The following is a 102,029-nucleotide window of genomic DNA, read 5'->3' on the forward strand; positions in this document are numbered from 1 at the left end:
TGAAAGGGATGATGGAGCAGGCGGGCTATGAGAATGTCAGCTATGACAATTTAACCGGCGGTATCGTCGCATTGCATCGAGGGTTTAAGTTCTAATGTTATGGACTGTGCTGCCGACCAGCCTAGCGGAACAACTTGCCAACAGCCTGCTGCAACTTGACGAGGGGTCAACGGAACGTCTTGCAAGCCTTGCCGGACGGCGTATTCGTCTGACCTTGGCAGAGCTCGGACAACCACTCACGATGACCGTGACAGAGTCCGAACTGTTATTAAGCTGGGTCGATCAGGAGGCGGTCGACTGCCACATAATGACGCGCCTAGCGGTTCTACCTGAACTGCGCGACCGCGCCAATATTACCCGTTTAATTAAAGCTGATGCGCTGGATATCGAGGGTGACCCCATGCTAGCGCAGCAGCTGAGTAAATTGTTTACTGAGCTTGATATTGATTGGCCAGAACAACTTTCACGCCGGATTGGTGATGTCCCGACCCAATTTTTACTGCAAGCTTGGCGGCGCTCGCGGCGCTGGTTCAATGAGGTAGCGACGGACCAGCAACAATGGCTACGCGATGTGTTGATTGAAGAGAAAAAGCTTACTCCTAGTCGAACCGAATATGAATTATTCAGTGATGAAGTCCAACAGCTTCGCGCCGCAGTAGACCGGCTCGAACGCTCGCTGAGTCAGATCAGAGGTCGCTGATGCGGATCCAACGCTTATATAAAATTACCAAGACGTTTTTAAATTATGGTTTAGATCAGCTGATCCCTGCCCGCTGGTTACCCTGGTCGGTTCGAGTTGCGCGGGTGTTGCTGTTTTGGATGCCGAACAAGCACCGAGATAAATCAGATGGAGTGAGGCTGCGCTTGGCCTTAGAGTCGCTTGGACCGGTTTGGGTGAAGTTCGGGCAAATGCTGTCGACCCGCCGTGATTTATTACCGCCAGACATCGCCAACGAGTTGGCGATGTTGCAGGACCGAGTGAAGCCGTTCCCAGGTGAGCGCGCGCAAGCACTAATTGAGCAAGCACTTGAGGTGCAAGATATCAGTGAGATTTTTGCTGATTTTGAGCAAACCCCATTGGCCTCAGCATCGATAGCCCAAGTGCACACTGCGACCTTAAAAGAAGGAGCAGATGCGGGGCAGCAGGTGGTGATTAAAGTCATTCGACCCGACATTCGTGGCGCCATTGATGCTGACTTAAAACTTATGGATACCCTAGCGGCCGTAGCGGCTAAACATTTGCCTGATGGGCGCCGCTTGCGTCCCGTTGAGGTTGTTGCGGAGTATCGAAAAACGTTGCTCGATGAGCTTGATTTGTTGCGTGAAGCGGCCAATGCAATGCAGTTACGACGCAACTTTGAAGACTCTAAGCTGCTCTATATTCCGACCGTTTATGGTGATTACTCACGCAGCAACGTGATGGTGATGGAGCGTATCGACGGGATTGCCATCAGTGACGTCGAGACTCTGAATGCCTACGGAGTTGATATGAAGCTGTTGGCTGAGCGTGGCGTCGAAGTCTTCTTTACCCAAGTCTTCCGCGATAGCTTCTTCCATGCCGATATGCATCCAGGCAATATTTTTGTGTCGAAACAGCACCCTCATGATCCGCAGTATTTGGGGATTGATTTCGGTATCATCGGTACCCTAAACCGGGAAGATAAGCGCTACTTGGCAGAAAACTTTCTCGCCTTTTTTAATCGCGATTATCGTAAAGTGGCAGAGTTGCATATCGACTCGGGTTGGGTCCCCGCGCACGTCAACGTCGAAGCGTTTGAGTCGGCGATTCGCACTGTTTGTGAGCCGATTTTCAATAAGCCATTAGCTGAGATTTCTTTTGGCCATGTACTGGTGAACTTGTTTAATACAGCGCGGCGCTTTGAGATGGTTGTGCAACCGCAATTAGTGCTGTTGCAAAAGACCTTATTGTACGTTGAAGGTCTGGGCCGGACTTTATATCCACAGCTTGATTTGTGGGAGACCGCAAAGCCGTTCTTAGAGCGCTGGATGCAGGAGCAAGTGGGTTGGCGAGCAGTGGTCAACTCAGTGAAAGAAAATGCGCCATATTGGGCTGAAAAGTTGCCAGAAATGCCGACTCTGCTCTACGATTACTTGCAAGCGCAACAGCGTCAAGGACAGTGGCAACAGCAACTTGCGCAGCAGCTGCAACAACAGCAGCAGCGGCATAGTCGACGGCTTTGGTGGGGCATGATGAGTGCAGCTGGGGTATTATCGACCGCATTGTTTTGGACGAGTGGACAACCGCACAGTTTGACCGTAGCGACCGCAATCGCGACCATTGCTACAATTGTACTCAGTTGGCGCAACTAATTTATTAACGAAGAGAGACGAATATGGCACCCAGTTTTTGGCAACTTTTGATTGTATTGGTCATTGTCATCTTGATTTTCGGCACCAAGCGTTTGCGCAACATCGGCAGCGATCTTGGTTCTGCAGTGAAGGGCTTCAAAAAGTCCTCGCAGGCCGATGCGGATGAGTCAGACGAAGCCGCTGCTAACCTGCAAAACAAGCAAAGCTCGGACCAAGAAAAAGGTCAGTAAGAGATGTTCGATATCGGCTTTTGGGAGCTGATTCTGATCGCTGTATTAGGCTTGTTGGTGCTCGGCCCTGAGCGCTTACCGGCGGCATTGCGCAGCTTTCAGCGAATGCTTGCGGGAGTAAAAGCCTACGGCAGCAAAGTACAGGCGGAACTTAATCATGAGTTACGGATTAAGGAGCTGCATGACCATCTCGCCCAAGCTGAGCAATTAAATCCAGAGCAACTCTCGCCAGAGTTACAGCGTTCAATTGCCGAACTAAAAAATGCCGCCGCAGCAGTGCAACGGCCCTATGCAAAAGCTCCTGATAACCCCTCGAAAGAGCCAAAAGATGGCGACTAGTGGCAGCTTGTTAAGTCATTTGCTCGAACTGCGACAACGTTTGCTGCGCAGTATTTTGGCTATTTTAATTCTCTTTGCAGGCCTCGCGCTATTCGCGGATGAGCTTTATCAGCTTATCGCCGCACCTATGGTCGCCAGTTTGCCGCAAGGCAGTAGCATGATTGCCACCGACGTGGCGACGCCCTTTCTGACCCCATTCAAACTTGCTTTGGTTGCTGCTGTGGTCCTCGCTGTACCGTTTTGGTTATGGCAATTATGGAGTTTTATCGCACCCGGCTTATATCAACGTGAACGACGGCTGATTTGGCCCTTGATGCTGTCCAGTACCTTGTTATTCTATGTGGGGATTGGTTTTGCCTATTTTGTGGTGCTACCGCTGGCGTTACAGTTTTTGGCTGCAGCTGCACCGGAAGGGGTCACGGTGGCAACCGATATCGCCCGCTATCTTGATTTTGTATTGGCAATATTTTTGGCATTTGGGGTTGCATTTGAAACACCAGTTGCGATCATCTTGTTGTGCTGGACGGGCGCAACCAGCGTTGCAAAATTGCGTGAGAAACGCCCTTATGTCATTGTAGGCGCGTTCGTGTTGGGGATGTTTTTAACCCCGCCAGATGTTATTTCGCAGACCCTTTTGGCCATACCAATTTGGCTGTTATTTGAACTTGGAGTGGTGATTGCTGGTCTATACCAACGAACCCCCAAAACTTTAGAACAGGATTAAACGAAAATGGTGAAATGTGTAGTTCGCAGCAGCGTAGTCGGCATTGTTGCTGCCGCGGTTTTGATAAGTGGTGGCGTCTCTGCGCAGGCCGTTTCCACCGAGCAGTTAGCCGCATGTGCACAAGTTGAAAATCCACTGCAACGCTTGGTCTGCTACGACAAATTAGCTGCCGGTCAGGGTGTAACTGCAGCGACTGATGCGACCGCACCGCCGACTGCGAAACCCGAGAGCCAATTCGGTAAAGAGCACCTTGCTGAGGACAATGCGCAAGCGGATATGATTTATGTGGTGGTCGTAAATGCCCGCGAGGACGCCTATGGCAAATGGGTACTCGAACTCGATAACGGTCAAAAATGGCGTCAAACTGACAGCCAGACGTTCCGCATTCAAGAAAATGAGGAATATTATATTGAGCGGGGTCTACTCAATAGTTTTTATTTAGGCCGTGAAGGGCAAAATCGCCGGATTCAAGTTCGTCGCGTCGATTAAACATGCCTGCTTGGTTCGATGCTGGGGTTAATTTAACTCATCCACGCCTCGCTCATGATGTCACAGGCTATATTGAGCGAGCCGTGAGTGCCGGCGTTGAACGCATTCTGGTGATCGGCACCTCGGTTGCCGAAAGCCAAGCCGCGGTTGCCCTCTGTGAGCAATTTCCCGAGCATTTGTGGGCCACCGTCGGTGTTCATCCACATGATGCAGCCGCAGTTTCTAGCGATTATCTCAGTATTTTGCGCGACTTAGCGCAACACCACCAAGTCCGCGCCATCGGTGAGTGTGGGCTGGATTATCATCGCAATTTCTCGCCACCCGCCAAACAACGCGAGGTGTTTGCTGCTCAGCTTGAACTCGCCGCTGAGTTATCTATGCCGGTTTATTTACACGAGCGTGAGGCCTTAGCTGACCAGTTAGCCTTATTAAAAAGTGTTGGTGCGGACATTCCGCGGATATTGGTCCATTGCTTTACTGGCTCGGTTACGCAGCTGCACGCATATCGTGAGTTGGATGCCTATATCGGCATAACCGGTTGGGTCTGTGATGAGCGGCGTGGGCAAGATTTGCAACAGGCGTTACCCGCTATTCCTGCAAATCGATTGTTGCTTGAGACGGATGCCCCTTTTTTACTGCCACGCACGATAAGGCCGCGACCACGCGATAACCATTCTGAGTTTCTTCCTGCAATTGCCGCAACCGTGGCGGCGCTGCGGCAACAAGATATAGCGACACTGCAACAACAATGCTGGGACAATACGCTAGAGTTTTTTGCGCGTTAATTTGGTATTCTGTTCGTTATTCGTTATTCGTTATTCGTTATTCGTTATTCGTAGGAACAACTTATCATGACTCCATTGGGCCAATTCCCCTTCCGTCGCTTGCGACGTTTACGTCGGCATGACTTTAGTCGGCGTTTGGTTGCTGAAAATCAGCTCAGTGCTGCCGATTTAATTTATCCGATGTTTGTGATCCCTGGTGAAGATCGAAGTGAAGCTGTGCCATCTATGCCCGGTGTCGAGCGGCTTACCATTGACCGCTTGGTGACGGTATGTCGCGAAGCTTACCAGCTTGGGATTCCCATGGTTGCACTGTTTCCAGTGACGCCAGCGAGTGATAAGTCATTAACTGCTGAAGCGGCTTGGGATGATGAGGGGCTAGCACAGCGTGCGGTACGAGCCATTAAAGCGGCAGTACCAGAGCTTGGGGTGATGACCGATGTAGCCTTGGATCCATTTACCACTCATGGCCAAGACGGCATTATCGATAGCGAAGGTTACGTACAAAACGATATCACGACTGAAGCGTTAGTTCGCCAAGCATTGTCTCATGCCCGCGCAGGCGCAGATGTGGTCGCGCCATCTGACATGATGGATGGCCGCATTGGTGCGATTCGAGAAGCACTAGAAGAAGCGGGGCATGTGAATGTCCAAATTATGGCTTACAGCGCTAAATACGCTTCAGCATTTTATGGTCCGTTTCGCGATGCAGTCGGTTCGGCTGGCAACTTAGCCGGTGGCAACAAAAAAACCTACCAAATGGACCCCGCTAATAGTGATGAGGCCTTACACGAAGTAGCACTTGATATCGATGAGGGTGCCGACATGGTGATGGTCAAGCCAGGGATGCCGTATTTGGATATTGTGCGGCGGGTAAAAGATACCTTTGCGGTTCCGACTTTTGCCTATCAGGTTAGCGGAGAATATGCCATGTTGCAGGCAGCAATTGCGCAAAACTGGCTCTCTGAAGAGGTCATTCTGGAATCTTTATTGAGTTTCAAACGTGCTGGTGCAGATGGCATTCTCAGTTATTTTGCTCTGCCTGTAGCGCGGCAGTTAGCCAAGTCTTAAGCCCGCAGTAATTGCTCAAGTAACCCCTCGCGCAAGGCTCCTTGCGCGAGTTGTAATTGTTCTAACCGCAGTTGTTGGATCAAGCCAAGCAAAATAGTCACTCCACCCATAAAGACGGGCTGTCGATCGCGGCGTAAGCCAAGCTGGTGCAGCTTGCGCGTATGCCCAAGCGCTATGGTTTCGCGAATAATGTCGGCCACCCATTGCGCACTATAGCTACTACTTTTTGCCTGAGGTTGGCGCTGCTGGATGATGTCATGCAAGGCGCGAAATGCTCCGCTAGCGCCACAGACTTGCTGATAGTTAAAGGCTTGATACGCCTGCCGGTGTGGCTCGATGAGGGCTGCCGCTGCAGTCACAGCTTCATTGACGCGGGTTTGAGTGATCACGCCATCGGCAAAGAAACGCCGTTGCCATACCACACAGCCCATGTCGAGGCTGTTCAGGAGGATCGGCGCCGCCCCTTGCCCAACCACCGCTTCGGTGCTCGCCCCACCAATATCGAGGACTAGGGTGTGACTGTTCGAATCAAATTGGCCGGCACTTGTCGCCCCTTGGTAAATCAGGCGTGCTTCTTGTTCTCCAGAAATAACCTCAATTGGAACCCCTAAGGCGGCTTCGAAGGCACTAACAATGGCGGTTTGGTTCGAGGCTTTGCGCAAGGTTGCCGTCGCCACACACTTAATCTGTTGGGGGGGAATGTCGCTCAGTTCTGCGGCAAAACTGGTGAGGCATTTTACCCCGCGCGAGATTGCGCCTTGGCGCAGCACGCCGCTATCGGTAAGCCCCTCAGCTAAGCGGACCTTTTGCCGCTTGCGGGCTTGAACTCGGTAGCGATCCGCGGCAACTTTTTCAGCGATAATTAAGTGAAAGCTATTAGAGCCTAAATCAATCGCTGCAAAGCGCGCCGCGGCTTTGGTCATGAACGTTTCGCTCCGTGGCGGGTGTTGCCGCTACGCCGATTTTGGTTACTTCTACCGCCACTGCGATTACCACCACGGCTACGACGCTGTGGGCGTGGAGCTTTTAAATCTTGCAGCAGCTGGTCAGGATTATACTTGGTCACTGGAATGGAGTGGCCAATGTACTCTTCGATCGCAGGCAGATTATAAACGTATTCTTCGCAAGCAAGATTAATGGCAGCGCCACTTGCTCCAGCTCGCCCGGTACGGCCGATGCGATGCACATAATCCTCACAATCATCCGGCAAGTCATAGTTATAGACATGACTTACTTCGGGAATGTGAAGACCGCGGGCGGCAACGTCCGTCGCGACTAGAAAGTCCAGCTCGCCAGCGGTGAATTGCTCAAGGATCTTCAACCGTTTACGTTGCGGGACATCACCTGTCAGGAGACCCGCGCGATGACCATCTGCAAGCAACCATTGATGCACTTTTTCGCAGGTATGCTTGGTGTTCGCAAACACAATCGCTTTTTCCGGCCAGTCCTCTTCGATCAAGGTCAGCAGTAACTTGATCTTGTCTTGTTTCGACGGGTAAAACAGCTCCTCGGTGATGCGGGCTCCGGTTTTTTGTAACGGCTCAACTTCAACTTTGGTTGGGCTATTCATGTGCTCGTACGCTAGTTCTTGTACCCGTTGTGAGAGAGTAGCTGAAAACAGCAAGCTCTGACGCTCTGCGGCAGCCGGCATACGGCGGAACATGTAGCGAATATCTTTGATGAAGCCCAAGTCAAACATGCGGTCGGCTTCGTCGAGGACCACGACATCGATTTTATCAAGCTGATAAACGCCTTGCTTGTAGTAATCGATGAGACGGCCGGTCGTACCAATTAGGATATCTACCCCATCATTTAAGGTTTGCCGTTGACTTTCATAGCCCTCGCCCCCATAAATGACACCGAGTTTCATATCGCAATGACTTGCGAGCAACTCAGCGTCGTTAGCGATCTGAATCGCTAATTCGCGCGTAGGAGCCATAATAATGGCACGCGGATAGGGTTTATCGCCTGCGCGTGGCTTATTTAAGAGGGTCGTGAAGGTCGCAATCAGAAACGCTAAGGTCTTGCCCGTTCCTGTTTGCGCTTGGCCAGCGACATCGCGCCCCTGTAGCGCAATCGGCAGACTCAACGCTTGGATCGGCGTGCAATATTCAAAGCCTGCATTTTCTAATGCAGATAATACCTGCGGATGCAGGTCGAGATCGGCGAAGCGTGTCTCTGTAAGATGTGTTTTACTCATGGCGTAAGCATATCAGTTTGCGCTAACATTCAAAAACAGAAATAATAGGGTTTTATTATTTCGGGCGAATTTCAGCAGCGGAGAGTATCATGAGTGACAAAATTGTTCAGCTAAGTGACGAGAGTTTTGAAGCTGATGTCATTAATTCAGACAAACCAGTTTTAGTTGATTTTTGGGCAGAGTGGTGTGGCCCATGTAAAATGATCGCACCTATTTTAGACGAAATTGCGAATGAGTTTGGCGATCGCATCACAGTAGGGAAACTGAATGTCGACCATAACAGTGAAACTCCGCGCAAATTCGGTATTCGTGGTATCCCCACTTTGCTGTTGTTCAAAAATGGCGAAGTAGCAGGAACCAAAGTCGGTGCATTATCGAAAACTCAACTCGCTGAGTTTATCGAGCAAAGCCTGTAAATCGCATCAAAAAGGTTGTTGTAAGCCACTTACAACAACCTTTTTTGCTGAAAAACTGGACGTATTCACGTTTCAGTGGTACTTTTCAACCATAACTTTTCTCAGAGAAGCCCACCGACCGGCTTCGAGACATTAACACCTCTGTCGCACTCAACTCGCTCAGCGAATAGTTACCTGAGTCTGACATGAACACGAACCTATTAACTTGAACGTATCAACAACAAACCAAAACCCCCCTATGAATCTAACAGAATTAAAAAATAAACCAGTGAATGAACTGGTCGCATTGGCCGGCGAAATGGGCCTTGAAGCGATGGCGCGGGCGCGCAAGCAAGATATTATTTTTGCCATCTTAAAAGCACACGCGAAAAGTGGTGAAGATATCTATGGTGATGGGGTGCTAGAAATACTGCAGGACGGCTTCGGTTTTCTGCGTTCAGCCGACTCATCTTATCTTGCAGGACCTGACGATATTTATGTTTCACCAAGCCAGATTCGACGGTTTAACTTGCGCACAGGTGATACGGTTTCAGGCAAAATTCGCCCGCCGAAAGAAGGTGAACGTTACTTTGCGTTGTTGAAAATCCGCGAAGTGAACTTTGATAAGCCAGAAAACTCGCGCAACAAGATTTTATTTGAAAACTTAACCCCTCTGCACGCTGACGAACGTTTGCGGATGGAACGCGGCAATGGCTCTACCGAAGATATTACGGCTCGTGTACTCGACTTAGCGTCACCGATAGGTAAAGGTCAACGTGGCTTGATCGTTGCTCCGCCCAAAGCCGGTAAAACCTTACTTTTGCAAAATATTGCACAGTCGATTGCTGCCAATCATCCTGAATGTGTGTTGATGGTGTTGCTGATCGACGAACGCCCAGAAGAAGTAACCGAAATGCATCGTTTGGTTAAAGGCGAAGTGGTTGCTTCGACCTTTGATGAACCGGCAAGCCGTCATGTTCAGGTCGCTGAGATGGTTATTGAAAAAGCGAAGCGCCTAGTCGAGCACAAAAAAGATGTGGTGATTCTGCTCGATTCGATTACCCGTTTGGCGCGGGCTTACAACACGGTTATTCCAAGCTCAGGTAAAGTTTTGACCGGTGGTGTGGATGCTAACGCGCTGCACAAACCGAAGCGCTTCTTTGGTGCGGCGCGTAACGTTGAGGAAGGCGGTAGCTTGACCATCATCGCAACGGCACTGATTGATACCGGTTCGAAGATGGATGAAGTCATCTACGAAGAATTCAAAGGCACCGGTAATATGGAACTGCACTTGAATCGTAAGATTGCCGAAAAACGTGTGTTCCCAGCGATCGATTTCAACCGCTCTGGAACCCGTCGTGAAGAGCTGCTAACGAGTCAGGATGAATTGCAGAAGATGTGGATCTTGCGCAAAATCGTCCATCCTATGGGTGAGACGGAAGCAATGGAATTCCTCATTGATAAACTGCAAATGACCAAAACCAATGACGAATTCTTTGAGGCAATGAAACGCCAAAAAGGCTAGGAGCTCAACACCATGTGGCTTAAGTTTACAGCGATTGCCTTGGCAGCACTGTTGCTAAGCCTCGGTTCCTCTATGACTCATGCTCAGAATGCTGCTGAGCATGAGACCGAACTTACACTGCAGGCGTACGCCGCCGGTTATTTGGCGGGCTTTACCTGCAGTGCCACATTTAATGCCAATAAAAATCCAACTGCAATTCAGCGCGACGAACTCACCGGTAGTTATGAGCTGGTCCAGCAGCGTATTACCGAGCTCGAAGCTGAGGTGGATTATGAACGCAAGCGCGTAGTGGTCAGCTATGCTACTGAGATGCCCCCCAGAATTGCACAGTGGCGCCCGGGTTTAGGCTGTGTCCATTTACCTGTGGGTAGCACAGTTGATTACAACCTAGCCGATTTACCTCAGTTAAGCGATGGCGCGGCACGCAAGATACCCCAGCAGGATGATGGTCAGCCTTGGCAAGAGCGCGCTGAACTGAACCAATCAAGTGGCTCTGCAGCGCTTGATCGGGTCATTGCTCAAGCTTTCAGTGACCATTATGGCGCGGGCGCCCGCACCAGCGCGGTATTGATTGCGACGCCTGAAAAAATTATTGCTGAGCATTACCGCCCCGGCTTTACTCCAACCACAGCCCAACGCACCTGGTCGGTTGCGAAAAGCATTGGCACCAGTGTGATAGGGGTGGCGATACAGCAAGGAATACTTGATCCGAGTGCTCCAGCCGCACTCAAGCAATGGCAATCGTCTTTTGACCCGCGTCTGCAAATTAGCGTAGAGCACCTGCTGCATATGGCCTCTGGGCTTGATAGTAATGTTGCAGGGAATCGTACCGATCGCCTTTATATGGGCGGGGGTCGCGTGCTGGATACCGCAGCATCAGTGGCATTAGAGGCAGTGCCGGGACAGCGCTGGAAGTATGCCAATAATGATACCTTACTCGCCTTGCGCGCACTCGCGGAGCGCTTCCCCAACCAGCAAGCGTATATTGATTTCCCCTACACCCAATTGCTCGACAAGCTTGGCATGCACCATACCTTTATCGAGACCGATTGGAACGGTGATTTTATTCTGTCATCGCATGTTTGGACGACCTCGCGTGATCTTGCCCGCCTCGGGGTGTTGCACTTACAGCAGGGACGTTGGCAGGGGGAGCAAATTTTACCGCCTGACTGGCTGAGTTATATTAGCCGTCCAGCCCCGGCGCAGCCGCCGCTGCGAAATAGCGCAGGCGATCTGACTCCGGGCTATGGTGCGCAATGGTGGCTCTATAACCGTGATTTCCCGGGCTTGCCAAACGATACCATTGCCGCTCGTGGTAACCGAGGTCAGTATTTATTTATCATCCCGTCAAAACAACTTGTCGTTGTTCGCCGCGGCTATGATTTGCGCGGTGAACCGCGTTTCCGTGAAGAGCGATTCGTCGCTGATGTATTGGCAGCACTAGAACAGTCAGACTTATGAAGTATCAAGATCTCCGAGACTTTATCGATTTGCTCGAACAGCAGGGCAAACTCAAACGCATTCAGCAGCAGGTTGATCCCTACTTGGAAATTACCGAAATTGCGGATCGCACGCTGAAGCGGGGCGGGCCTGCATTGTTGTTTGAGAATGTCAAAGGACACAGCATGCCGGTGTTGGCGAACTTGTTCGGAACACCTGAGCGCGTTGCGCTGGGCATGGGACAAGACTCAATTGAGGCGTTGCGCGAAGTAGGTAAGCTGTTAGCGTTCTTGAAAGAACCGCAGCCACCGAAAGGCTTTAAAGATGCTTTAAGTTTACTCCCGGTCTACAAGAAAGTGCTGAGTATGTCGCCGAAGCGACTGCGCAAAGCGCCGTGTCAGGAGGTCGTCTTAACCGGTGATGAAGTTGATTTAGGGCAAATACCGGTCCAGCATTGTTGGCCCGGCGATGTTGCGCCACTGGTAACTTGGGGCCTAACGGTGACTAAGGGGCCGGAGAAAGAACGGCAAAACTTAGGAATCTACCGCCAGCAAGTTCTGGCCAAGAATAAATTGATTATGCGTTGGTTATCACATCGTGGTGGTGCACTTGATTTTCAGGATTGGCAGCGCAAGCATCCAGGCCAAAACTTCCCGATTGCGGTCGCGCTTGGAGCGGACCCAGCCACTATTTTAGGGGCCGTGACACCCGTTCCCGATAGTCTGTCTGAATATGCGTTCGCTGGCTTATTGCGCGACGGTAAAACCGAAGTGGTGAAATGTGTCAGCAATGACCTTGAGGTGCCTGCGCATGCTGAAATTATCCTTGAAGGCTATTTGGCCCCAGGCGAAAAAGCTCCAGAAGGACCGTTTGGTGACCATACCGGCTATTACAATGAAGTTGATGAGTTCCCTGTTTTCACGGTCACCCATATTACCCGCCGGAAGCAGCCGATTTATCACTCTACATATACCGGCCGGCCACCGGATGAACCGGCTGTGCTTGGGGTTGCGTTGAATGAAGTGTTTGTGCCCCTGATTCAAAAGCAGTTTCCGGAGATTGTGGATTTTTATCTACCACCCGAGGGGTGCTCTTATCGGGTCGCGGTGGTCACCATCAAGAAGCAATATCCAGGTCATGCCAAGCGTGTCATGATGGGCGTGTGGTCTTTTCTGCGCCAATTTATGTATACCAAGTTCGTGATTGTCTGTGACCACGATATTAATGCCCGCGATTGGAAAGATGTGATTTGGGCGATGACGACACGCATGGACCCGGCGCGTGATACCGTGATGATTGAAAATACCCCGATTGATTATCTTGATTTCGCTTCTCCCGTATCGGGCTTAGGCTCGAAAATGGGAATGGATGCGACCAACAAGTGGGCGGGTGAGACAGACCGTGAATGGGGTGTTCCGATTGTCATGGATGAAGCAGTCAAACAGCGCGTCGACGCCATCTGGGACGAGTTAGGAATCGATGAATAGAGGTATTCAATGAAGCAAGTGACGAGCCAAGTAGTGACCATTGAAGCATTAACTGAGGTGGTCTATCGAGTTGTTTTGGCCCTTCCCGAACGTCTCAACTTTGCGCCGGGGCAATATTTGCAGGTGGTGATGGGCGAGCGCGATAAACGCCCCTTTTCGATTGCTTCAACGGCGACTGAATTGCCGCAGCTTGAGTTGCATATTGGCGCTCATCCTGACAATGCTTATGCCACTGAGGTGCTTGAGCGGATGCGTGAGCACGGCCAAATTGAAGTCGAATTGCCACTCGGCAGTGCCAGCCTAATCGAACCGGTGACGCGGCCGTTAATTTTGATTGCCGGCGGCACCGGGTTTTCATATACCTGGTCTATTTTACAGGCCTATTTAGCTCAAGCAGAGCAACCGCAGCCCGTGACCTTGTATTGGGGCGCGAAGCAACTTAGCGATCTGTACTACCACGAGCGCTTGCAAAAATTGGCTGAAAGGTACGCTCAGTTTAGCTATCGCCCGGTGCTAGAGTACCCCGATTCCGATTGGAGTGGCGCGACAGGTTTGGTGCATATGGCTGTGCTGGCCGAGCAAGCAGAGCTCGCGCACGCGGATATATACGTTGCTGGGCGGTTCGAAATGGTGCGTGTGATTCGTGATGCTTTTGTTGCGCAGGGGCTGCCAATAGCGCAATTACACGGCGATGCACTAGCCTTTATTTAAGCAAGATTGCAGTTTGCTGGCGCTTTGTTATACTCGCCAGCGCAAATACCAAGGGGTGCCCATAGTTAATCGTAATGGGCTGAGACACAGCGGTGAACCCTTTGCACCTGATCCGGTTAATACTGGCGTAGGGATGGTCGCATCAGTTCCATTTTTCGCTTGCCGAACCGGATTGTTTCTTTAGAATTTTGAGGAAATGGTCCATGTCTAAAATTACTTCAGTTATTGTTACCACATTGGGCATACTGCCTGTTTTAGGGCTCGCACAAGAGACGGACTCAGCCGTCGACGAGGCCGTCAGCGCCACAGAAGTCATCGTCGTTCATGGCGAATATCGTCGTACTCCAGTGAATCAAGTGGCCAGTAGTGTCGCGGTCATCGATCGTGAAAGTATTGCCAGCCGCGCGGCGACGCATACCGAGGAACTTCTCAATGGCCTTGCCAATATAAATTTTGCGGGTGGCAGTTCTCGCGCCCGCTTTATCCAAATTCGAGGGATTGGCGAGCGCAGTCAATTTGTCGATCCGATTTCAGCCTCCGTTGGGATTCTCTTCGACGGCATCCAATACAGTGGGCTGGGCCAAGTCATGCAGTTATTCGATGTCAGCCAAGTGGAGGTCTATCGCGGACCACAAAGCGGCCGTTTCGGCGCTGATGGGTTGGCCGGCATGATCGTGTTAGAGAGCACCCGCGCGGCAGAGCAGAGCAAAGGGCTCTGGCATTTAGGCATAGGTAATTATGGCGAGCGTCAAGGTGGCTTAGCGCTTGGTGGTGAGCTTGGTCGGCTCGGTCGAGCACAATTGAGTGTTTATCAGCAGCGCACCGATGGCTTTACTGAAAATGCCTACTTGCAGCGTGATGATACTCAGTCGCGTTCGGAGCGGATGGTGCGGCTTAATGTATTCACTGATCTCAGTGATCACTGGCAGGTGCGCACGACCTTGCACCAATTTAAGCAAGACAACGGCTATGATGCCTTTTCGCTCGATAACACCCGCACCACGCTCTCTGATGAGCCCGGTGAAGATGATCTTAGTAGTCGCGCCCAACGTCTCGAATTGAGCTATTTAGGCTGGAATACCAGTGAACTGCAGTTAAGTGGCAGTTGGCTAAGTGCTGATAGTCTTTACAGCTATGATGAGGACTGGAGCTATGTCGGTATTGCGCCAGGTTGGGAATACTCTTCAGTTGATGCGTATCGCCGCGATCGCAATGACCGTACCTTTGAAATTCGTTGGCAAAGTACCCAGCCGCTGGCGCTCTGGGGTTATCAGCATGATTGGGTGGTGGGTTACCATGATTACCGACGCAGCGTAGATTTACAGCGTAATTTCTTGAATTTTGATACCTACCAACCAGACCAATTCAACAGTCGGTATAGCGATGAGCGACGTGCGATCTACGGCGAGTGGACCACTGAGTTGAGCTCTGCATGGCGATTAACTCAAGGGCTCCGACTCGAGCGCTACGATAACGACTATAATGATAGCCAACAAGTTGCTGCTAAGCCGCAGGATACTATGTGGGGTGGACGTTTGAGCCTGAGTTATAGCCCTGAGGCGACCGCGCTTTGGTATGGAACGCTCGCGCGGGGTTATAAAATTGGTGGAGTCAATGGCGAGGCGCTGGGTAAAGTTGAGGGGTCGGGTTTAACCGATTTAACTGAATTTCTGTTGGCTCGCTCAACCTTTGCGCCTGAATTGTTGACCAGTTTCGAGCTTGGTTATAAATGGCAAGCTCCAGCTGCAGATCTACAAACAACCATCGCGTTATTTTCACAGTGGCGTGATGATGTGCAGCTAAAAGGTTGGGTTAATCGCGATCAAGCTTTTGTCGGTTACATTCAAAACGCTGCCAGTGGTCGCAATCAAGGGCTTGAATTACAGCTGCAATGGCAACCATCGCAGGTATTCGAAGTCAGCGCCCAACTGGGCTTATTGGATACCCAAATTGAAGGGTTTATCACTGAAGAGGGGATTGATATGAGTGGTCGCGAGCAAGCTCACGCACCGCGCTATCAGGGCAATATCCAGCTCGACTATGACTTAAGTGATGCGCTCAAATTGACCTTACAGGGCGACTTTAAAGATAGTTTCTATTACTCTGATTCTCACTTTGGTAAGAGTGATGCGTTGCGCCAACTACATGCTCGATTAAGCTGGCAGCTTGCGCAATGGCAGCTCAGTTTCTGGGGGCGTAACTTAACCGATCAGCAGGTTGGTACGCGCGGTTTCTTCTTTGGCAATGACCCACGCATCGAATACGAAGATCGACTTTATCAGCAGTGGGGTGAGCCACGGCGCGTCGGTTTGAGTGTGCAGTACGCGTTTTAATATTAGGTAAAAGCATGTTGGACTTGTTACTCACTTGGTACCATCAAACCAGTGCTTGGGAACTGATTGCGGTGGCAAGTGCGGTGGCTTACTTATTGCTCGCGGCCCATAAATCAATCTGGTGTTGGGCTGCGGCTGGGTTGAGTTGTGCGATCTACGTCGGGATTATGTGGCAGGCACAACTTTACATGCAGGTCTTATTAAATCTCGTCTATCTCGTCATGGCTGGCTATGGCGCTTGGTGTTGGCAGCGGCGCAGCGAATCACCGCAGTCCCCCGCAGCGCCGAGCGCTATATTTCAACCTAAGCGTTGGCAAGTACAGGCCTTGTTGTTGACTGGATTGCTTGCGGTAAGCTTAGTGATCGGGTTGTTATTAACTTGGTATACCGATGCTTCGCAACCTTATCTAGATGCTGGATTAACCGTATTTAGCTTATATGCGACCTACCTATTAGCGCAGCAAGCCTTTAGTAATTGGTTCTATTGGCTGGTCATAGATAGTTGTTATGTGTGGTTGTTCATGCAGCAGCAACTGATCGCAACTGCTGCATTGTATGGCCTATATGTTATCCTCATATTTTATGCCATGTGGCAGTGGCGCAGCGAGAGCAATTCAGCGGAGCAAGCATGCGAGAACAGTGGTTAGAGGATCTTCCTATTGCTCGAGTCGAGCGGCTTGAGCCTATCCACAGTGGCATTTCAAATCAAGTTTATAAGTTGACCGCGGCGGGTCGCAGTTATGTCCTAAAGCACCAACGTTTTAGCCAGAATTATGATCTTAACCGAGCGCAAGAAATTCGCTTACAACGGCAACTCGCGGACTATGGTTTAGCGCCTGAAATTCTATATTACGATGAGCTTCGCGGGCTTGTCCTACAACCCTTTATTGAGCTTCCTCAGTTAGCGCATACTGAACTATCTCATATTGATAAAATAGGCATATCCGCGAAAGTAAGTGCTCGCATACATGATTTAAAAATAACTCTCCCCGACTGGTCGCTAGAGCAACGTATCGACTTGTATTTGCGCCAAATCAAAGTGCTTGATGCAATGGCTGCGAACTATTATCAAAAGCGTTTAGCGCCGTATCGGAGACTACTGCAACAGCCCAGCGAGGCGGCAGCATTTTGCCACAATGATCTTGCGTTTAACCATATCTTCGTCGATGCGAACGCAACCTCCATACAAGTCATTGATTGGGAATATGCCGGTGTTGGCGATCGTTATTTTGACTTTGCCAATACCATTCTATTGAATCAATTCACTGCTGCAGAGAGCGATCATTTTTGTCGTAGCTATCAAGCTCACAGCGGCATTCGTATTGATCGTGAACGACTGAACCCGATGCTTGAATTAACCGATTTAGTCCACCAATTGTGGTTTACCTTGCATCATCAACTGCAGGACAGCATGAATGACTGATACACCTGAGAGTTTCCGTGATCGCCTTTATGACTAACTTGTTGGGTTTGATGGGGTTGGGGCTCATCGCAGCTTATCGAGCGCTGCGACTGCCCCAAGTCTGAGCAAATTAGGCGAGGTAGGCGTTGAGCATCCAAGCCGTTTTTTCTTGCTCTTTAATGTAGTCGCTCATCAGTGCCGCCGTTCCTTCGTCACCAGCGTCACTGGCAAGTTCAAGAATTTCACGCTGCATCCGGATGGTTGTGGTATAGCCTTCAAGTACTGCGTGGACACATGCTTTACCATCGTGAACGTCTTTAATTTCCTGAATTTCACTGGTTTGCACATAGGTCGAATACGCATGCAGTGGGCGTTGACCTAAGGTCAGAATACGCTCTGCAATTTCATCAACCTTCAATAATAAATCATTGTAGGTTTCTTCAAACTTCGCGTGTAATTCAAAAAACTCTTTGCCTTTCACGTTCCAGTGAAAACCACGAACATTCATATAAAAAATTTGATAATTCGCGAGTAGGTTATTTAACCGGGTTGCAAGCTCCTCAGCATGCTTTTGATCTAAGCCTATGACATTTAATTGTTTCATCCTTTGTCCTCATCGGTTTTCTAGCGAATGTAGACTCAGTATAGACACAATTTAGCTTAAATAAAAACGATTAAACTCGATTGTTATCATCGACTTTACCGTCGCGAATATGCTTCTCACCACGCTGTTTGGCGAGCTGAATCTGCTTCTCGCGCTCAGCATAGCGTTGCTTTTGCTCGGCTGATGTTTTGTCGTAACAGTGTGGACAACTGACACCTTTTTGATAATGCTCAGATTGCTTTTCTGCCTCGGTAATTGGCATACGGCAAGCGTAACACTGATCATAATCACCTTGCACAAGGCCATGGCCAACGGTGACGCGTTGGTCAAAAACAAAACACTGACCGTTCCAAGAGCTCTCTTCTGCTGGTACTTCCTCTAGGTATTTTAGAATGCCACCGCGCAGGTGATAGACCTCATCAAAACCTTTTGATTTAAGATATGCGGTTGATTTTTCGCAACGGATCCCACCGGTACAAAACATGGCAACCTTTTTGTGTTTGCTCGGGTCAAGATGTTCTTCGACATACTGAGGAAACTCTCGGAAGCTTTCGGTGTTAGGATTAATGGCGCCCTCGAAGGTGCCAACGGCATATTCGTAGTCGTTGCGCGTATCAATCAAGAGCACTTCAGGGTCACGAATTAGGTCATTCCAATCTTTTGCATCGACATAGGTTCCCACCACATTTTTCGGATCAACCCAATCGATTCCCATGGTCACGATTTCTTTTTTGAGTTTCACTTTAGTGCGGTAAAACGCCTGCTCTTGGCTTGGCGACTCTTTATGTTCGAGGTCACTGAATTCGGGCTGCGCACGGAGAAATTCCAATACCGCATCAATCCCTTCCCGGGTACCGCAAATGGTCCCATTGATCCCTTCACGGGCGAGCAATAAGGTGCCTTTGACTTGGTTTTCGACGAGGCAATGATAGAGGGGTTCACGAAACTCAGCGAAGCGCTGAAACTCAACAAACTTATAGAGTGCTGCACAGATATACATTGGCTTTCCTTCTTTGGCGATTCGGAACGTAAATCCGAGGTCAAAAATGCGGCGCGCAGTATAACATAAAATCTGGAAAAGAGAGGTGAAGCAAAGCGCGACACAAAATGACGCTCGAATGATCTAGTCTATGCCAGTGCGATTCGATAGGATGATGAACGCGCATAGAGAGGACTGACATGAGTGAATTAACACCAGGATTTATTGTTGCCCATAGTCATAGGTTAGAGGAGCTGACCGATCTTGCTGTGGAACTCACACGGAACTATCCTCTCGCCCCACTTTCGACCGAAACGCTGCTGGTACAATCAAACGGAATTGCCCAGTGGCTCAAAATTAATCTCGCGCAAGCTGCAGGTATTGCGGCCATGCTCGATGTCACCTTGCCAGCTCGGTTCCAGTGGCATGCTTACCGTGCAGTGCTTGGTGAGCAGCTCCCAAAAACATCCCCATTTGATAAGGATCGCCTAACCTGGCGAATCTTACGGATTTTACCGGAATTACTGCAGCGTCCAGAATTTAGCGCGTTGCAGAGTTATATGGGTGATTCAGACGATCCGCAAAAGAGTTTTCAACTCGCTGAGCGGCTGGCGGACTTGTTCGACCAATATCAAATTTATCGAGCCGACTGGCTAGCCGACTGGCAACTCGGGAAAGATACGGCGGCCAATGCTGAGCAGAGTTGGCAGCCCATTCTATGGCGCGCTTTGTTGGCAGATGTCGGCGACCAGATGTGGAATAACCGGGCTCAGTTACACCGCCAATTTATCAAAAAGGCGCAGCAACTGACCCCGCAGACGAAACCGGCGAAGCTACCTGAACGAGTGATCATATTTGGGATCTCCAGTTTGCCAGAGCAATTACTTGAAGTCCTTGATGCGTTAAAGGGCTGTATGCAAATCGTTCTGTGCGTGCAAAACCCCTGCCAATATCATTGGGCGGATATTGTTGATGATCGCGATCTACTCCGTATTTATGAGCGATATGAGCGCCGCCAAGCCTATAAACAAGGGATGTCAGCTGAACTAGATGATGAGCAACTCCATGCGAAGGCGCACCCACTATTGGCTGCTTGGGGCAAACAAGGACGAGATTACATTCGCTTGCTAGACAAGTTTGATGAAACTCAAGCCAAAGGTGAGCATTTTAATACGCTTAATTTTGATTTATTCACTGAGCTAGAGCCGCAATCTGTGCTGCAACAATTGCAGAACGATATTTTGCAGTTGAATTCGCTCGCAGAAATTCAAGCGGAGCAACGTGAGTGGCGCCAAGATGATCACTCAATCATGATTCATAGTTGCCACAGTATCCAGCGCGAGGTTGAGGTCTTACATGATCACTTACTGGCCGCATTAGCTGAAGATCCCGAGCTCGAGCCCCGCGATGTTATGGTCATGGTGCCCGATATTGATCTTTATGCAGCTCACATTGAGGCTGTTTTCGGGCGTTATGAGCGCGATGATCCGCGTCATATTCCATTCAGTTTGGCCGACCAAGCGCAACGTCAGCAGCCACTTCTGTTGGCGCTTGAGTTCCTCCTGAGCCTACCGCAACAACGTCTGCGCGCCAGCGATGTGTTTGATTTGTTACAAGTTCCAGCCCTTGCTGAGCGTTTCAGAATCAGTGCCGGTCAGTTACCGCAACTACAACAATGGATTAGCGAGGCAGAAATCCGCTGGGGCTTAGATGAAGCCCATCGAGAGCAGCTCGGACTTCCAGCAGCAGAAGGACGAAACAGTTGGTTGTTTGGCTTACAACGCATGCTGTTCGGTTATGCCGTAGGTCGTGAGGCCGAAGCGGGGCTGTTACCAGAATGGCAGCATACCGTCGCCTATCCTGAAGTGGCGGGGCTTGAGGCCGAGGTGGCTGGCGCGCTAGCGGAGTTTATTCATCGCTTACAGAACTGGCAGCGGCGCTTGCAACAGCAATATGATGCGGCGAGTTGGCGCGTAACACTCGAGCAACTATTAGCGGATTTCTTTGCTCCTGCTGAGGATAGTGATGAACTGCTGTTGCAACGTCTGCAGCATCACTTGCAACAATGGCATGAAGCGATTGATGCGGGCGAGTTTGTCCAACCTTTGTCGTTGCAAGTGGTTCGCGAAAGTTGGTTACAGCGGATGGAACAAAGCTCGCTGCAGCAACGTTTTTTAGCTGGCCGGGTTAACTTTGCCACGCTGATGCCGATGCGGGCTATTCCATTCAAGCATATTTGTATTTTGGGTTTGAATGATGGCGATTATCCTCGCACGCAAAAACCACTCGATTTTGACTTGATGGCACATGACTATCGTCCGGGTGATCGTTCGCATCGGGAGGATGATCGCTATCTCTTCCTTGAAGCGCTGTTATCGGCGCGGCAACGTCTGTATCTGAGTTGGTGTGGACGCAGCATTCGCGACAATACGGAACAGCCGCCGTCGGTATTATTGAGCCAACTCTTTGAACATCTTAAGCAAGGGTGGGAAGGTGCCAAGGAGAGAATTATCGAACATCCTTTGCAGGCCTTTTCACGACGTTATTTTGAACAGGCCAAACCGCAGTTTGGTCAGCTTTTTACCTATGCGGCCGAGTGGCAAGCGCTGCATCAGCAGGGTGAGCTTGCCAAAGTGCAAGCACTGGCGCCTTGGCAAGCACCGCAAGCTTTGAGTTTGAATGATGTACGGCAGTTTTTGGAAGAGCCCGCGCGGTTGTTTTTCAAATTGCGCTTTGGTCTTAACTTAAGTTATTACCAGCAACACAGCGCCGATGATGAATTACAAGCGCCCTCAGGGCTTGATAGTTGGCAACTCCTTGATCGCGTGTTAGCACATCTGCAAGCACAGCTCGAACAGTTTGATGCAACTACTGCAAAACAGCTGCAGATAGATGCTCAAATGAGCCGCTATCTTGCTCAACTTAGCGCGGCTGGAAGTATCCCCGCCGGGGCAGCAGGGCAACTATTGGCTACAGATTTGCGCCGTCCAGCTGAGTTTATTATGTGCAACTACCAGAGCTGCTTTTTGAAGTATCCACAAGCGCTTGAGCCGCAGCGATTGAGTTATCAGTGCAATGGCCTCGAGTTAGAGGAAACGATTCATGGCTTGCGGCGCACTGCAACAGGACAGCTCGCTGCGATTTTCTGTTCTGCTTCGAAAGCTTTGATCAGTTCTCGGGGAAAACGAACGAAGTTTAAGCATTGGTTTCGCCCGCTCCTACAGCACTTGTTGTGCAATACGGTTGAGGCCTGTGAAACACAAGTACTCAGTCAAGATGGCTGCTGGCTACTGCAACCGATTTCAGCGGCGCAAGCAAAAGAGGTACTTGATGGTTTACTCGAGCAGGTCGAACAGGGCTTGTGTGAACCACTTCCAGTGACCTTTGAGTGGTGTGACGAGGATTGGCAAAAAGGGACTTTTGGGTTAGTACAAAATGCCGAGAATGGTTTTATGAGTGAGACCAATACGCCCCATTTTAGCCGCTGTTTTGGTTCTTTTGAGCAGCTTGATCAAGACCTGTTTAATGCCACTGCGGATGCGCTTTATCAGCCATTAGCGGAGTGTTTGCGAAGCTGTTTGGAAGAGAATCAAGCGCAGTTCACCAGCACGGAGGCAGAGGCATGAGCGACGCAACGCTACACAATCTTGAACCACTACGTTTTCCACTGAGTTCGAGTCGATTAATCGAGGCCAGTGCCGGGACCGGTAAAACCTATACCATTGCTGCCTTATATTTGCGTTTGGTCTTGAATCATGGCGGTGAGGAACATGCCTTTGGACGACTGCTGCGGCCGGATCAGATTCTGGTAGTGACGTACACCGAGGCCGCGACAGCTGAATTACGGGATCGGATCCGAGCTCGGTTAACCGAAGCTGCGCGCTATTTTGCCGAGCAAGCTGACAGTGACGATCGCTTTTTGCAGGATTTACGCCGCGACTTTGAAGCGACTGAGTGGCCACAACTTGCGCGGCGTTTGGAGTTAGCGGCACAGGCCATGGATGACGCTGCGGTCCATACCATCCATGGCTGGTGTAATCGCATGTTACGCGAGCACGCCTTTGCCAGCGGTAGTTTGTTTAGTCAGCAGTTGAATACCGATCAACAAGGTTTATGGGAGGATGCCGCCCGCGATTATTGGCGAACCTTTATTAGCTCATTGGGGGACAGCCCCAGCGCCGTTGAGCAATGTGAGCTTATCCAAAAAGCGGTGGGTGATCCGTTGCGCTTAGCCCGCCGGGCAATGCATACGCAGCAACAACTACGCCAAGTGGCTCAGCATACGCAAGTTGATCCCCATACAATTTTGCAAAGCTGGCAGCAGCAACGGGATCAAGCACTCGCACAACTGCGCAGTGAGCAGCACCTGCTCCAAGATGAGTTTGCGGAATTGCGAGTCTATTGTGAGGGGTTATATAAGCAATCAGACCGGGTTAATACGCGGAGTTATCAAAAACAATGGGTTGACCCTATCTTGAATGAAATAGACGATTGGGTCGTTTCATTATCGTCAACTGCAGCAACGCTCGCACCTGATTTAAAGCCGAATATGTGGTTTAGAGTAAGCCTTGATGGGATGGAGAAGGTGTTACATGAGCCCGTCAAAGCACTGCGCGCATTTACGCGGCTCGCGGCAATCAAGCAGCAGGCTGAAAGCCTGCAGCAACCGCAAGCCGCTTTGCTTGAGCATGCGCTGCGCTGGGTTGCCAAGCGCGCCCAACAATTGCAGCAGCAAAATGGCGAGATGGGCTTTGATGATATGCTCACCCGCCTTCAAGATGCGTTAAATGGACCGCAAGGTGAGCAATTCGCTGACTTGATTCGAGCGCAATTCCCGTTGGCGATGATCGATGAGTTTCAAGATACCGATCCTATCCAATATGATATTTTTAACCGTGTCTATCAGCTTGCTCAGCCACGCCCAGATAGCGGTATTATTCTTATTGGCGACCCGAAACAAGCGATCTACTCGTTCCGCAATGCGGATATTTTCACTTATTTGCAAGCCCGCCAAGACACGCAAGGTCGCCACTACACCTTGATGAAAAACTATCGGTCAAGTGCAGCAATGGTGCAAGCAAGCAATCAATTTTTCTTGGCTGCGCAGGATTATCCACAGGGCGTATTTCGCTTCAAAGATGGTGCCGATGATCCGGTTCCTTATGTCGAAGTTGAAGCTAATGGTCGAGATCAAGCCTGGCATGTCGCCGGTAAGGAAGCATCTGCGCTGCAGTTTAATTGGTATGTGAACGATGAAGCGGCAGCGCTATCTGAGCACCAACTACGGCAACAGTTAGCCGATCGCACTGCGGAGCAAATCAGTCACTTGCTCAGCGATCCTGCGACCGGTTTTGCGAATGCGTCCAAGCTGGAGCGATTGCAGCCCGGTGATATTGCGATTTTAGTCAGCGATGGCAAGGAGGCGACTGCGATGCGGCGTGCTCTGAGCAAGCGGCAATTACGCAGCGTGTATTTGTCTGAGCGTGATTCAGTATTTGCAGGCCAGACTGCAATAGAGCTCTATCACATTATCCGCGCTTGTGCTGACCCGTTTAATGATCGGCGGTTACGGGCTGCGCTAGCGACCGATCTCTGTCATCTTCCGTGGCAGCAACTTGAACATGAACTAGGGGATGAGTTGGCGTGGGACCGACGCGTGGAGCAATTTCAGCGTTACCAGCAGCGCTGGCAACAAGCTGGGATTCTGGCCATGTTGGAAGCCGTTTGGCACGAGTTTGATATCCCCCGCTACTTACTCCAACGGGTGGGTGGCGAGCGGACTCTGACCGATCTGCTGCACTTAGCTGAGTTACTGCAACAGCAGAGTCGCGTCTTAGAAGGAAGTCATGCCCTGCTGCGTTATCTTAGCGAACAAATTGATGCTGCCCAAGAGCAGCAACGTACGGATAACAATGCGTTGCAGATTCGTTTAGAAAGCGATAGTAAGTTAATTCAAATCGTGACGATTCATAAATCGAAGGGTTTGCAGTATCCCGTCGTTTTTCTGCCCTTTGTTGGGCGGACCCGAGCAGCAAGTTTTAGACCGGATCAAGCGCCACTGGTCTATCATACTCCGCAAGGACAACTGCAACTGGCTTTTGAGAACAGTTCGACAGCGGTTGAATATGCTGATGCAGAGCGGCTCGCTGAGGATATTCGTAAATTATATGTCGCCATGACTCGGGCCGAATTTGCAACCTATGTGGGGATTGCGCCGTTTAACTCTTTTAGCCAGTCCGCACTGCATTACCTACTGACTGGAACAAGCTTTAAAACGAGTAAGGATCAGCCAGTTGATTATCAACGCGTCCGCGAGCGCATTCAGCATGAAATCAACGAGTTAGATCGCTTTGCTACGGTAACATCCGTTACTGTCGCAAGTGAACCAGCGCCGGAGCTTGCGGTATGTACTCTACCACAGGAATTTAAACGCACGCCATGGTGGGTTGCGAGTTACAGCGCCTTACGCTTTGGCGCGCAAACCACAGCAGATACGACTCAAGATAATACCTTACTTGAAAGTAAATATGATGATGTGCCACAAGTTGAGCAATCGCCACGAGCTGATACGATTCATGCTTTCGCCAAGGGGGCGCAACCTGGAACCTTTTTGCACAATATTCTTGAGCAAGCTGCAAACGATGGTTTTGCCCGCCTTGCTGCGGCAGATTTTGACTTGTCGAGCTGGCTTGCACCGCACACCGAATTACCCAAGTGGCAGCCTTATCATGCAACCTTGGTGACATGGTTACGAGACTACCTTAATACCTCTTTTGTCCTTGCGGATACCGAGGTGGCTTTGCAGCAATTGCAAACGTACCAAGCAGAGCCTGAGTTTTGGTTTAATGCGGAACAGGTCGATGCGCAAACGCTCGATCGCTTGGTCCAAGCACACATCTTACCGGGCCAAGCACGGCCAACTCTCGATAAAATGCAATTAAATGGCATGTTGAAAGGCTTTATTGATTTAACCTTTGAGTGGCAGGGGCGCTATTACGTTTGCGACTATAAATCAAACTATCTTGGTGCTGATGCATCCGCCTATACCCATGAAGCGATGCAGGCGAAGATTTTAGCCGCACGCTATGACCTACAATATGTGCTTTATACCCTCGCTTTACACCGAATTTTAAAAGCTCGATTGGGTTCCAAGTATTGTTATGAAACGCATATCGGCGGTGCGCTTTATTTATTTTTGCGAGGCGCTGAAGCAGAGACGCGAGGAGCATTTTTTGACCGTCCCCCCGCACAACTCATTACCCAGCTTGATAAGCTTTTCGATGGTGCTGCAGTTGCGGTGAAGGAGCCACTATGAACGGAGTCTCAGTGAGTACAATTTGGCAAGCTCTTGAAGTATGGCAGCAGCAGGGGTGGTTAAGGGCACTTGATATCAATTTCGGTCGATATCTGCAGCGGCAATTAGGGGATTCGGAGCAGAGTCTGCAAGTTGCGGTCCTCGCCACGCTCGTCAGCCATAAATTGGGGCAAGGCCACCCTTGTTTAAAGCTTGCCGAATTGAGGCGTAATCCTGATGCCTATCTCCACATTCTGCCAGAGCACTTGCGGCTGAATCCGCAAGCTCTTGATCAGAGTCTCGCCGCTTTTTTGCCAGATCAGATCTTTGCTCAGCAAGAGCCCATGCAATGGCTCGAAACCCTGCAGCAATCTGTTGTATGTAAGGGTGAGCAAAGCCCACTGGTGGTGGTTGAGGATGCGATTTATCTGCGCCGAATGTGGAATTATGAACAAGGTATCAGCGTAGATCTGCAGCGGCGGATGACCCAACAGGTGCCTATTACAGCACCACAGGTCGCCGAACATTTGACGGCACTATTTGGTCCGCCACAAGCGCCTCAGGTAAGTTGGCAACGCCTTGCTTGTGCTATGGCGGTGAAGAGCGGTTTTAGTATGATTACCGGTGGTCCGGGAACGGGCAAAACATACACTGTGGTGCGGTTATTAGCGCTTTTGCAAGCGCTGCATACAGGCGCACAGCCGTTGCGGATCCGCTTAGCCGCACCAACCGGAAAAGCCGCAGCGCGGATGACTGAATCGATCGCGGCGGAACGAGCAAATTTGCCGAATAACTATCAGCAACTACTGAATACCGGAGCAGAGACTGAGTTAACCGCAGTAACCTTGCACCGTTTACTTGGCAGCCAACCTGGCACCCGCGAATTTGTTCATCACCGCCAGCATCAGCTCGCAATCGACGTACTCATTGTTGATGAAGCCTCAATGATTGACATTGAGATGATGGCAGCGATGTGTGCAGCTTTACCGTCCAAGGCGCGGTTGATTTTATTGGGTGATAAAGACCAACTCGCCTCAGTTGAGGCGGGGGCCGTCCTCGGTCAATTGTGTGCTGGTGCTGATGCCGGAGGGTATCAACCCGCTACCGCGAACTGGTTAGAGCAAGCTACGGGAGAGGCGATCCCTGCAAACTATATCGCTACGACCGATACGGTTGCTCCGTATCTCCAACATACGGTGATGTTGCGGGAGAGTCGGCGCTTTGATGCCGAGAAAGGGATTGGCAAACTCGCATTTGAAATTAATCAGCAACAGACCACTTGGCTCAAAAGTTGGCTTGCCGACTCTGCGCAAGCGACGCAGGCTAATCCGAGTTTGGCAAATATTGCGCTATTACAGCCACAGACAGCTGTTGCAAATGAGTTCTACCAGTTTGTGAAAGCAGGTTTGCAGCCACTCCAACAAAGTCTCGCTGAACGACCTGAGCCAAGCGCCACGGATATCGAGTTCGCCGAATGGGCGGCGCGGGTCCTCCGCCAGCTAGGCCAGTTTCAATTACTCACCGCAGTGCGTGAGGGCGAATGGGGGATGCAAGGCCTCAATCAAATGCTTGAGAGCTGGTTCCGCCCAAGCACAAACTCGCGGGAGCGCTGGTATCACGGCCGTCCAGTGATGATGACTCACAATGATTATCAGCTTGATTTGCGCAATGGTGATATTGGGATCGCCCTTGCGACGCGTCCGGATGAGCCACTGCGAGTTGCATTTCCAGCTCTTGGGGAGAGCACAGAATTACCGGTACGCTGGCTGATGCCAAGTCGCTTGAATCAAGTAGAAACGGTTTACGCAATGACAGTTCACAAATCACAGGGGTCTGAGTTTGTGCATACAGCGTTGGTGTTACCGGCTCATGATAGCCCGATTCTGACCAAAGAGTTACTCTATACCGGAGTAACTCGGGCGCGCGAGCAGTTTACCTTGATTGCGGCGCAGCCGAAGTTAGCCCTGAAGGCAACTCAGCGCCGGGTTGAGCGATACGGCGGTCTTTAAGTTGTAGTGGTAGGTTACGTTTCAGTTAACCGAGTTGATAGCGCCCTTCAAGGCGTTGCAAATGGTCCTCAGCACCACAGATCTGATAACTGCCATTGCCGTCATCGTCACTCGTTTGATGCCAGAGCTTAATCTCTGCCGGTAATGGCACGGGACGTTTGAAGGTGACTTCAATAGCGGTTAACGGGCGCTGATGGAAGCGTTCCAGTTCAGCTTGAGCGCGCGCTGCCATGTACATACCGTGAATGATGGGTTGGGCAAAACCGAACCAACGCGAGAGCCACGGATGCAGGTGAATTGGATTAAAGTCACCAGATAGTCGCGCGTATTCGCGTGCAGTCGTCTCAGTAAGCTTCCAACTATCGTGACCATGCCACTCGGCTGCAGGCTCGGCACAGCTTTTTTGCTCACGCTTTTTGCTCGGTTTGCCCCGATCCTTAGGCATCACTTGATATTCACTAAGACACGAGGCGACATGTTGTTCGTTTTGATAAAAGTCGACCGTAAACAGCGGCCGTAACCGTCGCGCAGACACTTTCGGTCCGCGTGCAGGAATCGCCACATGCGCGGTCAATTGAAAGCCTTGTGTTGAGTCAATCGGTGCGTGTTGGCGCAGGGCATTGCTAACATGCACGAGTCCAGGAGCAGGCCATGGAAAATCCGGCTCCAACATTTGCGCTAAATGCACGCGTTGCGCAAGACAATATAAGAGTGCGAGCGGCAATTCACTGCGAAATCCAGCAAAACTGTCCTGAAACGCTTGTTGTTGCGCAGGGGAAAATGCAGGTGCTTGATAATATGCCGTCAGTTCAAACGCGTCTGCAGCAGCCACGTCTTTACGGGCAACAGTAAATAGCGAGCGGAAAAACATGCTCGGTAAACTGGCAAGGGATTTGAACTGTTCGGGTGCCGCTGTGGCCGCCATATTATTGCACCTTGAGCTTCTGCAAAAACATTAGTTTAACATTAATTCCCCAGCGGTTGGATCATTTTACTTATTTTAGGTATTGACGAAATAAAGATTATCTTCCATATTGAAGGGGTAGTTTAGAATAGAACGAAATAATGGAGTCCACAATGACTAATGTAACAGTTGTGGGTGCTGGCCTAGGTGGTGTTTCCGTTGCTTTTGAATTGCGTGAGCGACTTGGGAAAGATGTCAGTATCGACGTAATCGGTGAATCCGATGAGTTTAATTTTGTCCCATCAAATCCATGGGTTGCACTCGGCACGCGGACACGTGACGAAGTCGTGATGCCAATCGATAAATATTTTGGCAAACGCAAAATTGGTTTTTCCAGCGCCGGCGTAACAGCAATTGATGCTGAGCAGAAAAAGCTGACCCTCGGTGATGGTAGTGTGCGCGATTATGATTATTTAGTCCTCTGCACGGGACCGCGTCTGGCCTTTGAAAATATTGAGGGTGCAGGACCTGAGCAAGGTTTCACTCACTCAATTTGTACGGTTGATCACGCTGTTGAGGCCGGTAAAGAAGTTGCTGAGCTGTATGAGAATCCGGGTCCTGTCCTGATTGGTGCATTACCTGGAGCGAGCTGCTTCGGCCCAGCCTACGAGTATGTGCTATCACTTGAGTATGAACTACGCAAACGTAAAATCCGTGACCAAGTGCCGATCACTTTTGTCACTCCAGAACCTTATGTTGGCCATATGGGGCTGGGTGGTGTTGGTGACTCCAAAGGTCTGCTTGAGCATAAGTTCCGTGAACATGGGATCAAGTGGATTTGTAATGCCAAGGTTACTCATTTTGAAAAAGGCACGGCGCACTTTGAACAGTTTGACGATTTTGGCAAATCATTGGGTGAGAAATCTTTACCATTCCAACATGCGATGTTTTTACCGGCCTTTAAAGGTAGTGAAGCGGTTGCTGCAGTGCCCGAACTATGTAACCCGAAAGGCTTTGTGATAACCGACAAACATCAGCGTTCACCAGCTTATCCAAATATTTTTGCCGCAGGCGTTTGTGTTGCGCTCGCACCGATTGAAGAGACTACGATACCTGTCGGAGCTCCGAAGACCGGGCTAATGATTGAATCGATGACCACGGCGATCGTTGATAATATCAAAGCGGACATCGAGCAACGCGACGAATTAACTGAACCAAGCCTAAGTGCACTCTGTTTGGCGGATATGGGTAATACCGGTGCAGCTTTCTTGGCTGTTCCTCAGAACCCTCCGCGTAATCGGAACTGGACTGGTTCAGGACGTTGGGTCCACTTGGCTAAGATCGCCTTTGAAAAATACTTTATGTATAAAGTCCGACGCGGCACCAGCGAACCAATTTATGAAAAAATTGGGTTACGCATGATGGGTGTGAAACGCACCAAATCATAACCTTTACCGCAATGATAAAAGGCTCCTTTACGGGGCCTTTTTTGTTTGTTTAAGCGGTTAACACGCCGATGATCAGCAGGGCAATAAAGGCGATGGCGAGTAACACAAGATAACCGATCATGGTTAAAAGAAACTTCCATAAAGTGAGTGGCCAGCTCTGCTGATAGAACAGTTTTTGGGTAAAGAGCAAATAGGCCGGAATCCAAATAAATGCGATTTGTTCGAGCCAAGCGTAGGTTTCATTAATAATCGACCAGCCGGTTAAACGACTTAATTGGCTACTGGCCAGTTCAACCAGAAAGATCAGGGTGATACTCAACAAAATAAACGCATGAGTATGCAAACAGACGGTGAGATGCTCGAGGTAATACCGTTTTCTAAAGAGGTATAATAATTTCAGATAAAGCGCAAAAAACGGCAGCATTACCAGCATCATTTGCGGTGCGAGTGAGAGTAAGCGCTGTCGCAAAACTCGCGGGTTATCGAGCAGGTACTCTAGTTTCGCTTGAACGAAGGCTTGGTCTTCAGCATTCAAAAAACTTAAGTTTAGGTTTAACTGATCGATATCGACGGTATCTTTCTCTGCAGGCGTCGATGCAGGCTCTGAGTCGGTTGTGACTTGTTCAGCTTTCGCTTGTGTCTCGATCAATTGCTGGTCTGGCGTATCAATCAGTGAGCCTAAAATTAAAAATGCAATGAGCGAAACTAAAAAATAAAGCCGCAGTGGCGGAACATAGGCGGCGTGGCGGCCACGAACAAATTCAAGTGAGAGAAAAGCGGGGCGAAACAGCAGCCCAGCTATGGTGCGATAAAAACGCGAGTCGTAATGACCAATTTCACCAAATAAATCACCCACAACGGCGAAGATATTGCGCAAATATAGACGGTCGTGCTGACCGCAAGAGTGACAAAACTCCCCTTGCAGTGGAGTTTCACAGTTTTTACAGTGTGGTTGCGGTGGAGACGATTCAGCCGCCGCAGCGGCCGAATCTGAAGTTCGAGATAATTCCATTAATTATCGTCTTTCTTCTTTTCTTTCTTTTTATCTTTTTTGTCCTTATCGGCTTTTTCAGCGTCGTCCTGACCTTGTGCCGCTTTCATCTGCTCGCGCTGCGCCTCACGTTCCGCTTTAAGAGCTTCCTTCTCTGCCTTCATTTGTTCACGCAAAGCATCTCGCTCAGTCTTAGCTGCTGCCGCCTTTTCGCGTGCTTCCGTAGTAGTTTGCTGACCTTTGTCAGCCTGTTGCGCTTGTAATGGCAGCGCGTTACTGGCAACCGTCGTGAAGGTAGCTGCAATCGCGATAACAAGTATGATGAGTTTTTTCATTGTCATTCTCCCGTGTATTTAGTTGTGGGTTCGAGAGTAATTAAAGCCTCATTTAACCCATCATGCGAGTCGTTTAATTTGTTTTTACTTTGTCATAAACAAGTTTAAGGCCAGCCGCCTTCATGCTCTAACAACCATTTTTTAATGCTTATTCCACCAGCGTAGCCCACCAATTTTCGATTTGCACCAATAATTCGATGGCACGGAATGATTAATGCAATAGGGTTACTGCGGTTCGCCATACCAACTGCCCGCACCGCTTTAGGGTTGTGAATCCGATTGGCAATCTCCCCATAACTGCTGGTTTCACCGAATTTAATCTGTTGCAGCTGGCGCCACACCTGTTGTTGGAAAAGTGTCCCATGTGGCTTGAGAGGGAGATCAAATTGCCGGAGTTGACCCTGAAAATAGCCGTTAATCTGCCGTTTCGCCTCCTCTAAGAGAGCACATGAGTTTTCCCGCAGCGCGTGGGTGGAGAGACTGAGTTGGGTTAATGCAACCCCATCACTGGCAAGTTGAAGCGGTCCGATTGGACTGTTCATGGTGATTTCAAAGCTCATGTGAGTTCTCTCGGCCTATGCGACTGTGCTAGGGTTGACACAGGTTAAGCATAGAAGAGAACTCATGAGAAATAAACGTCGTTTTGAATTTGGCCCAGCAACCTTGGTGGCCGCTGCATTTATTGGCCCAGGAACGGTGGTGACCGCAACCCTTGCAGGTGCAAACTTTGGCTATGCGCTGCTCTGGGCTTTACTGTTTTCAATTGCGGCAACCATAGTTCTACAAGAGATGGCAGCGCGACTTGGAATTGTTACGCAAAAGGGGCTAGGGGAGTCGATCGCAAGTTTTGTACAGCAGCCCTGGTTACGCTACGGGTTGTTTACTCTTATTTTACTGGCGGTGGTGGTTGGCAACAGTGTCTATCAAGGCGGCAACTTAAGCGGTGCGCGACTTGGTTTAGTCGAGCTGATACCTTGGCTTCCGAGTCAGAGCATTCCGTTCATACTTGCAGTGGTGGCAGGAATCATTTTATGGGCGGGTCATTACCGTCTGATTGAGCGTGTATTGATCGCATTAGTTGCGGTGATGAGTTTTGCCTTTTTGGCAACTTTTGTACTGACTCAGCCGGTGTGGTCAGAGTTATGGCAAGGACTTTTACAACCAAGTATTCCCACCGGAGCAACCCTAACGGTGATTGCTCTCATTGGGACCACAGTCGTTCCCTATAACCTGTTTTTGCATGCTTCAGCGGTTGCCCAAAAATGGCATGCAGCGGAAGACTTACGCTATGCTCGGCGCGATATTTGGGTGTCGGTACCGCTCGGCGGGATTATCTCAATGGCGATTGTCGCAAGTGCCGCCAGTGCATTTTTTGGCCGAGCGATTGAGATTAATAGTGCGGCAGATATGAGCCGCAGTTTGCAACCACTCTTTGGCGATGCGGCAAGCCTGTTTATGGCGGTAGGTCTATTCTCCGCAGGATTATCTTCAGCACTCACTGCACCACTTGCAGCTGCATACGCACTGGCCGGTATGTTTGGCTTTAAAGGCGGTTTACAAGGTCGTGCATTCCGCGCAACCTGGTTGATTATTTTAGTCATCGGGACGGTCATTGCCTCGCTGGGTTGGCGACCGATTGAGGTGATCTGGGTTGCACAAATAGCGAACGGCTTGTTACTCCCACTTATGGCAGCCTTCTTAATTTGGGCCTGTAACCGACCGGAACTTGGCCAATACCGTAATGCCTGGTGGCAAAATGCAGTTGCCGTGTTGGTGTGGTGTGTTGCCCTAGCGCTAGGTGTACGCAGTATCGGGAGTGCTGTGGGGTTGTGGTGATTAGTGCCCGAAACGTAATTCGAGTTCAACTCCAACCAACCAATGTGATGAGCGCTTCTCGGTGAGCTCTTCGCGGGGCCAATGCATCCCGATCCAGCTTTCTAGGTAGAGCCAGTCGCGATGAAGTCGCGAGCGATGGAGTGCACGAACCCCATGGTCATGAAGCGGGATCAGGGTGTCGGTTTCACCGTACCACCAGACTTCAGCACCGATCGCACGTTCGGGATGGTACATGTAGAAAACTTTGTTGGATGCATGCCAGCGCACCCCCTCGGTACGTTCGGCGTAGGTGCCGCGAACCCAAAACTTATTGAACCACTTATCGCTGATGGCAAAGTCATGGGCGAGTGTTTGTGCTACCCCGAAGCCATCGCTGTCGCGCCAAAATCCGACGGTTTGCAGTAAAAGTTCGGTCCTTTCGGTGACGATAGTCTCAAAGGTATAGCGACTTTGCACATACGGGTCGAGATCTAAGCCCCCGCGAAACCCAGCACTAAACGAGAGTCTGTGCTGCTCGCCGACGTCGGGCGCAAAACCCAGTCCAAGCATCCACTCCTCATCGGCGTCATCGCGTCGAATGACGGACGGCCGGGTACGGCGTTGGTCATTAATAAAGTCATCAAAGGTGTCGCGCCCAATAAAGGCAGAGAATTGCTGTTCAGCGTGCGGTAAGACAACGCTGGCGCGGAAACTTGAATCGACTTGAAAGCCGTCGTAGCCACTCCATTCTGGCCTGAGGGTTAAGCGACCATAGGTGTTTTCATACTCACTAATATCAATGTCATCACCAAAAAATGAGTCAAGCCAAGCTGCGGTATGCTGAACTGACCAAGCGAGGTCGTCACGGAATTCATCTATAAAAGGTTGCTCTGGTTCAGCCGTCGTTGCAGGGCTTTGGTCCTGAGCGAAGCTGACAGAAGCACTTAATGCGAGCAGCACAAGTCCGCAAAAGGTAAAGGCGTGATAGCTTTTTTGAATAAGACGAGCCGACATGGTCCCCTCCTGACGCTCATCTTTTGAACATACAAGAAGTTGATGAATTGTGCCAGCTCGTCAGTGCAGATTCATTAAATACTGACTCGTTTGTATTGACGATACTCAGGTTGCCAGAAATTAGCTTCGATACGCTCTTGTAAGATTTCATCCGTCACAGCTAGCGCAAGCTCTTGCTCCTGTGCAACTTTCGCCACTGCGAAGGCAATTTTCTTACTTAGCTCTGCAACATGAGTAAGCGCCGGTAGTAAGTGCTCACCTTCACCATTCGCAAGAGGCGAGTGTTCGGCCAGCGTTTCACTCGCAGCCATTAGCATTTTATAACTAATGCGCTGGGCCTTTATCGCCAACACTCCGAGTCCGATACCGGGGAAAATATAGCTGTTATTGCATTGCGCAATAGGATATTGCTTACCCTCGTATGCAACGGCTTGGTATGGGCTACCGGTCGCTACAATCGCATCACCTTGAGTCCACTCGATGATTTGTTGAGGATGCGCCTCAATCTGCCGTGATGGATTTGAAAGTGGGAATATAATCGGTCTTTGAGTGGCTTGGTGCATCGCTTTAATGACCTGCTCGGTAAACAACCCAGGTTGTCCGGAAACGCCGATTAGAATCCCGGGTTTAGCACAGTGCATGACGTCCAATAGCGAAGGATACTGGCCACTATATTGCCAATCAGCCAGTCGCTCATTGCGTTGTACCAAGGCTTGTTGGAAGTCGCGTAAATCTGACATCCCTTCAGTAAGCAAGCCAAATCGGTCAACCATAAAGATCTGCTGGCGCGCCTGCTGGTCGGTCAGACCCTCAGCGACCATTTGTTGAATGATTTGCTCAGCGATACCACAGCCGGCTGAACCGGCCCCTACGAATGCCACGCGTTGATCGCGCAGGCGTACTTGCTTCGCTTTACATGCAGCGAGAAGTGTACCGACTGTTACCGCGGCGGTGCCTTGAATATCATCATTAAAGCAGCAGTAGTCATGGCGATACTTGCGCAGAATGGGCATGGCATTGGGTTGGGCAAAATCTTCAAACTGGATCATCGCTTCCGGCCAACGACGTTTGACCGCTTTCATGAAGATTTCGATAAATTCATCATAGTCGGCTTGGTCAATCCGTTTGTGGCGGGCCCCCATATACATAGGGTCGTTGAGTAGTTTTTCATTATTGGTGCCAACATCCAAACAGACGGGCAGCGTATAAGCTGGGCTAATACCGCCACAGGCCGTGTATAAACTCAGTTTGCCGATTGGAATGCCCATCCCCCCGATACCTTGGTCGCCTAAGCCGAGAATCCGTTCACCGTCGGTGACCACTATGACTTTTACTTTTCGTTTCGTGGCGTTGCGAAGGATATCGTCGATTTGATGACGATCTTCATAGGAAATGAAAAGCCCACGCGAACTGCGGTAAATGTCAGAGAATTGCTCGCAGGCATCGCCCACAGTTGGGGTGTAAATAATTGGCATCATCTCTTCGAGATGATCTTTCAAAAGGCGATAAAACAGGGTTTCGTTGTTATCTTGAATCGCCCGTAAATAAATATGTTTATTTAAAGCCGTATCAAAACTTGAGTATTGCATGTAACAACGTTTAACTTGTTCATCAATGCTCTCATAGCGAGGCGGAAGAAGCCCGGTGAGGTTAAATGCCGCACGCTCTTCTCGGGTAAATGCGCTACCCTTATTGAGTAAGGGGGTTTCAAGCAAATTGGGGCCTGCATAAGGGATATACAACGGACTCTTCATGAATCAATCTCCTAGCGCTATGATGAGGGGACGTTATTATGCCAAAAATCGAGGATAAACACATGGAAAATCCAAGTTTCAGCGTCACCATGCAACTCATCGATAATTATAAGTTTGAAATTGATTTCGCTGAGTTTGGTCAGATCATCACCGACGAGCCAGCACCTTTAGGGGGTGGCGAGGGACCCAACCCAAGTCGGCTTCTTGCAGCTGCGGTGGCAAATTGTATGGCGGCGAGTTTGATGTTTGCTATTCGCAAGTTTAAAGGCGACCCAGGTCAAGTTTCAGCAACTGTCTCCGGTACTATGGAGCGCATTGATGGCCGCTGGCGGGTGGTCACCTTAGCGGTTGACTTAAAGCTTGGTAACCATGCGGTGGCGTTACCGAACCTTGACCGAGTTTTGAGCCAGTTCGAAAACTTTTGTGTCGTCACGCAAAGCGTACGGGCAGGAATTGAGGTAAAAGTACGCGTGTTTGATGAAACTGGGCAGGAGCTTAGTATGGATGATTCCAACGCATGATCGGAGTGTTCGTATTCAATACCGCTATCATGCTGCTGGCAGTGGTCACCCACTATGAACTCTTGATTCGGCTGACGCGCTTTTTACAAGAGTTTAAACTCCGCCATCGCTCCCGCATTTTGTTGGGTGTTTGTGTGGCTTTGGTGGCACATGTTGTCGAGGTTTGGCTGTTTGCGGTGGCCTATTATGTGATGGAACACTTCCTCGGTTGGGGCTATCTTGATGGGGTCTCAGGGCATCTGCTTGAGTATGGCTACTTCTCCTTCACGACCTACACAACTTTGGGCTTCGGTGATATTTCCCCAGTTGGCGAAATGCGTTATTTAACCGGAATTGAAGCACTGATTGGCTTAGTCTTGGTCACCTGGACGGCTTCTTATTTGTTTATCGAGATGCAGCGCTATTGGAACAAAGATTAACCGAATAGCGCTGAGCCGGGATTTTGCAAAATCCAACTGGTGACAATGTATTTATCATTAGAGGTGGGGACTGTGCCGCGATGGGTATGGGTGAAGTAGCCCGGAGCAATCACCATGCGTCCTTGTTTGGGCTTGATTTGCCGATTTTGATAATAAAAATCGGTTGTTCCTCCGGCACTCACATCATTTAAGTAATACATGAATAACAAGCTTCGATGGAGGGCCTCGGTACTGTCCTTTTGTGGATAGACTTCACAGTGCCAGTAATTGTAATTTCCCACTCCGACCGGATACTTTTGCGCTTGAATTGCGCCGAGTCGATAAAGAAATTTCATGTAATCTGCTTCACGCCCTGCGGCAACCTCGTCGAAGTTCTCATGAGTTAAATGCACTGCTTCACCGGTTTGGGGATGACGAACTTGCAGTGCAACTGGAGCAATCAAAGCAAATCGGTATTTCTTAAAGTATTCGGTCGCGTACTTTGCTGTGGTTGCTTGCAAATGCTCGAGTAAATCTTGATATTCGGAATGTTGGTTGAGGTAGAGGTCTTGGCTGATTTTCTTGCTCGGATCAACGCCACCACCGGTGCGGCCCTGGACTCGATGCGGACTATTTTCAAAACGCTCGATAAAGTGCTGACAAAATTCGGCAGTTAAGGCGTCGTCGTATACTTCGATAAAATCGTTCGACACGTTTTTTCATTCCTTGTAACAATTCGATGCTGGCAGTGTAACAAAGGGCGAGCCAGAATAAAGAGTCGAATAATGTAAAAAACGATTGCCGTATCGGTACGCAAGATGCGGCGACAAGAGTTGACTCGAGTGGTAAAGCTAGCGACTCTAGAAGAAATCGCTCAGAAGGAACGCTTTGCATGACCTATATCCATGATACGATCAGCTCTTTGCAGCACACTAGCCCCGCACAAACTGAATTTTATCAAGCGGTTGAAGATGTCCTTGATTCCCTTGCCCCGATTCTCGAAGACGATAAACGCTACCAGCAACACGCGATTATTGAACGTTTAGTTGAGCCCGAAAGACAAATTATGTTTCGCGTGCCTTGGCTCGATGACCGCGGCCAGATTCAAGTCAACAAAGGCTATCGAATCGAATTTAATAGTGCGTTAGGGCCTTATAAAGGTGGCCTGCGCTTCCATCCAAGCGTGAACGCTAGCATCATCAAGTTTCTCGGGTTTGAACAGATTTTCAAAAATGCCCTGACCGGACTCGCGATTGGTGGGGGAAAAGGGGGGGCTAACTTTGATCCGAAAGGCAAGTCAGATCAAGAAATCATGCGCTTTTGTCAATCGTTTATGACCGAGTTATATCGGCATATTGGCCCCAATACAGATGTCCCTGCTGGTGATATTGGAGTTGGTACTCGCGAAATTGGCTATTTATTTGGTCAGTACAAGCGCATTGTTAATCGCTTCGATGGAGTCCTTACCGGCAAATCCATGCTCTGGGGTGGTTCAGAGGCGCGCAAACAAGCCACGGGCTTTGGCTGTGTTTACTTTGCTCAGAATATGCTCGAAGACAGAGATCAATCCATTAAAGGGAAGACCTGTTTAGTCTCAGGCTCTGGTAACGTTGCGATCTACACCATGGAAAAGCTTTATGAGTTGGGTGCCAAGCCGGTTGCGTGTAGTGATTCAAATGGCACGATTTATCATTCGCAAGGAATTGACCTCGACTTGATCAAAGACTTGAAAGAACGTCGCCATGAACGCCTGAAAGTTTACCTCGAGACGCATACTGACGCTGAATACACCCCGCGCGAAGATTACCCAGAAGACGGTCATAGTATTTGGCGTTATCAAGCAGATTTGGCCTTCCCTTGTGCGACCCAGAACGAACTGACTGAGCGTGATGCGCAATGCTTGTTGGAGAACGGTTGCAGTGCTATTGCTGAGGGCGCAAATATGCCTTCTACCCAAGCAGCGGTAGACCTCTTCGTCGAAGCCGGGGTCGCCTATGGTCCAGGTAAGGCTGCAAACGCAGGTGGTGTCGCCACGAGCCAGCTAGAAATGGCCCAGAACGCGGGGATGCGGCATTGGAGTTTTGCCGAGGTTGATCAGCGCCTACAAGAAATTATGCGTCACATTTACTGCACAAGTCGCGATACCGCAGCTCGCTATGGGTCGGAGCGCAACTTAGTGTTAGGAGCAAATATTGCCGGGTTCAAACGGGTCGCCGATGCGATGATTGAACAAGGCTTGGTTTAATGAAACAACAAGGAACTTTGGTTATGAAAAAATCCATCATCGCATTAGCACTCATTTGTAGCAGTGCTGCACTTGCCGATGAGGGCATGTGGATGCCGCAGCAATTGCCGGAAATTGCAGATAAGCTTAAAGCTGCTGGACTCCAGCTTGACCCAAATGAGTTGACTCAGCTCACTGAATTTCCGATGGGGGCGATTGTCAGCTTAGGCGGATGCTCGGCCTCGTTCGTATCGCCGCAGGGCTTGGTTGCGACCAACCACCACTGTGTTTATGGCAGTATCGCCTACAACTCTACTCCGGAGAACGACCTGCTCGCTAACGGTTTTCTTGCTGAAAATTTAGCGGCAGAATTGCCAGCGGCTCCAGGCACGCGGATTTTTGTAACCCGTGCCGTTGATAACGTCACCTCGCAAATTATTGATGAGCAGGTTGCTAAGCTATCGGGTAAAGCACGCGTTGACGCAATCGAGGCCAAGCAAAAAGCCATGGTCGCGGAGTGCGAGAGCGATGCAGGTCATCGTTGTAGCGTTGCCTCTTACTATGGTGGACTTGAGTACTACTTGATTAAACAGTTGGAAATTAAAGATGTCCGCCTAGTTCATGCTCCGGCTGAAGGGGTGGGCAAGTTTGGCGGCGACACAGATAACTGGATGTGGCCGCGTCATACCGGAGATTATTCATTCTATCGTGCCTATGTGAGCCCCACCGGCGAGTCAGCAGAATATGCTGAAGAGAACGTGCCTTATGTGCCAGAACATCACTTAGCGATAGCGACAGAAGCGCTTGATGAGGGCGACTTTGTAATGGCGCTCGGTTACCCAGGGCGCACCAATCGTCACCGTTTACCATCCGAAGTACTGAGTACATTCGAGTGGAGTTATCCAAAGACGGTTGAGCGTTTCACTGAAACTCTTGCGATCATTGATGAGGTCACCGCCACAAATAAAGACGCGGAACTCAAATATGCAAGCCGCGTCGCGGGGCTTAATAATTACTTAAAAAACCGTCAAGGCATGCTTGATTCGTATCACGGCAGTGATTTGCTCGAACGCAAGCAGCAAGAGCATCGTGAGTTGTTGGAGTGGGTGCAAAGTAGTGCGGGCAATCGTCGCGCCTATGCAGCCGACTTACAGCGTCTTGAGAGCTTACTCGCTGAGCGCGACCAACAAAGCCGAGAAGACTATCTACTCGATGTTGCTGAACCGCGATTGTTATCTATGGCGCGCACTTTATACCGCCTCGCTAAAGAGCAAACCAAACCGGATGCGGAACGTAGAGCGGGTTTCCAAGAACGTGATTTGCCGCGTTTTCAAGCTTATGTCGCGCGCTTTGATCGAAGCTTTGATGCGACGATTGAACAAGCTCTCGACTTCCACAATTTGCGCAATTACCTGAATCAACCAGCAGCTAAGCGTCACGCCGAGTTCGATAAGGCGTTGGGGTTAACGGGGAAACTTTCTGATGCTGAGTTGCGCAACAAAATCAACGCGTTGTATGACGCAACCGGCTTGATGGATGTCGATCAGCGGACTGAATGGCTAGCACAGAAACCAGGTGCTTTCGCAGATAGCGACGACCCGTTTGTACGAGCGGCTGTTGCCCTGTATGCCAGTGATCGCGAGGCTGAGCGAAAACAACAAGAACTTGCAGGGCAAATTCAGCAGGCTTATGCGAGTTACATGGCCGCTAAGATTGCCTTTATGCAGGCTCGTGGCGAAGCCGTGTACCCAGATGCGAATAGTACTTTGCGGGTAACCTATGGCAATGTCACCGGTCGCGATCACGGAACCTACGATGGGACGGCGTGGACTGCATTTACAACCTTGCGTGGTATTACCCAGAAAGCTACGGGTGAGGGCGAGTTTAATGCCCCGCAAGCACAGCTCGATGCGATCGAAGCGAAAAACTATGGTGAGTATTATGTTCCTGCTCTCGACTCGGTTCCGGTGAACTATCTCGCAACCCTTGATATTACCGGCGGTAATTCGGGTTCAGCAGTGTTGAATGGTAAAGCTGAATTGGTTGGTCTTGCGTTTGATGGAACCCTTGATTCGATTATCTCGGATTGGGATTTCAATCTTTCCAATACCCGTTCAATTCAAGTCGACTCGCGCTTTATGCTATGGCAAATGCGCTATGTCGACGGTGCTGAGGCTTTACTTGAAGAGATGGGCGTTCCGCTCGACTAGAAGTTCTCAAAGCACGACACTATCAATGATAAAACCCGCTCTATCCCTGAGCGGGTTTTTTTCTCGCAAATCTTTGGCGGTTGGTCGCAACAAATTGAGCTATGCTTAAATGCATACCGTACCATGTGCAATATAGGTACAAAGGAGGCGTTATGCGCACAATTCAAAAGTTAGCTTTAGCGTTTATGGTTATTGCAGTGGCTGGGTGTAGTTCACCAGGGGCAGTAGAAATGCTGGGTGAGAAACGGCCAGCAATTACCAAAGCAGATGTGATCATCATGCAGGTTGCGCCTGAATCGGCTGCGCCAATTGCTCGTCTGCGCGCTGAGTTTAGTTATGGCGTACGGGAGACCGATGAAGATAAACTGGTGTACGCAATCGAACGAGTAAGAACGCAAGCGGCAGCGCTTGGAGCAAACCTTATCGTTATCGACAATGTGAAGTTTCGGACAACCGCCGCTGGATTAGTGACAAATGGTCTGTTCGAGGGCGAGGTAGCGAGCCAAATTGCTGCGCAGCGCACGCCTGTAGTCACAGCGACCGCCTATTACCTTAATCGCTAGGCGGTCACCATGAAATGTCACCTTACTTAGCGTAAGGTGACGAATTCCTCTGCACTGGTCGGGTGCAAAGCGACGGTGGCATCGAACTGGGCTTTGGTCGCGCCCATCTTCATGGCCACTGCAAATCCTTGCAGAATCTCATCCATTCCTTCACCAATACCATGGATACCCACCACCCGCTCGTCTGGACCGGCACACACCAGTTTAAAAGTCGATAATGCTCGGTGTTGCGTTACTGCATTGTACATCGCCGCAAATTGTGACTTGTAGACTTTAACTTGAGCTTCACCGTACTCAGCAACCGCTTCGACTTCGGTTAAGCCTACCGTGCCGATAGGCGGGTGACTAAAGACGATGGTCGGAATTTGGCTGTAGTCCATGTGCGCATCAGGAAGTTCTGGATTAAATAAACGCTCGGCTAATAAGCGCCCCGCTTTAATTGCAACGGGGGTAAGTTGCGCTTCTCCGGTGATATCGCCTACTGCGTAAATACCTGGGACGTTGGTATTTTGGTATTTATCGGTACGGATAAAGCCAAGCTCGTCGGCTTCGACACCGGCCGCCGCTAGATTAATTTGATCCGTTGCCGGCTCGCGACCAATCGCCCAAATGAGACAATCGACCTCGTCAATCACTTCGCCACTGACCGTGTGAACGGTTAATAAACCTGAACTTGGATCTTTCTCAACTTTGGCAACACTGCTATTGGTATGCAAGTTAAGCTTGTCTTGCTGCATCCGCTCAAGCAAAGCATTGGTGATATCTTCATCGAAGTAGCGCAGTGGTCTGTCTTTGCGAACCAGCAAGTGAGCGTCGCTGCCCAATGCATGCAAAACTCCTGCAATTTCAACTGCGATATAGCCAGCGCCAACCACAACCGCTTTATTCGGGCGTTCGGTTAGCGCAAAGAATCCGTCTGAATCAATCCCGTATTCTGCCCCTGGGCAAGTTGGAATCATGGAGCGGCCACCGACCGCAATGGTGATATGATCTGCAGTAATATGCTCACCATTTACTTCAACAGTACGGGCATCCACAAAGCGCGCAAAGCCTTCAATATACTCTACTCCGTTGGCGGCAAAACCGCGCTTGTAGCCACCGTGAATACGTTCGATGTAGGCTTCGCGATTTTTGACTAAGGTGGCCCAGTCAAAACCTTTTTGTTCAACATCAAAGCCATAGTCCGCACTGTATTTCAGAGCTTCGGCGATATGGGCACCGTACCACATGACCTTTTTCGGAACACAACCGACATTTACACAGGTCCCACCGACTGCTTTTGCTTCAATAACGGCTGCTTTTGCGCCACGAATTGCTGCACGATTGGCCGATGCGATGCCGCCACTGCCTGCGCCAATTGCCAGGTAGTCGTAATGTCTTGTCATTCGAATTCTCCAAACTGCCCGAAGGGTGTATTCAAAACATAAAGCCGTTATGATCCCCTATATCGTGTGCTGACGCAACGCTTGCATGGCCACTGTAAGGAAGAAAATATAGATGGGCTTAATCTATCAAATTAATCGAAGTAAGCGTCGCCGAACACTTGCTTTAAAAGTTGCAAATGGCCAGTTGCAGGTTCATGCACCTTGGTTTGTGCGCGATGCTGAGATCGAACAGTTTGTGGCACAAAAGCGTTCATGGATTGAGCGTCATTTGAGCCGTCAACAAAGCGCACTTGCAGGTCTTACCCCAAGAGACTGGCTTACTGAGAACTCGGTACTCTGGCTCGGACAGCCTGTCGTTGTGACGGTTCATTATGGAGGTCGCGGCGGAGTCATGCGGTTTACTGCAACTGAACTGCAAATTAGTGTGCCAAATCGAGTTAAAGATGTTGCTGGATATATCTTTAAATGTGTGCGACAGGCATACAAGGAGCGCGCTATGGCTTGGTTAAATGAGTTTTTCGACCAGCAATCGCAACTGCCGCAGTACCCAAAAGCTTGGAGTATAGGTCAGTTCAAAGCGAAGTGGGGGCATTGCTCTAAAGCGGGTGAACTGAAATTTACCTGGCAATTATGGCTGGCGCCAGAGTGGGTTGTTCGTTATGTGGTGCTGCATGAAGTCGCGCATCTGGATGAGTTTAATCATGGTCCAAAATTTTGGCAGCGCGTGGCAGAATTGGAGCCGGATTACCGCCATGCCGAGGCTTGGTTAAAACGCCACGGCATGACGGTATTATCGCTTGATTACCTAGACTATGTGGTCGCTTAAGACTACCGGTTAGGCGGTAATTTTTCGCGTAAGAAATCGGCCATCATAGTGCGCAAATGTAGCGTTGTTCCTTCCCCTTCATAGATTCCATGGGTGCGATTCGGATAGGCAAAAAATTCAAATTGCTTGCCGTGTTTAATCAGTTCATTTACCAGTCGTTCAGATCCTTGGAAATGGACGTTATCATCAGCTGTACCATGAACTAACAACAGCTCGCCCTCAAGGTTTTCGGCATGAGTAATTGCCGAGGTTTCTTGGTAGCGCTTGGCTGATTCAGGCAATAGACCAGAATAACGTTCTTGGTAAATCGTATCGTAAAGGGTTAAATCTGGCACCGGCGCCAAAGCGATCCCCACATGGTAATCATCAGGGTAGCGGAACAGTGCATTGAGTGTCTGGGTACCGCCGCCACTGTGGCCCCAAATGGCAACGCGGTCGCTATCAATAAATGACCAGCGCTTGAGCATTTGTTGCAAGGCATCGTATTGGTCTCGAACGGTAATGTCGCCTAAGTTTTTATAAATTGAACGGCGCCACTCGAAGCCACGCGGTGACTTGGTTCCGCGGTTATCAATTGAGGCAACAATATAACCCTGCTGGGTGAGGTATTGATGGAACATGAAGCGCTCACCCCCCCAAGTATTCGCGACGGTTTGTCCCCAGGGTTCGCCATACACATAGAAAACAATCGGATAACTTTGGGTCGGGTCAAAGTCGTGCGGCGTCATTAAAAAGCCATCAAGCTTGAGCCCATCTCTTGCTTCGACTTGGAAGAAATTAAAATCGGCCAGAGCAAGATCGTCCACATTATCTTGAACCCGTTGGTTATCTTCGATGACACGAATCACCTTGTGGTCAGGTAGGGAGATCATCGCGGTGACTGGCACCGAAGTAACACTTGAGTAGGTGTGCACTGCATATTCAGCACCTGCCGATAAGCGATAGCTATGACTACCTGCTTGCGCTGGGGTAAGTCGCTCGAGCTTACCGCTGCCGTCGAGGCTGGCGCGGAATAAGTAGCGCTCAAGTGGCGTTTCGGGTGAAGCGATGAAATACACCCAACCATCGGTTTGGTCGATTTGTAGTACTTCAATCACATCCCAGTTCCCTTGGGTAATCGCTTGGCTACGACCACTGGCACTATCAACGCGATACAAATGCCGATAACCTGAACTTTCGCTTAACCAAGTAAAGGCTTCGCCGCGACCAAAGAACTTCACTTCATCGTTGTAATCGGCCCAGCTGTCCGTGGTTTCTCGAATTACTTCACGCACTTCACCATTCTCAACATCCGCTAAGAAAGCGATGTTTATCGCTTGTGAGCGCGGCATTTGTTGGATCAGCAACTGCTCGTTATTTGCGGCCCATTGCATCCGCACCAAATAATGTTGGCGTGGATCGCCAGGCAGCTTCATCCAAGTGGTGTCGCCACCGCTGGCTGGGAGCACTCCAATGCGCATCGAGGCATTGGTTTCACCCACTTTAGGATAGGGAAATTGTTTCAGGGTTGGATACAATTGATCCGTATTATTAATCATGGTGAACAGCGGCGTACCGGCGGTATCAAGCTGCCAATAAGCGATTTGACTGCCATTAGGCGACCAGCTAAAGCCGTCACGCAAGAAAAACTCTTCTTCGTTAACCCAGTCGAAGGTCCCGTTGACGATGATATCGTTGCCATCAAAGGTCAATTGCTGAATTTGTGCAGAACCGAGATCTTGCACGTAAATGTTGTTCTTCATTACATAAGCAACGCGCTGTCCTTGTGGATCGAACTTAGCGAACTGCAAGGTCGAGGGTTCGGCATTGCCACCGAGTTTGAGCAGGGTATCGGTATTGCGGTCATAGACCCAATAATCACCCAGCGTATGGGTCCGCCATGAACGCTTGGTATTGGTGAAAATCAGAACTTTAGAGCTATCCGCTGACCAGTGATAATCAGCGATGCCAAGCCCGCGACTCTCACCTTTTGGGGTGAGATTATCGGCACTGATGAGCACAGTGCGCTTTTGAGTTTGTGGGTGATAGCGGACGATAGCCTCGCCCCCAAGCGTTTTTTCCACAGTTGTGTAGCCACTGCCATCGCTTGACCAGCGCATGGGTGCGAGCGGAGTCGGGTAAAAATCTGCGGTTTGGTAGAGTCGACCGAGCGTGAGCAGCTCGCCATTCTCAGTTTTTTCAGGAAACCAATGCTGGACTGGGGTTTGCGCGCAGCCTACCAAAGTGGCAGCAAAGAAAAGTATCGCAACAACATGTCGGGTTGTTAACATAGAAGCCTCTACGACGTGGAAAACAACGGCTGCGGTTGAAATTTCTCGACCACGACCATAATTAAGTTTGATAAAATTCACGCTTCATTATTCAAGAGGTTGGTGCATGAGTCAAAACCCTTTGTTGCAGAATAACACCCTACCTGCATTTTCTGAGATCAAGCCCGAGCATATCGTGCCGGCAATCGAGCAACGAATTGTTGCAGCGAAACAAATGATAGAGCAGGTTATTGCTGCGCAAAAATTTACCTGGCAAGACTTTATTGCACCACTTGAGCAAGTGGATGATGAGCTAGAGCGCAGTTGGTCGCCGGTCTCTCACCTGAATGCGGTGAAGAGTGATCCGGCCTTACGTGAAGCCCATGATGCGTGCTTGCCGTTATTATCTGAGTACGCAACTTTCGTGGGGCAACATGAAGGGCTTTATCAAGGTTACAAGGCTATTCGGGAGAGTGCAGAATTTGAGCACCTGAGCGAGGCTCAACAAAAGGTTGTGACCGATACTCTACGCGACTTTGAGTTATCTGGTGTCGCTTTGCCAAACGCGCAAAAGCAAGAATATGCCAAGATTCAAGCACGGCTTGCTGAACTCGGTTCGCAATTTAGTAACAATCTTTTGGATGCAACGGATAATTGGCATCTACTCGTTACCGATGAAGCGGAGTTAAGCGGCTTACCCGAGAGCGCAGTTGAAGCGGCTGCAGCAAGTGCTCGGGAGCATGATCAGCAAGGCTGGCGCTTTGGCTTAGATATCCCCAGCTACTTACCCGTCATGATGTACGCAGATAGTAGCGACTTACGGCGCCAACTTTATCAGGCGTTTACGACGCGTGCTTCAGAGCAAGGGCCACAAGCCGGACAATACGATAACTCAGCAATCATTGCGGAAACCTTAGAGTTGCGGCAGAAGCTCGCCCGACTGCTTGGGTTTGAGCATTATGCCGCCCTAAGTTTGGCGACTAAAATGGCAGACTCAGCAGCACAAGTTGAAACCTTTTTGACGGACCTTGCCGAACGTTCTTTGCCACAAGCTCGAGCAGATTATCAAGAGGTACTCGAGTTCGCACAACGGCAGTGTCATGTGGAAGAACTCGAAGCCTGGGACATCGCTTACTACAGCGAAAAGTTGAAACAACAAAAGTATGCGATTTCTGATGAAGCGTTGCGTCCTTATTTTCCTGAACACAAAGTTGTGCAGGGATTATTTGCGGTGGTTGAGCGCTTATTTGGTTTAACTATCACCGAGCAAACTCCTCCGAGTCGCTGGCATGACAGTGTGCGCTACTTTGTGATTTACGATCAACAGCAGCAACAGCGCGGTAGTTTCTATCTGGACCTATATGCGCGTACAGGGAAGCGCGGCGGCGCGTGGATGGCGGAATGTGCAACGCGGCGACGGACGCTTACTCAGGATGTCCAACTCCCCGTTGCCTACTTAACCTGTAACTTCAACCGACCAGTCGGTGATAAGCCTGCCCTATTTACCCACGATGAGGTGGTGACGTTATTCCATGAATTCGGACATGGCTTGCACCACATGCTGACTCAAATTGAATACGCAGGTGTTTCGGGCATTAATGGGGTGGCATGGGACGCAGTGGAGCTGCCGTCTCAATTCCTCGAGAACTGGTGTTGGGAACCTGAAGCATTAGCGCTTATCTCGGGGCATTATGAAAGTGGTGAACCACTGCCACAGGATTTACTCGATAAAATGCTCGCGGCCCGTAACTTCCAATCTGCAATGCAAATGGTACGGCAATTAGAGTTTAGTTTGTTTGATTTGAGAATCCATGCAGATCCGAGTATCCGCTCGGCCGCACAAGTTCAGAGTGTGCTTGACCAGGTTCGTGAACAAGTCGCAGTACGCAAACCGCCTGCGTATAATCGTTTTCAACATAGTTTCGGGCATATTTTTGCCGGCGGCTATGCGGCGGGATACTACAGTTATAAATGGGCAGAAGTGTTATCGGCAGACGCGTTTTCGCGGTTTGAAGAAGACGGTATTTTTAACCCCCAAACCGGGCAAGATTTCTTGCATGAAATTCTTGAGCAAGGTGGCTCAAAAGACGCAATGGAATTGTTTGTGGCGTTTCGCGGGCGTGAGCCTAAGGTTGATGCGCTATTGCGTCATTCCGGGATTCAGGGATGACGCTCGCTCAAGGTATGCCTGACTAATTTGGTAGTACAGCTTGAACAATAAGTACCAGGCTGAGCACAAATAACACAATCAGAACTATGCCAACCGCGATGTAAGCTTTGGGATTTCCTTTGCTGAAGTCGCGTTGGCGGTTTTGTTCTGACTGGACCCCAAACAAGGCAGCAATGACGCTCACCAGCACACTAAAGAAATTGGGCTTAGACGCCATGCTTAACCCCGTGGAGTGGGGGATGGTTTAAAATCGCGCTGCTGGCTCGGCTCGCCGAAGACAAGCTCGACAAGATCGAGGAAATGAAATTGAGTCGAACGACTCTGACCCGTAAACCAGGTCGACCAAGTGACTTGTTGCTCGGCTTCACATTGTTGTTGTGCCAATTGCCCTTCGCTTGTCTCAAGCAGAGCTTGGCATTTTTGGGTGTGGGTCGCAGCCACGCGTGCGCCCGGATCCACCATAATTGCGGCAAGCAATATGGTCCCTAGTAGCACGGTGTAAATCGCATAGCGGTTCATCATGACACCCTTCTGATTACCTAAATTCAACAAGTGCTTACAATTTAGCAGGAAAACTCTCACTCTGCCACAGATATTATCGTTCGTCGGCACGCGCGTGGGGATATTTTTACTGGCATGCAAGGGTGGGTTTGCTACAATGTCGGCTTTGTTTAGCACCGCGCGACGACGCTTGGAGAAGCCCATGGCAGATTATCTCATCGCTCCTTCGATTCTATCCGCTGATTTCGCTCGACTTGGCGAAGAGGTCGAGGCTGTTCTGGCTGCCGGAGCTGATGTTGTTCATTTTGATGTAATGGACAATCACTTCGTGCCCAACCTCACGATCGGCCCGATGGTCTGTAAAGCGCTCCGCGATTATGGCATTACCGCACCGATTGATGTGCACCTTATGGTGCAACCCGTTGATCGAATGATTGCCGATTTTGCCGATGCCGGTGCATCCATCATTACCTTCCATCCAGAGGCTTCAACCCACATCGATCGCTCATTGCAGATGATTAAAGATGCGGGTTGCCAAGCGGGCTTAGTGTTTAACCCAGCGACGCCACTGCATTACCTTGATTATGTTATGGATAAACTCGATGTCATTCTTTTGATGTCAGTAAATCCTGGTTTTGGCGGACAGAGCTTTATTCCATCGACCCTCGAAAAGTTACGCGCAGTGCGGGAACGTATTGATGGGAGCGGTCGCTCTATTCGTCTCGAAGTCGATGGTGGTATTAAGGTTGATAATATTGCTGAAGTTGCCGCCGCCGGTGCAGATATGTTTGTCGCCGGTTCAGCCATTTTTAACCAGCCCGACTATCAACAAGTGATTCAAGCGATGCGAGCAGAACTCGCCAGTGTTTCAGCAGGATAATGTGACATGAGTAAACCTATTGTATTGAGTGGCTGTCAGCCATCTGGACAATTATCAATTGGCAATTACATCGGAGCTTTGCGGCAGTGGGTGAAGATGCAAACCACCCATGATTGTCGTTTTATGCTGGTTGATTTGCATTCAATTACAGTACGTCAAGATCCTGCGCAATTGCGCTCAGCAACGTTAGATGGTCTGGCTTTATACATGGCGTGTGGTCTTGATCCAGAGCAGAGCACTTTATTTGTGCAATCTCATGTGCCAGAGCATGCTCAGTTGGCGTGGATTTTGAATTGTTATACGCAGATGGGTGAACTCAATCGTATGACGCAGTTTAAAGACAAGTCGGACCGTCACGCGAACAATATTAATGCTGGGTTGTTTACCTATCCTGCTTTGATGGCAGCGGATATCTTGCTGTATCAAGCCAATGAAGTGCCCGTTGGCAACGATCAAAAGCAGCATCTAGAATTGGCGCGTGATGTCGCCACCCGCTTTAATAATATTTATGGCGACGTGTTTACCATTCCAGAGCCACATATCCCGGAAGTCGGTGCACGCGTGATGAGCCTGCAAGATCCAACTAAGAAAATGTCGAAGTCGGATGATAATCCGAACAATTTTATCGGGCTGCTCGAAGAGCCCAAGAAAATTGAGAAAAAACTCAAGCGCGCGGTGACAGATTCCGATGAGCAAGCGCGGATTTATTTTGACCCGACTGAAAAAGCAGGGGTATCAAACCTGCTCTCAATCCTCTCTGCGGCAACAGGTCGCAGTATCGCGGAGCTGGTGCCAGAGTACCAAGATAAGATGTACGGACACTTGAAGAAAGACACCGCCGATGCCGTGGTTGCGATGCTTGAGCCGATTCAAGAGCGCTACCGTAACTATAGAGAAAATATGGACTTTTTGAATGAGGTGATGGCGAAAGGTGCGGCCAAAGCCAGCGCAATCGCAGCCCCAACCTTGGCAAAAGTTTACGATGCAATTGGGTTTGTACCGCGTCCGTAAGTTTGGTGTTACAGCGTCACTCCAAAATCCAGTGATCAAGATCAATATTTTTCTAATTTAGATTTCCCTAAATAAGAAAATCATGTCTATACTACCTGCGATGTTTTCATTGCAGGTATTTTTTTGTTCACTTTTTGGGGGTTCACTATGGAACTAGACCCGCTTTTACTCTCGCGAATCCAATTTGCGTTTGTGGTGTCCTTCCACGCAATTTTTCCAGTATTCACGATTGGTCTTGCGAGCTTTATCGCAACGTTAGAAGGCCTAAATTATCGCACCCGCAACCCAGTTTGGGAGCGCCTCGCAACGTTTTGGGCGAAAGTCTTTGCCGTTGTATTCGGTATGGGAGTTGTGTCCGGTATCGTTATGGCCTTCCAATTCGGTACTAACTGGAGCGTTTTCTCACATACCAGTGCCAACTTCTTAGGCCCGGTGCTCAGCTATGAGGTTGTCACAGCTTTCTTCCTCGAAGCCGCATTCTTGGGCGTGCTGTTGTTTGGTCGCAATAAAGTCCCGCGCGGAGTGCATTTTGCTTCTGCCGTGATGGTTGCAACCGGAACCTTCATTTCCAGCTTCTGGATTTTGTCGGCTAACAGTTGGATGCAGACCCCGGCTGGAGTAGAAATGGTCGATGGCTTCTATCATGTGGTGAGCTGGGCCGATGCTATTTTCAATGCTTCATTTTGGCCACGTTTCTTCCATATGGCCTTGGCTTCATTCCTGACCGGTAGTTTCGTGGTAGCTGGCGTGAGTGCATGGTACATCATGCAGGGTCGTGAAGTTGAAACCCATAAAAAAGCGCTGTCAATGACCCTTTGGTTCTTGCTGATTGCAACACCTGCTCAGGTGGTCATCGGTGATATCCATGGTCTGAATACACTCGAGCATCAACCGACAAAAGTAGCAGCAATGGAAGGTAACTGGGAAACGGGTGGTAATGTTCCGTTATTGCTATTCGCTATTCCCGATCAAGAAGCTCAGACCAACCACTTCGAAATAGGGATTCCAAATGGTGCGAGTTGGATTCTTCGACACGATGCGGAAGGCGTTGTACCTGGGCTTAAAGACGTTCCTCAAGATAAACAACCCCCGGTTGCGATCGTCTTTTGGGCGTTCCGCATTATGGTCGGTATCGGCTTATTGATGGTTGTCTTTGCAGTCGTTGGTTTATTCCTGCGTCGCAATGAGAACTATGCGAAAAAACGCTGGTTCTTAAATGGCCTGCGCTTTATGTCTTTCTCGCCGTTCTTAGCTGTGCTGGCCGGATGGTTTGTGACTGAAGTTGGCCGCGCACCTTATCTTGTCTATGGGCAAATGACTCATGCTGAAGGTTTAACGCCATCATTAACAGGTGGGATGGCGCTGTTTACCTTGATTGGTTATATCGTAGTGTATGCCTTGGTGTTTACTGCGGGCTCATATTATTTGATGCGCGTTCTTCGAGATGGTCTTGAGAAGTCTGAAACGACCGTAACTGACGATGAACTGCAACGCGCCAAGCGGCCACTTTCAGCTGCTAATTCAGCGATTGAATGGGAGTAATCATCATGTCTGAACCCGTATTTGATCTAACTTATATTTGGGCAGCGATCATGGCCTTTGGCGTGATCATGTATGTGCTCATGGATGGCTTTGACCTCGGCCAAGGTATTCTATTTCCATTCGCTCCGGATGAGGAGTCGCGCGATATCATGATGAATTCCGTGGCACCTGTTTGGGATGGCAATGAAACCTGGTTGATTCTAGGCGGAGCTGGTTTGCTTGCAGCATTTCCATTGGTTTATGCCGTGTTTTTACCGGCGCTTTATATCGGAGTTTTCTTGCTCCTCGCGGGACTTATCTTCCGTGGTGTTGCATTTGAATTCCGGTTCAAAGCAAGAACGTCGAAGTACCTATGGAACTGGGCGTTTGCCGGTGGTTCAATCGTTGCAAGTTTTGCCCAAGGCGCAGTCGTTGGTGCATATATTCAAGGCTTTGAAGTCGAAAATATGCGCTACGTTGGCGGCGCACTCGATTGGTTGACGCCGTTCACTGTCTTAACAGGACTGGGTTTGGTCGCTGGTTATGGCTTACTTGGGGCGACTTGGCTGATTCTGAAATCAGAGGGCAAAACTCAAGCATGGGCATACAAGATTACTCCACCGCTGCTCGTGGCTGTACTTGTCGTCTTTGGCGCAATTGGTCTCTATACCCCGTATGTTGACCAGTACGTTTCATCTCGTTGGTTTGATGAGATAAGCATCGCTTGGATTCTACCTGTACTAGTGTTGCTCTGTGCGATTCGAGTCTATACCTCAGTCCGCAGTAAACGTGATGGTTCACCGTTTGTTGCCACTATGGGGATGTTCGTCTTTACCTACTTGGCGATGCTATATAGCAAATGGCCATACGTCGTGCCGCCGGATTATACTTTCCATCAAGCCGCGTCAGCGCATGAATCGCAACTATTCTTGCTATTAGGACTGTTGTTCGTGATCCCATTCGTATTGGTCTATACCGCTTGGACCTATTGGGTATTCCGTGGCAAAGTAAAAGCTGGTGTAGGTTACCACTAAGACGCAGTAGGTTTTCATGCAAACAAAGATCGCGCGCCAGTATCTTGATGAGCTGGCGCGTTTTTTTCCGCACGCACTCAGTACTCTTAAACGTCTCGCACAACTGCAAGGGACGGTCATCGTGATACAAATGACCGCGCTTGCCATACTGCTTGCGGGCACCATTGAGGGCAAACTTGAGATGCAACACCAACTGCTGCTTGTCGCTGTGCTTTTTGCCACTTTAGTGCTTCGGCATTGGTTGTTCGGTCGTTTTGAGCAACATGCGTCACAGTTACAGTTTGAACTCGAGCAAAAAGCGCGCAGCGTGCTGTTGCAGCGCTGGCGCATGCAGGCCAAGCGAGAAGGTGTATTGGCCGAAGATGCGGACTTATTCTTAACGCCAATTCAGCAGCTTGGACCGTATTTTGTAAGGTTTTTACCAAGTATTGCGAATGCCAAGTGGCAGCCGCTCCTGATTCTCGGCATTGTGCTTTACTTTGATTGGATTGCCGCCGCGTTTCTCTTACTTTCAGCCCCCCTGATTCCAATTTTTATGGCTATTGTCGGGATGGGGGCAGAGCAAATCAGCCAACGTCATCTTGAATCAGTTAAAAGATTGTCTGGACTATTTTTAGATCATGTCCGCCACCTCACCACGTTACAAATCTTTGCGCAAACCGACCGTGCTGAAGCACGCGTAGAGACCGGCTCAGAGCGCTATCGCAAGCTCAATATGGCGACTTTGAAGGTGGCGTTTTTATCCTCCGCAGTACTCGAATTTTTTGCCAGCATCGCCATTGCAGCGGTTGCCATTTACGTTGGCTTTTCGCTTTTAGGCTTTTTTAGTTGGGGGCCGGCAACCGAGCTTACTTTGATGTCGGGCTTAACTATATTGCTGCTCGCGCCAGAATTCTTTCAGCCGCTGCGGACACTTGCGCAGCATTATCATGACCGCGCTGGAGCGCTAGCTGCCGCTGAACTCTTGCGAAGTAAAGAAGGGGATGACAACGCAGCGACTGCAATCGAGTCGGAACACTCCCGAGCCGACGTAGAGCCTCAGTTCCAATTCAAACTCAGTGAGTTAGGTTTGAAGGTTGCCTCTTATACTCACCAGTATCAAGACGGAGCCATGGTTGAATGGCCAAGTTTTAGCGCGCAAGCGGGACAAATTGTGTGCCTAAAGGGGCCGTCGGGTTCGGGCAAGTCAACTCTACTGCAGGCTCTTGCGGGTAATTTGAGCATGGCAAATGAGCCACAGCCGTTTACGTTTGACCCCTCGAAGTACCAGCAGGCACCGATTGCTTTTCTGCAGCAACGGCCGTTTTTGATTCATGGCAGCGTTGCTGATAACTTGCGCTTGATCGCGCCCGATGCCAGTGGTGAGTCACTACAGCAGGCGCTACGGCAAGTGGGTCTTTGGTCTTTAGTCGAGCAGTTTCCGAATGGGCTTGAGCAGGCGGTTGGTGAGCAAGCAAAGTTGCTTTCAGGTGGTGAAGCGCAGCGACTTGCGTTAGCGCGGGTGGTGTTAGCGCCAACTCCCATGGTCTTGCTCGATGAACCTACCGCCGCAGTCGATCCAGATAGTGCCAAAATCATTATTGAAGGTCTTTTGACCTTAGCCAAACGAGGGTGTCTGATCATCCTTGCTAGCCATAATCCCCAGCTAGAGGAGATTGCCGATGTGGTGGTCACGCTATCGTCGCGATCCTGATTTAAAGCCTTGGATAGAGAGTGTCTACTCCCAGCGATTGCGTTGGATAGTTGGGCTCGTGCTGATGTTGCTAACGGGCTTATCGGCAATTGGCTTGCTGAGTTTATCAGGCTGGTTTATTGCCGCCTGCGCCGTGATCGTTGGGGTCGAAATCTATGTCCCGGGTGGTGGAATTCGGTTCTTTGCAATCGCACGAACATTAAGTCGATACCTTGAGCGAGTCAGTAATCACGACTTTGTGCTCAAACTACAGGTGATTTGGCGCACTCGGTTGTTCAAAACCCTAACCCAGAGACGTCCTCAACATGCGTTAGAGTTTCGTCTAGGGCACGTGCTACAGCAGTTTACTCAAGATATTGATGCGCTTGATAGCCTGTTTCTGCGCTTGATGGCACCGCCCGTGGTAGCTGTCTTGGCGGTGATTCTGGTCAGCCTTTTCGTCGGGTATTTCTCACTCCTAGCGGGCGCTATTATTTTACTGGGCTTTGCGCTCATTATTTGGCAATCCACTGCACGGTTACCGCGCCAAAGCTTCAGTCATGCAGCACGGCTGCAAACCGCAACAGAGCAGGTTCGCACCCAAGCACTCGATCATGTTGCCGGGTTACTTGAGCTGAGCGCCTGGCAAGTTTTACCGCGCTCCGAGCAGGCCTTATTAAAGCGCAGCGAGCACTGGCAAAAGCAACGTCTGTATCAGCAACAACACCAAGCCCGACAAGCGCAATTGAATCAACTATGGTTACAGCTGATATTATTCGCTGTGATCGCGGTGAGTATGTTTACCCTACCGTTGGCGAATGTTGAGTTATTGCCGCTGTTAGTCATGTTGCCCCTTGCGGTACTTGGTCTCACTGAAGTGATTCAGGTTTTGCCTCAGGTGGGGATTAGTTATGGTCAAGTAAAGGCGGCTGGGCGACGGTTGCGGCGGCGCTTACAGCACGGTAATGAGAGTCGCTACAGCCCCACTGACGCGCAGGTGATTGAGCAAACACCACAAGATATAAGTTGCCAAGACTTACAGATAGGTTACCCCGAGCGCGTTGTACTTGAGCACTTCACCTGCTGTTTCAAAGCCGCACAGCACTACGCCATTATTGGCCGCTCAGGGCGAGGTAAGTCAACTTTACTGAATACCATATTAGGGCTCACGCCACCTTTAAATGGGCAGTTGAAGGTTGGTTCTGAACCCCTCGAACTGCTCGCATTACCCACTTGGTTTAGTCAGGTGAGTTTACTACAACAAGGCGCTAGTCTCATCAGCGCTTCGGTTGCAGAAAATTTGCGAATGGCGAACGCCACAGCCTCAGATGATGAATTGTGGCGAGTACTCGAGGCCGTTGAGCTCGCTGAACGTATTCGCCAACATCCGGATCAATTAGGGATGTGGCTTGAAGTCGATAGCCGTAATTTATCAGGTGGGCAAGCGCGGCGCTTAATGCTGGCGAGAGCACTCTTACATCCGGGTTGGTTAGTTTTGTTGGATGAGCCTTTTGCAGGTATTGATGTTGCCCAACGCGAACGCATCAAGCTCGTAATTCAGCCCTGGCTTAGCGGTAAAACGGTCCTTTATTTTGCTCACACCGAGGCCGCAAGTGGACCTGTTAGTGAGCAAATTAAAATTTAAAACGACGTTCTAAAACAAATGAAAGCGGATACATACCAAGGTTATTTAGGCGATAAGCCACTGTCATTCGAGAATTTATTGCAGCGAATTGACACAAAACTGAAACCCTAGCGCCATAAAAAATTCATCTAAATTTCATCTTGTCACGAAATTGTCATAAAGCTGAAATACAATAACGTCCGTATATCGCTATGTGCCTGTTTATTTTAATGAGGAGTCAGAAGCAATGTTTCGGACCAAATTAATGACATTATCAGCGTTGGCGGCGGTTATCACTGCACCAGCATTTGCCGAGGTGACTGTTGAACCTCGCGGCCGTCTGCACCTAGATGCAGGCTTTTATGACCAAGATCAAACCGAATTCGGCGATGGCATCAATGTGCGTCGTGGCCGTCTGGGTATGGAAGGAACTCTAGGCGACGATTGGAGCTTTGTGCTTGAATACGACTTTGGTGAAGGTGGTGAAGCCGATGCCACAGATGTTTATCTGCGCACAAACTTTGCTGAGGGTAAACTGACGATTGGTCAGCAGCGGGTACCATTTGGTTTGAACGCTTTGACCAGCTCAAACAACATCACCTTCATTGAGCGGGCAACGCCAAGCAACGTCGTTAACACGGACCGTAAAGTGGGTGTGCGTTGGGACCGTACCTTTGACGATCTCACCTCACAGTCAATGCTATTTGGCCGCGCACTTGGTGACGGTGGTTCAGCGGGCGAAGACGAAAGCTTCGGTTTTGCCCAGCGGTTGGTCTTCCACCCGCAGTATGAAGGCACTCAATTACACTTTGGTGTCGCTGTTGCCTACGAAAGCTTGGGTGACTTGAGTGACTTACGTTTACGTGACCGTCCTGAATTGCGCGTTGACCCAGATGTACGCCTGATCGATACCGGCACCATGAATGCGATTGACTCAGTGCTTCGTAGTGGACTTGAAGTTGCGATGCAACAAGGCTCGTTCTCAATTGAAAGTGAGTACTCACGTATTTCAGCGGATTCGAGCGTAAATGGTGATGTCACTTTTGATGGTGCACACGTTCAAGCAAGCTATGTATTAACCGGCGAGCAACGCGGTTACTCAAATGGCGTATTTAAAAGCGTGAAGCCATCATCAGAGAGCGGCGCGTGGGAAGTTGCAGTGCGTTACAGCACCATGTCACTCAATGACGGTTCGATTTTTGGTGGTGAGCAAAACAACCTAACTTTAGGTGTGAACTACTACCTTAATAGCCAAATCCGCTTCATGGGGAATGTTGTCTTTATCGATGCTGAAACGCCAGCTATGCAAGAAGATCCAATGGCGATTGGCTTCCGCATGCAGTACAGCTTCTAAAGCAAGATTCTTGTAAAGTTTTGTCATTTTGCCAATGCGGCGACGTCAGGTATGATGTCGCCGCATTTGTTTTATCACTATCGCAACGGATGATGTCTGATTATGCTATTGATGGTCGATAACTACGACTCGTTTACTCATAATGTGGTGCGCTACTTTCAGGAGTTGGGTGCGCGCGTTGAGGTGGTCCGTAATGACTATATCGAACCCGAAGCGATCGCTGCTCGAGGCTATCATGGTATTATTCTCTCGCCTGGACCCTGCACACCAAGTGAAGCTGGACAAACGCTCAATATCATCGACGCCTATCGTGGCCGACTCCCGATTTTAGGGGTGTGCCTTGGCCACCAAGCCATCGGTCAAGCTCTTGGCGCAAAAGTTGTCCGTGCGGAGCAGGTTATGCATGGTAAAACCTCCGTGCTTGAGCATACCGGGCAGGGCCTATTTGAAGGGTTACCAAACCCTCTAACGGTTGCGCGCTATCACTCACTGGTGATTGACCCCGCAAGCCTCCCAGTGGAGTTAGTCGTTGACGCATGGACCCATAGCCAATCTGGACAACGCGAGATTATGGCGATACGCCATCGTGATGAACCCATGTGGGGCATTCAATACCACCCCGAGGCAATTCAGACCGAAGCAGGTCATGCCTTGTTTCAAAACTTTTTAAAAGCGTGCCAACAGTAGAAATTTTTTAGTGTAAATATTCACTAGAATCCAACTCAATTGCATATTCATGCAGACACTGTGCAAGCTTAATTATTCTGCGCCTAAAACCCAGTAAACGAGTCGCTATCCCCCACGACAAACGTGTGATTTGTTGGCATAATAACGCCACACATCGCTAACCAAACAAACTGAAAAAGGGCGAGATATGACAGATTCAATGCAGGTTACCCGAGCAACCTTCGACGAGGTGATGGTTCCAAATTACAACCCAGCGCAAATGATTCCAGTTCGTGGCGAAGGCTCACGCGTGTGGGACCAAGAAGGCAAAGAGTATATCGATTTCGCTGGCGGAATTGCCGTGAACTGTTTGGGGCACTGCCACCCAGCTATGGTGCAGGCGCTAACCGAGCAAGGCCAAAAATTGTGGCACTTAAGTAACGTTTACACCAACGAGCCAGCACTGCGCTTAGCGGCAAAACTTACCGCTGCCACCTTCGCTGATCGAGTTTACTTCGCCAACTCAGGCGCAGAAGCAAACGAAGCAGCATTGAAATTAGCACGCCGTTGGGCGCTTGATAACTACGGTGAGCACAAGCAGCAAATTATCGCCTTTACCAAGGGCTTCCATGGCCGTACCTTCTTTACCGTGACAGTTGGTGGGCAACCAGCCTACTCAGAAGGGTTTGGACCAAAGCCTGGCGCGATTGAGCATGTTGCCTACAACGATTTAGCCGCGCTTGAAGCCATGATGTCTGAACAGACCTGCGCGATCATGATGGAGCCACTACAGGGTGAAGGTGGTGTAATTAGCCCAGATATCGAGTTTGTCAAAGGCGTGCGTGAATTGTGTGATAAATACAATGCACTGTTGATCTTTGATGAAGTACAAACCGGCTTTGGTCGTACTGGTAGCCTTTATGCTTATCAGCAACTTGGCGTAACGCCAGATATTCTTGCCTCAGCCAAATCACTCGGCGGTGGCTTCCCAATCGGTGCGATGTTAACCACCAAAGAAATTGCTGCGCACTTAAAGCCAGGCACGCATGGTAGTACCTACGGTGGTAACCCGCTTGCGTGTGCCGTTGCCGAAGCGGTGTTCGATATTGTCAGTAGCGAAGAAGTTCTCGCTGGAGTGAAGGCGCGCGAGCAGCGCTTTAAGCAGCGCTTAGCTGATATCAACAGCAAATATAACGTCTTTAAAGAAGTTCGGGGTCAAGGCATGTTACTTGGTGCTGAATTGAGTGAAGCTTATGAAGGACGTGCACGTGACTTTATGATGGCGGCAGCTGAAGAGGGTACCATGTGCCTCGTGGCTGGCTTAAACGTGCTGCGTTTTACGCCATCGTTGATCATTCCTGAGGCGGATATCGACGCAGGTCTAGACGGCCTTGAGCGTGCGATCGCCAAGTTGGTTGGTTAATTCGGTCACCAACGGAGAACTTTTATGTTTGTGGTGCGCCCAATTGCGCCGAGTGATTACTCGGCGCTTTATGATTGTGCGGTTGAGTCTGGTCATGGCTTTACGTCCTTGCCAGTGGACGAAGGCTTGTTGCAAAAGCGCATTGCGCGTGCACAAGAAGCGTTCGCTCGCCCTCATGTTGCTGAACCTGGCGAAGAAGGCTATTTATTCGTCATGGAGGAGACCCGTACCGGCGCGGTTGTCGGTTGTAGTGGTATCGAGGCAGCGGTCGGCTTAAGTGATAGTTTTTATCATTACCGGCTTGGCCACGAAGTGCATCAAAGTGCCAGCCTCGATATTTACAATGCCCAGCAAACATTGACCTTATGCAACGATTACACTGGCTACAGTGAACTCTGTACGTTATTTCTGCGCGCCCCTTATCGACGTGATATGAACGGTCGTGTGTTGTCGCGTTTTCGGATGCTGTTTATGGCAGAGTTTCGCGAGCGCTTCAGCCAATATGCGATAGCAGAAATGCGTGGAGTATCCGATGAAGACGGGAACTCACCATTTTGGAGCTGGTTACAGCAGCACTTTTTTAAGCTTGATTTTACTCAAGCAGATTATCTAACCGGTATTGGTGAGAAAACTTTTGTAGCCGAACTGATGCCACGTCATCCGATTTATGTCAGCTTATTACCAGCGGCAGCTCAAAAGGTAATTGGGCAGGTTCACGAGAATACTCGCCCAGCGTTGAAAATGCTGCAACACGAAGGTTTCCGCTGCCGCGGGTATGTGGATATTTTTGATGCAGGGCCGACTGTTGAAGCTGAAATCGAGAATATTCGCAGTGTGCGAGAAAGCGGCCGGTATCAAGTCCACATTGGGGTGGTTAAACAGCCGACCAGATATATTTTGTGCAACACGCGCGTTGCAGATTTCCGGGCGTTGCAAGCGGATGTTGAGCTGCACGATGAGCAAGTCGTGATTGCGCCTGACGTGGCAGAGGCATTGCGCGTTGGCAACGGTGATTGGCTGCGTGCGGTCGCCTTGTAGTCAAGCGAACAGCGAATAAGACGAATTAAAGGAGAGCATTATGGCAGAACAGAATTTGTGGATTAACGGGCAATGGGTTGCAGGTGAAGGCGAGCGCTTTAAATCAATCGATCCAGCAAGGAATGAAGTGGTTTGGCAGGGGACTGCAGCGACTGACATGCAAGTTGACGAAGCCGTGATGGCAGCACGACATGCCAGCCTTAGTTGGGCCGACCGCAGTTTTGCTGAGCGCCTTGCATTTTGTCAAAAATTCGCTGAATTGCTTGAGCAAAATAAACAAGAGTTTGCCGCATTGATTGCTGCTGAAACGGGTAAGCCGATGTGGGAAACTTTAGGTGAAGTCGGCGCCATGATTGCCAAAGTGGGGATCTCTGAGCGCGCGTATCAAGAGCGCACAGGTACGGTCGAGAACCCAATGCCAGGAGCCAAGGCCTTTATTCGTCACAAGCCACATGGTGTGGTTGCAGTCTATGGCCCGTATAACTTTCCAGGGCACTTGCCGAATGGCCACATTGTGCCCTCACTGCTCGCAGGGAACACCGTCGTATTCAAACCGAGTGAGCTCACTCCTGCGGTTGCCGAGTATACCGTGAAGTTGTGGGAGCAAGCAGGCTTGCCGCACGGCGTACTGAACCTAGTGCAAGGCCTAGTTGAGACAGGCAAATCGCTGTCAAGCCACCCTCAAATTGATGGCTTGTTCTTCACCGGCTCTTCGAACACCGGACACTTGTTGCATAAGCAATTCGCCGGTCGTCCTGACAAAATTTTGGCCTTGGAAATGGGGGGCAATAACCCGCTTATTGTTCGTGGTGTCAGCGATATCGATGCAGCCGTTCACAACATCATTCAGTCAGCGTTCGTGACCAGTGGTCAGCGCTGCACTTGTGCGCGTCGACTATTTATCGAGAACTCCTCAGCCGGTGATGCCTTGTTGCGGCGCTTAATTGAAGTGACTGAGGCCATCGAAGTCGGCGATTACGCCGCTGAGCCACAGCCTTTCATGGGCGCCATGATCTCAGCCAAAGCGGCCAGCGAGATGATCAAAGCTCAAGATGATTTGATTCATTTAGGTGCTAAGCCACTGGTGAAAATGCACCAAAAAGACCGTGACCTTGGCTATGTCACACCGGGTATCTTGGATGTCAGTGCGGTTGAAAAGCTTCCTGATGTCGAGCATTTCGGCCCCTTGTTGAAGGTGTATCGCTATGATGACCTAGATGCTGCGATCAACGAAGCGAATAATACCAGCTTTGGTCTTTCTGCAGGGTTGTTGTCAGATAGCGAAGAGACCTATCGCTATTTCTTCAGTCGCATCCGCGCTGGTATTGTGAATTGGAATAAGCCCATTACCGGAGCCAGTTCTGCCGCACCATTTGGTGGTATTGGAGCCAGTGGTAACCATCGTGCCAGTGCCTATTATGCAGCAGATTACTGTGCTTATCCGGTGGCGTCGGTCGAAGCTGAACATAATACGCTTCCCGAACAGCTATCACCTGGCTTAAAATTCTAATCCGGTAACGATAAAAATAGAGGACCTCATATGGCCGCAACAGCAATGCAAGCAAATGTTGAATGGCGTCAAAACATGGAGTTTGTGGCGACCGTTGGTTCAGGACATGAGGTCAGCATGGATGGCTCGAAGCAGACGGCTGCAAGCCCAATGGAGCTAGTGCTGGCGGCTGCAGGCGGATGCTCATCGGTTGATGTAGTGAGTATTCTTGAGAAAACGCGGCAGCAAGTCACTGGCGTACGCTGTGAGGTGTCGGGCGAGCGCGCGGATGCAACGCCCGCAGTCTTCACTAAGATTCACCTACATTTTATCGTGACCGGGACCGATGTGAACCCAACTCATGTTGAGCGGGCGGTTAAGCTCTCAGCGGATAAGTACTGTTCCGTTGCGAAAATGCTCGAGGCTAGTGTTGAGCTCACCCACGATTTTCGGATTGAGCCGGCTTAAACGGTGAACTATCGTCATTCGTATCATGCGGGTAATTTTGCCGATGTGATGAAGCACGCCTTACTGTGTTTAAGTCTTCAGCATCTACAGCAAAAGCCCAAACCATTTTTTGTGCTCGATACGCATGCCGGAGTTGGCTTCTATGATGTCACCGATACTCCGGCACAAAAGACCCAAGAGTGGGTTGATGGCATCGGACGGCTCTATCAGCGTCAAGATATTCCCAACTCACTGCGCCATTATCTGGAGTTGGTCGAACAGGCGAACGCCGGCTCAGCTGAGTTAAAGTTTTATCCTGGCTCGCCTTGGTTTAGTGCGCAAATGTTGCGTCCTGACGACCGCTTGATCTTGTGTGAGTTACATCCACAAGACGGATTGGCGTTAGCAGAAAACTTTGCAACAGTGCCACAAGTGCAAGTGAAAACACCCGCTAATGGCTATCAAGAGCTGAAAGCGAATCTCCCCCCGAAAGAAAAACGCGGTATGGTCTTAATTGATCCGCCATTTGAGCAAACCAATGAATTCGAGCAAGTCGAGAAAGCGCTCACGGCTGCGCTCAAACGTTGGCAGTCGGGCAGCTATGTGGTTTGGTATCCAATCAAAAATGAACAAGGTGTAGTTGAATTTCAACGCGCCGTAAAAGCGTTAGTCGGACCTGGTGAGAATGTTTTTGCGATTGATTTTTGGGTGCGCTCAGGGCTGACTGCCAAAGGCATGAACGGTTGCGGCATGCTGTTTATCAATCCACCTTATCGAGTCGTCCAAGAAAGCCCAGAATTGATGGCTTTCTTGGTGAAAGAACTAGCCCAAGATGCGCACGCTCACTATCAATTGAGCTGGGTGACGCCTTAACGTTTAAGCCAACTGCCCTCACGACCGAGGCGTTTGTGCTCCATCATTTGTTCAATCAAAGGCGCCAAAATCAGCTCCATTGCAAACACCATTTTGCCACCTGGGACGACGAGGGTATTCATGCGTGACATAAAAGAGCCGTCAATCATCCGCAGGTAGTAAGGAAAATCGACGTCTTTTAAGCCACGAAAACGAATGACCACAAAACTCTCATCAAGCGATGGAATATCTTTGGCGCTAAAGGGGTTTGATGTGTCGACCGTTGGCACTCGCTGGAAATTGATGTGGGTACGCGAGAACTGCGGCACAATATGGTGAATATAATCTTCCATGCTCCGAACGATACTTTGCGTAACGGCTTCACGCGAGTGGCCTCGTTCTGAAGTATCACGCATCAGTTTCTGAATCCATTCTAGGTTAACGATGGGAACCATGCCGATCAGCAAATCGACGTACTGGGCAACATCGTAATCCTGCCCAACTACGCCACCGTGTAAGCCCTCATAAAAGAGCAAATCCGTTGCTTCGGGCAAATCTTCCCATGGGGTAAAAGTACCGGGCATTTGATTATACGGAACCGCTTCATCAAAGCTGTGCAGGTAACGGCGCGTTTGCCCTAATCCGGTCTCGCTGTATTGCCGAAACAAGCCTTCTAACCGATTAAAATCATTCGCTTCTGGACCAAAATAGCTAATATCGCGCCCTTGTTCCTGTGCTTTGCGAATCGCAACTTCCATTTCTGGACGTGAGTAGCGATGGAAACTATCGCCCTCAACAAAGGCTGCGGTAAGACGCTGACTGCGAAAGATATGGCGTAAAGCCTGACTGGTGGTCGTGGTTCCGGCTCCAGAAGAACCGGTGACTGCGATAATCGGATGCTGGCTCGACATGCGTCCTCCGTAAACATTGAATGAATGTTATACGGGGTCGGCGGCCATTGATCAATAGTGAGGCGGAATCTCGCTGGCTGGATCAGCTGGGTCAGAATCGTTTTGTTCTTGTAATTGTTGAAACTTTTCTGCCATCAGTTGCAAGCGCCGCTCGAGTAATCTGAGTTGCTCATCTTGTTGAGCAATCACTCGATTTAACGCATCAATCGTGTCTTCTTGAAAAGCGAATTGGCTCTCTAAATTCGCGAGTCGCATCAGGATCTCGTCATCTGAGCGCACAGTCATAGGCAAACCCCATTGTTTGTGTGTAGTATAAGGGACGCGTAGAATTAGACCTGAGTTAGAATTTGAATTCAATAATGGAGCATTAAATGAAGTATTCTGTGAAGCCCATCGCCCTGAGTCTTGTCGCTGTCGCTTTGTTCGGCTGTAGCAAACCAGAGCCATATCCAGTGCTGGCGGAAGCGCCCACTGACGAAAAAGCCAAAATGGCCTATGCACTTGGCGCCTCGGTTGGTGGTTTTGTCGGCGATAACTTAGACCAGCAAGAAGAAGGCGGTTATGAGATCGATCGGCAAATGGTGATTGCGGGTTTTGTTGACGCGCTTAAGGCGGAAGCAAAAATTTCTGAGGAAGAAGCCGATCAGTTATTAACTCAAATGCAGCAAGAAGCGACCAGCATGCGGCAAGAGACCCTTGGTGGTAAAGCGAAAGCAGAAGGTGAAGCCTATCTCGCGGAAAATGCGCAGAAAGAAGGGGTTGTTGTCACCGAGTCAGGGTTGCAATACGAAGTATTAAGCGAAGCGCCTGCGGATGCACCTAAGCCAGTCGCAACGGATATTGTTGAAGTGCACTATGAAGGGACACTGATCAATGGTGAAGTATTCGATAGCTCACTGCAGCGTGGCCAATCTGCGGTATTCCCGCTCAACCGTGTCATTAAAGGTTGGACAGAAGGCGTACAGTTAATGGGTGTTGGCTCGAAATATCGCTTCGTCATTCCAGCTGATTTGGCATATGGTGACCGAGAAGTCGCTGGAGGCGCAATTCCGCCTTCATCAACACTGATTTTTGAAGTTGAATTACTCGACATCAAACCACAAGAGGCACCTGCTGCAGACGTAGAAGTCGGCAGTGAAGGTGGTCAGTAAGACTAAGCCATAAACAAAAAAAGCCAGCATCTGCTGGCTTTTTTTATGACATCAAATCATGTTCTTCGAGAGTGGCGAGTAAGCGATCCTCAAACTCCATTCGTAATTCGAGGGCCTCACCGAGTTCGGCAAGATCGCGATCAAAGTTCGGGAGTTGCTGTTGGTCTGTCGCCTCACTGTAGGCGTCATTGAAATCGAGTGCGATTTCGGTGGTATCACTAATCAGCGGAAAGACATCGTCGGCGACTTGTCGGGTTATAGCCGGTGCTCGATGAGAGTGCTGGATAATCTGATCGTAAATTTCAAAATGACCGGCAGAAATATAATCGACCATAATTTCACAAAACTCGCGTATCAGCTGTGCGTCAGGCAGCGGGGTCGCGTCACGCTCTTGATGACCGGTCACGACCAACTGACAGTACTTGACCAGTAGCTGTTGGCGCTCGTCCAACCATCGGTCGATCGCAGCATTTTGTCCTTGCCAACGTTGTTGAGCGGCTTGTTGCCGTTTTAACATAAGTCTTCCTCAGTTATGATGTTCCAACATACTGATAACCGCCCTTAGGCGTCAACTTTTTTCAGCCAAAATGGAGTCCAGTTATGCTGAAACCCTATCAAACTCCGGCCCGTGATGAGCCTGCTTGGTGGTTTGTGATTTCGGCAGGCAATATGCTCCTTGATCAGAATAATATGCCACCTCATGGTGCTTTGGAGCTGCTGCGCTGGCCCGATCTTACTGATTATACTGTGGTCCATTTAGGGCGCTTGCGTGAACGCAACTGCTACTTAGTTATCGCTGATCTTGATGACCCTAATTTCACTGAACTTGGCCAATTCGAATCGGTGCGACTGCTTATTCAGCAGCAAGATGAGGAATTATTCGCTCTTGCTGCGCGCGCAAAACAAGTGACCGAGTTTATTCAAACCCATCGTTACTGTGGTCGCTGTGGGAGTCGCATGGAGGTGATTGATTGGGAATTGGCGATGCAGTGTAATCGTTGTCAGCATCGCTGTTATCCTCGTATTTCACCGTGCGTTATCGTTGCGATTACCAAGCAAAACAAAATTTTACTGGCACGTGGTAAGCGTCATCGCGAAGGATTATTTTCTGTCTTAGCTGGCTTTATTGAAGCCGGTGAGACCGTCGAGCAAGGACTCGCCCGCGAAGTGCACGAAGAGGCTGGTATTCGAATCAAAAACATTGAGTATGTCGGCAGTCAACCTTGGCCCTTTCCACATTCGTTGATGCTGGGGTTCGTTGCCGAGTGGGAAAGCGGAGAATTACGACTTGATCCATTTGAGCTCGAGCAAGGCAACTGGTTCGGCTTTGATGAGCTGCCAGAAACCCCGCAACCCGGGTCAATTGCGGATCGACTAATTCAAGCCGCACGAGCCAAAATTGAGCAAGCGTAAGTACGCATAAGCTGTTAAAATACGGCTTCGCAAAATAATGATGTAGAGAGAACCATGAGCCAAGCAAAACCTGACTTGCAGAACGATCTTTATTTGCGCGCACTCCTGCGCCAACCCACTGAGCGGACTCCAATTTGGATGATGCGCCAGGCTGGACGTTATCTACCCGAGTATCGCAAAGTTCGCCAGCAAGCAGGCGACTTTATGGCGTTATGTCAAAACCCTGAGTTGGCTTGTGAAGTGACGTTACAACCGCTTCGTCGCTTCCCTCTCGATGCAGCCATTCTATTTTCCGATATTCTAACGATTCCCGATGCCATGGGGCTTGGTCTCTATTTCGAAGCGGGTGAAGGTCCTCGCTTCGAGCGTCCGGTGCGAACACTTGATGCAATTGAAAAGCTTGGGGTACCTGATCCGGAGCAAGAACTTGGCTATGTGATGGATGCAGTTCGTACGATTCGCCGTGAGCTTGGGGGTAAAGTTCCATTGATCGGCTTCTCTGGTAGTCCATGGACACTGGCGACCTACATGGTTGAAGGTGGGAGTACCAAGAATTTTAGTGTGATCAAGAAGATGCTGTTTGCTGAACCGCAAGCGCTGCACCTGCTGCTGGATAAGCTGGCGCAGTCGGTCACGTCATATTTGAATGCGCAAATTGCCGCAGGCGCGCAAGCGGTGATGATTTTCGATACCTGGGGTGGAGTGTTGAGTCCGCGCGATTACCGTGAGTTCTCGCTTGCCTACATGGATAAAATCGTCAAAGGCTTAACCCGTGAAGCAGATGGCCGCACTGTTCCGGTTACATTGTTTACCAAAAATGGCGGCGCTTGGTTGCCGGATATGGCCGCGACTGGCTGTGATGCACTTGGGGTTGATTGGACCACTAATCTTGGCGATGCGCGGGCAGCGGTGAAGGGACAAGTTGCCCTGCAAGGGAATATGGATCCAAGTGTTCTTTATGCACCACCGGCTCGAATTGAAGCTGAGGTTGCCAGTATTTTAGCTAGTTACGGACAAGGTACTGGGCATGTTATGAACCTAGGTCACGGCATTCATCCTGAGGTTGATCCTGACCATGCCGCGGCTTTTATTGAAGCTGTTCACAAATTAAGCCCCGCCTACCATAACGAATAACTGATCCGCTTTTGCGGTAAACCTCGTTTTAACAGCGTTGAAGCGGGACGCCGGTCCCGCTGAGCTGCGTTACAATGACATCAGCCAAATTTTTCTTTGCGATTGCAGTAAGGAAGCAAAACACTATGCGCAAATTTATGAATCCAGTTTCGATTTTTCTTGTGGTATTCTCTGCTGCCGCATTGTACTTGTGGTTTTTATACCAGCCGGCTGGGCAAGCAGAACGCCCGCAAATGGCAGTTCCGGTTGCGGCTGAGCAAGTTCAACTACGTGAATACCGCGATATCATCGAAGCGCTCGGCACCGCAAAAGCGAACGAATCGATTGTGGTGACCGCACAAGCTCAAGATGTGGTCACTGCGATTCATTTTGATGATGGGGATACGGTTGCGGCGAATCAATTGTTGCTAGAGCTTGATACGCGTGAGGAACGCGCTCGCGTTGAAGAATTAGAGTTTCGCCTTGAAGAGGCTCAACGCCAGGCCCAGCGGTTACGCAACCTACGTTCGCAAAATGCCGCCTCGCAACAACAGCTCGAAGCACAAGAAGTTGTGGTGAAAGAGACCCTTGCGAGTTTAGAAGTGGCACAAACGCAGTTAGCAGAGAAGCAAATTCGGGCGCCATTTGCAGGGCAACTCGGAATTCGTGATGTCTCGGTCGGCTCACTGGTTAGCCCGGGTCAACAAATTACCACGCTCGATGACTTGAACCCGATCAAGCTCGACTTTAATGTCCCAGAACTGCAATTCGCAAGTTTACAAGTTGGCCAGCAAATTTCTGCGACCAGCGGAGCTTATCCTGGTGAAGTCTTTACCGGCATGATTCGCTCGATTGATTCACGCATTGACCCAGCGACCCGTTCGATTTTAGTGCGCGCAACCATCAACAATGATGACCAACGGATTCGTCCGGGGATGTTGTTGAAAGTTACTCTTTTGCGCAGTGTCGAGCAGACCATGATTCTGCCCGAGCAGGCCATTGTCCCTATTGAAGACCGCCATTATGTCTATCGTGTCAAAGCTGATAACACCGTAGAACAAGTTCAGGTAGTCACGGGACGACGTAAGCCTGGCTTGGTTGAAATTATTTCTGGCATCGAAGTGGGTGATACGATTGTCACCGATGGCATAGTGCGGATGCGCGATGGCATAGCGGTTAACGTGCGCGAGGGTTAAATTATGTTTCTCTCAGATGTATCGGTAAAGCGTCCAGTTTTTGCCTCGGTCGTTAATATTCTATTATTGGTATTTGGTATCGTCTGCTTCACCATGTTGCCGTTGCGTGAATACCCTGACATCGATCCGCCTGTTGTTTCCATTGAAACCAGCTACCCTGGAGCGTCTGCGGAAATCGTTGAAACCCAAATAACTCAGGTCATCGAAGACCGCATCAGTGGTATTGAAGGGATTAAAAACATCAATTCAAGTAGCCGCAACGGGCGTTCGAATATCAGTATTGAATTCCAGCTTAGTCGTGATATTGATGCTGCGGCAAACGATGTGCGCGATCGGGTATCTCGCGTTTTGGATAACCTGCCAGAACAAGTGGATCCTCCTGAAGTTTCGAAGTCGAATTCCGACGAGAGCACCATTGTTTGGTATAACCTTCGTTCTGAAACCATGGGCGTTTTAGAGCTAACGGATTACGCCGACCGCTATATTGTCGATCGTTTATCTGTGGTAGATGGCGTTGCGCGGATTCAGCTCGGTGGTGGGCGCCGCTATGCCATGCGGGTCTGGCTTGATCGTGATGCCATGGCGGCAAGGAATATCACCGTCAGTGATGTAGAAAGCCGCTTACGTGCCGAGAACGTGGAACTTCCAGCTGGTGAAGTTGAATCGGTCAGCCGTGAGTTCTCGGTTCGAGTTGCCCGCTCATACCTTACTCCTGAAGATTTCGAGCTACTCACCATCAAACGTGGTGAGGGGCAACAATTAGTGCGCTTGCGCGACATTGCCCGGATAGAAATGTCCGCCGAAAACGATAAAACTGAGTTTCGTGGTAACGGTATCAATATGATTGGTATCGGCATCATTAAGCAATCCAAGGCCAACACCTTGGAAGTGGTCGATAATGTTGCCAAAGAAATCGCGTTGATTGAGCAAACCTTGCCCGAATCAATGTTTATCGTGCAAAGCTATGATTCATCCATCTTTATCAAAGGCTCAATTAACGAGGTTTATAACACCCTCGGAATTGCCATCGGCTTGGTGGTGATCGTCATTTATCTATTCTTGGGGAATGTCCGCGCGACCATTATCCCAACCCTGACCGTACCCGTCGCACTGATTGCCTCATATATTGCTTTATTTGCGTTAGGTTTTTCGATCAACTTGCTAACGTTGTTAGCGTTGGTATTGGCGATTGGTTTGGTCGTCGATGATTCCATCGTGGTGCTAGAGAATATTTATCGGCGTATTGAAAAGGGCGAGCCGCCCTTACTTGCAGCCTATCGTGGTGCGCGCGAGGTCGGTTTTGCAGTTGTCGCCACCACTTTAGTGTTGGTCTCTGTGTTCGTGCCACTTGCATTCCTCGATGGCAACATAGGTCAATTGTTTACTGAGTTTGCGCTCGCGATTGCGGCTGCGGTGATTTTCTCGAGTATTGCAGCGCTAACGTTGTCACCGATGCTAAGCTCTAAAATATTAAAGCAACGGCAACGCAGTAGTCGTTTTGGGCAAACCGTCGATCGCTTGTTTGCGGGTCTTGAGCGCGCTTATCGTCGCACGTTAGCCAAGACCTTAGCCTACCCAAGTTTGGCCGCGGCATTGGTGATTGCATCAGGCTTTTTAGCGTTTGGTTTAGTTAAACTCATCCCGCAAGAATTCGTGCCACCTGAAGATCGCGGCACCTTCTTTGTTTCGGTGCGCAGTGCAGAAGGGGCGAGCTTTGAATCAAATGCAGAGAACATGCGCAAGATCGAGGCGATTCTGATGCCGTATACCGAGCAAGGCAAAATCGATCGATTACTGGTGCGTACGCCCGGATGGGGTGGCTCTGCAGGGGTTGCAATTGTTGGGGCGGTGCCGTTTGAGCAACGCGACTGGTCGACCTTTGAATTAATGAAAGAAATTTCAGCTGAATTGAGTCAAGTGCCCGGCGTGCAGGCGTTTGCCTTTATGCGCAGCGGCATAAGCGGTGGCAATAGTCGTCCGCTGCAATTTGTCATTCAAGGGAATACCTATGAAGAGTTGGCCATGTACCGCGATATCATTGTCGAGGAAGCCAGCCGCAACCCGAATTTAGTTAATATTGATACGGATTATAAAGAAACCCTGCCGCAACTATTGATTCGTATCAATCAGGAGCGCGCGGCAGATTTAGGGGTATCAGTGGGTGATATTGGTCGTACGCTCGAAACTATGCTGGGTCAGCGCCGTGCGACAACCTATCTCGATCGCGGTGAAGAGTACGATGTCATCCTAGAGGGTGAGCGTTCTGATTATCAAAGCCCGATGGGTATCGATAATATCTATGTGCGCTCAAATGTTACCGGTGAACTGATTCCTATGTCGAATTTAGTCACGGTGGAAGAGCGGGCAACCTCAGGTAGTTTAAATCGCTACAATCGGATGCGCAGTATTACCATCGAGGCGAACTTAGCCGAGGGATATTCACTCGGTGAAGCGCTCACCTACCTTGAAAATATTGTGCGCGAGAAACTTCCTGAAGATGTTTCGATTGACTACAAAGGTGAATCGCAACTCTATAAAGAAAGTGGTAGCTCAGTCATCTTTGTCTTTATCTTGGCCTTGGTGATTGCTTACTTGGTATTGGCGGCACAGTTTGAGAGCTTTATTCATCCACTGGTGATCATGTTGATGGTGCCTATGGCCTTCTTAGGCGCCGTGATTGGCTTGTACGCAGCTGGATTGAGCTTGAATATCTACAGCCAAATCGGCATCGTGATGCTCATCGGCTTGGCGGCCAAAAATGGTATTCTTATTGTTGAGTTCGCCAACCAGTTGCGTGACCGTGGGGTCAGTTTTGATCAGGCGATCTTGCAAGCCTCAGAGCAGCGCTTACGGCCGATCATGATGACGTCATTCACGACCTTGATGAGTGCCGTGCCATTGATTCTTGGTTCAGGTCCTGGAGCAGAGAGCCGAATGGTGATCGGTCTGGTTATCTTCTGCGGGGTGGCGTTGGCATCCTTGTTGACTGTGTTTGTTATTCCAAGCCTCTATTCATTGCTGGCTCGGAACACTTCATCACCAGAGCAACTTGAACGTGAGTTGGCAAAACTAGAAGAGCAGCATCCTCATTAGGGAAATGCTTTTAAAGAGAATAAAAAAGGCGCCAATTGGCGCCTTTTTTATTACTCAGGACGATGCCCGAGAACTTGTCCCATTCGCGTCACCGTACCTGCGGTTAGGCTTTGTTCAAATTCAATCATATCTTTCGGAAAGGTCATGACGACAGTTGAACCCAATTTGAAGTGTCCCATCTCGTCACCTTTTTTCAGCTCGATGCGCTGGCTTCCCTGAGTTGGATAGTCCCAACGATGCACATCAGGCCCAGTGGGTGGGGTGACAGTCCCTGCCCAAACGGTGCCAATACTGGCAACGATAGTCGCACCGACAAGCACCATCGCAAACGGACCTTGTTCGCTTTCAAAAATAGCAACAACCCGCTCGTTACGGGCAAATAAATTAGGTACGTTGGCAGCGGTAAGCGGATTAACTGAGAATAAATCACCGGGAATATAAACCATCCGGCGCAACACACCGTCACATGGCATGTGAATTCGGTGATAATCTTTCGGAGCAAGATAAATCGTTGCAAATTGCCCATCGCGGAATGGATGTGCATCACGCGGATCGCCGCCTAGTAACTCGGTCAGGCTGTAATCATGCCCCTTGGCTTGGAAAATACGACCTTCTTTAATCTCGCCAAGCTGACTCACCGCACCATCGACCGGGTGGGCAAAGGCTTGCTCTGCATCTGCAATCAGCGGGCGCAGTTCGGGTTTCAGTTGACGCGTAAAGAAGTCATTAAAAGTACGATAGGCCTTGGGACTTTCGTGAATGGCTTCGCTCATATCAATTTTATAGGTGCGGATAAACCAGCGGATAAACAGCTGAGTAAAAACGCCCGCGCGCGCCGCCGCAAATTTGCCCACAAGTCGTGACAGTGCATGCTTTGGCATCACATACTGAAGTTGGATTTTGAGTCGATCAAAATTCACGATTTATCCCCTCGAGGTACTACTCTTGATGGCTTTTGTTGTGCCATCGATTCAATAATTCGATGAAAATTAGCGAGCCGTTCTGGCGCTAATTCACCCTGTTCTACTGCTGCCTCAACCGCACAACCAGGGTCCCCCTGATGTTTACAGTCTCGGAATTTGCAGCCCCCCAAATATGGGCGAAAATCTGTGAAGCACCAGGCGACGCGTTCTGGCTCGAGATGCCATAACGCAAACTCCCGAATACCTGGCGAATCGATTAGGACGCCACCTTCCGGTAAGGTATAACGCGTGGCGACCGTGGTGGTATGTTGACCGAGTCCAGAACCTTCGGAAACTTGGTTCACTTGGGTCTCAACTTCAGGTAGCAGGACATTCACGAGTGACGATTTCCCCACTCCAGATTGGCCCACAACAATCGAGACGCGCCCACCAAGTTGCTGGCGCAGCGCCGACATACCAATATTCTCTTTCGCACTGACTTGGATCACTTTATAGCCAATTGCTTCGTAACGTTGCAGTGCTGAAATGATCTCATCGCGTTCTGCTGGCGCTATTGTGGCGAGCAGATCGGCCTTATTCAATATAATGATCGGGGTAATCTCAATGTCTTCACAGGCGACCAGGTAACGGTCGATGATTTGACTCGAAAACACCGGCAACACACTGCTCACAATCAGGATCTGGTCAATATTTGCCGCGACCGGTTTCACCCCATCATAATAATCAGGGCGACTTAGTAGCGAACGACGTGGCTGAACGGCCTCGATAACCCCGCTGACATTATCATTTTGTTCGGTGAGTCGATGCCAAATGACTTCATCACCGCAGACCAGAGACTCAATGGTACGACGAATATGACAGCGATGAAGCTGTTCGTTCGCATCGGCAATAATAGCTTGTTGCCCAAACCGACTGACGACAATACCGAACTCACCATGACTTGCTGTCAGGCTATCAAGCTCAGCATCCACTTCGGCCTGCTCAATCCGCTTCTTCTGATTGGCGCGCACGCGTCTTAATTGACCTTTGTTTAATCGTCGTTGTTTTGCCACAGGCTTTTAGTTTTGCGTTACACTAGGTTTATAAATAGTGGCGAATGATACACTATTCAAGCTTATTTCGCCTAAACTTCGTGCAACCTGTAATTAAAAAGAGAAGCAAATGCCTGCCACAGCTGACCGTTTAATTTGGATCGATCTCGAGATGACCGGGCTTGAGCCTGATGAGCATGTGATCATTGAAGTCGCAACGATTGTGACCGACCAGCAACTGAATATTTTGGCAGAAGGGCCCGTATTTGCGGTTCATCAAACTGCGGAAGAGCTAGCGAAAATGGATGCTTGGAATGTCCAAACCCATACTGGCTCGGGCTTAGTTGAACGGGTTGAGCAGAGTCCATTTGATGAGGCCCAAGTCGAACAACAAACTCTCGATTTTTTGCGCGAGTGGTGTACACCTAACAGCTCGCCGATGTGCGGCAACAGTATTTGCCAAGATCGCCGGTTTTTAGCGCGCCATATGCCGGAGTTAGAAGCCTTTTTCCACTATCGCAACCTAGACGTCTCAACCATCAAGCAGCTGGCGAAATACTGGGCCCCAACAGTCGCTGCAGGGTTAACGAAGAAGGGTATGCACACCGCACTTGAAGATATTCGAGAATCTATTGATGAGCTAGCGTATTATCGTGCCCACTTTTTCAACATTCAGTCATAAAGTCGGTTAAAAACGGTTGCAATGCGCCGTGAATACAGTAAAATTCGCCTCCGTTATTAGCGATGTGCTAGCGATGATATGCGGGAATAGCTCAGCTGGTAGAGCACAACCTTGCCAAGGTTGGGGTCGCGAGTTCGAATCTCGTTTCCCGCTCCAATTTCATCCCATCGCCACCAGATTCTAAGCGGGAATAGCTCAGCTGGTAGAGCACAACCTTGCCAAGGTTGGGGTCGCGAGTTCGAATCTCGTTTCCCGCTCCAAATTTCAAAAAACCGAGCCTAGGCTCGGTTTTTTATTGGTCCCTCGAAAAAATCAATCATACACCCATTCCTAATCTATAAATTGAATGGCGGCATTCGTTTATTATCGATTTTATCCTCGCAATCGCACCGTTATAGTCTATCTTGTAACTCATCAACTCAACCAAGGAGATATGAGATGACAGATACAAATAAAGGACAATGCCCAGTTATGCACGGGGCCAATACCTCACAACAAAATGATGTTCGTGCCTGGTGGCCGAATAGTCTTAACCTCGATATTTTGCATCAACACGATCGCAAAACCTCGCCTTATGGTGAAGATTTCAATTATCGCAAAGAGCTCGAAAAGCTTGACGTCGCAGCTCTAAAAAAAGATCTCAAAGACTTAATGACCGACAGCCAAAGCTGGTGGCCTGCGGATTGGGGTCACTACGGTGGCTTGATGATTCGGATGGCATGGCATGCTGCCGGCAGTTATCGCACCGCTGATGGGCGTGGCGGCGGCGGTACCGGGAATCAGCGTTTTGCTCCGCTTAACTCTTGGCCGGATAACGTCAACTTAGATAAAGCGCGACGTCTACTTTGGCCCATTAAGAAAAAGTATGGCAATAAAATTAGCTGGGCTGACTTGATGATTTTAGCCGGCAATATGGCTTATGAATCGATGGGCTTAAAGACCTTTGGCTTTGCCTTCGGTCGTGAAGATATCTGGCATCCTGAAAAAGATATTTATTGGGGCTCTGAGAAAGAGTGGTTAGATTCAACACGCTACGAAGAGAGTGATCGGGAAAGTCTTGAAAACCCACTCGCAGCAGTTCAAATGGGGCTTATTTATGTCAACCCAGAGGGCGTAAATGGTCAGCCTGACCCGCTCAAAACCGCCCATGATGTCCGTGTAACGTTTGCGCGGATGGCGATGAATGATGAAGAGACGGTCGCTTTAACTGCAGGTGGTCACACCGTTGGTAAATGTCACGGTAATGGTAAAGCGGAGCTCCTCGGTCCTGATCCTGAAGCGGCTGATGTCGACCAGCAAGGTATGGGCTGGGCGAGTAAAAATGGCAAAGGATTCGGTCGTGATACCGTAACCAGTGGCATTGAAGGCGCTTGGACCACTAACCCAACGCAATGGGATAACGGCTATTTCTATTTGCTCTTTACCTACGATTGGGAGCTCAAGAAGAGCCCAGCGGGTGCTTGGCAGTGGGAACCGATCAATATCAAAGAAGAAGATAAACCTGTTGATGTAGAAGACCCATCGATTCGCTATAACCCGATCATGACCGATGCGGACATGGCGATGATTAAAGACCCAGAGTATCGGAAGATTTCGGAGCGCTTCTATAATGACCCGGAATACTTCTCAGAGGTATTCGCCCGTGCTTGGTTCAAATTGACGCACCGTGATATGGGTCCAAAAGCTCGTTACTTTGGTCCAGACGTTCCGGCTGAAGATTTAATTTGGCAAGATCCAACTCCGTCAGGACGCACTGACTACGATGTTGAACAGCTTAAGCAAACTATTGCAGCTGCTGGATTGAGCGCGCAAGAAATGCTGGCAACGGCATGGGATAGCGCACGCACGTATCGTGGTTCAGATATGCGTGGTGGCGCCAATGGCGCTCGGATTCGGCTTGAGCCACAAGTGAACTGGGAAGCAAATGAGCCAGAGCGCCTCAATAAGGTGCTTGGGGTTTACTCCAAGATTGCAGCAGAAACAGGTGTCAGCATCGCTGATATTATTGTCCTTGCCGGCAATGTCGCTCTTGAGCAAGCCGCTGCGGCAGCGGGAGTACCGGTTTCGGTACCATTTACGCCGGGGCGTGGTGATGCGACGCAAGAACAAACGGATGGTGAGTCATTTGAAGTACTTGAACCGGTTCATGATGGCTTCCGCAACTACTTGAAGAAGCATTACGATGTCAAACCTGAAGAACTGCTTCTTGATAAAGCGCAATTACTGGGTCTAACTGCCCCAGAAATGACGGTGTTAATCGGTGGTATGCGTGTGCTTGGTTTGAATTATCAAGGTGATAGTGCCGGAGTATTTACGGACCGCGTGGGTGTGTTGAGTCAAGATTTCTTCAGCACTCTTACTGACATGCGTTACCGCTGGGAGCCAACAGGCCGCAATAGCTATGCTATCGTGGACAGAGCAAGCGACGAGAAGCGCTATACTGCATCGCGGGTCGATTTAGTGTTTGGTTCAAACTCAATCTTGCGTGCGTATGCTGAATACTACGCGCAAGACGATAACCTCGAGACCTTTATCCGTGACTTTGTTGCCGCTTGGGTCAAAGTAATGGATGCAGATCGCTTTGATGTAAAGTGATTCGGTTCATCTGGTAAACAAAAAGCCCGTCATAGCGACGGGCTTTTTTATTATTCGAATTCACTCAAAAGTGCTTCATCGACAACGCCACCATATTTATAAATGACGCCATCTTTCATCACCATATCGACATCGCGCACGATATTCATATATTTCAGCACATCTCCGCGGACGGCGATAATATCTGCGACTTTGCCGGGAGTGACTGAGCCGTAACGATCTTGCACGCCCATCATCACCGCTGGCCAATAGGTTGCGGCACGGATTGTTTCGAGTGCATCAAAGCCCATGTCGTGAACCCATACCGCCATTTCTTGCCAGGTAGACTGACAATGAAACTTCATCGGAATACCAGAATCGGTACCGACTAACATCATCACCCCGGTCTCACGCAACTGATTGATCTTGTTGCGAATGGTTGGTGTGCGTAACGGCGTTAGCTGAGAGTAACTTAAGTGCCCGGGCTTGGCGATGGATTGCTTGATATCAGCAATGGTGTCGGGCTTGAGACCGCGCTCCCAGCACGCATCATCAAGCTCTTCTGGGTTGGCGACTAAATCGGGATAGGTGAATAACCCTTCCATCGTCGGAGTCCAAAACAGCAGGCCGTCGAAGATACCTGTTGCGGTGCGCTCTACCAAGGTATCGAGGACATCCTGCGGATAGCCAGGGGCCGTTGTCAGGCCAGTATGCTCAAAGTTATCGATGCCAATTTCTACCCCAATGCGAATCTCGTCGGGTTTATGGGCATGGGCAACCACTTTCATGCCGAGCCGATGTGCTTCGTCGACAATGGCTTGGGCGACAGACCGATCCATATCGTCATGATCGATAAGTTTAACGATTTCCATCCCAGCCGCATGCAGCCGCTGCACTTTCTCTTGTGCATCCGCAATTGATTTAACTTCCCAGCGATAATGGCGTTGCCACTCGTCCACTTCAGCTTGCAAAAACGGTCCCGAAGTATACAAAGTAGGACCAGGAATTTCGCCATTGCGTAAGCGCTCTTTGATCGCTACTGAGTCCTCTAAAGGTGCGCCTAAATCGCGGACACTGGTAATGCCTGCGAGTAATAATTGAACCAGTGCTGCCGGCATGATTTCATCCACTTGGCGGTCGCGATAGGCTTCTTGCCAATGGGTATAATTGGCGTGTCCAACCAGCATAATGTGGGCATGACTCTCCCATAAACCCGGCATGACATCATGACCTTCAGTTGAGACAACACGGTAGCCTTCAGGTACTGGGAGCGAGTCAGTATTACCGACTTGCTCGATGATGCCGTCGTTGATCAAAATCACGCTATTGCGTATCGGTAACTCCGCGGTACCGTCAATTAAACGGCCGCCGACCAAAGCAATTTTCTCGGCAAACGCAGGGCTGCTGGTTGCTAACAAGGAGCCGACCAGCGCGGCTGCAGCTAAAAGTTTGGGGAATGGGCGCATAAGTAAAACCTCAAAATCTACAAGGACTTTCACCGTACGCCCTCGGATTTGCCAATGCAATACCGTTAATCGTAGAAATTGATCGTTACAAAGCTTTCAGCATCGCCCAGAAAATCCGCAACCAGCCGAGGATAAAGGCAGCTCCACCGAGAGGTGTAATTGGACCGAACCATTTTTGCCCAGTTAGCGCGAGCAGATAGAGACTGCCCGAAAACAATAAAATTCCAACGGCGAGCAGGATTCCACCACTGCGTAAGCCCTTTGCTTGCGGGTAGGCATGGGTGAGTGCAGCGACAAAAAGTAAGCCCAGTGCATGATAAATCTGATATTGCACTCCGGTTTGAAAGACCGCCAGAGCATTCGCTTCAAGTTGCGTTTTCAGCGCGTGGGCGGCAAAGGCGCCAAGGGCGATCCCCACCGCCATGTTAAATGCCCCGAGTAAGGCAAAAATCCGTACCATACGGTTCTCACTTATCGACATAGTTAAGGTTAGAGAAAAATTTTATTGACAAGAATTCATTTGCACTCTATATCGTCTTTGTCTTTCATAAAGACCTGAAAATTACTATTTCCGTGGTTGTTAGTTTAAAGGATGGGTTAAGCATGGCAACAGTTGACCGCGAACAAATTATTCGGAAGCCGTTTAACGACTTCAAAAACTATCCTTATGGGTTTGCTCGCTCGGGTGACTTTTCAATTCGGGAGAGTGACTTGCTGTTAAAACATGGCAGCTTAGCGTTAGCGCTGATGAATAGCGAAATTGAGCCTGAGTCAGCTGAAGAGCAATCGCTGCTCGCGGTAGCACTGGGGCAGAAAGCGGCAGAAACGCCACTAGAGAAAGCCTGGAGCAAATACTTAGCGCGGATTAACCGTCCTAAAGTCGGTAGCATGTATGGTCGCAGTCGACCGAACGATGAAAGCTTCGAAATGAGCGGAGCCGATGACGACGACTTGGTCATGGAAGATTAAAAAGGCGCCTTGCGGCGCCTTTTTTGTGGGTGACTTTTAATTTTAAGTCGGAGGTTACTGAGTTTCTTGCTCTCGCTTGATAGCGCGATGCGCAATATCAGTTCGATAGTAAACATCGTCCCAGTTAATCTTGGCTACGCCCTGATAAGCTCTGGCTTGTGCCGTGGTGACATTGTCACCCAAGGCCGTTACGCACAATACGCGTCCGCCTTGCGTCGTCACTTCACCTTGTTCGTTTTCTGCAGTGCCCGCATGGAAGACTTTGATATCGCTATCTTTGATCGCGTCTAAACCGTGGATCACATCACCTTTACGATAACTCTCGGGGTAGCCGCCTGCGGCCATCACCACCCCAACCGTTGCGCGCGGATCAAAGGCAATATCCTGTCCAGCTAGGCGTTGCTCACAGGCCAGTTGGCAGAGTTCCACCAAGTCAGATTGTAAGCGCATCATAATCGGTTGTGTTTCAGGGTCACCGAAGCGACAGTTGAATTCGAGCACTTTAGCGGTGCCATCGGGTGCGACCATTAAGCCAGCATAGAGAAAGCCAGTGTAGGGGTGGCCTTCAGCAGCCATCCCCGCAACCGTCGGCTCAATCACATGTTGCATGACCCAATCATGCACACTCGGAGTCACCACAGGCGCAGGAGAGTAAGCGCCCATACCGCCAGTATTCGGGCCCTTGTCGCCATTATCACGGGCTTTATGGTCTTGGCTGGAGGCAAAGGGCAGTGCTGTTTTACCGTCTACCATAACGATAAAGCTGGCTTCTTCGCCTACTAAAAATTCTTCAATGACCACCCGACTCCCGGCATCACCAAATTTGTTCCCTGCCAACATATCGTCAATAGCGGCGAAAGCCTCGGCTTCGGTTTGCGCAATAATAACGCCTTTCCCCGCAGCTAAGCCGTCTGCTTTAATGACGATTGGGGTACCATGTTCGCTGACATACGCTTTGGCCGCGTCAATCTCGGTAAAGGTTCCATATGCTGCCGTGGGGATCTGGTGGCGTGCCAGGAAGTCCTTACTAAAGGCCTTTGAGCCTTCTAACTGGGCCGCACCTTGGGTTGGGCCAAAGATCGCAAGTCCAGCTGCGCGAAAACGATCGACGACACCAGCAACAAGGGGCGCCTCAGGACCAACAATTGTCATGCCCACTTGGTGCTCTTGGGCAAAGGCTAATAAAGCATCAATGTCCTCTGCCGCAATTGCGACATTGGTGAGTTTTGCTTCATGTGCTGTTCCGGCGTTCCCAGGGGCAACAAAAACATGCTCAACTTGCGGTGATTGCGCAGCTTTCCACGCTAAGGCATGCTCACGGCCGCCGCCACCGATAACCAATACATTCATCTCAATTTAATCCTTCGTTGCAGGCTTTTGAAATTTCAACGTGAAGCGATCACTTTCGCCAATGGCAAGATATTTTTCCCGATCTTGATCTCCGAGTCGTAACGATGGTGGTAAGGTCCAAACGCCACGAGGATGATCGGCAGTATCGAGTGGGTTAGCGTTGATATCGCTGCTCGCGACGAGTTCAAAGCCCACTTCTTCGGCAATACGAATGGCAAGGCTTTCTTTCATATAGCCGCTAGTTAGCATGTCTGCATCCGGACGCTGCTCGGGTAAACGGTGCTCAACGACCCCCAATACCCCACCCGGTTTAAGGGCAACATAGAATTGCTGGAACGCACTGCGAATGGCGGCTTCTTCACCGCCCATATACCAGTTATGCAAATTGCGGAACGTTAATACCATATCCGCGCTCGCATCTGGCGCAATGGCGACCTCACCGGAAGGAGAGAACTCAGTCAAGACAATGTTGCTAAAGTGACTGTCACTGGCAATTCGCTCCGCGAAAGCAGCCCGTGAGCGTTGATAAAATTCACGGTCGCTATTGGCCGGGAAATGTGCCGCGTAAAGCTGGCCTTGGTCCGCGAGATAAGCCCCAAGTATTTCGCTATACCAACCACCGCCAGGAGATATTTCGACGACCGTCATATCGGGCTTGATACCGAAGAACTCGAGTGTTTCGACCGGGTTGCGATATTGATCGCGTTGTTTGTTACGTTCGCTACGGCTGGTATTGTCGATCACACTCGCAACACTTTTGACCGACTGCTCAGCCGCAGCGTTCTGCTCGGCTTGGCAGCCTTGCAAGGCAAAGCTGGTCGCACAGATTAAAGAAATCAGTAAAGCTCTTTTCATTTTGCCTACCCCTTTTATTGATCAGTGCCGGAAGTGGCGCATTCCAGTAAAGACCATCGCAATGCCATGCTCATTCGCGGCTTGAATAATCTCTTCGTCACGAATTGACCCACCGGGTTGAATAATGGCTTTGATACCTGCCGCAGCTGCTGCATCTATGCCGTCACGGAAGGGGAAGAAGGCATCTGATGCCATCACCGAACCTGCCACTTCGAGATTCTCGTCCGCTGCCTTAATGCCGGCAATTTTTGCACTATAGACTCGGCTCATCTGCCCAGCTCCAACACCAATAGTCATTCCGTCTTTGGCGTATACGATGGCGTTTGATTTAACAAATTTAGCGACCTTCCAGCAAAACAGCAAATCTTCCAGTTGCGCTTCTGTCGGAGCCACTGCAGTGACGACTTTAAGATCGGCCGCGGTAATCGCGCCTTGATCACTATCTTGTACCAGCAAGCCACCATTTACCCGTTTGAAATCTAAGCTGGCGGCGCGTTCAACTGGCCATTCACCACACGCGAGTAGGCGAACATTTTGTTTGGTCGCAACCATTGCTTGCGCATCAGCACTCACGCTTGGAGCAATAATGACTTCGACAAACTGTTGCTCAACAATAGCTTTTGCGGTGGCTGCGTCTAACTCGCGGTTAAAGGCGATAATGCCACCAAAGGCTGAGGTTGGATCAGTTTTAAAGGCACGCTGATAGGCATCAGTAATTGACTCACCGATTGCGACGCCACATGGATTGGCATGTTTGACGATCACACAGGCAGGCTGGGTGAATGATTTTACGCACTCAAGCGCGGCATCGGTATCAGCGATATTGTTGAACGATAACTCTTTACCTTGCAGCTGTGTTGCGGTTGCAACGGATGCTTCAAGTGGTTTGTGCTCGGCATAAAAGGCAGCGCTCTGATGACTGTTTTCACCATAACGCAGGTCTTGTTTTTTGCGGAATTGAGCATTGAACGTGCGTGGAAACTTTGATTCGGCACCGGCTAACTTAGCGCCAAAATAATTCGCAATCATGCCATCGTATTGTGCGGTGTGCTCAAATGCTTTAATCGCGAGATCGAATCGAGTTTCGAGGGTGAGGCTACCCTCATTAGCGGCCATTTCGGCTAATACTGCAGGGTAGTCATCGGCGTTGACGATAATGGTCACATCACGATGGTTCTTTGCAGCCGCGCGAACCATAGTCGGACCACCGATATCGATATTTTCAACGGCATCTTCATGGCTACAATCGGGGCGCGCAACCGTTTCGGCAAATGGATAAAGGTTTACGACGACCATATCGATCGGAGTAATTCCTTGCGCGGCCATTACCGCTTGGTCTTGGTCACGACGAGCGAGGATACCGCCATGGATTTTCGGGTGCAGAGTTTTAACTCGACCATCCATGATTTCTTCTTGCCCGGTATGCTCAGAAACATCCGTTACCGCGATATCATGTTGGCGCAGTAGTTTTGCAGTACCGCCGGTCGACAAAATATGAATACCACGCGCGACGAGTTGTTGCGCAAATTCAACAATACCGGTTTTGTCAGAGACACTGAGAAGAGCTGTTTTGATGACCCGATGTTCCATTGTAGTTTCCACTTAGCTAATTTGATGGTTGCGATAACGGCTAAAGGTTAAACAAAAAAAGAGCACATCAGTGCTCTTTTTCAGTGGCTTAGTTCATGCCATATTTTTTCAATTTTTTGCGTAAAGTGCCGCGGTTGATACCTAACATAGTTGCGGCTCGAGTTTGATTGCCGCGAGTATAGGTCATTACTTCTTCAAGCAGTGGCGCTTCAACTTCGGCCAGAACCAATTCATACAATTCTTCTGGGTCTTGGCCATCAAGCTGTTTCAAAAACGAGTGGATAGCTTGTTTTACTGAATCACGCAGTGGTTTCGGTTGAGCATTTTGGCCCAAAGTAGTGAATGGAGAAACTCGGTCACGATTCGTATTTTGATCAAACATAGGTGCGCTCTATCTCTTCTAGTTTACTGTGGTAAAAAAATCCGCCAGGGCGTCAAGTTGCTCTGAAGCAGACTCGATCGTCATAAAATGACGGCGAAAATCTTGTGCTGGTTGCTGTGCCTCGAGGTACCAACCAACATGTTTCCTTGCAATCCGAACCCCTTTAATGCCACCGTAGAAATCGTGTAAGCGGGTGACATGTTGCAACACCACTGCTCGCACTTCTTCGTTACTTGGGGGCGCTAATTTGGTCCCGTTTTCAAGGTAATATTTTATCTCTCTAAACAGCCATGGATTACCTTGGGCACCGCGACCAATCATGATTGCATCTGCGCCCGTGTATTCCAGCACCTGCTGGGCTTGCTCAGGGGTTCGAATGTCCCCATTGGCCACCACAGGAATCGCAACCGCTTGCTTGATCGCTTTGATGGTGTCGTATTCGGCTTCACCCTTGTACATACACGCTCGGGTTCTACCATGAACTGCCAAAGAGGCGATTCCTGATTGCTCAGCAAGCTTTGCAATCGCTACACCATTGCGGTTTTCTGGGTCCCAGCCGGTACGGATCTTTAACGTTACCGGTACCGTTACGGCTGCAACCACGGCTGCCAGAATTTCAGCAACTAAGTCGGGGTACTGTAAAAGTGCCGACCCAGCCATTTTTTTATTCACCTTTTTGGCCGGACAGCCCATATTGATGTCGATGATTTCAGCACCGTTGGCAACATTATGTTGTGCTGCAAGCGCCATCAGTTCAGGCTCACACCCAGCGATTTGAACAGCTTTTATGCCCGGTTCGTCGGCATGCCCCATGCGTTTTTGCGACTTCTCAGTGCGCCAGGTATCGGGATTGCTCGAGAGCATCTCGGATACCGTTAGGTCTGCTCCCAAGCTTCGACATAGTTGTCGAAACGGGAGATCAGTTACCCCGGCCATTGGCGCAAGGATTACGGGCTTGTCAAATTGATAAGGTCCGATCCGCATCGGTTAAAAACTGTTCAACTTAAGGGTCGGAAATTTTATGGAATTTAGACTCAAATGAAAAGCCAGATTTTGCTTAAAACCTGGCTTTTTTGCATTTTTCTGACTTGACAAATTCGCTGCTAAGGGCTTTTGCGGCGCCCATGCAGCATCATCCATTCAGCCTGTTGCTGGGGTGGAGTAAACTCAAATTCAGTTTGGTAAGCAGCCATTACCGCTTCAGTTTGGGTACTGAGGATCCCTGACATGACCAATTCGCCCTGCTGGTCGACGAAACCCGCAATCACTGTGGCGAGCTCTTTGAGTGGTCCGGCGAGCACGTTGGCGAGCACGATATCAGCTTTAAGCTCAGGTTGTTGCTCGGGCAAGTAGAGCTCGAGTTTATCCGCGACACCATTGCGCTCGGCATTTTCACGACTAGCGATCAGGGCTTGCTGGTCAATATCGATACCAATCGCTCGTTCTGCACCAAGTAACAGCGCAGCGATCGCCAAAATGCCCGAACCACAACCGAAATCTACGATGGTTTTACCATTGAGGGGTTGCTGGTCGAGCCAAGCCAGACACAAGGCTGTGGTGGGGTGGGTGCCGGTACCAAACGCCATACCTGGGTCAAGTAGGATGTTGACCGCCTTAGGGTCAGGAATATCCCGCCAACTCGGGCACACCCATAACCGTTCACCAAACTTAATGGGATGGAAGTTATCCATCCATTCGCGCTCCCAGTCCTTATCTTCAATGGCGTCGGTTTTATAACTGAAATCGTCAGCAAAAAATTCAGACTGTGCGAGGTGTTTGATGATAGGTTGCAGATCCGTTTCAGCATCAAACAGCCCAGTAACTAAGGTTTCATGCCAAAAAATGGCTTCGCCTTTGGGCGGCTCAAAAATAGGATTGTCTTGCGCATCACGAAAAGTAACCGCAAGCGCACCGAGCTCAGTTAAAAGCTCGCCGACTTGCGGTGCATGGGCCTCAGATGCGGCAACAGTGAGTTGAATCCAAGGCATGAGTTAGTGATTCATCCCCAGTTTTTTCTCAAGATAGTGGATGTTGGTGCCACCGTGCTGGAAGTTCTCATCGGCCATAATATCTTTTTGCAGTGGCACGTTTGTTTTGATGCCTTCGATGATCAATTCATTTAAAGCATTACGCATCCGTGCAATCGCCACATCGCGGTTTTCACCGTAGGTGATCAATTTACCGATCATCGAATCGTAATTTGGCGGCACTTTATAGTCCGCATAAACGTGAGAATCCCAGCGTACACCTAAACCGCCTGGTGGGTGGAAACGCGTAATCAGCCCAGGCGAAGGAATAAATGTGTTTGGATCTTCAGCGTTGATTCGGCATTCGATCGCGTGCCCGCGAATCACCACGTCTTCTTGCGAAAATGACAGTGGACGGCCGGCTGCAACGCGCAACTGTTCTTTAATCAAATCAATCCCAGTCACCATTTCTGTCACAGGGTGCTCAACCTGAATCCGAGTGTTCATCTCGATGAAGTAAAATTCACCGTTCTCGTATAAAAACTCGAAGGTTCCTGCACCGCGATAGCCGATTTCAACACACGCGCGAGCACAGCGTTCGCCGATATACTTACGCATTTCAGCAGTAATTCCTGGAGCTGGCGCTTCTTCTACGACTTTCTGGTGGCGGCGCTGCATTGAGCAGTCACGTTCACCTAGATAAACCGCATTACCTTGTCCATCGGCCAGTACTTGAATTTCAATATGGCGTGGATTTTCAAGGAATTTTTCCATGTAAACCATAGGGTTACCAAAGGCTGCACCTGCTTCAGCTTTGGTCGTGCTAATGGCCTGATTGAGCTCTTGCTCGCTTCGAACCACGCGCATTCCGCGCCCACCGCCACCACCGGCGGCTTTAACGATGATCGGATAACCGATGCGCTTGGCAATTTTTTTGTTCTGCTCTGGATCATCTCCAAGGGGTCCGCCAGAACCGGGTACACACGGAACCCCAGCCTTCTTCATGGCTTCAATTGCAGAGACTTTGTCCCCCATCAACCGAATCACATCCGCCGTTGGACCGACAAAGGTAAAGCCAGAGTTTTCCACCTGTTCAGCGAAATCCGCATTTTCGGCCAGAAACCCATAGCCTGGATGAATCGCAGCCGCGTCGGTAATCTCCGCGGCACTGATAATGCGCGGAATGTTTAAATAGCTTTCGGTGGCTGGCGCATTGCCGATACAAATCGACTCGTCAGCCAGGAGCACGTGTTTGAGGTTTCGATCCGCAGTCGAGTGCACAGCAACTGTTTTTATCCCGAGCTCCTTACAAGCTCGAAGGATACGTAATGCAATCTCACCGCGATTGGCAATCACTACCTTATCTAACATGATGGTATCCTACTGGCTGCGGCTATTCGATGATGAAAAGTGGTTGGTCAAATTCGACCGGCTCGCCATTTTCAACCAAAATTTCTTTTACCGTTCCGCTCTTATCGGCTTCAATTTGGTTCATCATTTTCATCGCTTCGACGATACAGAGTGTCTCACCTGCTTTAACCTGTGAACCGACTGTCACGAAATCAGCAGCGCCTGGTGCAGGAGCGGCGTAGAAGGTTCCAACCATAGGTGAACGAACCACGTGACCGCTCAGTTCTGGTGCGCTTGGTTCTGCTGCAGCTGGCGCGGCTGGAGCTGCTGCAGGCGCTGGTGCCGGGGCAGCTACGGGCGCTTGCACCTGGTATTGCATTGGCATTGCGGTAGGTTGACCGCCGCGATGGATACGAACTGACTCTTCGCCTTCAGTAATTTCTAATTCAGCGATGCCAGATTCTTCGACTAATTCAATCAGTTTTTTAATTTTACGGATATCCATGCTGTTTCTTAACCTCAATTTTCAGCGCGCTGCTGTTTTGTTAAATAATCATGTGCGGCTTGCAGAGCAAAGCCGTAACCAGCGGTTCCGAGACCACAAATCACCCCAACTGCAATGTCAGACAAATAAGAATGGTGGCGGAATGGCTCGCGGGCATACACATTGGAAATATGAACTTCGATAAATGGAATTTTTACACCACTAAGGGCATCACGAAGGGCAACACTCGTGTGCGTGAGTGCTGCGGCATTGAGCAAAATAAAATCGACTTTTGATTTAGCTGCTTCTTGAATCCAATTCACCAACTCATGCTCGGCATTCGACTGCCGACAATCCAAGGTGATGTCGAGTGCAGAGGCCTGATGCCGCAGCGACGCCTCAAGCTGAGTGAGCGTTTCTGCACCATAGATCTCAGGTTCGCGTTGGCCGAGCAAATTTAAATTTGGACCATTAAGCACTAAAATGCGTTGATGTATCGGTTTTGTTGTCATTTTGCTGCGATCTTCGTCGATTGTGCCTGTTTTTTCTTGGACTGCACAATTTCCGTCAGTTCAAGGCAAATTTAACGTGTGATTTTGTATTATAGACAAAAATTCCAGTTAAGCAGCAAAATACTGGTCTTATCACCGATTTTAGCTAGTTTTTCTCAACAGCTACTGTGATTATTTGATGGCGCTCAAGATGCGCTAGAAAGTCTTCTGCATCAAGAAAGCCGGTCAGGCGAGCAGATCTTATTTCCTCTCCAGCACGAAAGAACATGACGGTGGGCAAGCCCATCACTTGGTAGGTTTCCCAAATTTGATTATTAACCGGGTTATTTGCGGTCACATCTGCTTGCAGTACCCGCATGTTAGCGAACACCTCTTGCACTTGTGGATTGCTAAAGGTCTCACGTTCGAACTCTTTGCAAGCGACACACCAATCGGCGTAGAGGTCGAGCATGACCACTTGCTGATTCACCTCAGCTTCGCGTAGTTCTGCGGTAATGCTAGCGACTGAGTCGACCTGAATAAAAGCATAGTGTTGTCCGCTCGGCTGCGGCCACCAACTGTAGCCAAGTACAGTGATAATGACGAGCACCACCGCACTAAAGCGACGTGCAGCAGCACGAGTCAGATCAAAAAAGCTCGTTGCGCTCAAGTAGGCACCGGCGAACGCGAGAAAGCCGATGTAGAGCCAGTCGGCCAGCGTCACGTTGACCAAGCGCTCAACAAAGATCAAGGCAACGCCCAGTAAGACTACGCCGAATAGGCGCTTAATCGTGTTCATCCACGCACCGGCGCGCGGTAAGAGCTTGCCCCCGGTGGTGCCAAACAGCAGCAGTGGAATGCCCATTCCGATACTCAACGCATAGAGTGCTGAGGCACCGACCACCACATCACCTGATTCTGCAATAAATAGCAGGATCGCCGATAGGGGGGCAGTGGTGCATGGTGATGCTACGAGCCCAGACAAAGCCCCCATAATAAATACGCTACCATGGGCTCCGCCCTTTTGTTGTTGGCTCAGCGCATAGATTTTCTGTTGCCAGCTACTGGGTAGTTGCAACGTGAACAAGCCCAGCATACTCAGCGCAAGTAACACAAAAATCCCTGCAAGAATGCCCAGCACAATTGGGTGTTGCAGCATGGCTTGATATTTCATGCCAGCGAGCGCGACCACCACGCCAAGGGCGGAATAGGTTACGGCCATCCCTTGCACATAGCTTAACGACAAGGTCAGTGCTCTTCGGGTCGGTAATGCTTGCTGGCGTTGTTGACCAAAGATAATCGCTGAAATAATCGGATACATTGGCAGCACGCATGGAGTAAAAGCGAGGCCAATACCTAAGCCAATAAAAATAATTAAGGCCAGCCACAGTGGCTGCTGGTTTAAGTCAAATAAACTTGGAGCTGAACTAGTTTGGCTATTGGCGACTAGCTGTTCAAAATTAATCGAAGTTCCGCCGTCGCTGGCGACGGCGCTTAAATAAATGGTCTTGTCCGTGGGCGGATAACACAAGCCGGCATCGGCGCAGCCTTGATAGCTGATCACAAATTCTTGGTCTGCACTGGCCTCAGCTAAAGTATAAGTCAGGCTCACACTGTCGCGGTAAATGATGGTTTCACCAAAAAACTCATCAAAGTGAGCCTCACCCGCAGGCAGTTGCGGCTGCTCACTCAACTGCACCGGGCTTTTGACAATAAAACGATGTTGATACAGGTAATAATCAGGTTCGATTTGCCAGGTGAGGGTGAGCGTCTTGCCCTCTTGACGAAAGTCAAATTGGAAGGCTTGGTCGACCGGTAAAAACTGGGTCTGATTCGCAAACGGATCGGCGTCAGGGAATTGAAAGCTTTGTGCTTCGGCTCGAGGGAGCATCACCAGCACGGTGCATAACAGGACGTAACGCAACAGAGAGATCACAGTTTGCTCCACTATTAACTTGATGAATTCGTTGCGGTGGTAACGTCAGCAAGCCACTGTAGATAAGCAGGACTGCCTTCACTAATCGGTACTGCAACCAACTCAGGTACATCATAGGGGTGTGATTCTTGCACGAGATGGAACAACTCGTCTAGTTTTGTGGTGGTGGTCTTAATGGCTAACATCACTTCGTCATCGGCGTGCAAATGACCGTCCCACCAGTACATGGATGTTGTTGCTGAGGATATGTTGACGCAGCCTGCAGCGCGCGCCCGCAAGACTTTTTCCGCGATTGCTTTCGCAGTATTTTTATCTGGACAACTACACAATACGAGACGGTAGTCATGAAGCATCGGTATATCTCCTCGGCAAATTAGAATCCTCAGTATACGAAAAACAAAAAAAATTTTTAGTCCTAACCCTTGAGTTCGACAAAATACCCCCCATAACTGTGGCACTACTCTTTTAGCGGCCCAGAAATTGGGCATTGTTATCAACCCACAACTTAGGTTTAGGAGTTATCAAAGATGAAACTTCGTCCTTTACATGATCGTGTGATCATCAAGCGCCACGAAGCAGAAACCAAATCTGCTGGTGGTATCGTGTTAACCGGCTCAGCTGCCGAGAAGTCCACTCGCGGTGAAGTCGTTGCTGTCGGTAATGGCCGTATCTTAGATAACGGCGAAGTGAAAGCGCTCGACGTGAAAGTTGGCGACAAAGTGTTGTTCAACGAAAGCTACGGCGTGAAAACTGAGAAAATCGATGGTGATGAGTACCTCATCATGAGCGAGTCAGACATTCTCGCTATCGTTGAAGGTTAAGTGATAGCACGCAAAGATCTGAAAAGAGGAAAAAATTATGGCAGCAAAAGAAGTAAAATTTGGTAACAGCGCACGTCAGCGCATGCTCAAAGGGGTTAACGTTCTTGCTGACGCGGTTAAGGTAACGCTCGGTCCGAAAGGCCGCAACGTGGTACTTGATAAGTCTTTCGGTGCGCCAGTCATCACTAAAGATGGCGTGTCAGTTGCGAAAGAAATCGAGCTTGAAGACAAGTTCGAGAACATGGGCGCGCAGATGGTTAAAGAAGTTGCGTCAAAGGCAAATGATGAAGCCGGTGACGGGACCACGACTGCAACCGTGCTTGCCCAAGCGATTGTGAACGAAGGTTTGAAAGCAGTTGCAGCGGGTATGAACCCGATGGACTTAAAGCGTGGTATCGACAAAGCAGTTTTTGCTGCTGTTGAAGAACTTAAAGCGCTTTCTAAGCCATGTGATAACACTACTGCAATCACACAAGTAGGGACTATCTCAGCCAACTCAGATAGCACCATTGGTGAAATCATCGCTAAGGCGATGGAGAAAGTGGGTCAAGAAGGCGTCATCACTGTTGAAGAAGGTCAGGCGCTGCAAGACGAACTTGACGTGGTTGAAGGGATGCAATTCGACCGTGGTTACTTGTCGCCATACTTCATCAACAACCAAGAAAACGGCACCGTTGAGCTAGAAAGCCCGTTCATCTTATTGGTGGATAAGAAAGTATCAAACATTCGCGAATTGCTTCCAGTACTCGAAGGCGTCGCGAAAGCTGGCAAACCATTACTGATTATTGCTGAAGATGTTGAAGGCGAAGCGCTTGCAACTTTGGTGGTCAACAATATGCGTGGCATCGTTAAAGTTGCGGCAGTGAAGGCGCCTGGTTTCGGTGACCGTCGTAAAGCGATGTTGCAAGACATCGCGGTGTTAACTGGCGGTACTGTGATTTCAGAAGAAATCGGTATGGAACTCGATAAAGCGCAGTTGGAAGACCTAGGTACTGCGAAGCGTGTGGTGATTAATAAAGATAACACCACCATTGTTGACGGTAACGGTGACCAAGCTGCAATCGAAGGTCGCGTAACGCAAATTCGTCAGCAAATCGAAGAAACGACTTCAGATTACGACCGTGAAAAACTGCAAGAGCGCCTTGCTAAGCTTGCTGGCGGTGTTGCAGTCATTAAAGTAGGTGCGGCAACTGAAGTTGAAATGAAAGAGAAGAAAGCACGCGTTGAAGACGCTCTGCACGCAACTCGTGCGGCAGTCGAAGAAGGCGTGGTGCCTGGTGGTGGTGTTGCCTTGGTTCGTGCAGCAAGCAAACTTGCTGACTTGCGTGGCGACAACGAAGACCAGAACGTTGGGATCAAGCTTGCGCTACGAGCGATGGAAGCACCATTGCGTCAAATCGCGACTAACGCTGGCGCCGAAGGCTCAGTGGTTGCAAACAACGTGAAAAATGGTGAAGGTACCTACGGTTACAACGCCGGTACTGACACCTACGGTGACATGCTCGAAATGGGTATCTTGGATCCAACCAAAGTAACTCGTTCAGCAATTCAGTTTGCAGCATCAATTGGTGCACTGATGATCACCACCGAAGCGATGGTTGCTGAATTGCCGAAAGACGATGCTCCAGCTGCACCAGATATGGGCGGCATGGGTGGCATGGGCGGCATGATGTAAGCAGCCCAGTCCAAGGCTAAAAGGAAACCTCATCGAGCGCGAGCTCGGTGAGGTTTTTTTATATGCAGTCGTCAAACTCACTAATTTGTTGGGGATATGGACACATACTAGAGTCCAATGACTTTTATAACCATCTGAAAAATAGAGATAATATATATTGGCACGCTAATTGCTTAATTGTTTGTAGCAATCGTTTACGATTTCACAAACACAAAAGGAAAGATTATGAAAACGGTCATTGCATCAGCACTTTTATTAGCAAGCTCGGGCGCCTATGCGCACAATTCATGTGACGCTGAGTTGCAGGGTGGATTAAAAATTGCAGAGAACAGCATCGAGTTTTATCAAGATGAAGTTCTGGTTTATCAGATTAATGATCAATCGACGCTTTGGGTGGACGGTAAGAAAGTAAATCTTACTTCAGCGCAGCAGGCACTGGTTGAGGATTATTCAACTCGTATCCATGCCATGGTTCCAGCAGTAAAAAATATTGTGATGGATGGAATCGATCTAGCAACGGACGGGATTAATTTGGCGTTTACCGAGTTAATGGGTGAGGGCAGCCAAATTACTGCAGCTCTCAATACTGAATTGGAAACCATCCGTACTGAAATAAATGCCAAGTTTGCGAGCCAAGAAGGCATCTATATCAACCATGATGGCGAAGACTTCCTCGGGGATGACTTTGAGCAACGCATCGAGCAAGCCGTTGAGAAAACCATGACCCAGTCGATTGGCAGTTTGTTGGTCATGGTGGGCAAAGAAATGATGCTCTCAGGTGGCGATGCCGATGCCTTTGAGCGCCGCATGGAAGAGTTTTCACAAACCATCGAAGCGGAAGTCGAGAAGCGTGCGGCGGCCATCGAAGGGCGGGCGGATAATATTTGCCGTGCGGTTGCAAAAATCGATGAAGTTGAAGACGCGATGCGTCAGCAAATCGAAGCGTTACGAGATTACGACATGATAACCGTGCGCTTAGAGAGCGATAAAAAAGCTTAATGCTGTCACACTTTTGCTTATCCGTTCATCTTAATTAGTACATACCGCAATAATAGGTGAACACTATGATGAACGTGGCAAGCAAAAGCATTATCTTACTGGCGGGGTTACTCAGTTTTCCTGCGCTAGCAGCAACAACCCAAGTCACTTTTAAAGATCCTGAAAGCTATCGCGATATTGAAGCGGTGAATGAGCTACAGTCGCGCTTTGAGGAGAAAATTTTCACCGGTTTACGTGAGCATTTTACGGCACTTGGCGAACTATTACCGGAATCGAATCAACTCAACATTACCGTAACTGAACTTGATATTACCGGACGAGTTGAGCCAACTTTCGGAGTCGGTGGTGCGCAGGCGATGCGCGTGGTTGATCGAATCGATTTCCCGCGGATTCACTTTAGCTACACTTATACTGACGCGAGTGGGCAGGTTGTCAAAACTGAAGAAGTGAAGCTCAATGACGTTGGCTTTGAACAAGGCATGCGTCGAGCTCTCCGCAGCGGCCGTGACCAGTTGTACTATGAAAAGAAGTTACTGGATGAGTGGTTCTACAAGAGCTTTGGAATCCGCCCTAATATTCGCTAAGTCAAATCAGTTGGAGAGGCGTTTTACTCGCCTCTCCAGCAATTTCTCGCACTAATTTAGGGACTAAAAATCCGGGCAACTCGCTCCGCAGTGCATTTTCCAAGGCCAATGCTTCGGCATCACTCACGGCAAAATGATGCGCTCCATCTACTTTATCAAGTTGGTGTAAGTAATACGGCAACACACCTGCTTCGAAAAGCTTTTCACTTAATTCTATTAAGATTGAAGCCTGATCATTAATCCCCTTTAACAGCACACTTTGGTTTAACAGTGTGATTTGATGTTCGCGCCAAACGTTGAGTCTTTTGACCAATTGGGGAGCGATTTCGTTGGGATGGTTGGTGTGCAGTACTAAAATGGCCTGCAAGCGGCTTTGGTCTAAGCGCTGCGCAAGCTCTGCTGTAAGGCGAGCTGGAATCACCACCGGCAAACGGCTGTGAATACGAATTCGGGTAAGCTGCGGGAGCTTTTCGAGAGCCTCCAGTAACCGCGCTAATTGCGGGTCAGTTGCGAGCAGTGGATCGCCACCACTTAAAATCACTTCATTGATTTCAGGGTGTTGTTCAAGATACTGGATAAGTTGTGCGCGTTCGGCTGCACCGAAATGATGTTCTTGGTATGGAAAGTGGCGGCGGAAACAGTAGCGACAATTAATCGCACAGCCACCGCGGAAAATAACCAGCACTCGAGATTTATATTTGTGCAGTAAACTGGGCTGTGCACCATCATGCTCGACTAATGGATCTTTGCTGTAGCCTGGAGCTTTATGAAACTCTTCGGCATGGGGTAAAACTTGCAGCAGTAGCGGGTCATTTGGATTCCCCTGTTCCATCAAGTTTACGAAATGTTTCGGAACGCGCATTGGAAACAGTGACCGAGCACCGAAGTGATGACTTACTTCCGATAGATCAAGTTGGAGTAGACGAGCCAGCTCTGCCGGGTCGCTTATGGCACTCGCAAGTTGTTGTTGCCAATCTGGGCGGATTCTCACATCGACGCCAGCTGCTTCGGATAAAACCATCATCGAGTCCCGTTAAAATTAATCAAACCACGATAATTTTACCTGAAAAGCGCGCGTAATTGGTTTATTATTGCGCGCGAAATTGCTTAATTTGATCGCATATGAGGACCCTATGGCGAACTTTAGCACCAATGAATTTAAAGCTGGCTTGAAAATCATGCAAGATGGTGAGCCTTGCAATATTTTAGAAAATGAAATGGTTAAGCCTGGTAAAGGGCAAGCATTTAACCGCGTCCGTATCCGTAAGTTGATTAGCGGCAAAGTCGTTGAGAAAACTTTCAAATCGGGAGAAACCGTTGAAGGTGCGGATGTAATCGATGTGGAACTTACCTATCTTTATAACGATGGCGAGTTCTGGCACTTTATGGATGACCAAACTTTCGAGCAGCTTGCAGCAGATGCGAAGGCTGTCGGTGATATGGAAAAATGGTTGGTCGAGCAAGACAAGTGCACCTTGACCTTGTGGAACGGCAACCCGATCGCAGTGACACCACCGAACTTCGTTGAACTTGAAATCATTGAGACGGATCCAGGTTTGAAAGGGGATACTGCTGGAACTGGCGGTAAGCCAGCAACTTTGAGCACTGGAGCAGTGGTGAAAGTGCCATTGTTCGTGCAAATCGGTGAAGTCATCAAAGTTGATACCCGCTCAGGTGAATACGTTTCTCGCGTAGGTAAGTAAGTCGCGATATGACGCAGCACTCTGACACTTGGCAGCCGACTATTTCGTTGCCGCTTCTCCGTCAGCGTGCTGCACTATTGCGGTCAACCCGTGAATTCTTTGCTTTACGCGAAGTGCTTGAAGTTGACACACCACTCCTCGGTCAGCGCGGTGTGACCGATCCCCATCTGGAAAACTTTGAAGTCCTAAGCTGCCACTATAGCCATCCGTTGTTGCTGCAAACTTCCCCAGAGTTCGCAATGAAGCGTCTGCTTGCTGCTGGAAGTGGCTCAATCTATCAATTAGGAAAAGCCTTTCGGAATGAGCCGCCAAGCCGTCGGCATCAGCCTGAGTTTACTCTGCTCGAATGGTATCGAGTTGGTTTTAGCATGCACGACCTGATGGATGAGGTCGATGATTACCTCCAACAATTGCTGCAACTCAAGCCGAGTCACTTAATTTCGTATCGTGACTTATTTCAGGATTATCTAGGCTGTGATATCTGCGCGGCCAATGGGCTCGAGCAATTACAAGCGAAGCTACAAGAATATCCACAGGTAGCCGATTTAGCCCAACGCGAAACAGATTTTGATACGCTTCAGCAACTTGCGATGAGCTGCGTGATTGAAGCGCAACTGCCGACCGACCGGGCGACCTTTGTTTATCATTTCCCAATTTCGCAAGCAGCATTAGCGGCTGTTTGTCCAACCGATACTCGCTTCGCCCAGAGGTTTGAGGTTTATGTTGGTGCTATGGAGCTTGCGAATGGTTATTACGAACTTACCGATGCAGCGGAACAAGCCCGTCGTTTTAGTGCGGATCAAAGCTATCGTGAGCGCCATCAGTTGCCTCAGAGGCAGGCGGATGAGCGCCTGCTTCGAGCTTTAGAGTATGGTTTACCGAGCTGTGCTGGTGTTGCGCTGGGCTTTGATCGTTTGGTCATGCTGGCAACCGGGCAAACCGACATTAGGGCCTGTATGCCATTCTCAATTGAGCGTGCCTGACTTACTCTTCTGGATTCATCATCTCTTGCTTGAATGGCTGTGATGTTATATTATAACAACATTATAGTTTAGTAAATTCTGAATAAGTTATGCAAAAATCACTCGACAAAACTGGTATCTGGGTCACGACAATTTGTGCGTTGCACTGCTTGTTTTTGCCTGTGCTATTGCCAGTATTGGCGTTGGTAGGGTTTAGTTTTGTCGGCGCTCCTCTATTTGAGCGTGTTATTCTAGCAGTGAGCTTACTGATTGGTGCGATCGCTATGGTGACTGGTTTTCGTCATCATCGACAAGTCGCGCCCATACTTCTACTAGCACTCGGTGGAGTACTTTATTGGTACAAAGATATCTTCGGCCATGTCGGTGAGCCAATTTTGATCCTAGCTGGCGCCGGTTTGATCGTGCTTGGGCATGTCAAGAACGTGCGCTTAACCCGCGCCTGTGCGTGTCACCTTCCTGCTAGCGATTCTCAGTCAGTGAGCGCTGTCTCAAAATAACACCTACCTCCATGTGGTGGGTGTAGGGGAACTGGTCAAACAGAGCAAGCTTCTCAATATTATGGGTGGCGCTTAACACGTTTAAGTTCTCAACCAAGGTTTCGGGGTTACACGAAATATATATAATGGTTGGATATTCACTGACCATCTGTAACGTAAATGGATCAAGCCCTGCGCGTGGTGGATCAACGAGGACTGTTTCACAAGCAAAACTGTGAATATCAGCCTCATTTGCCCGGCGTGATTCACGCTCACCTTTTAATGCAGCACTAAAATCTTCTGCGGACATTCGTACGACTGTAACATTATCAATCTGGTTTTTTTCGCAATTGTAGCGTGCCGACTGGACTGAAGTTTTGCTTATTTCAGTGGCTAAGACACGATTGAAATTCTGCGCAAGCGGCACGCTAAAGTTACCGTTACCACAATATAGCTCGAGCAAATCACCTTTGGCTGCTTTGGTCGCTTGCAACGCCCACTCGATCATGTGTTGATTTACCTTTGCGTTCGGCTGAGTAAAGCTATTTTCGACTTGCTGAAAGACATACTTACGGCCTGAGATATCGAGAGTTTCCTCGATCCAATCTTGAGTGAGACAGATTTTTTGTTTACGTGCGCGACCAATTAGGTGCAAGACATCACAACCGGTTTCATCGACTAACTGCTGGCGAAGTAATTCTGCTGCTTCACGCCAGTTATCATCTAGTTGCCGATGATAAATGAAAGAAATCAGAGCCTGTCCGCTAAGCGTGGTTGAAAACTCAATTTGGAACAGTTTTTGGCGCAATTCTGGCTTGTCCTTAATTATCAGAAACAATCGGGACATCAGCAGATTGATTAATTTAGTGGCGACGGGGAAGGCGTCGATCCTAATTTTTTCTCTAGTGTTGGGATCAAACATAATCGGGTAGATATCGTCGCCGTCATGCCATACTCGGAATTCCGCGCGCATACGATAATGTTCAGTTGGCGAGCTAAAGACATCAATGGAACCGGTGTAGAAGGTTTGCATCATTGCAGCTAGGGTCTGCTGCTTTTCTTCAAGTTGTTGTTGATAGTGCGCTTGGTCACAGACGTTCTGTTGCATGCTAACTGCCTTGCGATTCGTTGAGATTGCGGACGGCTATTGTAAAGCGTGGCGTCTACACAAAAAAGAGACAATTTCGTCTTGCGCTTTGATAGAAAAAGTTCGATATTGTTCAAACGCTTAGAAGATATAACTATCATCATAAGTAGAACATAATAATAAATCGAAGAAAAGAATAAGGCTAAATACCACATCAAGTCGAACCACAAAATGCGGCGTATTTGCAGTTACTGTGCTTTCTCTAGCGGTGTCGGCTGCTGTCCAAGCAGCTCCTGCTGATCAAGAACGAGTGATTGTCCAATTCAAACCAGGAAGCAAAGCGCAAGTTGAGCGTGGTACAGCGATCGAGTGGTCAAAAGAATGTTGATTTAGCGCGCTACGATTCGATGGCTGTAACTCTTCCAAGTGCGGTGCTAAAAGGCTTACAGAATAATCCAAATGTTGTTTATGTAGAGGAAGATGCTCCACGTCAATTACTGAGTACTGAATTCGAGCCAGGTACACCATACGGTATCGTGCAAGTGCAAGCAGACCAAGTCTCAGATGTCGCAGCGGGAAGTCGCAAAGTATGTATCATCGACTCAGGTTATGACTTAGGTCATCCAGATCTTCAGAGCGCGAGCGTAACAGGTCGCTTCAATAGTGATAGCGGAAACTGGTATACCGACGAGAATGGTCACGGGACTCACGTTGCAGGAACCATCGCGGTACTCGCTAATGGCGACGGTGTCGTCGGCGTATTGCCAAATGGCAATGTCAATCTTCATATCGTGAAGGTATTTAGCGCTACGAGTTGGAGTTATTCTTCAAGCCTAATCGCCGCTGCAACCAAATGTGCTGATGAAGGTGCGAACGTTATTAATATGAGCCCGGGTTGTTCAAGAGCAAGCCGCACTGAAGAACGCGCCTTTACAGATCTTAACGCTGCTGGTGTATTGAGTATTGCGGCTGCGGGTAACGATGGTAATACCCGTCATTCGTTTCCAGCGTCTTATGATGCGGTTGTGTCTGTTGCCGGTGTGGCGTATGACGCGAGTGCGATGGATGAAACAGCTCGAACTGCAGCAACCGGTAAATTAGTTGATTGTGGCGAAGGGGTAAGTGCCTGTGCATCAGCTGCAGGAGAGATATGTCTGATTTCGCGCGGTACCGTATCGTTCGCTGAGAAGGTACAAGCCTGTGAAGCAGGTGGCGGTGTTGGTGCGATCATTTATAACAACGAACCTGGTCCTCTCTTAAGTACGTTCGGTGGTTATATTTCATCAATCCCAGCGGTTGGCGTAAGTGATACTGATGGTGCGACAATGATGGCACAACTTGGCGCAAGTGCGACAGCCAAAGATCTTGGCGCTGCCGGGCGTGATAATGCTTGCGGTCATGGTCTAGTGCAAGCAAAAGCAGCGACTGACTATCTGACAACTTACGGTTGTGCGGGTAACAGTGGCGGCACTGGCGGCGGTGGTGACACCGGTGGTGGTAATTATAAAAAAGGCGGACCTAAGAGATAAACCGCGCTTTATCACTGTAATCTAGATATCAAAGCCCACTTCGGTGGGCTTTTTGTATGCTTTTTAGTCGAACTGACTGGAAAATCAGCTATCAGCAAAAAAACATAAAAAAATCCCCAAAAGGCCCTTGACGGGGGCAGTTAAATCACTAAAATGCGCCCCACGCTTTCGGCATGCACTGAAAGCGCCAAAACAAGCAATTTGAGATGAAAAAAAATTTTGCCGAAAGGCTTGACTCAAACTGCATAGGCTGTAGAATGCGCAGCCTGCTCGATGCGAGCGAACGTTCTTTAACAATTTATCAAGCCAAGCAAACTGTGTGGGCACTTACCGGATTCAGGCAGAGAAAGCATCTTTTGATGCAACAAGTATCCTTCTTTTAACGAAGGGATACACCTGACTGATTGGAAAAGTGCTTAACAAATTTAGATTTATTAAGTCATTGATTCAATGGGTCGATTAAACACTTTAAATTGAAGAGTTTGATCATGGCTCAGATTGAACGCTGGCGGCAGGCCTAACACATGCAAGTCGAGCGGTAACAGGAAGAAGCTTGCTTCTTTGCTGACGAGCGGCGGACG

The 102,029-nt window shown here is 49.5% G+C and carries 93 protein-coding genes, 2 tRNA genes, 1 rRNA gene and 1 riboswitch (1 of these 97 running past the window's edge); of the genes, 61 read left to right on the top strand and 35 right to left on the bottom strand.

Translation table 11 applies throughout. From position 1 onward, the window contains the following. The 9 genes from ubiE to hemB form a co-directional block, all read left to right on the top strand. Positions 1-95, top strand: the end of a protein-coding gene (ubiE, locus tag CWI83_RS07560; protein WP_126827720.1) for a bifunctional demethylmenaquinone methyltransferase/2-methoxy-6-polyprenyl-1,4-benzoquinol methylase UbiE. 658 nt of this gene lie to the left of the window's left edge; the window shows 95 of its 753 coding nt (coding positions 659-753); the start codon falls outside the window, past its left edge; it ends in the stop codon at positions 93-95. Beyond that, positions 95-700 carry a ubiquinone biosynthesis accessory factor UbiJ gene (locus CWI83_RS07565; RefSeq protein WP_126827722.1) on the top strand — a complete coding sequence of 202 codons (606 nt, stop codon included), beginning with the start codon at positions 95-97 and terminating at the stop codon, positions 698-700. The genes ubiE and CWI83_RS07565 overlap by 1 nt, the downstream gene beginning before the upstream one ends. After that, the gene (gene ubiB, locus CWI83_RS07570) at positions 700-2,331 is read left to right on the top strand and encodes a ubiquinone biosynthesis regulatory protein kinase UbiB (RefSeq protein WP_126827724.1); all 1,632 of its coding nucleotides are present in this window, start codon (positions 700-702) and stop codon (positions 2,329-2,331) included. Before CWI83_RS07565 ends, ubiB begins: the two co-directional genes overlap by 1 nt. A gap of 23 nt (positions 2,332-2,354) precedes the next feature. Then, complete coding sequence (gene tatA, locus CWI83_RS07575; protein ID WP_126827726.1) at positions 2,355-2,561, top strand: twin-arginine translocase TatA/TatE family subunit; 207 nt, start codon at positions 2,355-2,357, stop codon at positions 2,559-2,561. 3 nt (positions 2,562-2,564) lie between these two features. Then, positions 2,565-2,900: a Sec-independent protein translocase protein TatB gene (gene tatB / locus CWI83_RS07580; RefSeq protein WP_126827728.1), complete on the top strand. Its 336-nt coding sequence runs from the start codon at positions 2,565-2,567 to the stop codon at positions 2,898-2,900. Then, positions 2,890-3,624, top strand: coding sequence for a twin-arginine translocase subunit TatC (tatC, locus tag CWI83_RS07585; RefSeq protein ID WP_126827730.1), 735 nt, complete (start codon positions 2,890-2,892; stop codon positions 3,622-3,624). The genes tatB and tatC overlap by 11 nt, the downstream gene beginning before the upstream one ends. A 6-nt stretch (positions 3,625-3,630) precedes the next feature. Next, positions 3,631-4,113 carry a hypothetical protein gene (locus CWI83_RS07590; protein WP_126827732.1) on the top strand — a complete coding sequence of 161 codons (483 nt, stop codon included), beginning with the start codon at positions 3,631-3,633 and terminating at the stop codon, positions 4,111-4,113. A 2-nt stretch (positions 4,114-4,115) separates the two neighbouring features. Continuing rightward, positions 4,116-4,898, top strand: a complete 783-nt coding sequence (locus CWI83_RS07595; protein ID WP_126827734.1) for a TatD family hydrolase — start codon at positions 4,116-4,118, stop codon at positions 4,896-4,898. Positions 4,899-4,964: 66 nt separating this feature from the next. Next, a complete protein-coding gene (gene hemB, locus CWI83_RS07600; RefSeq protein ID WP_126827736.1) occupies positions 4,965-5,966 on the top strand; it encodes a porphobilinogen synthase in 1,002 nt (333 codons plus the stop codon). Here hemB and CWI83_RS07605 read toward each other — a convergent pair. Both CWI83_RS07605 and rhlB read right to left on the bottom strand, forming a co-directional pair. Further along, on the bottom strand, positions 5,963-6,889 hold the full coding sequence (locus CWI83_RS07605) for a Ppx/GppA phosphatase family protein (RefSeq protein WP_126827738.1): 927 nt from the start codon (positions 6,887-6,889) through the stop codon (positions 5,963-5,965). The genes hemB and CWI83_RS07605 overlap by 4 nt on opposite strands. After that, positions 6,886-8,166, bottom strand: a complete 1,281-nt coding sequence (gene rhlB / locus CWI83_RS07610) for an ATP-dependent RNA helicase RhlB (protein ID WP_126827740.1) — start codon at positions 8,164-8,166, stop codon at positions 6,886-6,888. Before rhlB ends, CWI83_RS07605 begins: the two co-directional genes overlap by 4 nt. An 89-nt stretch (positions 8,167-8,255) precedes the next feature. Between rhlB and trxA the strand changes: the two genes are divergently transcribed. The 8 genes from trxA to CWI83_RS07650 all read left to right on the top strand — a co-directional run bounded on the left by trxA (position 8,256) and on the right by CWI83_RS07650 (position 17,480). Further along, positions 8,256-8,582 carry a thioredoxin TrxA gene (gene trxA / locus CWI83_RS07615; RefSeq protein ID WP_126827742.1) on the top strand — a complete coding sequence of 109 codons (327 nt, stop codon included), beginning with the start codon at positions 8,256-8,258 and terminating at the stop codon, positions 8,580-8,582. A gap of 238 nt (positions 8,583-8,820) precedes the next feature. Further along, entirely contained in the window at positions 8,821-10,086 is a 1,266-nt protein-coding gene (gene rho, locus CWI83_RS07620) for a transcription termination factor Rho (RefSeq protein ID WP_126827744.1), read from the top strand. A 12-nt stretch (positions 10,087-10,098) separates the two neighbouring features. Next, the gene (locus CWI83_RS07625) at positions 10,099-11,547 is read left to right on the top strand and encodes a serine hydrolase domain-containing protein (protein WP_126827746.1); all 1,449 of its coding nucleotides are present in this window, start codon (positions 10,099-10,101) and stop codon (positions 11,545-11,547) included. After that, on the top strand, positions 11,544-13,013 hold the full coding sequence (gene ubiD / locus CWI83_RS07630) for a 4-hydroxy-3-polyprenylbenzoate decarboxylase (RefSeq protein WP_126827748.1): 1,470 nt from the start codon (positions 11,544-11,546) through the stop codon (positions 13,011-13,013). The genes CWI83_RS07625 and ubiD overlap by 4 nt, the downstream gene beginning before the upstream one ends. Positions 13,014-13,022: 9 nt before the next feature. After that, on the top strand, positions 13,023-13,724 hold the full coding sequence (fre, locus tag CWI83_RS07635; protein ID WP_126827750.1) for an NAD(P)H-flavin reductase: 702 nt from the start codon (positions 13,023-13,025) through the stop codon (positions 13,722-13,724). Between the two features lie 41 nt (positions 13,725-13,765). Further along, a riboswitch (TPP riboswitch) is annotated at positions 13,766-13,875 on the top strand. A gap of 52 nt (positions 13,876-13,927) precedes the next feature. After that, entirely contained in the window at positions 13,928-16,057 is a 2,130-nt protein-coding gene (locus tag CWI83_RS07640; protein WP_126827752.1) for a TonB-dependent receptor, read from the top strand. A 14-nt stretch (positions 16,058-16,071) separates the two neighbouring features. Beyond that, complete coding sequence (gene pnuC / locus CWI83_RS07645; RefSeq protein ID WP_126827754.1) at positions 16,072-16,704, top strand: nicotinamide riboside transporter PnuC; 633 nt, start codon at positions 16,072-16,074, stop codon at positions 16,702-16,704. After that, positions 16,686-17,480, top strand: coding sequence for a phosphotransferase (locus CWI83_RS07650; RefSeq protein WP_126827756.1), 795 nt, complete (start codon positions 16,686-16,688; stop codon positions 17,478-17,480). The genes pnuC and CWI83_RS07650 overlap by 19 nt, the downstream gene beginning before the upstream one ends. Positions 17,481-17,589: 109 nt before the next feature. On the opposite strand, the gene CWI83_RS07655 is transcribed toward CWI83_RS07650, so the two are convergent. Together CWI83_RS07655 and trhO are read right to left on the bottom strand one after the other, a co-directional pair. After that, entirely contained in the window at positions 17,590-18,063 is a 474-nt protein-coding gene (locus tag CWI83_RS07655) for a Dps family protein (RefSeq protein WP_126827758.1), read from the bottom strand. A 70-nt stretch (positions 18,064-18,133) separates the two neighbouring features. Continuing rightward, positions 18,134-19,063, bottom strand: coding sequence for an oxygen-dependent tRNA uridine(34) hydroxylase TrhO (trhO, locus tag CWI83_RS07660; RefSeq protein WP_126827760.1), 930 nt, complete (start codon positions 19,061-19,063; stop codon positions 18,134-18,136). Positions 19,064-19,242: 179 nt separating this feature from the next. On the opposite strand from trhO, the gene recC reads away from it, so the two are divergent. The 3 genes from recC to recD are packed head-to-tail and all read left to right on the top strand — an operon-like array spanning position 19,243 to position 28,345. Next, on the top strand, positions 19,243-22,668 hold the full coding sequence (gene recC / locus CWI83_RS07665) for an exodeoxyribonuclease V subunit gamma (protein WP_126827762.1): 3,426 nt from the start codon (positions 19,243-19,245) through the stop codon (positions 22,666-22,668). Beyond that, complete coding sequence (gene recB, locus CWI83_RS07670) at positions 22,665-26,357, top strand: exodeoxyribonuclease V subunit beta (RefSeq protein WP_126827764.1); 3,693 nt, start codon at positions 22,665-22,667, stop codon at positions 26,355-26,357. Before recC ends, recB begins: the two co-directional genes overlap by 4 nt. Continuing rightward, a complete protein-coding gene (gene recD / locus CWI83_RS07675; RefSeq protein WP_126827766.1) occupies positions 26,354-28,345 on the top strand; it encodes an exodeoxyribonuclease V subunit alpha in 1,992 nt (663 codons plus the stop codon). The genes recB and recD overlap by 4 nt, the downstream gene beginning before the upstream one ends. Before the next feature lie 25 nt (positions 28,346-28,370). Here recD and CWI83_RS07680 read toward each other — a convergent pair whose 3' ends face one another. Further along, positions 28,371-29,270 (bottom strand): MaoC family dehydratase, encoded by a 900-nt coding sequence (locus CWI83_RS07680; RefSeq protein WP_126827768.1) that lies wholly within the window; start codon positions 29,268-29,270, stop codon positions 28,371-28,373. Positions 29,271-29,422: 152 nt separating this feature from the next. Here CWI83_RS07680 and CWI83_RS07685 point away from each other — a divergent pair, with 152 nt between their 5' ends. After that, positions 29,423-30,697: an NAD(P)/FAD-dependent oxidoreductase gene (locus CWI83_RS07685; RefSeq protein WP_126827770.1), complete on the top strand. Its 1,275-nt coding sequence runs from the start codon at positions 29,423-29,425 to the stop codon at positions 30,695-30,697. Positions 30,698-30,746: 49 nt separating this feature from the next. On the opposite strand, the gene CWI83_RS07690 is transcribed toward CWI83_RS07685, so the two are convergent. The 3 genes from CWI83_RS07690 to CWI83_RS07700 form a co-directional block, all read right to left on the bottom strand. Further along, positions 30,747-31,709, bottom strand: a complete 963-nt coding sequence (locus CWI83_RS07690) for a DUF3667 domain-containing protein (RefSeq protein WP_126827772.1) — start codon at positions 31,707-31,709, stop codon at positions 30,747-30,749. Next, the gene (locus CWI83_RS07695) at positions 31,709-32,023 is read right to left on the bottom strand and encodes a hypothetical protein (RefSeq protein WP_126827774.1); all 315 of its coding nucleotides are present in this window, start codon (positions 32,021-32,023) and stop codon (positions 31,709-31,711) included. Before CWI83_RS07695 ends, CWI83_RS07690 begins: the two co-directional genes overlap by 1 nt. A gap of 104 nt (positions 32,024-32,127) precedes the next feature. Then, on the bottom strand, positions 32,128-32,583 hold the full coding sequence (locus CWI83_RS07700) for a methylated-DNA--[protein]-cysteine S-methyltransferase (RefSeq protein WP_126827776.1): 456 nt from the start codon (positions 32,581-32,583) through the stop codon (positions 32,128-32,130). Positions 32,584-32,647: 64 nt separating this feature from the next. Between CWI83_RS07700 and CWI83_RS07705 the strand changes: the two genes are divergently transcribed. Next, positions 32,648-33,859 (top strand): Nramp family divalent metal transporter, encoded by a 1,212-nt coding sequence (locus CWI83_RS07705; protein WP_126827778.1) that lies wholly within the window; start codon positions 32,648-32,650, stop codon positions 33,857-33,859. Here the strand turns inward: CWI83_RS07705 and CWI83_RS07710 are convergent, their stop codons facing one another. Together CWI83_RS07710 and CWI83_RS07715 are read right to left on the bottom strand one after the other, a co-directional pair. Continuing rightward, the gene (locus CWI83_RS07710; RefSeq protein ID WP_126827780.1) at positions 33,860-34,852 is read right to left on the bottom strand and encodes a hypothetical protein; all 993 of its coding nucleotides are present in this window, start codon (positions 34,850-34,852) and stop codon (positions 33,860-33,862) included. Between the two features lie 74 nt (positions 34,853-34,926). After that, positions 34,927-36,606, bottom strand: coding sequence for an NAD-dependent malic enzyme (locus CWI83_RS07715; protein WP_126827782.1), 1,680 nt, complete (start codon positions 36,604-36,606; stop codon positions 34,927-34,929). A gap of 38 nt (positions 36,607-36,644) precedes the next feature. Between CWI83_RS07715 and CWI83_RS07720 the strand changes: the two genes are divergently transcribed. Then, positions 36,645-37,127 carry an OsmC family protein gene (locus CWI83_RS07720; protein WP_206750106.1) on the top strand — a complete coding sequence of 161 codons (483 nt, stop codon included), beginning with the start codon at positions 36,645-36,647 and terminating at the stop codon, positions 37,125-37,127. Then, the gene (locus tag CWI83_RS07725) at positions 37,124-37,546 is read left to right on the top strand and encodes a potassium channel family protein (RefSeq protein WP_126827786.1); all 423 of its coding nucleotides are present in this window, start codon (positions 37,124-37,126) and stop codon (positions 37,544-37,546) included. The genes CWI83_RS07720 and CWI83_RS07725 overlap by 4 nt, the downstream gene beginning before the upstream one ends. Here the strand turns inward: CWI83_RS07725 and CWI83_RS07730 are convergent. After that, the gene (locus CWI83_RS07730; RefSeq protein ID WP_126827788.1) at positions 37,543-38,238 is read right to left on the bottom strand and encodes a 2OG-Fe(II) oxygenase; all 696 of its coding nucleotides are present in this window, start codon (positions 38,236-38,238) and stop codon (positions 37,543-37,545) included. The two genes, CWI83_RS07725 and CWI83_RS07730, sit on opposite strands and share 4 nt — an antisense overlap. Before the next feature lie 179 nt (positions 38,239-38,417). On the opposite strand from CWI83_RS07730, the gene gdhA reads away from it, so the two are divergent. From gdhA to CWI83_RS07745, 3 genes are all read left to right on the top strand, one after another. After that, a complete protein-coding gene (gdhA, locus tag CWI83_RS07735; protein WP_126827789.1) occupies positions 38,418-39,770 on the top strand; it encodes an NADP-specific glutamate dehydrogenase in 1,353 nt (450 codons plus the stop codon). 23 nt (positions 39,771-39,793) lie between these two features. Continuing rightward, positions 39,794-41,959: a S46 family peptidase gene (locus CWI83_RS07740; RefSeq protein ID WP_126827791.1), complete on the top strand. Its 2,166-nt coding sequence runs from the start codon at positions 39,794-39,796 to the stop codon at positions 41,957-41,959. Between the two features lie 152 nt (positions 41,960-42,111). After that, positions 42,112-42,522, top strand: a complete 411-nt coding sequence (locus CWI83_RS07745; RefSeq protein WP_126827793.1) for a hypothetical protein — start codon at positions 42,112-42,114, stop codon at positions 42,520-42,522. Between the two features lie 26 nt (positions 42,523-42,548). On the opposite strand, the gene gorA is transcribed toward CWI83_RS07745, so the two are convergent. Beyond that, a complete protein-coding gene (gene gorA, locus CWI83_RS07750) occupies positions 42,549-43,907 on the bottom strand; it encodes a glutathione-disulfide reductase (protein ID WP_126827795.1) in 1,359 nt (452 codons plus the stop codon). 112 nt (positions 43,908-44,019) lie between these two features. Between gorA and CWI83_RS07755 the strand changes: the two genes are divergently transcribed. Further along, positions 44,020-44,733, top strand: coding sequence for a M48 family metallopeptidase (locus CWI83_RS07755; protein WP_126827796.1), 714 nt, complete (start codon positions 44,020-44,022; stop codon positions 44,731-44,733). Between the two features lie 2 nt (positions 44,734-44,735). Here CWI83_RS07755 and CWI83_RS07760 read toward each other — a convergent pair whose 3' ends face one another. Then, entirely contained in the window at positions 44,736-47,003 is a 2,268-nt protein-coding gene (locus tag CWI83_RS07760; RefSeq protein WP_126827798.1) for a S9 family peptidase, read from the bottom strand. Positions 47,004-47,109: 106 nt separating this feature from the next. Between CWI83_RS07760 and prlC the strand changes: the two genes are divergently transcribed. Continuing rightward, complete coding sequence (gene prlC, locus CWI83_RS07765; RefSeq protein ID WP_126827800.1) at positions 47,110-49,152, top strand: oligopeptidase A; 2,043 nt, start codon at positions 47,110-47,112, stop codon at positions 49,150-49,152. 22 nt (positions 49,153-49,174) lie between these two features. On the opposite strand, the gene CWI83_RS07770 is transcribed toward prlC, so the two are convergent. Beyond that, on the bottom strand, positions 49,175-49,369 hold the full coding sequence (locus CWI83_RS07770; RefSeq protein WP_126827802.1) for a DUF2970 domain-containing protein: 195 nt from the start codon (positions 49,367-49,369) through the stop codon (positions 49,175-49,177). Positions 49,370-49,371: 2 nt separating this feature from the next. Next, complete coding sequence (locus CWI83_RS07775) at positions 49,372-49,674, bottom strand: hypothetical protein (RefSeq protein WP_126827805.1); 303 nt, start codon at positions 49,672-49,674, stop codon at positions 49,372-49,374. 181 nt (positions 49,675-49,855) lie between these two features. Here CWI83_RS07775 and rpe point away from each other — a divergent pair, with 181 nt between their 5' ends. From rpe to CWI83_RS07840, 13 genes are all read left to right on the top strand, one after another. After that, positions 49,856-50,533: a ribulose-phosphate 3-epimerase gene (gene rpe, locus CWI83_RS07780; protein WP_126827807.1), complete on the top strand. Its 678-nt coding sequence runs from the start codon at positions 49,856-49,858 to the stop codon at positions 50,531-50,533. A 6-nt stretch (positions 50,534-50,539) separates the two neighbouring features. Then, a complete protein-coding gene (trpS, locus tag CWI83_RS07785) occupies positions 50,540-51,544 on the top strand; it encodes a tryptophan--tRNA ligase (RefSeq protein WP_126827809.1) in 1,005 nt (334 codons plus the stop codon). 147 nt (positions 51,545-51,691) lie between these two features. After that, complete coding sequence (locus tag CWI83_RS07790; RefSeq protein WP_126827811.1) at positions 51,692-53,086, top strand: cytochrome ubiquinol oxidase subunit I; 1,395 nt, start codon at positions 51,692-51,694, stop codon at positions 53,084-53,086. A gap of 5 nt (positions 53,087-53,091) precedes the next feature. Continuing rightward, positions 53,092-54,099, top strand: coding sequence for a cytochrome d ubiquinol oxidase subunit II (gene cydB / locus CWI83_RS07795; RefSeq protein WP_126827813.1), 1,008 nt, complete (start codon positions 53,092-53,094; stop codon positions 54,097-54,099). 16 nt (positions 54,100-54,115) lie between these two features. Continuing rightward, the gene (gene cydD / locus CWI83_RS07800; protein ID WP_126827815.1) at positions 54,116-55,792 is read left to right on the top strand and encodes a thiol reductant ABC exporter subunit CydD; all 1,677 of its coding nucleotides are present in this window, start codon (positions 54,116-54,118) and stop codon (positions 55,790-55,792) included. Further along, a complete protein-coding gene (locus CWI83_RS07805) occupies positions 55,761-57,416 on the top strand; it encodes an amino acid ABC transporter ATP-binding/permease protein (protein WP_126827817.1) in 1,656 nt (551 codons plus the stop codon). Before cydD ends, CWI83_RS07805 begins: the two co-directional genes overlap by 32 nt. 226 nt (positions 57,417-57,642) lie before the next feature. Further along, complete coding sequence (locus tag CWI83_RS07810; RefSeq protein ID WP_198677267.1) at positions 57,643-58,749, top strand: OprO/OprP family phosphate-selective porin; 1,107 nt, start codon at positions 57,643-57,645, stop codon at positions 58,747-58,749. A 102-nt stretch (positions 58,750-58,851) separates the two neighbouring features. Continuing rightward, positions 58,852-59,436, top strand: coding sequence for an anthranilate synthase component II (locus CWI83_RS07815; RefSeq protein WP_126827819.1), 585 nt, complete (start codon positions 58,852-58,854; stop codon positions 59,434-59,436). A gap of 199 nt (positions 59,437-59,635) precedes the next feature. Then, complete coding sequence (locus CWI83_RS07820) at positions 59,636-60,838, top strand: aspartate aminotransferase family protein (RefSeq protein ID WP_126827906.1); 1,203 nt, start codon at positions 59,636-59,638, stop codon at positions 60,836-60,838. Between the two features lie 24 nt (positions 60,839-60,862). Beyond that, positions 60,863-61,876, top strand: a complete 1,014-nt coding sequence (gene astA, locus CWI83_RS07825; RefSeq protein WP_126827821.1) for an arginine N-succinyltransferase — start codon at positions 60,863-60,865, stop codon at positions 61,874-61,876. A gap of 40 nt (positions 61,877-61,916) precedes the next feature. After that, on the top strand, positions 61,917-63,386 hold the full coding sequence (astD, locus tag CWI83_RS07830; protein ID WP_126827823.1) for a succinylglutamate-semialdehyde dehydrogenase: 1,470 nt from the start codon (positions 61,917-61,919) through the stop codon (positions 63,384-63,386). A gap of 30 nt (positions 63,387-63,416) precedes the next feature. After that, positions 63,417-63,833, top strand: coding sequence for an OsmC family protein (locus tag CWI83_RS07835; RefSeq protein WP_126827824.1), 417 nt, complete (start codon positions 63,417-63,419; stop codon positions 63,831-63,833). Between the two features lie 3 nt (positions 63,834-63,836). Then, positions 63,837-64,685: a 23S rRNA (adenine(2030)-N(6))-methyltransferase RlmJ gene (locus tag CWI83_RS07840; RefSeq protein ID WP_126827826.1), complete on the top strand. Its 849-nt coding sequence runs from the start codon at positions 63,837-63,839 to the stop codon at positions 64,683-64,685. Here CWI83_RS07840 and CWI83_RS07845 read toward each other — a convergent pair. After that, positions 64,682-65,575, bottom strand: coding sequence for a phosphoribulokinase (locus CWI83_RS07845; RefSeq protein ID WP_126827828.1), 894 nt, complete (start codon positions 65,573-65,575; stop codon positions 64,682-64,684). The two genes, CWI83_RS07840 and CWI83_RS07845, sit on opposite strands and share 4 nt — an antisense overlap. 51 nt (positions 65,576-65,626) lie before the next feature. Next, entirely contained in the window at positions 65,627-65,860 is a 234-nt protein-coding gene (locus CWI83_RS10570; protein WP_157980382.1) for a SlyX family protein, read from the bottom strand. An 86-nt stretch (positions 65,861-65,946) separates the two neighbouring features. On the opposite strand from CWI83_RS10570, the gene CWI83_RS07855 reads away from it, so the two are divergent. Then, a complete protein-coding gene (locus CWI83_RS07855) occupies positions 65,947-66,726 on the top strand; it encodes an FKBP-type peptidyl-prolyl cis-trans isomerase (RefSeq protein WP_126827832.1) in 780 nt (259 codons plus the stop codon). A 43-nt stretch (positions 66,727-66,769) separates the two neighbouring features. On the opposite strand, the gene rsd is transcribed toward CWI83_RS07855, so the two are convergent. After that, the gene (gene rsd / locus CWI83_RS07860; protein WP_126827834.1) at positions 66,770-67,243 is read right to left on the bottom strand and encodes a sigma D regulator; all 474 of its coding nucleotides are present in this window, start codon (positions 67,241-67,243) and stop codon (positions 66,770-66,772) included. Between the two features lie 83 nt (positions 67,244-67,326). On the opposite strand from rsd, the gene nudC reads away from it, so the two are divergent. The 4 genes from nudC to CWI83_RS07880 all read left to right on the top strand — a co-directional run bounded on the left by nudC (position 67,327) and on the right by CWI83_RS07880 (position 73,541). After that, a complete protein-coding gene (gene nudC, locus CWI83_RS07865) occupies positions 67,327-68,139 on the top strand; it encodes an NAD(+) diphosphatase (RefSeq protein WP_126827836.1) in 813 nt (270 codons plus the stop codon). 54 nt (positions 68,140-68,193) lie between these two features. Next, complete coding sequence (hemE, locus tag CWI83_RS07870; RefSeq protein ID WP_126827838.1) at positions 68,194-69,273, top strand: uroporphyrinogen decarboxylase; 1,080 nt, start codon at positions 68,194-68,196, stop codon at positions 69,271-69,273. A 125-nt stretch (positions 69,274-69,398) separates the two neighbouring features. Continuing rightward, positions 69,399-70,448 (top strand): efflux RND transporter periplasmic adaptor subunit, encoded by a 1,050-nt coding sequence (locus tag CWI83_RS07875; RefSeq protein ID WP_126827840.1) that lies wholly within the window; start codon positions 69,399-69,401, stop codon positions 70,446-70,448. Positions 70,449-70,451: 3 nt separating this feature from the next. Beyond that, positions 70,452-73,541, top strand: coding sequence for an efflux RND transporter permease subunit (locus tag CWI83_RS07880; RefSeq protein WP_126827842.1), 3,090 nt, complete (start codon positions 70,452-70,454; stop codon positions 73,539-73,541). A 50-nt stretch (positions 73,542-73,591) separates the two neighbouring features. On the opposite strand, the gene asd is transcribed toward CWI83_RS07880, so the two are convergent. Next, positions 73,592-74,422: an archaetidylserine decarboxylase gene (gene asd, locus CWI83_RS07885; RefSeq protein WP_126827908.1), complete on the bottom strand. Its 831-nt coding sequence runs from the start codon at positions 74,420-74,422 to the stop codon at positions 73,592-73,594. 35 nt (positions 74,423-74,457) lie between these two features. Then, positions 74,458-75,516: a small ribosomal subunit biogenesis GTPase RsgA gene (rsgA, locus tag CWI83_RS07890; RefSeq protein WP_126827844.1), complete on the bottom strand. Its 1,059-nt coding sequence runs from the start codon at positions 75,514-75,516 to the stop codon at positions 74,458-74,460. 109 nt (positions 75,517-75,625) lie between these two features. Between rsgA and orn the strand changes: the two genes are divergently transcribed. From orn to katG, 4 genes are all read left to right on the top strand, one after another. Then, entirely contained in the window at positions 75,626-76,177 is a 552-nt protein-coding gene (gene orn / locus CWI83_RS07895; RefSeq protein WP_126827846.1) for an oligoribonuclease, read from the top strand. Between the two features lie 80 nt (positions 76,178-76,257). After that, a tRNA-Gly gene (locus CWI83_RS07900) sits at positions 76,258-76,333 on the top strand. Between the two features lie 28 nt (positions 76,334-76,361). Further along, a tRNA-Gly gene (locus CWI83_RS07905) sits at positions 76,362-76,437 on the top strand. Positions 76,438-76,615: 178 nt separating this feature from the next. Next, a complete protein-coding gene (katG, locus tag CWI83_RS07910; RefSeq protein ID WP_126827848.1) occupies positions 76,616-78,772 on the top strand; it encodes a catalase/peroxidase HPI in 2,157 nt (718 codons plus the stop codon). A gap of 50 nt (positions 78,773-78,822) precedes the next feature. Here the strand turns inward: katG and CWI83_RS07915 are convergent, their stop codons facing one another. Next, entirely contained in the window at positions 78,823-80,217 is a 1,395-nt protein-coding gene (locus tag CWI83_RS07915; protein ID WP_126827850.1) for an amidohydrolase family protein, read from the bottom strand. An 85-nt stretch (positions 80,218-80,302) separates the two neighbouring features. Then, entirely contained in the window at positions 80,303-80,677 is a 375-nt protein-coding gene (locus tag CWI83_RS07920) for a DUF423 domain-containing protein (protein WP_126827852.1), read from the bottom strand. A 143-nt stretch (positions 80,678-80,820) separates the two neighbouring features. On the opposite strand from CWI83_RS07920, the gene CWI83_RS07925 reads away from it, so the two are divergent. Beyond that, complete coding sequence (locus CWI83_RS07925) at positions 80,821-81,186, top strand: MaoP family protein (protein ID WP_126827854.1); 366 nt, start codon at positions 80,821-80,823, stop codon at positions 81,184-81,186. 54 nt (positions 81,187-81,240) lie between these two features. On the opposite strand, the gene purD is transcribed toward CWI83_RS07925, so the two are convergent. From purD to cutA, 11 genes are all read right to left on the bottom strand, one after another. Further along, on the bottom strand, positions 81,241-82,536 hold the full coding sequence (gene purD / locus CWI83_RS07930; protein WP_126827856.1) for a phosphoribosylamine--glycine ligase: 1,296 nt from the start codon (positions 82,534-82,536) through the stop codon (positions 81,241-81,243). 6 nt (positions 82,537-82,542) lie between these two features. Further along, a complete protein-coding gene (locus CWI83_RS07935; RefSeq protein WP_126827858.1) occupies positions 82,543-83,391 on the bottom strand; it encodes a class I SAM-dependent methyltransferase in 849 nt (282 codons plus the stop codon). 21 nt (positions 83,392-83,412) lie between these two features. Beyond that, positions 83,413-84,981, bottom strand: a complete 1,569-nt coding sequence (gene purH / locus CWI83_RS07940; RefSeq protein ID WP_126827860.1) for a bifunctional phosphoribosylaminoimidazolecarboxamide formyltransferase/IMP cyclohydrolase — start codon at positions 84,979-84,981, stop codon at positions 83,413-83,415. Positions 84,982-85,069: 88 nt separating this feature from the next. Next, positions 85,070-85,363, bottom strand: coding sequence for a DNA-binding transcriptional regulator Fis (fis, locus tag CWI83_RS07945; protein ID WP_126827862.1), 294 nt, complete (start codon positions 85,361-85,363; stop codon positions 85,070-85,072). Between the two features lie 18 nt (positions 85,364-85,381). Beyond that, a complete protein-coding gene (gene dusB / locus CWI83_RS07950) occupies positions 85,382-86,347 on the bottom strand; it encodes a tRNA dihydrouridine synthase DusB (protein WP_126827864.1) in 966 nt (321 codons plus the stop codon). A 119-nt stretch (positions 86,348-86,466) separates the two neighbouring features. Beyond that, on the bottom strand, positions 86,467-87,351 hold the full coding sequence (gene prmA, locus CWI83_RS07955) for a 50S ribosomal protein L11 methyltransferase (protein WP_126827866.1): 885 nt from the start codon (positions 87,349-87,351) through the stop codon (positions 86,467-86,469). Between the two features lie 3 nt (positions 87,352-87,354). Next, a complete protein-coding gene (accC, locus tag CWI83_RS07960) occupies positions 87,355-88,701 on the bottom strand; it encodes an acetyl-CoA carboxylase biotin carboxylase subunit (RefSeq protein ID WP_126827868.1) in 1,347 nt (448 codons plus the stop codon). A gap of 22 nt (positions 88,702-88,723) precedes the next feature. After that, the gene (accB, locus tag CWI83_RS07965) at positions 88,724-89,185 is read right to left on the bottom strand and encodes an acetyl-CoA carboxylase biotin carboxyl carrier protein (RefSeq protein ID WP_126827870.1); all 462 of its coding nucleotides are present in this window, start codon (positions 89,183-89,185) and stop codon (positions 88,724-88,726) included. Between the two features lie 14 nt (positions 89,186-89,199). After that, positions 89,200-89,676 (bottom strand): type II 3-dehydroquinate dehydratase, encoded by a 477-nt coding sequence (aroQ, locus tag CWI83_RS07970; RefSeq protein ID WP_126827872.1) that lies wholly within the window; start codon positions 89,674-89,676, stop codon positions 89,200-89,202. 145 nt (positions 89,677-89,821) lie between these two features. After that, entirely contained in the window at positions 89,822-91,591 is a 1,770-nt protein-coding gene (locus CWI83_RS07975) for a protein-disulfide reductase DsbD (RefSeq protein ID WP_241969908.1), read from the bottom strand. Between the two features lie 14 nt (positions 91,592-91,605). After that, positions 91,606-91,944 carry a divalent-cation tolerance protein CutA gene (gene cutA / locus CWI83_RS07980; protein WP_157980383.1) on the bottom strand — a complete coding sequence of 113 codons (339 nt, stop codon included), beginning with the start codon at positions 91,942-91,944 and terminating at the stop codon, positions 91,606-91,608. Between the two features lie 174 nt (positions 91,945-92,118). Between cutA and CWI83_RS07985 the strand changes: the two genes are divergently transcribed. The 4 genes from CWI83_RS07985 to CWI83_RS08000 all read left to right on the top strand — a co-directional run bounded on the left by CWI83_RS07985 (position 92,119) and on the right by CWI83_RS08000 (position 95,670). After that, positions 92,119-92,412, top strand: a complete 294-nt coding sequence (locus CWI83_RS07985; protein WP_126827875.1) for a co-chaperone GroES — start codon at positions 92,119-92,121, stop codon at positions 92,410-92,412. A 37-nt stretch (positions 92,413-92,449) separates the two neighbouring features. Beyond that, complete coding sequence (groL, locus tag CWI83_RS07990; RefSeq protein WP_126827877.1) at positions 92,450-94,087, top strand: chaperonin GroEL; 1,638 nt, start codon at positions 92,450-92,452, stop codon at positions 94,085-94,087. A gap of 225 nt (positions 94,088-94,312) precedes the next feature. After that, the gene (locus CWI83_RS07995; RefSeq protein ID WP_126827878.1) at positions 94,313-95,086 is read left to right on the top strand and encodes a DUF2884 family protein; all 774 of its coding nucleotides are present in this window, start codon (positions 94,313-94,315) and stop codon (positions 95,084-95,086) included. Between the two features lie 65 nt (positions 95,087-95,151). Further along, positions 95,152-95,670 carry a DUF3016 domain-containing protein gene (locus CWI83_RS08000; protein WP_126827880.1) on the top strand — a complete coding sequence of 173 codons (519 nt, stop codon included), beginning with the start codon at positions 95,152-95,154 and terminating at the stop codon, positions 95,668-95,670. Between the two features lies 1 nt (position 95,671). On the opposite strand, the gene epmB is transcribed toward CWI83_RS08000, so the two are convergent. After that, positions 95,672-96,694 (bottom strand): EF-P beta-lysylation protein EpmB, encoded by a 1,023-nt coding sequence (epmB, locus tag CWI83_RS08005; protein ID WP_241969909.1) that lies wholly within the window; start codon positions 96,692-96,694, stop codon positions 95,672-95,674. A gap of 109 nt (positions 96,695-96,803) precedes the next feature. On the opposite strand from epmB, the gene efp reads away from it, so the two are divergent. The 3 genes from efp (at position 96,804) to CWI83_RS08020 (ending at position 98,853) form a co-directional block, all read left to right on the top strand. Next, complete coding sequence (gene efp / locus CWI83_RS08010) at positions 96,804-97,373, top strand: elongation factor P (RefSeq protein ID WP_126827881.1); 570 nt, start codon at positions 96,804-96,806, stop codon at positions 97,371-97,373. An 8-nt stretch (positions 97,374-97,381) separates the two neighbouring features. Continuing rightward, complete coding sequence (gene epmA, locus CWI83_RS08015; RefSeq protein ID WP_126827883.1) at positions 97,382-98,356, top strand: EF-P lysine aminoacylase EpmA; 975 nt, start codon at positions 97,382-97,384, stop codon at positions 98,354-98,356. 89 nt (positions 98,357-98,445) lie between these two features. After that, a complete protein-coding gene (locus CWI83_RS08020) occupies positions 98,446-98,853 on the top strand; it encodes a MerC domain-containing protein (protein WP_126827885.1) in 408 nt (135 codons plus the stop codon). Here the strand turns inward: CWI83_RS08020 and trmA are convergent. Continuing rightward, complete coding sequence (trmA, locus tag CWI83_RS08025) at positions 98,816-99,940, bottom strand: tRNA (uridine(54)-C5)-methyltransferase TrmA (protein WP_126827886.1); 1,125 nt, start codon at positions 99,938-99,940, stop codon at positions 98,816-98,818. The two genes, CWI83_RS08020 and trmA, sit on opposite strands and share 38 nt — an antisense overlap. Before the next feature lie 332 nt (positions 99,941-100,272). Here trmA and CWI83_RS08030 point away from each other — a divergent pair, with 332 nt between their 5' ends. Beyond that, positions 100,273-101,448, top strand: a complete 1,176-nt coding sequence (locus CWI83_RS08030; protein ID WP_241969910.1) for a S8 family serine peptidase — start codon at positions 100,273-100,275, stop codon at positions 101,446-101,448. 470 nt (positions 101,449-101,918) lie between these two features. Beyond that, positions 101,919-102,029: ribosomal RNA gene (locus CWI83_RS08035) — 16S ribosomal RNA — on the top strand; the annotation flags it as partial.

Source organism: Pseudidiomarina taiwanensis, assembly GCF_003987435.1.
Classification (GTDB): Bacteria; Pseudomonadota; Gammaproteobacteria; order Enterobacterales; family Alteromonadaceae; genus Pseudidiomarina; species Pseudidiomarina taiwanensis.

Coding starts and splice junctions, on each gene's coding strand:
- CWI83_RS07565 (WP_126827722.1), top strand. CDS start 95: ATGTTATGGACTGTGCTGCCGACCAGCCTAGCGGAACAACTTGCCAAC.
- ubiB (WP_126827724.1), top strand. CDS start 700: ATGCGGATCCAACGCTTATATAAAATTACCAAGACGTTTTTAAATTAT.
- tatA (WP_126827726.1), top strand. CDS start 2,355: ATGGCACCCAGTTTTTGGCAACTTTTGATTGTATTGGTCATTGTCATC.
- tatB (WP_126827728.1), top strand. CDS start 2,565: ATGTTCGATATCGGCTTTTGGGAGCTGATTCTGATCGCTGTATTAGGC.
- tatC (WP_126827730.1), top strand. CDS start 2,890: ATGGCGACTAGTGGCAGCTTGTTAAGTCATTTGCTCGAACTGCGACAA.
- CWI83_RS07590 (WP_126827732.1), top strand. CDS start 3,631: ATGGTGAAATGTGTAGTTCGCAGCAGCGTAGTCGGCATTGTTGCTGCC.
- CWI83_RS07595 (WP_126827734.1), top strand. CDS start 4,116: ATGCCTGCTTGGTTCGATGCTGGGGTTAATTTAACTCATCCACGCCTC.
- hemB (WP_126827736.1), top strand. CDS start 4,965: ATGACTCCATTGGGCCAATTCCCCTTCCGTCGCTTGCGACGTTTACGT.
- CWI83_RS07605 (WP_126827738.1), bottom strand. CDS start 6,889: ATGACCAAAGCCGCGGCGCGCTTTGCAGCGATTGATTTAGGCTCTAAT.
- rhlB (WP_126827740.1), bottom strand. CDS start 8,166: ATGAGTAAAACACATCTTACAGAGACACGCTTCGCCGATCTCGACCTG.
- trxA (WP_126827742.1), top strand. CDS start 8,256: ATGAGTGACAAAATTGTTCAGCTAAGTGACGAGAGTTTTGAAGCTGAT.
- rho (WP_126827744.1), top strand. CDS start 8,821: ATGAATCTAACAGAATTAAAAAATAAACCAGTGAATGAACTGGTCGCA.
- CWI83_RS07625 (WP_126827746.1), top strand. CDS start 10,099: ATGTGGCTTAAGTTTACAGCGATTGCCTTGGCAGCACTGTTGCTAAGC.
- ubiD (WP_126827748.1), top strand. CDS start 11,544: ATGAAGTATCAAGATCTCCGAGACTTTATCGATTTGCTCGAACAGCAG.
- fre (WP_126827750.1), top strand. CDS start 13,023: ATGAAGCAAGTGACGAGCCAAGTAGTGACCATTGAAGCATTAACTGAG.
- CWI83_RS07640 (WP_126827752.1), top strand. CDS start 13,928: ATGTCTAAAATTACTTCAGTTATTGTTACCACATTGGGCATACTGCCT.
- pnuC (WP_126827754.1), top strand. CDS start 16,072: ATGTTGGACTTGTTACTCACTTGGTACCATCAAACCAGTGCTTGGGAA.
- CWI83_RS07650 (WP_126827756.1), top strand. CDS start 16,686: ATGCGAGAACAGTGGTTAGAGGATCTTCCTATTGCTCGAGTCGAGCGG.
- CWI83_RS07655 (WP_126827758.1), bottom strand. CDS start 18,063: ATGAAACAATTAAATGTCATAGGCTTAGATCAAAAGCATGCTGAGGAG.
- trhO (WP_126827760.1), bottom strand. CDS start 19,063: ATGTATATCTGTGCAGCACTCTATAAGTTTGTTGAGTTTCAGCGCTTC.
- recC (WP_126827762.1), top strand. CDS start 19,243: ATGAGTGAATTAACACCAGGATTTATTGTTGCCCATAGTCATAGGTTA.
- recB (WP_126827764.1), top strand. CDS start 22,665: ATGAGCGACGCAACGCTACACAATCTTGAACCACTACGTTTTCCACTG.
- recD (WP_126827766.1), top strand. CDS start 26,354: ATGAACGGAGTCTCAGTGAGTACAATTTGGCAAGCTCTTGAAGTATGG.
- CWI83_RS07680 (WP_126827768.1), bottom strand. CDS start 29,270: ATGGCGGCCACAGCGGCACCCGAACAGTTCAAATCCCTTGCCAGTTTA.
- CWI83_RS07685 (WP_126827770.1), top strand. CDS start 29,423: ATGACTAATGTAACAGTTGTGGGTGCTGGCCTAGGTGGTGTTTCCGTT.
- CWI83_RS07690 (WP_126827772.1), bottom strand. CDS start 31,709: ATGGAATTATCTCGAACTTCAGATTCGGCCGCTGCGGCGGCTGAATCG.
- CWI83_RS07695 (WP_126827774.1), bottom strand. CDS start 32,023: ATGAAAAAACTCATCATACTTGTTATCGCGATTGCAGCTACCTTCACG.
- CWI83_RS07700 (WP_126827776.1), bottom strand. CDS start 32,583: ATGAGCTTTGAAATCACCATGAACAGTCCAATCGGACCGCTTCAACTT.
- CWI83_RS07705 (WP_126827778.1), top strand. CDS start 32,648: ATGAGAAATAAACGTCGTTTTGAATTTGGCCCAGCAACCTTGGTGGCC.
- CWI83_RS07710 (WP_126827780.1), bottom strand. CDS start 34,852: ATGTCGGCTCGTCTTATTCAAAAAAGCTATCACGCCTTTACCTTTTGC.
- CWI83_RS07715 (WP_126827782.1), bottom strand. CDS start 36,606: ATGAAGAGTCCGTTGTATATCCCTTATGCAGGCCCCAATTTGCTTGAA.
- CWI83_RS07720 (WP_206750106.1), top strand. CDS start 36,645: ATGCCAAAAATCGAGGATAAACACATGGAAAATCCAAGTTTCAGCGTC.
- CWI83_RS07725 (WP_126827786.1), top strand. CDS start 37,124: ATGATCGGAGTGTTCGTATTCAATACCGCTATCATGCTGCTGGCAGTG.
- gdhA (WP_126827789.1), top strand. CDS start 38,418: ATGACCTATATCCATGATACGATCAGCTCTTTGCAGCACACTAGCCCC.
- CWI83_RS07740 (WP_126827791.1), top strand. CDS start 39,794: ATGAAAAAATCCATCATCGCATTAGCACTCATTTGTAGCAGTGCTGCA.
- CWI83_RS07745 (WP_126827793.1), top strand. CDS start 42,112: ATGCGCACAATTCAAAAGTTAGCTTTAGCGTTTATGGTTATTGCAGTG.
- gorA (WP_126827795.1), bottom strand. CDS start 43,907: ATGACAAGACATTACGACTACCTGGCAATTGGCGCAGGCAGTGGCGGC.
- CWI83_RS07755 (WP_126827796.1), top strand. CDS start 44,020: ATGGGCTTAATCTATCAAATTAATCGAAGTAAGCGTCGCCGAACACTT.
- CWI83_RS07760 (WP_126827798.1), bottom strand. CDS start 47,003: ATGTTAACAACCCGACATGTTGTTGCGATACTTTTCTTTGCTGCCACT.
- prlC (WP_126827800.1), top strand. CDS start 47,110: ATGAGTCAAAACCCTTTGTTGCAGAATAACACCCTACCTGCATTTTCT.
- CWI83_RS07770 (WP_126827802.1), bottom strand. CDS start 49,369: ATGGCGTCTAAGCCCAATTTCTTTAGTGTGCTGGTGAGCGTCATTGCT.
- CWI83_RS07775 (WP_126827805.1), bottom strand. CDS start 49,674: ATGATGAACCGCTATGCGATTTACACCGTGCTACTAGGGACCATATTG.
- rpe (WP_126827807.1), top strand. CDS start 49,856: ATGGCAGATTATCTCATCGCTCCTTCGATTCTATCCGCTGATTTCGCT.
- trpS (WP_126827809.1), top strand. CDS start 50,540: ATGAGTAAACCTATTGTATTGAGTGGCTGTCAGCCATCTGGACAATTA.
- CWI83_RS07790 (WP_126827811.1), top strand. CDS start 51,692: ATGGAACTAGACCCGCTTTTACTCTCGCGAATCCAATTTGCGTTTGTG.
- cydB (WP_126827813.1), top strand. CDS start 53,092: ATGTCTGAACCCGTATTTGATCTAACTTATATTTGGGCAGCGATCATG.
- cydD (WP_126827815.1), top strand. CDS start 54,116: ATGCAAACAAAGATCGCGCGCCAGTATCTTGATGAGCTGGCGCGTTTT.
- CWI83_RS07805 (WP_126827817.1), top strand. CDS start 55,761: ATGTGGTGGTCACGCTATCGTCGCGATCCTGATTTAAAGCCTTGGATA.
- CWI83_RS07810 (WP_198677267.1), top strand. CDS start 57,643: ATGTTTCGGACCAAATTAATGACATTATCAGCGTTGGCGGCGGTTATC.
- CWI83_RS07815 (WP_126827819.1), top strand. CDS start 58,852: ATGCTATTGATGGTCGATAACTACGACTCGTTTACTCATAATGTGGTG.
- CWI83_RS07820 (WP_126827906.1), top strand. CDS start 59,636: ATGCAGGTTACCCGAGCAACCTTCGACGAGGTGATGGTTCCAAATTAC.
- astA (WP_126827821.1), top strand. CDS start 60,863: ATGTTTGTGGTGCGCCCAATTGCGCCGAGTGATTACTCGGCGCTTTAT.
- astD (WP_126827823.1), top strand. CDS start 61,917: ATGGCAGAACAGAATTTGTGGATTAACGGGCAATGGGTTGCAGGTGAA.
- CWI83_RS07835 (WP_126827824.1), top strand. CDS start 63,417: ATGGCCGCAACAGCAATGCAAGCAAATGTTGAATGGCGTCAAAACATG.
- CWI83_RS07845 (WP_126827828.1), bottom strand. CDS start 65,575: ATGTCGAGCCAGCATCCGATTATCGCAGTCACCGGTTCTTCTGGAGCC.
- CWI83_RS10570 (WP_157980382.1), bottom strand. CDS start 65,860: ATGACTGTGCGCTCAGATGACGAGATCCTGATGCGACTCGCGAATTTA.
- CWI83_RS07855 (WP_126827832.1), top strand. CDS start 65,947: ATGAAGTATTCTGTGAAGCCCATCGCCCTGAGTCTTGTCGCTGTCGCT.
- rsd (WP_126827834.1), bottom strand. CDS start 67,243: ATGTTAAAACGGCAACAAGCCGCTCAACAACGTTGGCAAGGACAAAAT.
- nudC (WP_126827836.1), top strand. CDS start 67,327: ATGCTGAAACCCTATCAAACTCCGGCCCGTGATGAGCCTGCTTGGTGG.
- hemE (WP_126827838.1), top strand. CDS start 68,194: ATGAGCCAAGCAAAACCTGACTTGCAGAACGATCTTTATTTGCGCGCA.
- CWI83_RS07875 (WP_126827840.1), top strand. CDS start 69,399: ATGCGCAAATTTATGAATCCAGTTTCGATTTTTCTTGTGGTATTCTCT.
- CWI83_RS07880 (WP_126827842.1), top strand. CDS start 70,452: ATGTTTCTCTCAGATGTATCGGTAAAGCGTCCAGTTTTTGCCTCGGTC.
- asd (WP_126827908.1), bottom strand. CDS start 74,422: ATGCCAAAGCATGCACTGTCACGACTTGTGGGCAAATTTGCGGCGGCG.
- orn (WP_126827846.1), top strand. CDS start 75,626: ATGCCTGCCACAGCTGACCGTTTAATTTGGATCGATCTCGAGATGACC.
- katG (WP_126827848.1), top strand. CDS start 76,616: ATGACAGATACAAATAAAGGACAATGCCCAGTTATGCACGGGGCCAAT.
- CWI83_RS07915 (WP_126827850.1), bottom strand. CDS start 80,217: ATGCGCCCATTCCCCAAACTTTTAGCTGCAGCCGCGCTGGTCGGCTCC.
- CWI83_RS07920 (WP_126827852.1), bottom strand. CDS start 80,677: ATGGTACGGATTTTTGCCTTACTCGGGGCATTTAACATGGCGGTGGGG.
- CWI83_RS07925 (WP_126827854.1), top strand. CDS start 80,821: ATGGCAACAGTTGACCGCGAACAAATTATTCGGAAGCCGTTTAACGAC.
- purD (WP_126827856.1), bottom strand. CDS start 82,536: ATGAATGTATTGGTTATCGGTGGCGGCGGCCGTGAGCATGCCTTAGCG.
- CWI83_RS07935 (WP_126827858.1), bottom strand. CDS start 83,391: ATGAAAAGAGCTTTACTGATTTCTTTAATCTGTGCGACCAGCTTTGCC.
- purH (WP_126827860.1), bottom strand. CDS start 84,981: ATGGAACATCGGGTCATCAAAACAGCTCTTCTCAGTGTCTCTGACAAA.
- fis (WP_126827862.1), bottom strand. CDS start 85,363: ATGTTTGATCAAAATACGAATCGTGACCGAGTTTCTCCATTCACTACT.
- dusB (WP_126827864.1), bottom strand. CDS start 86,347: ATGCGGATCGGACCTTATCAATTTGACAAGCCCGTAATCCTTGCGCCA.
- prmA (WP_126827866.1), bottom strand. CDS start 87,351: ATGCCTTGGATTCAACTCACTGTTGCCGCATCTGAGGCCCATGCACCG.
- accC (WP_126827868.1), bottom strand. CDS start 88,701: ATGTTAGATAAGGTAGTGATTGCCAATCGCGGTGAGATTGCATTACGT.
- accB (WP_126827870.1), bottom strand. CDS start 89,185: ATGGATATCCGTAAAATTAAAAAACTGATTGAATTAGTCGAAGAATCT.
- aroQ (WP_126827872.1), bottom strand. CDS start 89,676: ATGACAACAAAACCGATACATCAACGCATTTTAGTGCTTAATGGTCCA.
- cutA (WP_157980383.1), bottom strand. CDS start 91,944: ATGCTTCATGACTACCGTCTCGTATTGTGTAGTTGTCCAGATAAAAAT.
- CWI83_RS07985 (WP_126827875.1), top strand. CDS start 92,119: ATGAAACTTCGTCCTTTACATGATCGTGTGATCATCAAGCGCCACGAA.
- groL (WP_126827877.1), top strand. CDS start 92,450: ATGGCAGCAAAAGAAGTAAAATTTGGTAACAGCGCACGTCAGCGCATG.
- CWI83_RS07995 (WP_126827878.1), top strand. CDS start 94,313: ATGAAAACGGTCATTGCATCAGCACTTTTATTAGCAAGCTCGGGCGCC.
- CWI83_RS08000 (WP_126827880.1), top strand. CDS start 95,152: ATGATGAACGTGGCAAGCAAAAGCATTATCTTACTGGCGGGGTTACTC.
- epmB (WP_241969909.1), bottom strand. CDS start 96,694: ATGATGGTTTTATCCGAAGCAGCTGGCGTCGATGTGAGAATCCGCCCA.
- efp (WP_126827881.1), top strand. CDS start 96,804: ATGGCGAACTTTAGCACCAATGAATTTAAAGCTGGCTTGAAAATCATG.
- epmA (WP_126827883.1), top strand. CDS start 97,382: ATGACGCAGCACTCTGACACTTGGCAGCCGACTATTTCGTTGCCGCTT.
- CWI83_RS08020 (WP_126827885.1), top strand. CDS start 98,446: ATGCAAAAATCACTCGACAAAACTGGTATCTGGGTCACGACAATTTGT.
- trmA (WP_126827886.1), bottom strand. CDS start 99,940: ATGCAACAGAACGTCTGTGACCAAGCGCACTATCAACAACAACTTGAA.